Origin of the sequence: Bacillus sp. UNC437CL72CviS29 (assembly GCF_000482345.1) — a bacterium.
In the GTDB taxonomy this organism is placed as follows: Bacteria; Bacillota; Bacilli; order Bacillales; family Bacillaceae_G; genus Bacillus_A; species Bacillus_A arachidis.
Window position 1 is genome coordinate 1 of record NZ_AXVB01000014.1, and the last position, 108,941, is coordinate 108,941.

The window sequence follows — 108,941 nt, forward strand, 5'->3', positions numbered from 1 at the left end:
CTTTCGGTTGGGACACTCGTACAGGCGAATTCAGTAACGTTAAATGACGATATTCTTTCGGTAAGTTGGTCGCTGCCATACGTCCTCCGTTACCGTTATGTCCGTGTAGTGCGATGTACGAGGTGCACTTACGGTTACATGATTCGCTTTTGTATAGCGAGCAATGATCGGATAGAATGCATTGCATTAAATCGCCTCACTTTCTAGTACATCGTTTGGATTAGTGTGACACCAATACACGTAATCTCGGTATTCTTCGACTGTCATTTCGTTTGCGGCTGCCAACCACGCGATAAGACGGTCGAATTTAGCTTGTGATAGTTCGAATCGTTGCCTATTCGCTTCGAACCAATCGAAAATGTTTTTATTGAACTTCGATGAATTTAATCGCAGGCATAATGGCCACATATTGCCGTGTATGGTGCCTCCATGTCCTATCGATAGTGGAATCGCATGTTCTTCCGTGATCTTGCTCTCCCCCGTTAACGCACACTTTCTTCCGAAATAATCTAGCATTTCTTCCTTCTGCTCTATCGTCCAGGTAGCGGGTAACGCTTTTTTACGCGCACGTCGATTCTGAACGTGTATTAGAACTCTATCTGGGTTTTCACTTTTCCAAACTCTCGCTCTTTCATATTCCCTATCCTTATTATTTTCACGATATTTACGACTGGTTTCTGCCACTTTTTCTTGGTTAGCAATTCTCCAATTGCGACAGTTTTCTAAATGAGTTTCTTTATTTTCCTCATACCATTTGTGATATATTATTGAAGTCCCTTCCTTGTTTTCTATACGGTATTTACGTTGGCATTCTTTGCAGTCATGGTGTTTTCCACCAAGACCTTTCTTACTCTTATTAAACTCATCCTCCAACCGCTTCCACTCGCCACACTTCGTACATTCCTTTCCGACAACCACCCCACCATCAACCAAACGCTCTTCCAACGTTACCTTCTTACGCTTCCTCGGTTCTCGAAACCCCTGCGTCTTCGCCACGCCTGCCTTACTCATTTACTAGCGCCTCCTTACGACTGTTACTATCAATCCGTTCTTTTTCGAACTTCACCTTATAATGTTCGATTACTGCGTTTGCATCCTCACCGGCCAATATCGCCCCACATCTTCGTAAATCTAATCCGATTCCATGCGGACAGTTCTTATAACAGTTTTGCTCAATCGCTCCAAGATACGGTAAATCTCTGTTTGGACAATCGTAACAATACATATCTAGCAATCTCGAAGTTTCTTGTCGTGCTTCTTGTCGCTGCTCTTTCGTATATCTCGATGAACTTGTCGCTAGTTGCTCTCTAAGATGGGCTTCTGATCGGACTTGTCCACTTCGTTCTTTTCCACATTTCGGACATCCGTGCCCTCCTTGAAGATGTAAGAACATTATCGTAAACACTTCACCTGGATGATATGGGCATTTATATCGCATCTTCTTACTATTGTTTACGTAGCTAGTTTCTAACAGTTCATAACCACGTGCTTCGAAAGTCTCCTTTACATACTCAAAGGAAAGCTTGCGTTTTTCTCTTCCACAATAAGGGCATCCGCTACCATTACGTAATTCCGCATAGCTAATCGATAAGTCTTTATCCGGATGGTTCGGACATTTATACCGCATCTTTGCCGTTCCTATTACGTACTCAGTTTCCAATAGCTCGTAACCACGTTCTTCAAACTTCACTTTCACTTGTTCAAACGTCAATTTAGGTCGTGCCATCTTTATCCCTCCGCTTCTAGTAATACATATCTCCTTTTTTCGAGCCCCACTTGCACATACTCGAAAAATAATTTCTCCGTTTATAAATAATCGATAATTTCTTCCGTACTAACTTCCGGTTGTACCGCTTGTCTCTGTAACTTCGCTTCTTCCCTACGTAAATCATCGAGTATCTGCGGCAACAACCTGGATCGCATATACGAATACATAAACGCAAAGTTTAATCCAGGATACTCCCGCGTCGGCTTATAGTCGGCAAAACATACGTCAATGAATCGCTTTGTTGCTTCCGGTTTATGCTCGGCGATGAACGCTTTGAGCATTCGACCTTCCATCGCATAGCTACGAGTGACGTAAGGGATTTTATAACGCTCCTCATGTACGTGCTTTAAGTACTCACGGAATGTTGTAACGTTCCACTTTTCGATTGGTAGGTTGCGGAAATCTTTCGTTGATATTCGGGTCATTTTCGTTCACCCTTCGATATAATTGCGATAAATTCCCCATCTACCTTTCTTAAGCTCACTTGCACGTAATGGTCCATCGATAATCGAAAACCTTTTTGCTCTATTGCATAACGACTAGCCGCTATCATTAACTCATTTTCCGTTAAGATTACCTTGTTCATTCTGTTCCCTCCTCGTCAAATAATTGCGCATGTAATTCCTCATTAGACGCCTGCCATAAATCCCGTCCGTCTTCCGTTTTGAAAACGTTACGACGGATTAGCGCCTCGATGTAGATTTCTTTCAGTAATAAATCGTGTAACTGCATTGCCCCTCCGTTTGTATTGCTCATGTAACCTATTCGTAGGTTTCTAGAATTTTGTCTACGTATTTAAGCTTAGAATTTACGTTAATAACCTTTCGTTACTTGTCGTTCTTGTTGACGTTCAATTACTCCGGTTACACTTCCGATGCTACACTCAACTTTCTGCTTAACGCCTTTTAGCGTGTGCATGACCGATTGCAATACCGCTTGATCATCCTTTGCCTTACGACGTTCCTTGCGAATACGTTTCAGCTCTTTCAACAAGTGAGTGCCACGCGCTGTAGTAAACGTCTCAATTTCAATAGTATGTAGGATATCTTGCTGCGCTAAATCTGTTTGTGACTTACGTTGATTCGTTTGTTGCATATCGGACTCTAGTGATTCTAGTTCCGATAGAATACGTTGCAATCTTTTCGTTACATCTCTCATCGTAAACACCTCCGTTTTTTAATTCGTTTTATTTATATAAATCGTTAATGCTTTTAAAACCTGACGATTTCACTTCGTTCATCGTATCTAATCATCTATTAGCGACGTTCTTTTATATAAGTAATTACCGCTGAATTTATTAACGATGGAAGGATATTTCGTTAGAAATAGACTTCAAGGTTTTGGGTTTGCAATTGATATATAAAATAACTAATACATAAATAACTAATAATTCGTCTTCAGCTCATGAAGTACCCCGGTGCATATCTTGAAGTACTCCCCCTTCATCTCATGAGTTTAGTCCTCTATAAGTATCGAAGGTCGATGAAATTTCGGGAACTCATCCGGTATAGGTAACAACGTATATAGATTCGATGTTTGCCCTTTACCGTCGTTTCTAAGCCGTTTTTCTACTTTTATTAACCGTAACTCTTCTAATTTCTTAACCGCTGCTCTAACGGTATTTTCGGAGCACATACACTCCTTAGCGATTCGACTTACACTTGGATACGAAGTTCTCGTTTCATAGTCTGCGTATTTACATAAGATAACGTAGACCATTTTCTCATAGACCTTTCCGAACACTTTCGTATCATGTAATACGCCGTAGTCAATATTCACGTATTTACGGGTATTAAGCGCAACTACTCGATCTCTAATTTCGCTCATTCTCTCACCAACTTTATAACCGGTAGGATCGTATACACCGTATTCTCCCATTGCTGCGTACGCTCGTGTCTGCGCCTCTCCTTAACGACTAAAGGCTTTCCATCCCAACGATACTCACATAACTTTTTGATACGCCTATTAGCGCTCTCACGGCTTATATTAAGTCGTTTTGCAATCATGTCTTGCGTTGGGTAACATTCGCCCTCTTCATCCATAAATGACGCTAGTACGCAAAGTGTCGTCCATCTTTCCGGACCTAAGTCCGCTATTAAACCGGAGTGTACTGCGTCGACATACATCTTTAGAAAGATACGTGTCTCTCGCTTTCCGCTCGTAATTGAATATTCCGTTTGGGCTTCGATTGATACTAAGTTGCTATTTTCGCTTATTGTGCTCACCCGTTTCCACCTCCGTGTAATGCCTTGTGAACTCCTTACAAATCGTTTGACGCATCACTTTGGAACCTCGCGCACTTTTTTAGAAAAAAAATAAATTATTTACGTTTTTCTACTTTTTACACCCCTACACAATTAGTGACTTTGACGGTAGAATACAAGTAATGGAAACTATCATTACGTCTTGTGACCAAATTAAAGGAGGTCATTCGATATGAATGGAAGTATAAAACAAAATAAAAAGACAGGTAATTGGGATTTCATATTTAATATTGCGAAGGACCCTATGACTGGGAAACGCAAACAAATTAGAAGAAGAGGTTTTAAAACTAAGCAAGAAGCTAACGAGGAAATGATTAAGCTAAAAGCGGAAATTCTAACTAATGAATATCTTGAGCCTACGTACATGACTTACGAAAAATTTATGGACGAGTATTTTCAAGAACGTAGGAATAAGTTACAGAAGTCGACTTACACCTCTCATTTTGCTTTGTATCAAAAAACGATTAAACCGAAGTTAGGTCACTTTAAATTACAAGAGATGACCGCGAGGCATTTACAGCGATTTGTAAACGATCTAGTAGACGAGTCACACTATGCGGAGGATACAATCATATTAATTTTTCGAATAATAAGCGCTTCGTTTAAGAAAGCATTTCTAGTACGACTGGTAAAGTTTAATCCAACTATCGGGGTCACCTTACCGAAAGTGACTCGTAAAGAAATGAGAGTTTGGACATTAGAACAGGTTACTAAATTCATAAATGAAGGAAGACGTGTTAAATATCCTACACGCTACTATATCGGGTACTTAATGGCCGTACTTACTGGTATGAGGCAAGGTGAAATATTAGGTTTGCGTTGGAAAGACGTTGATTTAGAAAACGGTATTATCTACATCAGACAGACTTTAACTGTAGGTAGAGCGTTGAAAGTCGGAGCAAAAAACGAGGCGAGCGTAAGGTCACTACACATCCCTACCGTGCTTATAGAAGAACTAGAGTCACATAAAAAGTTAATCCGACAGGAAAAACTTATCTATGGCGAAGATTATACAGACTTAGACTTAGACTTAGTCCTTCCTACAATTCACGGAAGACCTTTAGAGCCACGGAGTTTCCGTAGAGCGTTCTATTCACTTACGAAGCACTTAGAGCTTCCTCAGATACGTATACATGATCTACGGCATACTCACGCGACAGTGTTGATACAGCAAAATATTAACGTGAAATTAATATCCGAACGGCTAGGGCATACGGATATTGGTACGACACTAAATACGTATAGTCACGTACTACCAAGTATGCAAAAATCGGTAGCGGAAAGGCTAAACGAACTTTTTGGCGGAAGTGACCAAAGTAGTGACTCGTGATTTTAACGGAGAACCCTTTCAATCTCCTTCCCCAACTCTTCCGGCTTCGTCTGCGGTGCAAAACGATCTATCACTTTTCCGTCTCGTCCTATTAAAAACTTCGTAAAGTTCCACTTTACCACCTTCATGCCAAGTATGCCCGGTGCCTGCTCCATCATATATGTATATAATGGATGCGCGCTATCACCTTTTACATCAACTTTAGCGAACATTGGAAAGGACACACCGTAATTTAATTCACAGAAACTTGTAATCTCTTCTTCTGTGCCTGGTTCTTGTCCTCCAAATTGATTGCATGGGAAACCTAAGATTTCAAACCCTTGCTCTTTATACTTTTCATAAATCGCTTGTAATCCTTTATATTGCGGTGTAAATCCACATTTACTTGCAACATTTACAATGAGAAGAACTTTACCTTCATACTCTCGCAACGATTTTTCTTCCCCTGTAATTGTTTTTGCAGAAAAATCATAAACTGTCATATATATTTGCCCCTCTCTATCATTTCATACTTATTATCATATATGTATTTAACTTTCTCGTCTAATGAGAGCGCTTTATTTCTGTTCAAAAATTCGACACAAACTACTAGACAAATAGCTTGGAAAGTTTTACAATTGAATTGTGAACAAAATGTGACAGTTTACCTTCTAAATTGTGACATTTTCAATTCCATTATAATAAATCAAGGATGGTGTTGATAATGAAAACTGCACAACGTGAAATGATTTCAAATCGCGAGTTTTACTTCGTATTATACATGATGTTACTATTTGTTACCGGTTGGCTTATGGACGTAAATGGGCTATTTCTAAGTAAGTACTTTACACTTGCAGGAATGATTTCTCTTCCACTAGTTGGCGGACTTGTCGGATTCTTTATTATGTCAATTACTAAAGATCAAACTAAATAATAGCATTACATAAAGGCAGAAAACGATTTTTCGTTTTCTGCTTTTTCTTTTATAATAAAAAGAATACTACATTACAAGGAGTGATATATGTGAAAAAAGTAGAGCAACTCTCTTCACAACTATACTTGATTGACGATCATGATTTACAACATGACGAGCGTACAGGTACATATGTTTTAGTTGGTGATGATATTACTTTAATTGAAACGTGTGCTGCCCCTTCTCTTCCTTATCTTTTAAATGGTTTACAACAATTACAAATTAACTTAGCTGATGTTAAAAATATCATTGTTACGCATGTTCATCTTGATCATGCTGGTGCAGCCGGATTAATGATGGAAAAATGTCCAAATGCGACTTTATTTGTCCATTCGCGTGGTGCTCGTCATATGATTGACCCTACAAAATTAATTCAAGGTGCTAAAGCTGTATATGGCGATGCTTTTGATAAGCTCTTCAATCCGATTCTTCCAATTCCAGAAAAGCGAGTCCATATTGTGAAAGATGGTGAGACACTACAAATATCAGAAAATCGGATACTAACTTTTTACGATACACCAGGGCACGCCAAACATCACATAAGCATCCATGATTCCTTAACAAATGGCATTTTTACAGGTGACACAATTGGGATTTATTATCGAGAACTAGCTGAACTTGACGTGGAACTATATTTACCGACCACATCTCCTTCACAATTTCAACCGGATGCGATGATAGCAGCAAAAGATCGTATTCGAAATATGAAAGTTGACTCGATCTACTTTGGGCATTACGGTGCATCTTCCCATGTTTCTGAAGTATATAAACAGCTTGAATACTGGCTCCCTATCTTTGTTGAAGCTGGAAAGCAAGTATTTGAACAAAATCAGGATTTTGAAGCGGCAAGTCATGAACTGTATGTTTTGCTACTTGAAAAGGTATCCTCTCACCTTTCCCAGAAAGGCGTACCATCCACTCACTCTATTTATGATGTGATAAAGCTAGATATGGAAATTAGCGCAATGGGGATTATTGACTATTTAACAAAACAAGAAAAGATTGAAACAACTATTAACTAAAAGAAAAAAAGAGGATATGATGCTCTTTTTCAAGCATATATCCTCTTTTTTGGAATATGCTTTTTACTTTCCCTCTTCTCTATCACTCTATTCCACACGTAAGAATTATAATTTTCCTGTATAATACAGTTATCCAATGATTTACGGAGGAATGCTGGAATGTTTTTTCAATTTTTCTACTAGCAGTCATTATGGCCTTTATTAGCGGGCGTTTAATTGGTACAAAGTTAAATCTTCTCAAGCAAGCAAGTGCAGCAATTATGGGGGTGACAGTTACATCAGCTATGTATTGGTTCATGTATTTGCGTTACCACGATGAATCTATTGTTGGTGTAGATAGATATTTTTGGCTTGGAAGCTCATTAATTGTTTCCATGTTGTTTTATCTTATGTTTGAACTATTTGATCCAATTAGACGCGAAGAAAAAGAAGAAACCCTAAATGGGAGTCGCAATCCGATCTCCAATTTTTTTGATCGAATAGGGAGACAAAAAAGGTATATGCGCGTTACTTCCATCGCTTTAAAACATGGAATGGGTAAATATTTAGCTCTTAAAAGAACACCTGAAGCGGACTACAAACTTGCCATTGCACTCCGAAATACACTAGAGGAATGCGGAGGTGTGTTTATCAAATTTGGACAGGTATTATCAACCCGTTCTGATTTACTCCCTTCCTCCTTTATTCATGAATTATCAAACCTTCAAGAGAATGTCACACGTCTATCTCATGATCAAGTGGAAGGGATACTAAAGAATGAGTTATCTGTGCCAAAAGATGAGCTATTTAGCTTTTTTGATATGGAGCCATTAGCAGCTGCTTCCATCGGACAAGTTCACAAAGCAAAACTTAAAGCTACTAATCAGGACATTGTTGTGAAACTTTTACGCCCAGACATTTCTTCTACAATACAGCGTGATCTAGATATTCTTATGCACTTTGGATTTCTAACAAATCTAATTGGGCCAAAAATATCGGATTTCTTGATTTAGCACAAGGTTTCTCTATTGCAATGAAAGAGGAAATTGATTTCAAAATTGAAGCTCGTAATTTCAAACAAGTTTCAGCTTCTATGGAAAATAGCCAAACGAAAGTGAAAATCCCGAAAGTATATCAAGAATACAGTAACTCCAAAATCCTAGTTCTTGAATTTCTAGATGGTGTTAGTGTGAAAAATGGTACAGCACTATTAAACGAATTACATATTGATACGAAGGAAGTACAACGGCAGTTATTTGACTGTATATTAGAACAGATTTTCTTTAAAGGTATTTTCCATGCTGATCCTCATCGAGGCAATGTTTATATTCTTCAGGATGGAACTCCTGCATTACTTGATTTCGGTTCTGTTGGAAGACTCGGTACGTTGCAACAAAATGCCTTTAAACGATTACTTATCGGGTTTGAACGTAAAAATTCGTATATTTTACTCGATGGCCTACTTCAATTAGTTGAAACAAAACCATCAATTGATAAAGACAGCCTAGAACAAGCAATTAGTCAGCTATTAATTCAAAGTACATACTCATCTTCTAGTAGTTCAGAAGAATTCATTCAAGGGCTATTTCAAATCATCCCAGACTTCGAATTAGCTTTTTATCCGATGGTAGCTGGTGCTTTCCGTTCGCTTATTACTTTAGAAGGTACAATGCTACAATTAAACCCTCAGTTTAATTTAATGGATGAAGCAAAGCGCTTTGCTAAAGATCATGCAGTGAATTTTATGCCTGTTAGCAATTATACCGATTTAAAAGAAGCTGCAACAAATGAATTAATGTCTATATTACCTGCTGTGCGAAGAATTCCAAGGAAACTTGACGATTTAAGTTCAAAGCTAGAGAACGGCAAACTATCCCTGAAAGTCGGATTTTTCTCAGATCCAACAAATGCTTCTTTTGTTACTACATTTATCTCGCAACTCCTTATCACTCTTATAGGAACAGCATTTGGGGGCATTTCAATTCGTGTCTTATATTTAGCAAACGACGCAAAAGAGCCAAATGATCAATTTTTGAGTGTGGTTGGCTACGTCGGTTTATTTATTAGCGCAATTCTCCTCGTGAGAGTAGCGATACATGCAGTAAGGAAATTTAAGTAATAATTTTCATAATTACAGAAAGAAGAGCCTCTTATAAAACAAAGGCCCTTCTTTTCATAAACTTAATTTATTTGTTGGACTTTTTCATTTACATATTGCATAAACTGATCCGCTTGTAAAAATTCTGCTTTATAAGCTTCAGGAACTTCATTTATTGTTACACCTTCACTGGATTTGATTTTTGCTTGTATTTTTTCATATGTCATTAAAGCATCTATATACTGTTTATATTCTTCAGAAGTTAATACTTCTTTACTAGACTTCTCCCCATTCAATTTATCAAAATACGGCTGGAGTTCCATTGATACCTTTTTCATTTCTTCTTTTTTCGCCGGCGATAATTGATCATAATCAATATTACCGTTTGAATCACCATATTCAAGTTTTGCATTTGCAAGTTTTTTTAAATACTTTGTAAAATCTTCGTATTCCTTTTCTCCAATTTCATCTTTTGCCTGAGACAATTTCGCATTTAAGCGCATATAACCTTCTAAGGTTGCACTTCCTGCATGTTTTTTCAAGTTTTCAAATGATCCGTATATGCCATCCGCTTTAATCGATTGATATGCAAATCCTGTCGTTGGAATTAACAGTGCCGCTGCAAGCACTCCTGTGATAATACGCTTTTTCATCGTTTTCCCTCCGCGCTTCATTTTTACTTGAACCATTATTTTTTCTTTTAACTCCGGCGATGGTTCAATTCCCGTCGCTTCTTCTTGTATAGATTCCCTTACCCGATTATCTAAACTCATTTCACGTCCCCTACCTCTCCTAAAAAGATCGCCTCCACTTGCTCTTTTTGACGTAATTTCTTTAATGCCGCATGAATTCTTGATTTAACTGTCCCTACTGGAATATGTAAAATATTTGCTACTTCTTCTTGTGAATAATCATGTAAATAACGTAGTATAATGACTTGCTTCAATTTGTAAGGTAATTTATGAATAAGTGCAATGAGCTTTTGATTCGACATCTTGTTCACAACATCATTAGAAAAATCAAATTCAATCGGTTTTCTCTGTTCTTCAGCTTTCTTGACAATGCGTAAACGCATCCACCTTGTTCTCCGATATGAGTGAATTTGTCTGATTGCAAGCCCTATTAACCACGGTCGAAAGGGCTTTTCTCGATTATATTTACTAAGTGATTGATATAACTGTATGTATATTTCCTGGACTACATCATCTACATCTGTTTTTTCCTCTATCAAAAAATGTGCTGTCTTATAAACATCTTGAATCGTTATATCATATAGCTCACTGTATGCTTCTTGATTTCCTGATAGAGTTAATTGAATAAGACGCTGATAGTCTGTTTCTCCTTCCATTTACCTTCCCTCCTTTGTCTTACACTATATATTGGCAAGTAAAAAACATTTCGTTCGATTTTTTTAAAAATTTTTTTCAATATAAATCAATATTAGGATTTAATATTTACTACTTTATAACGTTTGCTTATGGCCTCTTATAACAATTATATAATTTTCCAGTTTATGATAGGTGTTTAAAATGATATATATAATATATTTTGAGGAGGACGTCTAAATGAAAGCTATTGTTGTAACTGCATTCGGTGGACCTGAAACGATGAAGTATACAGAAGTAGATATGCCGATTTTTAATGAAAAGCAAGTGTTAATTCGCGTTATCGCAACAAGTGTCAATTTTGCTGATATTAAATCCCGTCATGGGAAAAAAGGAAATGGAAAACTACCATTTATTCCTGGTATAGATGCAGCAGGAATTGTAGAACAAGTAGGTTCGGATGTAAAAAACATCCGCGTAGGACAGCGTGTAATCACCTTTCCTCTTACTGGTTCGTATGCTGAATATGTTGTCGCCAATGAAAACCTTACGTTTGTGTTACCCGATGAAGTTGACTTCACCACTGCCGCTGCTTGTCCTGTTGTATCTTTTACGAGCTACAACTTACTTGCAAATGTCGCAAGATTACAGCAAGGTGAATCGATCCTCATTCATGCAGCTGCCGGCGGAATTGGAACAACAGCCATTCAATTAGCAAAAATATTAGGAGCTGGAAAAATCATTGGAACAGTCGGAAGTGAAGCAAAAAAGAAAATCGCTTTAGAAGCTGGGGCTGATCATGTTATTTGTTATCAAAATGAAGATTTTGTAAAGAAGGTAAATGAACTGACTAATGGAGAAGGTGCAAATGTTATATTAGATTCCATTTCTGGTACAATATCAGAAAAAAGTTTAGAATGTCTCGCTTACTACGGCCGCCTCGTCCATTTTGGAAATGCGAGCGGTGAAATTGGCACATTCCATACAAAAGATTTACATGCAAGCTGTCGTTCTATTCTTGGCTTTAGCTTTGGAACAACTCGAAAGAAACGTCCTCAATTACTCCGTCATACCGCTGATCAAGTTTTTCATTATTTACGTGATGGAAGCCTGCAAATTGAAATTGGTAAACGGTTTACACTTCAAGATGCAGGGAAAGCACATGAATGGATCGAAAGTAGAAAAAGTACTGGGAAAATTATTTTGAAGGTCAAATAGAGGTGTCATTTATGGGATCACGCATTATGCATTTAATTATTGCAAACGGTATTGCAGAGAGATTATCCATTCAAGATAAAACTTCCTTCTTACTAGGCGGAATCGCTCCTGATGCAGTTCATTCAAAAGTAGAAAAAGAAGTCTCTCATTTCTACGCTGGTACTACAAAGAACTATACGAGAAGAATCGATTTTGATTCATTTTTTTATAAATATGAATCATTCATCGACTCCCCTTTTATTTTAGGATATTACACACACCTTATTGCCGATGATAATTGGCTAAACGGTTTTTTTCTTCCTTGGCTCCAAAATAGAATCGAGCATGATCAAGCAATTTTATCCCTGTATCATCATGATTTTAAATTGTTGAACGCAAAACTATTACATCATTACGATAAAGAGCAGCAATTCCTTTCTATTCTAAATCAAAAAGCAAGCATACCAAAGATTAAGGAAGTAACAGAAGAAAACGTTCTAGCTTTTAAAAAGCTTATTTTTGATGATATGGTATTTCCACAGCAAGATCTGTATGCCGAATTACAAGTATTTACGTTTGACCAAATTGTCGGTTATGTAGAAACTGCTATTGAGAAAGGTGTTTTCTTTCTTAGAAAGGCTCTAACATAATTATTTAACCTTTTAAACACAAAAAAGACGTGACTACTTTATACATGTAGACACGCCTTCTTACTTTCATCATTCTCCCATTAAGAGAAGTCTCTTATTATCTAGGCTTCTTCTTCCCAGTAAATGCAGGTTTCTTTTTCTTTGGTGCTTTCGGTTTTGACTCTACAAAAGTACCTTTAAACATTTCTTGCTTTTTAAATTGAATGCCTAACTTTTTCGCAAATTGGAGTAGTTTACGCTCTTCTTGCGGAGTAACAAGAGAAACAACTGTCCCCTCTTTTCCCATACGTCCTGTACGACCTGAACGGTGAATGTATTGATCTAATGTATCTGGTAATTCTAAGTGAATTACGTGTGTTAAATCATCAATATCTAATCCGCGCGCTGCAATATCAGTTGCAAGTAGAATTTCTAATTTCCCTTGACGGAATGCGCGCATCGTCGCTTCACGTTCTTGTTTGCTTGCTTCTGCATGAAGAGCGGCTGCTTTCATTTTGCGATACTTTAATTTTTCAGCAATTTCATCTAAACGATATGGATCGTTTAGAAAAGCAACTGCTTTTACATTACCCGTATGCATAATTCTTCTTACATAATCATTTTTCTCACGACGCTCACAAACGACATACGTATGTTCCACTAAACTTTTTGTTTCCGTGCGTTTAATGCGAACTAATTGTGGTTCTACTGCAAAATCACGTGCTGCTTCTTCTGCATCTTTTGTCATTGTTGCAGAGAAGAATACTAATTGACGATCACGCATTGTTGATTTAATGACATCTAATACCGATTCCATCATCTTTTGTTTTACAATTTGATCAAACTCATCAAATACAATTGTCTTTACTTCATGCATTTTTAATTTTTTCATGCGAATTAATTCTAAAATACGTCCTGGTGAACCAACAATTACTTTTGGGTGTTTCTTTAACTTCTCTACTTGGCGCTTAATGTCCGCACCACCAATTAAAGATGCACCTGAAATATCAGTTCCTGCTGTAAACTTTTGAACTTCTTCATGAATTTGCATAACAAGTTCACGTGTTGGTGCTAAAACGACAACTTGTGGTTGTTTCACTTCAGGATTAATTTTATGTAAAAGTGGTAGTAAGTACGCTAATGTTTTTCCGGTTCCAGTTGGAGACTCAGCTATAACGTCTTGTCCTTCTAAAATGGTTGGAATTGCTTGCTTTTGAATTTCAGTAAACTCTTTAAAACCAGCCTTCTCCCAAGCTTGTTGCAAAAATGGTTGCATATCTTTTATCATTTGTTTTTCTCCTTTATCTCTATTTTTGAAGAAAATGTTGTATTGCTCGCACTGTTTCTATCATGTGAGAAATAACAGCTATTAAATCATCAACATGGTCTTCTGTAATCGCTTTTTGAAATAGAACTTCTACTTTATTATGATATGAAATCGCTTGCTTATTATATTCGTATGAAATTTGTTGCGTAATCATTCGCTCTTTTCCCCAGATAAATTGTAACAAACTTTCGATTTTTTGGCAGTCTGTTTCTGGGTGCTGCATAGGGAACGTGAAGCGTAGTTTCATTTCACATCCTGGTATAAACTGTGGCACCTCTAATATCTCACCTGATAGGTTCTTCGCATCTACAGACAGTGAAAACGTCGCTTCTACTAGCGGTTCAAACTGTTCAGTTAATTGAAATGAAATATTATATATGCGGCTTAGCGATGCAAGGTCCATCATATCTTTTCGATCAGTTACAAGAATATCACCATGTAAATCAAAATCATAGACAGCTCCTTCAACGATTACTTTTAAGTTGTCAAAAGCAGTTGGATCAAACATAATTTCCTCCAAAAAACAGGCGCCTTTCGATGGAAAGGCGCCACTTGATGTATATATAGTTTACAGATAAACGAGATGAATTACAACCTTTTAGAATAAACCTACTGCTTTTCCATCTTCATTTACGTCCATTTGAAGTGCAGCTGGTTGTTTTGGAAGACCTGGCATTGTTAACATTGTACCAGTTAACGCTACAATAAAGCCTGCACCGATAGATGGTTTCAATTCACGAATTGTAACGATAAAGTCAGATGGTCGTCCTAACTTTGTTGCATCGTCAGAAAGAGAATATTGTGTTTTCGCCATACATACTGGCAAGTTACTCCAACCTTCTCCTGTAAATTGAGCCAATTGCTTACGTGCTTTTGGAGCAAATTCAATATCTTTTGCACCGTATACTTTTTGAGCAATTGTACGAATTTTTTCTTCTAATGGCAATTCTAAATCATAAAGTGGTGCGTATTTATTGTCACCTTTTTCAATTACCTTTAATACTTTCTCAGCAAGGTCCACACCGCCTTGACCACCTTTTTCCCAAACTTCTGTTAAGGAGACTTCGTAGCCACGCTCGTTACACCATTCTTGTAAGTATGTAACTTCTGCATCTGTATCTGTAATGAATTTGTTAATTGCGATTACGAATGGAACACCAAACGCTTGAATTGTTTCAACGTGTTTTTGTAAGTTTTCCATTCCTTTTGCTAGCGCATCTACATTTTCTTCTTTTAACTGATCTTTCGCCACACCGCCGTGCATTTTAAGCGCACGGATTGTTGCAACAATAACGACTGCTTCTGGTTTAATGCCTGCTGCACGCGCTTTAATATCTAAGAATTTCTCAGCACCTAAGTCCGCACCGAAACCAGCTTCTGTAATCACATAATCACCTAATTTTGCTGCCATTGTTGTAGCGATAACACTGTTACAACCGTGAGCGATGTTCGCAAATGGCCCGCCGTGAATAATTGCTGGTGTATTTTCTAATGTTTGTACTAAGTTTGGTTTTAATGCATCTTTTAATAGAAGTGTTAACGCTCCTTCTACGCCTAAATCTTTAACTGTTACAGGCTCATTATCCATATTATAAGCAACTACAATACGAGATAAGCGTGCTTTTAAATCTTGAATATCTGTCGCAAGGCAGAACACTGCCATAATTTCAGATGCTACTGTAATATCAAAACCGTCTTCACGCGGTACACCTTGAACTGGTCCACCAAGACCAATTACTACATTACGCAATGCACGGTCATTTAAATCTACACAACGTTTCCATACAATTTTTCGTGTATCAATCTTAAGTACATTTCCTTGTTGAATATGGTTATCGATAAACGCAGCTAATGCGTTATTTGCAGTTGTAATGGCATGAATATCACCAGTAAAGTGAAGGTTGATATCTTCCATTGGTACAACTTGTGAATAACCTCCACCTGCTGCACCACCCTTTAGTCCCATTGTCGGTCCTAGTGATGGCTCACGAAGTGCAATTACTGCTTTTTTACCAATTTTATTAAATGCTTGACCTAAACCAACTGTTACTGTTGATTTACCTTCTCCTGCTGGAGTCGGGTTAATCGCTGTTACTAAAACAACTTTTCCGTCCTTCTCAGTTTGTAAGCGCTTAAAAATATCAAGAGATAATTTCCCTTTATAATGACCATAAGGCTCTAGTTCTTCTTCTAAAATATTTAACTCAGCTGCAACCTCTTGAATTTTCTTCATACTTGCTTCTTGTGCTATTTCAATATCGGATTTAACTGTTGTAGTAGTTGGCATATTCCCTAGTCCCCCTTTAATTGGTTCTGCCCATATTGTATCAGTTTTTTGTATTTTCTGCACTTATTTACCTCCTAATTTTTTCTCATTTCTTTAAGCATTATTTTTTCAACATAAATACCCACAAAAATGTTAGAGCTTGCTGCAGTTCTACTGATAATTGTCCAAGCATTTTTTCGTTTACCCCTCGTTTATATACACCTATACCATCTACTATTTGAAATCCTTGCTCCTCAGCAAGCTTTTCAAATTCCCAAGGCATCATTGTATTACAAACAACATCTTTTCCATATAAACGAGGATAGCTATTTTCACGTGGTTTTGCTGTTGGTCCTAAAATTGCAATACACGCATATCCATCAGGTCTCAAAACACGTTTTATCTCATCTAACGCCTGTAAGGGCTGCTCTGTCCATTCTAACGAGTTCACCGCTAATATCGCTGGAAATTGTTCAGTCTCAAAGGGCAATGAAGAAAGATCTCCTTTCACAAATGACAAATTCGGCCCTTCTCCGCGTTCCTTTCCTTTTTGAATCATTTGCTCAGATAAATCTATACCGCACGCTTTATATCCTGCTAGACTTAATTTATATGTACCATACCCATCACCGCAGCCAACATCTAGAACTGCCACACCATTTTCTACATACTTTTCAAAAAATGGGATGATCGTACTTCGACTTCCATAATCCCACATCTCTTGACTATTTTGATTCCAAGATTCCGCATTATCGTCCCACTTTTTTTCTGCGGATTTATGCCAATTAAACTTTGTCATGTTTCCCCCTACTTTCACTTGTTTTCACTCATTCCATTCTACATCATTTTCCAATATTCCTGTTTATTCTTGCGGAGAGATGGATAAGATAGCAACAGACTTATGCATTCTCCAAATTTTGTATTACTTGGATATAACTCATACTCATGTTCTCGTCTATTTGAAAAATAATAAAGATACACCCAATTGAAAGAGAGGGATGTACATGCCAAAAAAACGAACACATCATTTTAAAAGTGGTGAAAAAAACGAAGAATATGCAGCTGAAATCTCACCAGGGCATCTTCCAATTCGACATAGACGCAAAGAAATTGCACATGAAATAGAAGGTACAAATACTGGTACAGTTATCGGTTATGTAGCACTATTTCTTTCTTTATTCTCAATTGCTTTTTATCCAGTTACCCTTGGTTCTCTTTCCATTTTAATTGGCCTATTAGCCGTTAATTTTGGAGCAAAAACACTTGGATATACAGCCATTGGATTTGGTAGTTTTTCTGTTTTATTTACGTTATTGTATCCACTTGCTTTATCAGCATTATAAAACACACCAAGTATTACTTGGTGTGTTCACTCGTGATACAACATAATATGTCCACATGCGCAGCAATGCTTTGCTGTAATTTCTTGAAACACTGGATAGTTTTCTTCATCCCTATGTTCAATGAATACCTTTTCAAAACGATACATGTTTTGGGCGTATGCCCAGTCTTGTTTCGTACGTGCATATAATGTAGATGAAAAGAACTCTTCTCCACCACAAACTACACATATTTTTTTCATTCTCATCCCCCCTACGCTTGTCTTACTTCATTTATATGAACATACGCATAAAAAAAAGACCTTCTATCATTAGAAAGTCTCTTCCGTAACAAAAAGAAATGTATTAAACATACCTATTCCGCTATACTCTTTCTTTTTACCAGCTTCTGTTTCAAAAGTTTGTTTCACTGTTATAAAAAATACACCGTTTCGTGTATCTGTGCTTACAAACTTCATTTTTTGTTCTTTCTTGCCTACATTTTGGGTGCATTCAAAGCTACCTTGATTACAAATCAATGCATACTTATCCTCTAAATAAGACCTGAAATCAGATTCTTTCGGACAAGTTAAAAGTAGTACTGCAACAAGAATAATGCTGACAATACCTACCGCTGTATAATATTTCTTCATTGTTTCTCCTTTCAAAAAACAAGAAAACTTGACCTAAATTGCCAAGTTCTCTTAGTCCACAACCCATTGCCACTCTTGTTCTTTCTTATCAAAAATAAGCCAGCCAGTTTCGGTTGCATCTTCTTTTAATTCCTCTATGTTATCTAGTACTTCATCCGTACTTTCATACGAACCAACTACATACACAGGAATCTCTAAGCCTCTTCTTGACTCAATTTTCCCCGCTAAATCAATGTACAGTCCGTCTTCCATTAAGGGAACAAGCCCAAGAATAACTTCTTTTGAAATTGCTGGGAATATTTTCGATTTTTGAAAGAAAGAAAATCGTTTTTTTCCAAATGAACCGAGTTTGTACGGAATTACTTTGCTAAGCATTCCTACAAAATCAGCAATTCTACGGTAATACACTTTGTTGTACCAACCATCATCATGTGAAAAATAGACAAATCTATTTTTCAAAAGTGGGAAAAACGCTCTCCCAAGTGGTTCTTTTTTGTGAGCCAAATATAACAATTCTGCAATTTCCTTTGGCTCCAATTCATCTAAATCACTTGCATCATCAAAGTCCACCCAACAGAACTCATCAAATTCATCAATCTCTGCTTTCATTAATTTATGTATGTTCTCTTCTTCGACATATTCGAATAAAGTATGATAGTGAAAATCAGTCCACTCAAAATTATGTTTTAAAAGCAACACTTGATGAAGCGGTGAAGGGATATTACTTGCAAACTCTTCAAATGTAATTCCAGATGTAATAAAACAATGACCCCGACGATTACCATTAATATATATCATATTCTTTACTTGGTCAGATCCTCCAGACAAAGCACCTAGCCACCTTCGTTTTAAATGTTTCAATTCTATAGCATATTTTAACATGAAAAATTTTAGAAACATAGAAAAAACTTCAAAAACTATTTACAATTTCATTAGTTTTATTACATACTGATTACAAGAAAAAAAGCCTATTGAAAAATAGGCTTTTTTACGCGATTTCGTCCGGATTTTGCGGATGATGATTTTCAGTATGCTTTTCATTCTTTTGAAATATGGATTGAATCTTATCAATCGTTTGTGGCGCTAACTCAATCATTTTTTCAGCTAGATGTGTAGCATTTTGTAAGTGAAGAATATTCACGCCATCTTTATTCACTACAAGAAAAGCTACCGGGGTAATGGAAACACCACCCGCACTTCCACCGCCGAATGCTGGATTACCTTGTGCTCTTTGACCATCATTTGTTTGAAAATCCGATCCCCCTGCTCCAAATCCAAACGCTACTTTGGAAACAGTTAACACTACACCGCCGTCAGCCGTCTGAACAGGCTCTCCAACAATCGTATTAACATCGACCATTTCCTTTAAATTTTCCATTGTTGCTTTCATTAATCCTTGAATTGGATGATCCACCGTTCATAACCTCCTTTGTCATATCTTTCCTAGTTTTTCCTAAACTTTGTGAACTAAACATAAAATTTTATATTGATTTCAAAAACAATAGGTTTAAATATTCAGAAAAAATAGAACAAAGAAGAGATTATGATGATACGAAAATTAACAAAGCGTGATCATGAACAAGTGCTTACCTTTTTAGCATATCACGCAAGGAGGAAATTTCTAAATCCTTTTCACCTAATATCTTTTTCGGTTGATCATTTTCCGCCTCTAGTTGTTTGACCTCAGCCGGTGAAACCGCTTCATGACGCCCAGCTACTTGTCAATCATGATCTTGAAAAGCTTTTACCCATTTGTGTACTAAGTTTGGACTGAAATCATGCCTTCTAGCTACTAATGCTTTATTTCCAGTTTCTATTACTTCTTGTACCACTTCTTGTTTAAATTCAATAGAATGTTTTCTTCTTTGCATAATAAATACCCCCTTAATTGGCTACCTCGAGTATAAAACAACCACTCTTAGTAAGATTCCAAGTTCATTAGGGGGCTAAAGAGATACTTGCTATACTTCCTTTTCATTTGCCTTTTAAATCACCTTTTCACCCTCCTATTATTTTCTCATCCTATTTCTACAATTGGCATTCGGATATTATTTTCTAGATTCTCAGACTCAATTACAATCGCCATAAGTCCCGTTTCTGAACTCGTTTCATGGAATTCCCCTTTATTCCAGAAGACAGCTTGACCGGGTTGCACTTTCTTTTTCATTTTATCTGCGCCACAGACAAGTCCTTCCCCTTGCACAATAAGAAGCAGCTGGGGAACAACTGCTTCATGATATCCAATTATTCCTTTTGGTTGTAAATGCATACAACCAATATGTACCTCTCCCTCATGTTTTACTATATTTGACATAATAAAATTAGAATGAAACACTGCTATGTGATTCCCTACCTTTTCACTGAAATCGAATATCTTCATCTTATCTCCTCCTAAATCATCCCCTACACATGTAACACCATTCTTACCGTTTGCATCATGTGTCCCTCAAAGTCTTCTTCAAATTGCTCTAAAGCTGCAAAGCCCTTTGCTTCATAAAACCGTTTCCCTTTTTCATTTGCTGCTTCTACATGAATATAAATCTTTCTAACCCCTTCTAAATAGGTAATACCTCTTTGTAATAAAGCTGTCCCAATTCCTTTTCCTTGATGCTCCGGCAATAAATAAATAGCCCCTAATTCTGCTTCATTTTGATATTTTATAGGTGAAAAGTTAGCAAATCCAACAACTTGATCATCCACTTCTACTACGAATAAGTGTGAATGTTCCAAACGTCGTTTCATCATTTCAAATGAATATGCTTGTCCTAAGAATTTATCTTGAATCTCTTGTGGAATAAGTCCTCTATATGTAGCATGCCAAGCCACTTTCGCCACTTCTTGTACAGCAATAATATCTCGTGCATTCATATCTCTAATTACATACGTCATATTAATGTCCCCATTTTTTTTAAGTTGCAGTGTGCTAGCACACTATAAGAAATTGGATTGTTATTTTCATAGTTCACTTTAATTAACTTTAAACCTTCTATAATTGCCTTTTGTGTACTAAAATTCTTATATACAAAATCCATTACACAAACGAATTGCTCTCGCTCTAAACGATTTGCAATCGTACAATTTGGCACCCACTTCTCTGGTACATAATACGACTGCGGGTAATCATGAAAGTCCATAAAATGATTATGAAACAATTGATGTAACTCTAGTAACCTTCTCGTTATCGTTGGTGCCAAAAAGATGGTTCCATTTGTAGGGAAAGTACCCACAGAAGAAAATTCAACTGGAAAGCACCCTATATCCTCTGTAAACTCTTCTAATTTCTCTCCATACGCTTTCAAATCCAAAGTATGATAATCAGCCAATGTAATATGAGGCTCTAGGTCTTTATTATGTACAATGTCCGTTAGCCCTTCTCTAATCACTTTCATATCCTTCAAAAACTCCTCATCAAATGTAGCAATAACGGCGTACATCTTTCTTCACTCCTTTGTTTCTCTTAACTCTTCCCACTCTTCTCGAATCATTCCCATTCGAATAGAATCATAATATATTCCATTATAGTAACGACATTTTCGCATTCTACCTTCTAATTTCATACCGATTTTTTCTGCGACTTTCATCATTCTTTCATTTCCAGACCAGGTTGTTAGTCCCACCCTACCAATCTCCATGTTTTCAAATAGCAAATCCCTATATAATCGCAAGGCTTCTGTTCCATAACCACCATTCCAATACGCTGGGTCATAAATCGTAATCCCTATTTCTAACCAGCGTGACGCCTTATATTCCCAATAGAAGCCAACTATCCCAATTATTTTGTTATCCGTTTCAATAATAAATTGCGACAGAGGCTCCTCTTTTAGCTTAGACTGTAAACTTTCCATATACACCGGATATTTCTGAATAGAAAACGGAAAGTATGGTGCATCCCACTTTTTCCACTCAGGGTTTTCTTCCTTATATATTTGTGAATATAAAGAATGTATATCTTTCTCTTCTATTTTTCTTACGATCACTTTTTTACCTTGTAAATATATATGTTCCATACTTTCCTCCCATACTATTAAATAGAATATTAGAATTTAACATACTACTAATATTATATTTATTTTTTAGAAAAATCAAACAATAACGATAACTTTGTTGTATAATATTGTAAAAAGATGTCGGAGGGATTTAATGTTACATAAAATATCTCAATTCACAATAAAACTTTCATCGATTGTTTTATCACTCTTACTATTGTTAAATTTACCTTATTTATTTGTTACTCAAGGCGGATTCACCTTTCAGCCGCTTCAATTTTTCAAACAGATTTTTACTATGTTACAAGAAGTTTTATCACCGGAATCCCTTATCGTTCTATCATCAGAAGCGAAGTTCGGCAATCTAAAAAAAACTCCGTTGTTTCCAACCGTATTAGAACCTTATATATATTCATTTACTGTTTTGTTCACAGCTTTTGTTCTTGCACTCTTTCTTTCATCTAGCATGGCATTTTTTTATTTTTTAGCAAAAGATTCTATCAAAAGGTGGATAAATCGACTTGTTTTTATATTAGAGGCTGTCCCTGACATGATGATGATGATTTGCTTACAAATGTTTTTCATTTGGTTTCTTAGGAAGTTCGGGGAATCTCCAGTCACAATTATTTCTTTTAATGAAAATCGAGCTTATTTACTTCCAATTTTATCTTTAGCGGTTTTACCTACATTACAAATGTTTCGGATGATGATTTTATATATAAAAGAAGAACATGGAAAACAATATGTAGAGGTTGCATATGGAAAAGGTCTTTCATCAAGTTATATACTATGTATCCACTTATTTAAAAATATATCTATTCACTTCTTCCACCATTTAAAAACAATTTTTGTTTTCTTACTTTCTAACTTGTTCATTTTAGAATTTATTTTTAATATGAAGGGCATTATTCAATTTTTATTTAGCAAGGCGTTTGTTTCACCTTCTGCTACATTTATCATACTTATCATGATTATTTTACCGTTTTATATTATCTTTCAAATAATCTCTTTAATGATGAATAGGTGGCAAAAACAAATAAAAGGAGAAACTCTATGAAATCTATTTGGAAATCAAAACGTTTTTTAGTCGGATTCATTTATCTTTTTGCATTAGTTACAGCTAGCTGTATTTATAGTTTGTTCTTTAAAGATAGTATACCAGAGGCACCTCTGTTGCTTTATAATGACAAGAATGAGTTACTTGGAAAGGCACCCTTTTCACCATCTTTAATGCCACCTTTTGGCTCTGACCGTTTTGGAGAATCGATCTTCTTACAAATTTTAGACGGAGCTAAATTTACAATTTTATTTGCTGTTGCAATTAGTTTATTACGTATTTTATTTGGGACATGTTTAGGTATCCTATTAAGCTTATACGCAGCAAAATGTAAAAGATTTTTCCAGGCATGTTCAGAGGTATTTTATTATATCCCAACTGTATTTATCGCATTTATGCTCATTACACCGGTTAATATTGAAATCACATCAAATGCAGATCGACTAAGTCCAAATATCCCATTTGCACTTTATCAAGCTATCATACTCATTTTTATTGCTCTCCCTACAATTTCTTTTTATATTTCATCAGAAGTTGATGAGTTTATGAAACAAGATTATATATTGAGCTCACAATTAATGGGGGCAAGCCGTTTTCATATTATTAAAAAACACTTGCGTGTCTTATTATTAGACCGAGCATTTGTTTTATTTATGGAGCATATTGTCCAAACACTCATACTTATGATCCATCTAGCATTACTTAACATTATAATCGGTGGGATACAACTGAAAGAAATGGACCAAGGTGAGTTCAAACCTGTTTCACTCTCGAATGATTGGGCAGGCCTTATTGGATTAAATCGTTATGAAATGAGTCTTTCATTATGGATTATCTTTTATACACTCATCACATTCTTTATTACTATACTTTTCATTAAACTTATGACTATTGGAATTCAAGATGCCCTAAAAACAAGGAGTTCGCAAGTAATAATAGTACAACCTGTTCAAGATCAAAAAATATATGTGAAAAATAAAGATTCTTTTTCATTTGCTTCTTTAGAGAAAAGAAAACGGTCTTCATTACATTTGTAAAAAATGATTGAACTTATACAAAAGAAAAACTATTTGTTAATCTATACTTTTTATATTAATGCAAATTCGCTCCCAAAGCCAACAACATAGAAAATAGGGGGATAAGTTCCCCCTATTTTCTCTCATTAGCTAACTGTCTTAATCTTTTTCTCACTTAACCTAAGTAAAATCCCTTTCTCTATCCAGCCTTCCACACCATCTTTTTTTATTAAATCATATCCCGTACAGCTATCATCAATAAGTGAAACAATATCACCTTTCCTTACACTTATTTGCGCACAAGAAATATCGGTTTTAACAGTATAATTACCTGCTTCATCTTGCTTTATATATTCATTTTTAACATATAATCGTTTATTTGTTTCTATTTGTTTGCATACTGTAAAATCATCATTTCCTTCAACTGGTACGATATGATAATACGGATACATGACTCCACCTTGCATCATTGGTTCCGCATTAAAATCCGCTAAAATTTCATATTGTGAAAAATGATCTACATATGTAGATGAAAACACATCTCTAGAAATTGATCTATGAATGATAAATGCATTTAATTGTCCCGCTTCTTTAATAGTATTCCCGCCATCAATCGCAATTATTTTTTTATTTTCATCGATAACTGGATTATTAGATGGTGCCTCTTCAGAATAATTAACAACAGGCCAATGTCCAACTATTGCATACTTATTTGCGCGATGTGACTTAGTAAAAAACTCCGGCATTGCAAACGCATTTTTCCGTTCGGTCTTCTTCCAATCTTCTATATCCTCAAGCCCTGCATGCACAAAAATATAGTCCTCTGTTTCAATAGCAGTTGGTAATTCCGTGAGCCAATTAATCTCTTTTGAAAAACAGCTCATTAATATATCTTTTACCTCACCAATATCCGTCTCTTCATTAATATGAAAATCTAATTGGGAAAGCCATTCATTAAAGATAGAATACTTTCTCGTACATAAATAGTTTATTAACCCGGGATTTTTATTTAAAAGAGCCTCAACTAAAGCTTCACAATTCCCCTCAACAACATGTACCTTTTGATTCTGTGCTGAAAGTTCCATGACATAGTTTACAACACCATTACTATTTCTTCCTTTTTCACAAAGATCACCATTAATTATTAAATAATCTTCTGCACTAAAATTAACTTTGCTTAATAGTTTTTTAAAAAGCTCTAGCTCTCCATGAATATCAGAAATAACAATAACTCTTCCGTCGTTTGGAATTGATATTTTTTTTATTTTATCCAATATAGACGCCCCTTTTTTCATTTACAGCTTTCTACATATTTAAATGTTTTTTCATCATTTCATAAAAACAATTCGACAAAATACCCTATTACACCTTTTTTTCACTTATTTCTGTTATAACAAAAAAATAGCAGATTCTATATCCTATCACATTTAGAATCTACTATTTTTCTTCACTATTGTAGCTCTTTACAAAAAGCATAACTTACCTTATCATATCCTTCTCTTTCATAAAATCTATGTGCATTAATTCTTGGAAACGCTGACGTCAAAACAACCGAACTACATTCCTTTTCTGCTCCCCACTCCTCTATATATGATAATAATGCTTTACCATATCCTTTGGAGCGATGAGCCTCTGCCGTTACAAGATCATATACAAAAACATGTTTCTTATTATAAAAATTCGTACATATCGCTACCCCAGCAAGGCTCACCACCTCATTTTCTTCATTATACAAAGAAAATAATTGATAACGTTCCTCTTTCATCTGATGAAATAAAAATTGCACTTCCTCTTTTGTAAGTGCAGTTCGTAATTGTTGTAAAACGGGTAATACTCCTTCTAATTGCTCCTTTGTTTTTATTTCCTTAACATTCATCAGTAATCTCCCCCTAACTATTTATAAAATTTTCTAAATGTTATATCATTACTATAAATAGAAACTGCCCTTTCCTTAAGTGGCAGTTTAATTCTTTTTTATAAGGACAGTTTTAAGGGAGGGCGTATACAATGGATTTAATTATTCCTCTACAATTAGAAAGTCAAACACCTATCTATATACAAATTTACAACTACATAAAACAAGAAATCTTAAAGGGAACACTACCTGCTGGAACACGTCTCCCTTCTCATCGAAATTTAGCATTACAACTTGGTGTCAGCCGTATTACAGTCGAATCAGCTTATCAGCAGTTATCCGCGGAAGGTTATGTGGAAAGCAAACCAAAGCGTGGTATATTTGTAACGGAAGTAGATGTGGATGTTATACCGAATAAACACCAAGCTCCATCTACCCCTTACGAATCTCAAAAAACAAAAACAGAACCGCTCTATTTTGATTGTAGCCAAGGAAATATCGATCAAACAGCCTTTCCACTCTCAAATTGGAAAAGAGCACTACATGAAAGCTTACTCCAATATGAAAATGACTTATTTACAAAAGAAGACCCACAAGGAGAACTTATACTTCGCACTCACATTGCAAAGTATTTGTATCATGCTCGCGGGGTTCATTGCACACCTAATCAAATTATTATTGGTGCCGGTACACAGCCCCTTCTTTGGTTACTCTTACAATTGCTTGGAATGCAAAAATCATACGCCATAGAAAACCCTGGGTTTCATCGCATAAAAACCATTATCCAAAGCTGCGGACTTCCTATTCATCCTGTTCCATTAGATGAAAAAGGAATGAACATTTCATCTCTCAGTAATTGCGATGCAAATGTTGCTTATGTTACGCCTTCTCATCAATTTCCATATGGCATGATTATGCCATTATCAAGGCGACTTGAATTATTAAAATGGGCCAATGATCGATCTGGTTATATTATTGAAGACGATTATGATGGGGAATTTCGCTACGTTGGAAAACCGATTCCCTCCTTGCAAGGACTTGATACAAATGAACGTGTTATTTACATGGGGACTTTTTCAAAATCATTTTTACCTTCCTTAAGAATGGGCTATATCGTTCTTCCTAATCACCTTTTGGAAGTCTATACAAACTTAGGTGGCATTTTCAAACAAACTGTATCTAAAATACAACAGCTTGCTTTTGCTAACTTCATTCAAAAAGGAGATTGGGATCGACACTTAAATCGCGTTCGTACATTATATAAGAAAAAACATCATACATTAGTCAAATCAATTTCGATCCAAATGGGTACTAATGTTGATATCCTTGGAGATCAATCTGGACTTCACATTGTACTACATGTTCATAACGGCATGAATGAACAAGAACTTATTCAATCAGCTGCTGAAAAACATGTAAAACTTTACCCTCTATCCATCTACGATTCAGTAAATAATTTACTAAAAGAAGCTTATGTATTACTAGGTTTTGGTGGGATACCGATTAATACAATCGAAACCGTTGTAACATTACTAAAAGAAGCTTGGTTTGCTAAAAAAAGCGGTCCCTTGCAAAAATAATTGCAAGGAGCCGTTTTTCTCACATCTGATCATTTGATGCTCGCACTGAACACGATGACATTCCTGGACGTTTCACACCAGTTGTTTCTTTTGAATAAGAAGCTTCAATGATGCACTTGAATCTACAGAGAGGACGAGATCTTCCATCTTTGGATAAATAAAACGTTGTGTAATACAGTAGATGCTTCTCTGGTGTTCTCCTAAAAAAACACCTTCTCCATGTAGATACGTAACAAAAAGTTCTAACTCCTTCGTAACAATATAGAGAATTGCGGGTAAAAACATCGCTTGCTCAATTGAAAATAAAAAAGGACTGAAGCTTAGCGATTCAGCCCTTTTCTCAATTATTTTTTTCTTAATATATTCACAACAGCAGTCATTTCATCATTTTCTTTATATACGCGCGGGATTCTTCGGTCTAGCATACAAGTCACTTCATAGTTAATTGTCCCAAGCATATCTGCGATTTCTTCTACTGGAATTTCTTCCTCACCTTGTTTACCATAGAAAACTACTTCATCCCCTACTTGTACAGGCATTGCTTTTGTAACATCTAACATTAACTGGTCCATACAAACTCGCCCAAGAACTGGTACACGAATTCCGTTAATTAACGCATGCCCTTTATTTGATAGCTGACGATTATATCCATCTGCATAACCAATCGGAACAGTCGCAATCCATTCTTCACCAGTTGCTACATACGTATTCCCATAACTTACACCACGATTTTTTTGTGCGTGCTTAATATGTGCTACTTTCGATTTTAATGACAATACCGGCTGCAATGAAACAACGGTATGATCCACTTCTTGTGAAGGATACATGCCGTAAATCCCAATCCCAACACGAACCAAGTTTTGAAATGTGTTGCTTAGCTCCATTGATCCAGCACTGTTTGAACTGTGAATATACGGAAGGTGAATCCCTATTTCCTTCGCTGTATTGACAGCTTTCTCAAATAAATTCGTTTGCATATTTGTATATGTTTTATCAATTTCATCAGCTGTAGAGTAATGTGTAAACATACCTTCTACTTCTACATGCTTCATTTTTTTTAGTTCTTCCAAAAATGGCGAAACTTCTTCTTCTTGCAAACCAATACGACTCATTCCTGTATCAATTTTCACTTGAACACGTGCTTTCTTTTCTAACTGCTGCGCTACTTTATCAATACCTTTTAAGTCTTCTATTCTATATACTGTCATCATGATATCATATTCAATAGCATCTATTGCCGCTTCTACTGGTGTATAACCCAAAATTAATATCGGCTCAGAAATTCCCGCCTCGCGCAGTTCAATTCCTTCATCTACAAATGCAACAGCAAGTTGATTCACTCCTGCCTCAATTGCTGCTTTTGCGACTTCAACCGCCCCGTGTCCATATGCATTCGCTTTTACAGCTGCCATCATTGCAATATTTTTATCGTTTACACGTTTTTTAAATTCTCTCACATTATGTTTTACAGCATCTAAGTTCACTTCAACAATTGTATCTCTTCCATATCTCAAACTCATCGGTCTAAACTCCTAACTCAATAATTGCTTTCCATTCTATTTCTCGTTTAATATGACCTTTTACAATATAATACTTTTCAATTTTCTAGTCAAACTACTAGAATTTTCGGAATTTTAAGTATTGTATAATGCTCCTAAGACACTATTATATACGGATATGGGGAGAATTACAATATTTGTTCAAGCAGCGTTGCATCATCTATTCACCTTCTCTGTATCCCAATAATATTTACTAAATGCTTCCGTTAAGACATTGATTGTAGTATATAACTCTTCCAAAGTATTAATTACAAATGTATATGAGAAAATAAAAAATAACACTTTCTTTCCGTGTATATGAGCAGCATATTTTTTAATGTATCACCATCTTTATATACGAATATACACAAGCCTTATGTAATATAACTCTTACTTCGTTTAGCGTAGGAAGTCTTCTCAGTTAGAATGATAAAAAAAGAGAAATGGTAGCCCATTTCTCCTTTTCGTTTCTATTGTTCTTTCGGTGTATCAGAAGAAGGCAATTTCTTCTCTTGTTTTTCTTTGAAAATTTCACCAATTGCACCGAGTGTACCAAGTGTTTCAATCGCATTAGACGGAATGAAGACTTTGTTAGCTGGTCCTTTTGCAACCTCAGCCAATGACTCAAATGATTTATAAGCAAGAACGCGTTCATCTAAGTCCGCTGCACGTAGTAGTTCAATTCTGTTTTGTTCCGCTTTTGCAATCGTTTCAATCGCTCTCGCTTCCCCTTGCGCTTCTAATTCTTTTGCTTCCCTTATACCTTCTGCTTCACGAATACGCGCTTCTTTATCCCCTTCAGCCATCAAGATTTTACTTTGTTTTTCCCCTTCTGCACGAAGGACTTTATCCTGTTTCGCCGCTTCTGCTTCTAGAATAATAGCACGCTTATTACGCTCTGCTTTCATTTGTTTTTCCATTGCCGCTTGCACATCTTTTGGCGGATTAATGTCTACTACTTCTACACGTTCAATCCGAACGCCCCATTTTTCGGTTGCTTCATCAAGCGCTAGACGGATTTCTGTCGAAATTTTTTCACGCCCTGATAATGTTTCATCCAGTTCCATTTTACCAATAATTTGACGCATTGTTGCGGATGTAATATTACGAACACCATATTCATAGTTAGAAATACCATATGTCGCCAGTTCAGGCTCAACAATTTGATAGAAAATAATCGTATCAATTTCTACTTGTACATTATCTTTCGTAATAACTTTTTGTGGTGGTACATTTGTTTGTTGAATACGTAAATCATGATATACACGTATACGATCTACAATTGGGATTATTAGATTTAACCCCGGCTGCATGATGCGTTGGAATTTACCAAACCTTTCAACCACACCTACCTTTTGTTGGGGCATGATTTTAATTGTTAACGCGATGAATACAATGACAATTAATGCAAAAATAATCGTTAATGTTAATACTACCATTTTTATTCACTCTCCCTTTTCACATGTAAAACAGTGCTGCTCCTCTTTATAACAATGACTCTTTCCCCAGTAGAAATGGGAACATCTGAAATCGCAGTCCAAGTATCGCCATCCACCTTCACAATCCCATTTTCTTCACTTGTAATCGCTTGCAGGATAATTCCTTTTTTACCAGCCAGTTTATCGACAGTATCCGTAAATCCTTTTGCCTCTCGAAAATTTTTAGAGATTCGTTTCGTAAAGTAAGTCAATGTTAAACTCACTATTGCTCCTACAACAACTTGTAGAAATAATGCATCTGGAGCAAATAATGCAATAAGACCTCCGACAACTGCTCCAATGCCAAGCCATAGCATGTAAAAGGTAATTGATAACATTTCTGCAATAAATAAAATACCGGCTATAATAAACCAAACCACCCATCCAGCCATATGCAACCCTCACTTTCTTTTTTATTTTCTATATGTATATGAAAAAAAGAATTGTTTATCACGTCCTCCTAATTAATAGGAGACGTTTCAACGGAAGCATTATACATATTCACTGTTACGATGAATATCACTAAAATAGTATATTAATATATTCTTTATTATACATGAAAATTCCTGTCTAAAAGTTACAAAAAATAAAATTCTTTCAAAAAACTTTTCCGCAGATTAATATGAATATAAAGAAAAAATAATTACTTATAAAAAGGTGGTATTCCTATTGCCTCAACGACCATTATCCTTTTATTGGATTTCTAAAATATGCATCACTCTTGTTGAAGTTGTGTACATAATGATTCTTACTACTCATATTTATATAACAACTAAATCAGCTACTATCACAGCTTTTTTTCCATTATTACGAGTTATTACAAGTTTTATTGCGAGTACATCCGCACCACTTCTAATGAATCGTTTTCCATCTTATTCATTACTCATTACATTACAGGGGATTAAGACTTCCCTTTTGATTCTATTAACCGTACTATTTCCCTTACTATCTTCTAACATCGTTGCCCTTCTTGCTTTTATTATTCTCATTTCATTATGCGAAGGTTGGAGTTCCCCTTTATTATATGCTGTTATTCCACGCCTAACACCACAAGAAAAATTAGTAAAAGTAAATAGTGTCTTTTCCTTTTCAACACAAATTGTTCAAGCAACTGCTTATTCATTTACAAGTGTAGTGGTCTTATTAATTGGTGCTACTCCTACACTTATGATAAACAACGTATTAATGATTTTTGGATGTACTACATTATATGTTTCATTGCACACTATACAATCTGAACAAACAATAGAGAAATCATCTTCCAAATCAGCTACATTAATAGAAGGATGGAAACTTTTATTTCAGCACCCCTCCCTCCGTATCGTTACATATATGGACTTAATTGAAACTTTTGCTGGCACGATATGGATTGGCGGTATTACAATGGCTTACGTAACGACCGCTCTTCATAAAGGAGAAGAGTGGTGGGGGTATATTAACACAAGCTATTATATCGGAACATTAATTGGTGGACTATTAGCATGGCGAATAAGTACATATATTCAAAATAACTTAATACGCTCAATGGCTTTAGGATCTCTTCTATTCAGCGTGCTCACTTTCCTATATGGCATAACAAGCAACGGATTTCTTGCACTGTTTCTTTGTGTTCTAATGGGGCCTTCCTATCAAATTCGAGATATTTCCCAAACAACCGCTTTACAATCAAGCGTACCACCGCCTCTATTATCAAAAGTGTATACCGCTCATGGCACACTTACTTCGGCTGTTTCAGGAATTTCTATGCTAAGCGTTGGTATTATTACCGATATGTTCGGTGTCCGTACTATCTATATCATTGCTGCTTTTCTAATTTTATGTTCTGCTTGTTTATCTTTTATTTTACTAAAACATACGAAGCGGCAAGAAAAGGACCTTTCTCTTTAAGTTCACAGAATGCAAAAAGGATAGGTCACCCTATCCTTTTTGCGCTGTATTTATGATAGATTTGGAATTCGTCTATATTTTGTAGCTTGTTCAAATGCATATGCAAGCCTAATTAACGTACCTTCGCTAAATGCAGTACTTGCTAAAGTGATTCCAAAAGGCCTGCCGCTGTTCCTATATCCGGCCGGTATCGCTATGGAAGGATAGCCAGCTTTAGCGCATATTGTTGATCCTATATATGAAGGAAAGAGAATTGCATCAAGACCATATTTCTTCAAGGCAAAATCAATTCCTTGCTCCTGGGAAAAATATAAATCTTCTAACTTTGCATTTAAGTATTCAGGATTTCTTAGGGTATTAGGAAAATCTTTTCCCATTTCTAACCTTTTTTGTCCATATTTTAATGCTTTTTCTTCTATGCCTTTATTAAATGCAATTAATTCAGAGATAGAATGAACTGGAATATTTGAAGGTAACTTAGAAAGATAATTATCTAGACTATGTTTTAATTCATACGACGAGACTCCCCAACTCCACTCCCTATGAAAAGATGGGATTTCGATATCTTCTAATACTGTCGCTCCTTCATTACGCAGTACTTGTACAGCATTCTGAAATAGTTCCTCATCATACTCTCCAGATTCGTAATAGCCTTCAGATGCTTTGTTAAATACTCCAATTTTAGCGCTCCTTAAACCATTAGAATCTAAATAAACCGTATAATCTTGTTGAGCTCTCCCTTTGCTTTTATAGGTTGCAGGATCAAGTTGGTCTATTCCTGTTAAACTCCCTAATAAAATTGCCGCGTCAGTTACTGTTCTAGCAAAAGGTCCCGCTGTATCTTGCGAATATGTGAAAGGGATAATCCCTCTGCGACTAATCAAACCAACAGTCGGTTTAATACCAACTACAGAATTTTGAACTGCCGGACTTAAAATAGAGGCATCCGTTTCTGTTCCAACAGATAAAACAGTAAAGTTTGCAGTAACTGCTATAGCTGATCCTGTACTCGAACCACCAACAAAAAAATCATCATCACCTGAACGATATGGATTAATGACTTGTCCTCCTCTTGAACTATATCCAGTCCACATTTCAAAAGACATCCCATTCGCTAATTCCGTCATATTCGTCTTACCTAATATAACAACACCTGCTTCACGAAGCTTTTTCACAAGAAATGCATCACTACTACTTATATAGTTTTCAAGAGCGATTGTCCCTGCACTTGTATGCATTGAATCATTTGTTTCAATATTATCTTTTAAGAGAACAGGAATACCGTGTAAAGGACCTCTGACACCCTTTATTTTTCTTTCATGATCTAATCCTTCTGCGATAAAAATCGCATCTGGATTTATTTCTAAAATAGAATTTATATTCGGACCGTCCTGGTCATACTTCGCTATCCTATGAAGATAATACATAACTAACTCTTTCGAAGTAAATTCCCCATTCTCCATCGCTGTTTGTATATCTTGAATTGTTAATTCTTTTCTTAGTAGTTTATTGAATTGAATCTCCACCTAAAATCTCTCCTTATTCGTTCTTTCCTCATTTCAAATCTTATTACTTATCAATTTTAATCATTGTGATTTCTCCCCATTTCAACAAATAAATCCTCTACCAAGAATTTCAACTTCCACTTTCAAAAACCTTCCATTTCAAAGAGAATAAAAAAACGTTTTAGACGAACAAAAGCTGTCTAAAACGTTTTTTAGTATATGAACAAACTTTCTACTTCACATACATCTCTTCTAATAAATGAATAAATTCGCCTTGATTTCCTGCTAATACAGGACACTTTGCGATATCGATCCATTCGTAACAAAATACTAAACCTCGATCTTCATCCCCGGCACTTACTGTATGTTCCCACGTATCCTTTACATCTGTTAACAACGAAATATGGAAAAAATGGCATTTTTGATATTCCTGTTTTTCTTTTACATGGATGATATAATCATCAATGTAACGTTCTATACATAAATGACGTAAACCCGACTCTTCTAACACTTCACGTATTGCTGCTTCTTCTAATTTTTCTCCTTCTTCAACCGTGCCGCCTGGGACCTGTACACCTGCATCTGGTATATCACGATGAGTAAAAACCAGTAACTGTATAACTCCTGCTTTCTCCCTTGTAATGTATGCATATACTTTTTTCTTATATAACATTGTCACCTGGACCCTCTCCCCTTAAATTGATTACTGCATTGCTTCCTCTAAGGTGAATTGATTTTCATATAAATATGTCGCTTGCGGATTCCCTACATAACGTACGTGCCACGGCTCGTATCGATAACCTGTAATAGCCTCTTTCTCTTCTGTGTACCGAATGACAAAACCAAATTTATGTGCATTTTGAGCAAGCCATCTTCCTTCCTTGGTATCTCCAAAAACAGACTCTAATTGGAATTTAGCTGATTGTGACGTAATATCCATTGCAAGTCCCGTTTGATGTTCACTCGTTCCTGGTACTGCACTCGACATCGCTGTTTTCGCTTCCCCATCTTGAATCTTATACATTGTATTTAACGCTTTTTGCCGATCAAAAGATCTGAAACCTGAGACTGCAAAGAGAAAAATTCTCTCTTGATCACCTTGCTCAAACATTTTTTCAAGTGCTTGCGCCGCTTCTTTCCTCATCTTTTTTTTCTCTTGATCACCTTCACTGGAATAACGTACTTTGGGAATAACTAAATCTTGCGGCTTATAACGATCTGGTAGCCGTCTACTTTTATTTACAAGTACGAGTACAGAATCTGGATTATTCACAACCGCGAGATCCCCTTCCATTTTAGCAATCGTGTCTTGCGCTTTTGGAAATACAGCGCTACCATTCACTTCTTGTGCCCGTTTATCTTTATACATTTTATAATTAATGCCTGCCACTCCAATAATAATCGCAACTACTACGAGAACCAGTAGTCTCCATCTTTTTTTCATAAAACGACCTCTTATTTTAATAATTTGGCCATATAATACTCATCAATATTTCTCCCATCAACGATAAGAGAAGATTTTTTTATACCTTCTTGTTCAAATCCTGCTTTTTTATATAGTGTTTGTGCTCGTGTATTATGGGCCATTACTGTTAACTCTAAACGCCATACATCATGTAATCTTGCCCATCTTTCTACCTCTTTAAACAAAGCCGCCCCAATTCTTTTTCCGCTATATTCTTGTAAAATTCCAATTACAATTGCTACTGCATGCTTGTTTCTTTGTGCATTACCACCATTAGCTAAAATAAATCCGACTAATTGTTCCTTTTCTACTGCTACAAATATTGTAGAATTATAAGTTTCTATAAAGCGTTTGATCATATTTTTTTGTTGCTCCACTGTTGTATTCCGCTCACCTGGTTCCAATAACATATAGGAAGTTTCTTCATCCAATTGTTTTCCTAATTGCAAAAATGCTGCTGCGTCCTCTATTTGAATTTCTCGTATCATCTCTATCACCCTGTCAACTTTATAATGTGAAAAACTTTATCCGTAAAGAGGATTTCGCCATTTTTTTATGAAATACCTCTCTATTTTTCATAGAATAAATAGACAAATTTCGATATTAGTATAATGAAGATGAAACTTTATTTAGAAAAGCATTAGTTCTTATCTTTTTCTTCTTATTGAATACAAAAAAACGTAAGCAGTTCGCTTACGTTCACCCATTCACCTTTTCTGCTTGCCAAAAATATTCACTAAATGCTTTTGTCAATACATCAATGGAGCGATTTAGTTCTTCAGATGTATTATCTACACCTCCTACCTCAATTAAAATCGCTTGTCCTGACAAATCCTGATTATAAACACCATTCCCTGTTTGAAACCCCTTTTGTATAACTCCTCGACTTACCCCTGGATATTTTTTATTAATCGCTTCATGCAGGGCAGTTGCTAATTGTAAGTTTTTTGTGTAATTTTTATTTCCTTTTCCAATGACAAAGGCAAGCTTCGCATACGATTTATCTCCAATTGCTTTTGTCGTGACATTTTTGCGGGCACTATCTCGGTGTAAGTCAAAAAAATATTGTAGCTCTTTATTTCCTCCCATTGCCTCCTGTACAATTTCTCGAGACATTTTATAAGAACTATTACTATTTAACCCCTTACTTATCAACTTTTTCCCAACATCTGTTTTGTCATTAACTGCTCCTATTCCTTCATTTGCTAATTGGTCACGGAACCGTTCTCCAAGTATAGAAATATTCGTCACAGAACTTGTTGCCTTATTCGGATCTGGATCATTTGTTAAATTTAATAAAGGTAAATATGATTCCCAACTGTGAGAATGATAAATAAATGCAATTTGTCTTTTCCCTGTTGTTTGCGCAGGCTCTTTTTTCTCTTTGTTCGGATCCGTTTTCGGAACTTGTCCTGTTTCTCCTGTACGCTCTTTCACCACTTCTTCAAGTGGAACGCTCGACTCAATAGGTAAGTTAGAATAATTTGTTCCTTCACCAGCAATGACAATTTCTGTATCATATCTTCCGAATCCAGGAAGTTCTTTCCCAACGAAACTGCGTACATCATCAAATCGAATATTTGTTGCTGTTGAAAAAAGAAAAGATGAAATCGAAAAATCTTGATTTAAATTCCGATATTCTTGTGTAAAATAATGATTTTCCTTTCCAATCACATACATATAACCATTCATTGATAACTCATTCAACCAATTATATAAATATGCTGACTTTGTTTCTTTCAATGAAGTCACCATCATACTAATAAGGAAAAAGGTTACTAACACCATAATGACGACAAATAAAATAAGCTTTCGTACACTTGTTAATTTCACATAAAAAAAGCCTCGATTCATAACATCACCCTCTCTGTTCCAACTTATGTACAAGCTATCGAGAATAGACCGCCTAAATTTGGGCAATATTGTCTTAGAGGTGAAATGAATTGAAGCTAATTATAGGTATCATGCCTATTGTTTTATCATGTGTTTTTTTATTATTTGCAGTACACCCTAAAATCCATGCTTTCTTAGATATTTGCGCGTACCTTTCATTATATATACTGGGTATACTAATTGCTTTTAACATATATGATGTTGTACTGCACGGCTTAGTATTTATGACAACGATTCACGGTATTTTATTGAACCCATTATTTCTCATTACCGGAGCTTATGTAGGAGTATATTCTTTATATCTCCTTATTTATAAACTAATAACAAATTTAAGAAAGTCATAATCTTATTTTTAAATGGAGTGTATGAATGAAAATAACTTTTATATGTCATAAATGTCAGAAAAAAATTGTCAGAAAGCAAGATCTTATTACTACAATGCTTTACGTACGCATCTACTTATTTCACAATGCTTGTTTTAATCAACAATTTTTCTTTTCTAACTTTATTCCTATTAATACGCTATTTGGAATATATTTCATTTGGTATACTCTCGCTATAGGCACTATTTTAACAATAACAGAACCATCAGTCATTTGGATTATTTTTTTAGTGCCCGTTCTATATCGTTTTATTTCTTATTATTATATTGAACGTCACTTTTGAAGATAACGATTAGACTGCCCTTTGGGAATACTTAAACATTCCCACTCTTTTCCCTTCAGCAATTTTCCAACATAAATAATTTGTCCGATATGTGATGCATAATGAGTGATTTGCCTTTCAATTGCTTGCATAACACTTTGTGCTTCTCCCCTTATATGAACGCTTTTTAAAAGATCTTGCGGAGTTAATGATTGCAGCGCTTGAAAAACATAACCCCAACCATCCCTCCACGCTACTAACATCTCTTCTTTTGAAGCATAACCGCCTTCAAATTCACCATCACGGTTCCGATCTAATTTTTCACCATCTGTCGTTAAAAAATCTGTCCATCTCGATCGCATATTCCCCTGCAAATGTTTGACTATAATAGCAATACTGTTTGCTTCTTCATGAGGTATCCAACTGATTTGTTCGTATGATAACTGTGAAAATGTCCGTTCCCCTTGTTTTTGAATCGCCTTAAAGTTTGAAACAGCACATTCTAAATAAGCTTTTCCAACTTCCATCCCTGTCCCCTCCTATTTAACTAATAGATGTTCCATTTGGGACTTCTATATCAGGCTGCAATAAGATTACATCCCCTTGTTCCGGAACTCCACCTAGCACAAGTACTTCTGATTTATAGCCTGCAACACGCTTGGGCGGGAAGTTCACGACAGCTACAACCTGTTTCCCAATTAGCTCTTCTGGTATATACCTCTTTGTTATTTGAGCACTGGATTGTTTCATACCAAGTTCACCAAAGTCGATTTCAAGCTTAATTGCAGGTACGCGCGCTTCTTTAAACTCTTCTGCCTTTTGTATCGTGCCAATACGTAAATCTAACTGTAAAAAGTCTTCAAAATTAGCCATTGTATTCTCCCTCCAAAATTACCATTTAGACAAAACATACAAATTCCCTCTAAAAAAAGAAAGATACCTAAGCACCTTTCTTTTGCAACTCACCTGATTCTTTTGGTCTATATAGAAAATAACCGATAACTCCGCCAACACATGATGGCAGTAACCAACCAATTCCTTCCTTATATAAAGGAAGCATTTGCAGGACATTTGTTATTACATCAAACTTAATATTTGCACTTTCTAAACCGTTAAATAAACTAATAACTAGTGCACCTAAAATCGCACCGATATATATTGTATTTCGCTGTCCGATCCATTTATGGAAATAAGACAATACAATTAATACGATTGCAACAGGATAAATAATCATCAATACTGGTAATGTTACAGCAATAAGCTGTGTTAACCCTAGGTTGGATACAACTAAACTAAACACACATACCAATGTTACAACCATTTTATGTGATACTTTTGGGAATAAGTTTGTAAAAAATCCCGCACATGCTGATGCGAGCCCAACTGACGTTGTTAAACAAGCAAGTGTAATAACAAGGCCTAATAATATTTTGCCACTCGTGCCATATAGCTCGTTTACAACTTTCGTTAAAATAAGACCTCCATTATCAGAAACGCCAAGTGATGTACTTGTTGAGCCGAGATACGCGAGTGATAAATAAATTAACGTTAAACCTAGTACAGCAATAATTCCTGATACAATTGTCGTTTTTGCAATTTGTCTGCTCTCTTTTATTCCTTTTGAACGAATAACTTGTACCACAACGATTCCAAATACAAGTGCACTAATAGCATCCATTGTTAAATATCCTTGAATAAATCCACCGAAAAACGCATTATCTTTATATGCATCTAACGGTGCAGCAGGTGCCCCAATTGGATCGATAATCGCTTTCCCAACAATTATAGCAACAATTAATACTAATAACGGAGTAAGAAACTTTCCAAACCAGTCAATTAATTTTGATGGGTTTAGTGATAAATACCAAGTTACCCCAAAGAAAACTACCGTGTAAAGAAACAGCATATACCACTCTGACACAAACGCTTCTGGTAGAAATGGCTTCATTCCCATTTCAAAAGAAACCGCTCCTGTTCGCGGGATTGCAAAGAATGGTCCAATCGCTAAATAACTAACCAGTGGGAAAATAAACGCAAATATAGGGTGTACTCTAGAGGATAACGCTTTCAAGTCCCCTTCTACAAAAGCGACAGCAGTTACAGCTAATAGGGGGAGTCCGACTCCTGTTACAAGGAATCCAATGGTGGCAATCCAAACATTTTCTCCAGCTTGTTGTCCTAATACTGGTGGGAAAATTAAATTTCCAGCTCCTAAAAATAATGCAAACAACATTAAACCAATCGCTATCGTGTCTCCTGGCCTTAATCGTCCCTTCATCTCTCTTTTGCATAGCATGTCTCTATTGTTTTTGTCTCTTTCACAATATGCTATGCATCCTCCTTTCTATTCCTGTTGATTATGTATGCCCCTAAAAAAGCAATGTCTTTCTCCATAATTTCTCCACTTCCCCTTCTTCTTTACTCTGATTTATATTTTTGATTTTTTCGAATATTTAAATCATCAGAGTATTACACCGTGAAGTGAAACTTGTCAGACCTCTTTACTTTTATCACAAATATAGTAACACATTTAGTTGAAAAATAAAAACATATTTTTTATATAGAATTTTCCGAAAGTTAAATAGTATGCACACCTTTTTCATCTATTATTCTTTTAGGAAAATATTTTAAAAATAAATACGTACGCATTCATTTTTTTATTTTAAAATAACATTAACATTTCTTTTCTTATGTATAACGAAAAGCCATCCAAATTATACAGATGGCTTTTCATTTCTATTCTATTGTCTCCACTTCACGTGGATTATTCATTTCTTCTACATATACAACACGAAATCCGTGATCCTCTAAATCCTTTAATAAAGTCTCTAACTCTTCTACTTTAAACTCTTCACCCAATGTAAACATAATTCTGCGTATTAACAATGCATCATTATCAAATGTCATTAGACTTTGGATACCACTATACTTTTTCAAAACCGTAGATAGTTTTTGAATCGCTCCATTATAATCTTGGGTTCCCACCATAACAGAATACTTACTAGAATGAACACCCCATGCATCCTCTAATAGCTCAAATACCTTTTTATGAGTTAAGATTCCAAGAAATGTTCCTTTCTCATCGACAACCGACAAATATGGTAGTTTCTTAATTGTAAAGAACACTTTAAAGAAAGAAGAGTCTTCTCTCACATAGCCCTCTTTATCATTTAATAATTCTGATAGATTATCCTCTAATGAACCTTTATATTCTAAAATATCTACTTTATATACATTTCCTAAAAATTTCTCTTTCTTTTCATCTAAAACAGGCACACAGCGATAACCCGTTTTATTTAAATGATCCAATGCTTCACCTATTGTTAATGATATGGAGCAATATAAAACTTCTCTTTTTGGTACATAATTCCCTTTAATCCTCATAAAAAGCCTCCTTATGTTAAAATACTCTCTGTGCCCTAACTATATTATATTTTTAGAAAAAAATAAATATTTTATTTTACTTTTCTGAAAACTATTCATACTACTGTCATTATTTGTTCATGAATGATTCATTTTTTGAGAAATTTAGTAGATTATTATTCTGTACAAAAGCAATATTCACAAATTATTACACCGAACCTATATGGAAAGAAAAAGATATTGTAACTTATTCAAAAAAACGCTAGAATAAGAATAAGAATTTTCTGAATTTTCAAAGAGTAGGTGAGCAATTATGTCTTCATTAGTTCGTTCTTATACGTATCGTTTTTTAGCTGGACTTCTAATCATTCTTATCATAAGCCCGATTCCTGCTATATTATTAGCGCATGAGCCTTCTTATTTAAAAGGTTTACTTGGGATTTTTTATAATTTCACTCATTTTCCGCACATTTCAATCCCCATGATTGATTGGATGCATGAATCTATTCTTTTCTCATCTCAACCTATTATAAACTCAACTAGAGTGTTACATGTTTCTGGACAATCTACACTTCTATTCCCTTATATATGGGAAGTATACTTTTTATCGATCGTTCGCTTTACATTCACACTCGTAATTGGTTTTTCCATTAGCCTAGCAATTGGACATTTATTCTTAAAAGTACCAAGACAATTAAAAAAGTATACTGTTATATTGCGCTGGATTCCATACTCATTCAGTACCGTTTTATTACAATGTTCTATTGTATTAATTTCTTTACACATCGCAAAGTACATAACAATTCCATTCCTTTCTTCCCTCATCATCATATGTAGTACATCAATGATTATCATTATACAGGCAATTAAAAAATGGATCCCGTTTTTAAATAAAACGGAAGAACATGTTATACGCGATTCATCTTTTCTCATTAATACATTATTTATAGCAATCGTTTCAAATCATAAATCTATTTTAAGTTCCATTATTTTGTCATTCTGTTATATGGAATGTATTTTTCATACGAAAGGATTACTACAATTTATTATTCAATTTGGAGGAAGTTCACCAACTGTTGTTACAATTGGACTGTTACTCCTTTATATTCCGTATATCATTCTTTCCTTCCTTCAATCCGTATGGACAACAAACCAGTCTAAACATCAAACTTACGCTATTGCAAAAACAATGATTAAATAATTAAGATATAAGCCATCCCCCTCCTTAAAATGGAGGGTTATTCCTCTTTCATTCAGGGTAAAATACCAACAAATTCATGAATGATTAGAAAAACATCCCAATATTTACTCATTTCCTTTGACTATTATTTTCGTTTCGATTTATTATAAAAGTATAACATACTTGCAGGAGGTGACATCTTTATTCCAACTTCGGAGTAGAGAACACACTTGGACATATTAAATATTTTTCTCATTTTTGTACTTATCCTCATTTCTGGCTTTTTCGTTGCATCTGAATTTGCAGTTGTAAAAGTACGAAAAAGCCGAATTGATCAGCTTGCAAATGAAGGAAATAAGCAAGCACTAGCTGCCAGAAGCGTTGTTTCTAACTTAGATGTATACTTATCAGCTTGTCAGCTTGGTATTACCATCACGTCTTTAGGGCTTGGTTGGCTTGGTGAACCAACTGTTGAACACTTACTACGACCACTATTTGAAAAAATAAATATTACTGGAGCGATGGCTAATACGCTATCTTTCATCATCGCTTTTAGTGTTATTACTTTTTTTCATGTTGTATTAGGTGAACTTGTTCCAAAATCTTTTGCGATTCAAAAAGCTGAAGCAATTACATTAAAATTTGCCAAACCACTCATCTGGTTTGATAAAATCATGTATCCTTTCATTTGGTTACTAAATAGTACAGCCGTATCCTTTACAAAACTATTCGGCCTCGAACCAGCAAAAGAAAATGAACTTGCGCACTCAGAAGAAGAATTACGACTTATTTTAGGTGAAAGCTTTAAGAGTGGTGAAATTAACCAAACCGAATATAAATATGTAAACAATATTTTTGAGTTTGATGACCGTGTTGCCAAAGAAATTATGGTACCTCGTACAGAAATGATTTGTTTATCTACAGAAAATACATTATCCGAAAATATGGAAATTATCGCATCTGAAAAATATACACGCTATCCGATAATAGAAAAAGATAAAGATGATATTATTGGTATGCTAAATACAAAAGAAATTTTTCACGATCAAACGAAGGGAATTCACAAACCTTTAGAAGCATACATACATCCCGTCTTAACTGTCTTTGAAACAGTTCCAATTCGTCAAACATTAATCCACCTCCAAAAAAACCGTGTTCAAATGGCGATTGTAGTGGATGAATATGGTGGGACAGCTGGACTATTAACAATGGAAGATATTATTGAAGAAATTATTGGCGAAATTCAAGATGAGTTTGATGCAGATGAACCACCAATGATTGAAAAACGCACACCAAAACTTACTGTATTTGATGGAAAAGTGCTCATTTCAGAAGTAAATGATATGTTTGGTTTACATATTGATGAAAGTGATTTAGATACAATTGGCGGCTGGCTTCTATCCCAAGCTATTGATTTAAATATTGAAGCTGGATATTCAATTGAATATGCTGGTTTCCAATTCAAAGCATTAGAGATTGATGGGCATCAAATTAAGAAAGTTGCTGTACATAAACTAGATAGTAAAAAGGAGATATAAAGTGACTATTTTTCTTACACTTTGTATAATTGCATGTTTCATCGTATCATTTATTGCTTTTATTTATCCAATTATCCCTGGCATACTCGCACTATGGGCTGGATATCTCATTTATCATTTTGGTATAAATAGCGGGGAGCTATCAACAAGCTTTTGGATCCTTCAAATCATTTTTACCATCTTTATTTTTGTTGCTGATTTTATCGCAAATGGATATTTCTTAAAGAAATATGGAAGTACCAAATGGGGCGAACGTGTGGGAATGCTCTCTATTATTGTCGGTTCCTTTTTCTTCCCGCCATTTGGTCTCATTATCATTCCATTTCTGTCTGTTTTCATGACAGAAATATTGCATAAAAAGACACCGAAAGAAGCTTTTATGGTGGGAATTGCTACAGTCGTCGGCTTTTTAAGCAGTACAGTGGCAAAAGCGATTTTACAAATTATTATGATTATCATTTTTGTATGTTACATTCTTTTTTAACCATCCCTTTTCAGGGATGGTTTTTTAATACGCAATACCTACACGAGTGTTTTCATATACTTTTTTATTTATTAAAGACCAAGTAAAACGAGCCGTATCTCCTACCGTAATTTTTGATCCGTCCAGTGGTAACATTTCCCCCTCCGTGCGGTACATACCCGTTTCTTCTCCATCAATTAAATGTGTAGGACAAACAATTGTCCAGCATAACTCGCTATTTTTTAAAGCTACATAAGCAGATAGATGATCTTCTGCAGCTGTTGTAGTTTTTCTCTTTGATTCTTCCGATTGAAATCGATATATCTTCTGATTTGTTCGAGCTTGTAAAATACCTGCTGTTCCTATCGTGATAATCCTGTTTATTCCCTCTTTATCCATATGTTTTATAATAGTAGGTATGCTATGCGATAATGTTCTATTTCCATCAGTCCCAAGAGCACTTAACACGATATCCGCCCCCTTTAACGCCTTTTTCACATCATTTTCCTGTAATACATTTCCTTCTACTATATATAGATTGTTATGTTTTTCCACAACCTTATTTTGGTCACGAACTAATACTGTGACATCATGTAAATCTTGTAATGCTAGTTTCATTAACTGTGAACCAACTCTTCCAGTTGCCCCAAATATACATATTTTCATCCTCGTACTCCTTACTTATTATTTCTCTCTATTTTTTCTCAAAAGTGGAAAATATACAACTAAAAAAGCTTCCTCAACACATGAGGAAGCCCTATCATTCAAAATATTATTTTTTTTCCTTTGAATCTGAAGAAGTACTGTCCTTGCTCGTTTCTTGATCCTTCTTTTTATCTTGCTGTGTTGTTGTATCTTCTTCTTTTTTCTTATCCTCACTATTATTACAGCCTACCAGAAATAAAGAGCTCGCAAGTGCCATTACAGTTAAAGATTTAACCCATTTATTCATTTGCTTTTCCCCCTTTTGATAGAATATGTACAATCTCATATTACTTCTCTTTTTTGAAGGAAATATGAGAAGAAAGTAAAGATACGGTAAATTTCTGTAAATTTTCTGACAAGGGAGGCGTTTATTTTTTATTTTGAATCATTTTCGCTTATAATAAAAATAATATAACAGAGAAAGGTTGATATATATGGAACTTGGATTAGCTGGAAAAACTGCTCTAGTTGTCGCATCTAGTCAAGGTTTAGGAAAAGCGATTGCTACAGAACTTATAAAAGAAGGTACAAATGTTATGCTACTGAGTCGTAATGAAGAAAAGCTAGCATCTTTACAAAAAGAATTGATCGCTCTTAATAAAGGTACTGCCATGTATACAGTTTGTGATGTTACAAATAAAGAAAGCATTAAACAAGCGGTAGAATATACTGTACAAAACTTTGGCACAATTGATATTTTAGTAAACAATGCCGGCGGTCCTAAGCCTGGTACATTTGAACAATTAACAGATGAAGATTGGTACAATTCATTTGAACTCAATTTATTAAGTTACGTACGTATGATTCGTGAAGTACTCCCATATATGAAGGAACAAGGCGGAAAAATTATTAACATCGCTTCGTCTTCTATTAAAGAGCCAATTCCCGGATTACTATTATCGAATACATTCCGCGTCGGCATTACAGGCTTAGCAAAAACGTTAGCATCTGAGCTTGCCCCATATAACATTCTAATTAATACCATTGCCCCAGGACGTATCGCTACAGACCGCATCGCTTCTCTCGATGAAACAGCTGCCGAAAAGCACGGAATTACAGTAGAAGACGTTCAAAAACAATATGAATCAATTATCCCTCTCGGAAGATACGGTCGCCCTAGCGAGTTCGCAGCGTTCGCTGCATTCCTTGCATCCGATGCAAATACATATATGACCGGGCAATCTTTCCTTGTTGATGGTGGAATGGTAAAAAGCTTATAATTCTTTTCAAAAAAACAAGACAGTTCATACACTGTCTTGTTTTTCATTCCATGCAAACCTTTCGGCTGCATATATATTTTCTATTGTATATTCTTTTTTCACAACATATTGCCATATGCTATAAGCATAACGATTCATTTTAACAAAACAGTTTTCCAAAAATGATCGAAATTCCGGATTTGCAACTTCTACAGCAACTTGAGCAAATCTGAGTGCTAATCTTTTTAAATTCGAGATATAGGAAATAGCAATTTCGGTATCACCCTTACTTGTATTAGTCATCGGTATACCATTTTGTATAAGGGGAGACCTCAGTTGTTCGCAAATCATATGCTGTACATTTTCACCTTCTTGAAAGTTCACTTGTTCATTGTAAGCTTGCAAAATATAGGGCAAATGCTGTTTTAATATATCTCCTAGCTCTTCATCTTCCACTTTGTTCATATACTCACCCATCATATGAATCATTTCATAACTACACTGTAGTAATTCTTCCATACATCTCATAATATAGCTCCCCCTTCCTTCTAATATATGCCTATAAATAGAAAGCCAGAACATTTGCTATCTTTGCTAAAAACCAGTCCCAGCTACTAATTTTGTCAAAATCTTTATCCGTCAAACGCTTAGAGTCATGAAAATCCTCTTGTAATCGTCCCCACACTTCAGCTACAACTGCTTTATCATATATAAAACAATCCGACTCCATGTTAATATAAAAGCTACGATTATCAAAATTAGCTGTTCCTACATCAGCGCTTGTACCATCAATTATTGTCACCTTTCCATGAAAAAAGCCATTGTGGTATTGATAGATTTCTGCACCAGCATCTAACATCTTTTTTAAATGGGGGTAAGCAGCTTGTTTTAGTAATAGGGCATCGCTTTTAAAGGGAACTAGAATCTTTACAGCCACTCCGCGCTGCAATGCTTCTTGTAAACCATCCATCATTTCCTTACTTGGTACAAAATACGGCGTTGCAATAATTAATGATTTTTTAGCCTCTTTTATGAATGCACCGTATTCCTGCCATAACCCTTTCCCATTCGAAAATACATATTGATACTTTGCTTTCCCTTGCTGAGGTGGCCCTTCGTACAAAGAAAGCTTTTCGTCAGTATCCTCGTACCAATCTTCTACAAATTTTTGTTCCATATCAACTGCTCCCTCTCCTTGAATACGCAGTTGATAATCACGCCATCTTCCGAATTTAGGATCCTTTCCAAGATACTCCTCTCCAATATTAAAACCGCCGACATAAGAAACTTTCCCATCAATCACTGCAATACGGCGATGATTACGTTGATGTAGTGAATAAAACAGATTTTTAAATTTAGGCTTTTTACTAAAAGTAAATTTAACACCCTTTTCTTTTAACTGCTGAATCACTTTTTTCTTAATTTTATAGCCACCAATGCGGTCTACTGATAATTTCACATCTACACCACTCGATGCTTTCTTCTCTAATAGCTGTAAGAAATCACGACTTACTTTATCTTTACCTACAATATAAAAATGAAGATAAACAAATTTTTCAGCACGATTTATATCTTCAAACAAGTTTCGATTCAAATCTTCCCCGTTCGTATACAATTGAAAATTCCCATATCGAAATTTTGATATTTCAAGTCCACTATTCATTTTCTTCCCCATTTCTAGATCGATAGTCATCCATATAGATATCCCTATGATGCATAACAAAATAGCTATACATTTTTTCATGGATAAAACCCTTTCTTCAAAAGCTGTTATTCCTATATGTTTCCTTTTTTTTACGTTAACATACAAGAAAAATCCACAGTTTCGTGATATATGTCCCTGTCAAACAAAAGTGAATTTGCATATTGTATGTTGTATCTTACAATAAAAGGAGGAAATAACAATGGGCTTCGCACATGGGAATGGATTCGCGTTACTTGTCGTCTTATTTATCCTCTTAATTATCGTCGGTGCTGCTTGCTTTTGCTAGTTAGCTACCCTTAAGAGCGATATGTAGATGAAAAAACTATAAAAGCGGACACCTAAATTTAGGTGTCCGCTTTTCATTCTAGTTTACTTATAAAGCTAATACCGTTGCAATTTTCTTACTTTCTTTTTTTGAATATGACGTTGCTCTGCACGTAAAACAGCAATCCTGTCCAAACACAAACGATTCATAGCTAACATAAACGAACTGGATGTAAAAAAGAACCGATTATAATCAATCGGCTCCTCTAAATACATATTGTTCCTTCGGCTGTTCAACTTTATTCCACTTTTCCACTTCTAAAACAGGAATATTTGCGTGGAATGGTTGATAAAACTCAGTTGAAATTTCCCCTTCTACTTGAATCCAATCATCATTATTCCACTCTACCCCATCTGGCTTTTTCACTAACATTCCATATACACCTGAATCGGCTACACAATGAATAATACCAAAGCGGAATAAGAAATATTGCTCTTTTTTTGCAGAATCATCGCGGAAGACAAATCCTTTAAAAGAAAGTTTCTTCCCTGTAAACTCACCAGGATAATTATAGATTGTCTCCATTCCTTTTAAGAAATCTTCATCCTTTAAAGCGATACTATCTTTTGTTACATATTCTTTTTTCCCTTTTTCCATTACACCGCGATATCCTTCTTTTCCATAATAAATACTCGTATCGGGTCTTAAAAACTGCCTTGTCATAAATGGATCTGTGCTTTCTGCCTGCGCAACAGGAAAATGAAAACCTTTTGTTTTAACTATATCCGAATCTAATGTCGCAATTGGAAAGAATAGTCCTGAAATAATAGGAAAACAAAATAATGTATACGCAAAAGTCCGTTTCCACCATGTATTTTCATCTTTTGAATGATCATGTCCACAATGACTATGATTACAACCACAATTGTGCTGATCTTTCTCCTTTTGGTGTTCCTTTTGGAAAACAACAATGATTTGAATAAGTGTTAAAAACCCTAAAATAATTGCTGCTGTTTTTGATAAATAGGCGTACTTCATATTTATATACTTTGTTATATTACCTGAAATATGAAGCTGCGTAATTAAAATTGTAAACCCGAGTAAAATATAAGCTCTAAACATAACCTACCACCCCATCGCATAAATGAGTAGTGAGCTTGCATAAACCACGAGTGTAACTGTAGCTATCACAACAATTACAAATTTCGTTTTAAATGTCGCAAGCATCATAAACATATTTTTAATATCTACCATCGGTCCATATACGAGGAACGCGACAAGTGATGCTGTTGAAAATGTACTTTGGAACGACGATGCAATAAAAGCATCCGCCTCTGAACATAGTGATAAAATATACGCAAGTCCCATCATAACAGCTGATGAAGAGAACGGTCCTTGTCCTATAGAAAGTAGCGTTGAAGTTTGTACAAACGTTTGAACAGCAGCGGCAATTAATGCCCCCATTACTAAGTATTTTCCCATTGAGAAAAACTCTTCAACCGCATGTGTACAAACATCCCACATTTTTTTACGCAGTGGACGCTTATGATCCACCTCTGGGAAATGCTCATCACGTAATTGATGATCTTTAAACATAAATGATAATATAATTCCAACAATAATCGCTACAACAATAGCTACAATCGAACGGTACCATACCATATGCATGCTACTTCCGAATGCAACATACGTTGCAAATAATACGACCGGATTAATAATCGGACCCGTTAACATAAATGCGATTCCAGCGTATGGCGGAACACCTTTACCAATTAGACGTCTTACAATTGGAACGATCCCACACTCACACCCTGGAAACATCATGCCAAGAAAAGTGGCTAATAACACAGACAGAAATCGATTTTTTGGCATCCATTTTGCCACCATATCTTCTGTCACAAACATTTGAATGAATCCTGAAATAAATACACCAATTAGCACAAATGGTAGTGCTTCAATTAAAATTGAGATAAAGATTGTATTCATTTGCAGGAATGCTTTCGGTAACTGAAACAATTCCATGATGTATTTCCTCCATTTTTTCATTAACAATATGTAATTTTAACCTCAATTTATTATTTGAACAAGCCCTTTTCAAATCTGTAAATCATGGCAAAAAAAGTTTTCCATCAATATATGTATCGTATATAAGAAACGTTATATTACGACAAAAAAGCTGCTATAGCGCAGTTTAATAACTATGCTATAGCAGCTTTCTTTATCTTTAAAAATAACGTTTCTTCCAAAAAATAAACGCTAAAGTGCAAGATAATGTTGCACATATAATCATTACAATTATAAAACCATGTGGGCTATGACCAAGTGGAATTTCTACATTCATTCCAAAAAAGCTCGAAACCATTGTTGGTAATGATAAAATAATTGTAATTGACGTCAACAGTTTCATTACACTGTTTAAGTTATTTGAAATAACTGAGCTAAACGTATTCATCATACCACTTAAAATATGACTATATATTTCGGCCATTTCAATGGCCTGTTTATTTTCAATTAATACATCTTCTAATAAATCTTGATCATCTTCATACATTTTAAGAAAGTTATTATTACGCATTAACTTCTGAATAACAATTTTGTTTGCTTTTAAAGATGTCGTAAAATACACTAAACTTTTTTCAAGACCTAATAATGTGAAGATTTCTTTATTTTTCATTGACTTATTTAATTCATGTTCTAAGTCAATTGTTTTTCTGTTAATTTGCTTTAAGTATCGTAAATAATAAGTAGAAATCGTATATAAGAGCTGCAGTGCAAAACGCGTCTTTTTAAATGTATAAAATTCTTTAATACGTTGATTAATAAATCGCTCGAAAATCGGATTTTCTTCCAAACAGATTGTAACGAAACATTCCGGCATTACAATCATACCAATCGGAATCGTGTCATATATTGAATTTCCTTCTTCATCATGCCTCACTGTAGGAATGTCAACGATAATTAATGCATTATCATCTTCTTTTTCAATACGAGATCGTTCTTCATCATCCAATGGGTCTTTAATAAAATCCAATTCTACATTCAATGTTTGCACTAAAAATTGAATTTCTTCTTCTGTTGGATGAAGTACATTAATCCAGCAACCTTTTTCAATTTCCTCTATTTCTTGTAGTTTTCCGTTTCGGTCTGTTAAATAAATATTTAACATACTATCACCCCGATTCTTTTTACATGTGGGAATCTACCTCACTTAAACAACAGTTTTTGAACCGCTATTTTCAGCATATGAAACAAACGTTCAAATTTCAATAGAAAATTAATTTGAAAACGCTTTTCTTCATAAATTCTTTTAAAATAGAAAAAGACAGAGATTGCTCTGTCTTTCCAAAAGCTTATGTTGCCTTTATAACATATTTAGAAAGCATCCACAAGTTAAATGAAACCGAAACAGTATAGCCTGCATATGTTGAGATAATAAAACTAGTGTAGTCAAAGTACGGTAATAATACAATATTTAATGCGACTTTAATGATAATCCCTAGGGTTAAACCCAGAACTGTTTTTTGTTGCTGATTAATGCCTTGTAACATCGCAGCAGTAACTGTGAACAATGAAAATAATATACATGCCGGTGCATAGTACTGTAAAATAGCGCTTCCTAAACTCGGATCATTTCCTACTCCAAATAAAAAAGTATATATAGGTTTAGCTAATATCATCATTCCAATTGCTGCTGGAATTGTAATCGCTACAACAAGTAAATTCGTTTTCGTGAAATGCTTATATAATAATTGTACATTTCCAGCTATATAAGCTTTCGTCATCTCAGGAACGAGAGACATACTAAAGGCTGTTGCAACCGACACTGGAATTAGTACAACCATTTGAACAAGCCCAATTATCGCATTTATTTTTTCTGCTTCGATTTGCACGTAACCTATCTCTATTAAAAGTTTATTGATTGTAAATGTATCAATTGTTTGATACAACGGAATCGCTAGTCCAACCGCAACAAATGGGATTGAATACGTAAATAGCTCTTTATATAAAGCAAAAAAAGACTTCGTTGTCTGCGGGATACTGGCTTTCTCTTTCCGTTTTAGGTATTTCCGCCTTTTCATATAAAATCCAATCAAAACAGTTAGTCCAGCTGCCGCGCCCATAAATGCACCAAAAGTTGAAACTCCAACCGCTAACGAAACAGATGCTTTCAAAATATGCAACACAACAAAGCTTCCTATTAAGATTGTTAATACACGAAAGAACTGTTCTACAACTACACTAGAAGCCGATGGTCCCATAGATTGAAATCCTTGAAAAAAACCGCGTAATAAACTCATTACTGGTACAATCAGTAGTGCAAAACTAACAATTTGAATATTATATGTAACAGCATTCATACTATTACCAGTTTGATCACTTCCATCGATCACTAGATTTGCAAGATATGGAGCTAACATATAAAGAACTAGAAATGAAGCTAGCCCCATAAAAATCATAAAAAATATTCCACTTTTCAACACCCGTTTTACTGTATGATAGTCATTTAACTGATCATATTTCGAGACCATTTTTGAAACAGCAAGTGGTAATCCCATCGTTGCAATGCTTAACATAATTGTATATGGCCGATATGCATACGTATATAATACATATCCGCTAGTACCAACCATTGCTGTAAATGGAATAACATATATAAATCCGAGCATTTTAGATATCATCGTTGCCATCGTTAAAAATAATGTTCCACGTAAAAACGGTGATCTCTTCATTTCATTCCCCCGCTACGCTTTATTACTACACATTATGGACAACTTCTTTATTTTAGAACTGAAAGGTATGAAAAAAGCCAATGAAATCATTGGCTTTAACGAACTGTTTTTCTTTTTTTCAATATTTTTAAACCGAAATAAAGAGCAATAAAGAACACTGCCCCAATAATTATGTAATGCGTATAGTCAGCGGCATATTCTTTAATATGACGCCAATTCCCACCTAGTTTTTCTCCTAAATAAATAAACAAAATTGACCATGGGATAATCGCGATTACTGTGTATAGTGTAAAATTTTTCAAAGGCATTTTCGCTAATCCTGCTGGAATCGAAATTGCATGACGCACAACTGGTATAAAGCGTGCTGAGAAAATTACTCCCGCCCCATATCGATTAAACCAGCCTTCCGCCACATCTAAATGATGCTTGTTAATCAATAAATATTTTCCATATTTTTCAACGACAGGACGTCCTCCGTAATACCCTAACCAATACAAGAAGATTTGTGCTAAAGTACCACCGATTGTACCAGCAATCACCGCTCCAATAAAACTGATTTTACCGTCTGCTACTAAAAATCCAGCATAAGAGAGAACAATCTCACTAGGAATGATTTCAATCATTAACCCTAAGGCTACTCCAAAGTATCCTAAACTTGCAAAAAATTGCAATAACTGCTCTATTAAATTCGATAACATTTTCTTTTCTGTCTCCTTTTCTTCTTACATGCCTTCCTATTATCTCACAAAGATTTATGCATGCCAATAAGTTCCTAGTTCTTTACCCAAAATATGTACCATTCATTGTAAATATACCAGGCACAAATAGAAAGAAAAGAGAGGGTTATACATGTAAAATTTCTTATTTTTTATCTTTACACATTTTTTCTTAATCAAGTAAGGATTGCTTATTACTGTCTTTCATACATGCAAACATCTCTCTAATTTGCCCCTCTGTATTTCTAGCAATCGATAACTCCGGAATTTCCTTTTCACCAAAAAAGTTCACTGCTTCCGTTTCAATACTTGTTTGTTTTTCTCCCCCAACGATTTCACAACCAATAAATATTTTATATACATGTGTTGCGGATGGTGATGAATGATGTTTTTCTTTATCGAATACTGCTAATAATCGAAAATGGTCAACTTTATAACCCGTTTCTTCCCATACTTCTTTTGCTGCCACTTCTGTTGGCGTATAGCCAACATCTGCCCAGCCACCTGGTAAAGCCCATTTCCCATCGCTTTTTTCTTTTACAAATAATAATTTATCATCCTGATACACGACAGCCCTAATATCTACTTTTGGTGTTTGATAACCTGTTTCATTGGCAAATAATTTCTCTACCACTTCCCAATCTGTCTTCGTATAATGAGACATCATAGTAACTGTGAGGTCACGTAACTGCTCGAAACGTTCAATATCATACACATCTTTTGAATACGTTAAACCAGCCTGAGCAATAGCTTGTATTTGTTTTACCCAATCGATCCATTTCGCTTCCATATTTCCTCCACCTTAAAAATATACTATACTGTTTCAACTTTATTTACAGCACCTAAACAAATCGTAGCTTATTCACATAAAATTTAAAAGGAATCAATTATTTTCATAAAGACTTAAGCATTCATACTTTTTATCTAAAATGAAAGATTATATTTATCATAAATGAAAAAGAGATTGACTATGTATCAATCTCTTTTTCATTTATGATAGTTCATGTAAATACTCATGTATATATTGACGCCTATTGTTTATATATTGAAAGATAATATCGGGTTCTTGGTCAAAAATGTCTATTTTATCTTTCATATAGGGATCTTGAACCAGGTACGGACGGATCGCTTCACACATTCCCTCTACTTTCGGTTTTATAAAAGAAACCGTGAATTTTTCTTCCAAAATTTCTTCAAGAATACTGCGGTACTGTTTTCGAAATACCGGTATATCAAGAATTCTGGCACTCAATGTATTATACCCTTGAATTCGAATGTATTCATGGTTAAGTGGCCTTCCCTCTACATCACGCCCCCATGTTGCATCATAATCCCATGGTATTACTTCAAACAAATGCGTTTCATCATTATGATACAATGCATAATTATGAACAAAGCCATCAAAGTTTTGCGTTAAAATAACACCTGCTAACCATCGCAAGTATTTTTCAACATCAAGATAATTCACAATTTCTTTTTCATATTTTTCTCGCGATAATGCATTCGCTTGATAAACAAATTCGCTAAGTTGCTCTTCACTATGTTCATTTGCACATTTAAACTCATACCCTGCAGATAAATTTGTCTTAACATCCTGATCTCGCTCGCTCATTAAAGAAAAATTTGCATCATCGTCAATTGCATAATAAATTGAACCGCTCGGTAATTTTCTGCTTTTCAAAAAATTTTCATCAACAGATTCTAATTGTAGATATACACCTTGAATTTGACCGTTAATTTTAATAAAAACATGCTGAGATTTTGGTGAAAGTACACCAATATCGCTAAAAAAATCAAGTGATAATTTATTTCGGATCAGTGACGGATCTTTAAACTCAGAATTTAGATGAAACTCTTTCACACCTTGAAATCGTTTTGGTTTGTAAAACATAACATGATATGATTTTTTTTCAAGCTCCCGAATATGAGCCCCTCGGTAAACAATATCAATATCATATTTTCTTTTCTCATATGTTAATTTTGCTGGAACAGGACTATCAGACCAAATATCTTTCTTTAATTCAACAACATACATTGGATGAATAAAAAAATCATAAGAAGGCAACATTGTTCTCCACCCCTTCTTTTTTTCTCCCTTTAATGTATGCTCATTACTTTGTCCATGTGTCCATATATCCGTCATATGCCAATTTCCATTGAAAATTAAACTCCTGTCTCATGCAGAAGAGATTCTCTCTTCATATCATGATTAATGTAAAAGGTTACCTTTTCATTTTAATTAGCGATAAGGAGGGTTTCTATGAAACGCGATATTCAAAAAGCTGTTGAAGAAATCAAAAGTGCAGGGATGGAGGAATTTTTACATCAAGACCCAAGTACTTTTGAGTGCGACGATGATAAATTTTCGCATCATAAGCGTACAACACACTGTAAACATACAACGGGTGGTAAATGTCCTCGAACAAAATGTACACGTGTGAAAAAATGTACGTTCGTTACAAAATGTACGCGTGTGAAGAAATGTACTTGTGTTACAAAATGTACACGTGTGAAAAAATGTACGTTCATTACGAAGCGTACTCGTGTACGTGTGCAAAAGTGGACTTTTGTTACGAAAGTTACACGCGTGAAAAAATGTACGTTCGTTACAAAACGGACACGTGTGAAAAAGTGCACTCATGTTACAAAATGTACGCGTGTAAGAAAATGTACGTTCGTTACAAAATGCGTTCGTTTTGAAAAGAAATGTTTCTGGACAAAACGATGTTTCTGTAAAAAATGTGAATTCATCCGTGAGCATGATAAAAAATCTTGCGATCACTCATGGGATGATGACAGTCATTCAAGCTGCCATGATTGCGATCACCATAAACGTTCATCCTGCAAAAAGAGAAAAAAAAATGATCACTTCTGGTTTAGAAAACGCGATTGCTAATTCTTTATCCCCGATTGTTAATAGTAAGTGTAAAAAGACCGCTCTATTGCGGTCTTTTTACACTTGCTGAAAATGACTTATATCGGCAAACTGTGTAACACTAGCTTTTTTTTCTTCAAATTCAATGATACTTAAGCTAGCACTATGCATAAATGGATCATCCCATACTTTTTCAACCGAAAGACCAGCAAAGTGCCCCACTAGTAATTTTGCTGCCGCTGCGTGTGATACAATTAAAATACTTTCTCCTTTATGTTTTTCTAAAAGAATGTTGACCCCTTCTATCACCCGTTTATATACATCATTAAAATTTTCTCCTGATGTCGAACAAAAACGATGCGGCTCATTCCAAAACGTATGTACGTCCTCTGGATACTGCGCTTCCAAATCCGCAAGCATTTGCCCTTCCCAGATTCCCATATTAATCTCATAAAAGTGTTCGTCAGCTATAATTGGAATATTCCGCTCTCCTTTTATCAGCTCTGCCGTATGCATTGTTCTCCCACTTGGACTACTATATATTGCATGAAGTGGTATATCCTTTATTCGTTCCCCTAATTGTTTTGCTTGTAGCATTCCTTTTTCGGTTAAATTCGAATTCTTTCTTCCTTGCATACGCTTTGCTATATTCCATTCTGTTTCTCCGTGACGTGTTACATATAAAGTCGTCTTCATTCGTTTCCTTCCCCCTCAATGAATTGGTCGTAATTCCCATGGCTCTAATGTTCCTATAATACAATCACTTTGTTTACTCTGAATTCCTGCTATAACCCCTTCTGCAATTTCTTCATGAGTCAACCACCTTGAATGTTCACCTTGTAAAATAAACCCTAATAAAATTCTATGATAATCACATGAAGAACTTCCTATTTTTTGCCGTTCCAATTGAGAAGCACTACTCCCTAATATATGAAACAAACCATAGGATTTAGAATGTAACTCAATTTCTTCACAAATTACTTGAAGCGCCTTTTTAGCAGTTGTATGTATCCAAGCTATTACTAATGTGATAGGGCCATTTTGTTTAATAGCACCTTTAATAGATTGTTTTAAGATGTCGCTATCGTGGTAATCAAGAGAAATACATGTAACATTTCCGGGAGCATTACATGCATGTTTCACACCTTCTAACCTATCCCTATCTCGTCCAATAACAGAAACATAAAAGCCTTGATTACAGAGCCAAACGGACACTTTCTTTAGCATTCCTGTCCCTCCAATAACGAGCGCATGCATGCTCTTCCCTGCCCCCTTTATTTCAACAATAAAATTTCATATGTGGTTTTGCTTCCTTATAATAATGTAAGCGATCCTGCAATGTACCTGAATGAAACTCAAACTTATGTCCATCTGGATCAATAAAATAAATAGACTGACAATCTCTTACATCACGTTCTCTTCCTTGTAAAATATGAACTTTATTCTCCTCTAATCGCTTTAATAGCTGATCAAATTCCTCTTGTTGAACAGAAAATGCAATATGTGTATATGACTGATGAATTTCATTTCTTGCAATATCTGCTTCTTCATTGAGTGCGACCCACATTCCACATACATCAAAATATGCGAGTTTTTTTCCTTTTACTAATAACCTTCCCTCTAATACTGTTTCATAAAATTGAATCGATCTTTCTAAATTTGAAACTGAAAAACAAAGATGATTAAATCCGTTTATCAACATAGAACCTCCTTACAAAATAAGAGATGCGCAAAAATTCGCACATCTCTTATTATACTATTTTTTTGTAACATATGCCCATTTATAACTAAAATCGCCACCGAATGTATGATTTGCAATTCCTTTTACATATGTTTTTTCTAAATATGCTGTACTTTGCTGATAAGCAGGTGAAATTGCGGTATCTTCTCCAATTAAGATTTTTTCCGCTTCTGCAAGTGCTTTCCAACGTGCTGCATCGTCTTTTAACAATTCACCTTTTGACTTAGCAACTAAATCATCATACTTTGGATTTGAATAAGCCATTTCATTAAATGAACTTCCTGTAATAAACATATCAATGTATGTCATTGGATCTGGATAATCAGGGCTCCATGCTGATAGCGAAAACTCATATTGTAATTTCTTCTCTAAATCTAATTTTTGTTTATATGGTTGTTGTTTCAAATTCACTTTAATTCCAGGTAAATTTTTCTCAAGTTCTTCTTTAATAAAGTCACCAACTTTTTTGCGGCTACCATTATCATCGTTTAGTAATTCTACCGTAATTGTATCTTGACCCAATTCTTTTTTCGCTTCTTCCCATAACTTTTTCGCTTTTGCCGCATTATCGTTACTATCTCGGAAATTTTTATTTACAGTACGAAAATCTTTTCCATCCGGACCCGTTGTAAATTTTTCCGGTACTAAGAAATATGCTGGTAATGATCCATCATTTAAAATGACATTTGCAATACCTTTTTTATCATAAGCTAAATCAATCGCTTCTCGCACTTTTTGATTTTTAAATGTTGAGTTTTGTTGATTAAAACGTAAGAAATACATGCGCGGATCTAGTTTCGTTTTGAATTCATCTGGCTTATTCTTTTTATATTTATCAACAAACTCTGAGGTTAAAATGACGCGATCTACTTCATCACTATCATACAAGTTCACACCTGTGCTCGTTTCTTTTACGATACCCACATTAATTTCTTCTAGTTTTACAGTACCTTTATCCCAGTAATTTGGATTTTTCTTTAATTTATAGCTTTGCTCATGTTTCCATTCACTTAACGTAAATGGTCCATTGTATAAAACTTTATCAGCTTCTAGTGCATATTTATCTCCTTGTTTTTTTACAAACTTCTCATTTAAAGGGAAGAATGTTGGAAATGATGTAAGATCAAGAAAATATGGAGCTGGTTGTTCAAGTTCTACCACTAGTGTTTTATCATCTTTTGCTTTTACACCAAGCTGATCAAGAGGCAACTCTCCCTTATTAACTTTTTGAGCATTTTTTACATCAAATAAAATAAATGCATATTCAGATGCTGTTTCTTTATCAAGCGCACGTTGCCAACCATATACAAAATCTTGCGCACGAACCGGCTCACCATTCGACCACTTTGCATCTCGTAATTCAAAAGTATATGTTTTCTTATCTTCACTAATTTTCACATCTTTTGCCATACCTGGAGTTCGTTTATTATCTTTATCTAATCGATATAAACCTTCCATTGCATTTACGAATACTCGGAACGATACGGAATCTGTTGATTTTGACGTATCCATCGAAGGAATTTCTGCTGTTTCTAGTAAGTTTAACACTTGTTTATCGGCCATCCCCTTACCTGTTTCTTTCTTCGTTGTCGATGCTTTCTCCCCATTCCCGCAACCTGCAACAAACATACTTGTTGATAGTGCAAGTGCAGCAAGCGTTGAAACTTTTTTCTTCATTCTTTCTTCCCCCAATCTTTATGTATACAATAAGGCCTATATGATAATATTATACAAAACATTCAGATTATTTCAAATATTTTTCTTTACTGAAATAAAAAGAAATGAATGTAAAAGCTACTTTATCCGCTTTTACATCCATTTCTTATAACATCTCTTTTATTTCATCTTTTTGTAATCCATCATCAAACTCAAAAAGATCTTGCGTACGAAACACATCTTCCATCATTATCAAGAATTCTTTTTCATCTTGTGGCTCATCGTTAATCGTAAGAGAATAGGGCTCAATTTCATTCAACCTGTAATCGACAACAAATTGAATGACAATTTTTTGTCTTGCCATACCATTATTATATCCATGAAATTCTACTAATTCTAATCCATCTCCCCCGCGGTAATAAACCCAGGTTGGTTGCTTAAAATAGTGTTCAAACGATTCTCCAATAGAAAAGAAGGGATACTCATAAAGAGAACTTGCTCGTACTTTTTGAATGACATCTTGATCTGTGGGAAAGAAAAAGTGACTCATAAATATACTAGTCGCTGTCAAAATTGTAACAATAGCCGCTCCAATTTTACTTGTTCCACCATTATCACGAATAAGATAACTTTCAACAGCTTCGTCCTTTACCCCCCTTGCCTTTATTCGATATATTTTCCGCTCAGCAAATCGATAATATAGCCCATTAGCAAATATCCCAATTCCTATCATCATTAAAATGAGTAATAAAAAAGTAAGCGGCACCATATTTATGATTGGAAGTGCAACATTGAAACCCATATAATAGGAGAATGCATTACAAGCTACTAATAAGATTACAAATAAACAAGCAGGTAAGTAATACTTTCGATAGCCAAACCATCCAACATTGAAAATAGCCGCCCATCCATTCCAACTCCACCCTGCTATTCGTTTTTTTTCTTTCTCCCATTTCCCTTTATAATATGGATAATGCGCTCCCACATATTGTTCCATATCTTTTTCTATTGGTGAGGTTTCCTCTTTTGTTCTATTATGTAAAACTTGCTGACAATCTTTACAATTGAACTGACTGTCAGGACAAGGATTCCCACAATTTATACAATGCAAAATAATCCCTCTTTCCGTGATTTGTCCGCTACTGATACTTCTATTGTCCAACATACTAAAAACTTAATGATTTGAAGAAAGAGGCTTTTACAGGATCGTACACCCACAAATAATAGGCGAAACCATTCAGATTAGATCGTAATATAGAATTCTTTTTCCTTTAATCAATGAAAACTACTATTTCCATCCGAACATTTTTTCGTCTTATTTTAAAATCCCCTCATGTTGTAATAACCATTCTTTTCGCCATAGTCCACCTGCATAGCCAACTAACTTTCCACTTTTTCCAATTACACGATGACATGGAACAATAATAGAAATCGGATTGCGACTATTTGCTCCGCCAATCGCACGTACTGCCTTTGTGTTACCAACCTTTTCTGCAATATCTAGATAGGAAGCACTCACTCCATACGGAATCGTATAAAGTGCATCCCAAACATTCTTTTGAAATGGTGTTCCGACTGCTGATAGTGGTACTGTAAATTCAGTTCGCTTTTGATGAAAATATTCATCTAATTCAGCGAGACACTGTTCTACAATTTGACTTGTATTCTCTTCTTTCCGTTTCTCTACAAAAATAACAGACGTAATTCCTTCATCATTTGCAGTAATTTCAAGCAAACCTATTTCGCTTTCATAATACGCTCGGTACATGCTCCTACCCTCCAATTTGATTCATTTCAATAATTGTAACACAAATGTGCAATCTTTCGAGAATAAGCGTTTTATTATGGAAACAAAAATGATGATGATACAATTAAGAAAACTGTAATAAGGGGGAATAACTATGGGCTATCATCTTTTTTCACCTTATACGATGAAAGATATCACATTAAAAAATCGTATTGTTATGTCACCGATGTGTATGTACTCTTCAGAACACGAGGATGGAAAGGTTACAAATTTCCATCCTATCCATTATGCATCTCGAGCAGCTGGTCAAGTAGGTCTTGTAATGCTTGAAGCTACAGCTGTTGTACCTGAAGGACGTATTTCTAATAAAGATTTAGGTATATGGAATAATGATCATATTCCAGGTTTACAACAAACGGTTTCACTCATCCATGAAAATGGTGCCAAAGCAGCTATTCAATTAGCACACGCTGGACGAAAAGCTGAATTACATACAGATGCTGTGGCACCCTCGGCTGTTGCATTTAATGATGCTATGAAAATTCCGTTAGAAATGAATAAACAGCTAATCCAAGAAACAATTTCCGCTTTTCAAGATGCTGCATACCGCTCCAAACAAGTAGGATTTGATATTATTGAATTACATGCGGCTCATGGCTATCTCATTAATGAATTTCTTTCTCCATTATCAAACAAACGGACTGATGAATATGGTGGATCACCTGAAAATCGTTACCGTTTCTTAAGAGAAATCATTAATGCTGTAAATGCAGTTTGGAATGGTCCTTTATTTGTACGTATTTCTGCTAATGACTATCACCCTGAAGGATTAACAGAACATGACTATGTTCAATTTGCAAAATGGATGAAAGAACAAGGGGTAGATGTAATTGATTGTAGTTCTGGTGCAGTTGTACCTTCACAAATTGATGTTTACCCTGGCTATCAAGTAAAATATGCAAATCATATAAAAAAACAAGCGCGCATCGCGACAGGCGCAGTAGGACTAATTACAAGTGGTATACAAGCAGAAGAAATTTTAGCAAATAATGAAGCGGACTTGATCTTTATTGGTCGCGAGCTACTTCGCAATCCATATTTCCCAAGAACAGCAGCCAACGAACTTGGATTTGAATTACAAGAACCACACCAATATCAACGTGCTCGCGGTAAAACAACCCCGACTCGCCGCTAAAATGAGATAAAACAAAAAGGAGAAGGACGTCCCTTCTCCTCTTTCATTATTTCATCATTGTAATCTCTGTAGAATTATAAATATGAACACCAGATTCTTCACGTAGCGCTGCTAGATACATCCCTTTTGCAACCTGCTCAGCTGTAATTGGCTTATACTTTTTTAAAGTACCATTAAATACAAATGGTACGATACCAAATATCTTCTCAGCCATTCTTTCTCCAAAACGAAATTCTTCTCGATCCCCAAGTAGTAATGATGGTCTAAATATATGAACTCCACCAATCACCAACTTTTGAAGTTCTTCCTCCATCTTCCCTTTTACTTGTGAATAAAAGAATAGAGATTTCGGATTGGCACCCATAGAAGAAATAACAAGAAAATTTTGCACACCTTGTTTTTCTGCTAAACAAGCTGCTCGTAATGTATATTCATAGTCTACTTTTTTAAAATTCGCTTTCGTTTTTGCTTTCTTAATTGTTGTCCCAAGACAGCTAAAGACATCATCAACAGCAAATAACTCTTTATACTCTTCTAATATAGAAAAGTCCACTTGTTTCTGTTGTAACTTTTCATGCTCCCATTGTAATGGTTTTCTTACAAAAACCATTACCGAATCATAGTAATCTGAATCAAGTAATAGCTGCGTCACTTCTTGTCCAACTAAACCACTTGCACCGAGTACTAGCGCTGTTCGTTTATTCATCTATCCCTATACCTCTTTATCTAATTTTATACCGTCCAATTAGGCAGTACCAATCCTATTTCTAGGAGTTTCCTTTTTACTTATTCTATCATAAGTAAAGCACTATGCGTGACGCAAGCGCTTTACTCACTCTTCTCTCTTGTTTTCTCTATTGGTAACTTTGTTATGATTGTAGAGTCACCCAGATTACTTATTAATGTTTTAAGGAAAATCAAAACACATGTTAATGGTAAAACAACTACTAATATCAATAAAATTGCCTCCATCAAGTAATCCACTCGCTCATCCCCTTTTCATCCCCTCTACCTCAATATATGAAAGCAATGTTGCCACTTATGCGACATTCATAAAAATTAATACTGCTCTTTTTGACAACTTTATAACAAAATCAAATCGAAATGATTATTATTTACTCCGCATTAACGTGCAGAAATATCCCCGCCTCAAAATCCAGCACAATAAAGATGTTTTATGGGGATCAACTGCCTGTAAAATCCTGATTGGTGAAGGCTAATAATTGGTACGGGACTTTATCCTACAACAATTAATGTTTCACTTTATTGCAACTTTCATAAAGATGTATTATACTAAGTTCGCAACTTAAAACGTAATTATTACGTTTTGCGATAAAAATGTTTTTTCTCTTATTTTGGGAGAAAATAAAATTGGAAAAGAAAGAAAAGAGGAGAATTATATGAAGAAAAGATTAATGGTATTTTCTTTTATACTTATTTTCACATTAATTTTCGCTGGATGTTCCAGCAAAAAAGAAGGATTAGCAAAAAAAGATGGCAAACTTTCTGTGTATACAACCATTTTTCCACTTGCTGATTTCGCTAAAAAAATCGGTGGTGACTATGTAACTGTTGAAACAATTTATCCACCTGGTGCTGACTCTCATACATATGAGCCAAGTCAAAAACAAACGGTGCAAGTTGCAAAGGCAGATCTATTCGTATACAACGGCGCAGAATTAGAACCGTTTGCAGAAAAAATGGAAAAAACATTAAAAAAAGAAAATGTAAAAATTGTTAATGCATCTAAAGGCTTCGATCTTATCGCTTCATCAGAAGAAGAACATCATGAACACGAAGAAGGTCATAAAGAAGAAGAACATCACCATCACGACAAAGATCCACACGTATGGCTGGATCCTACACTCGCAATGAAACAGGCTGAAAAAATTAAAGATGCACTTGTAGCATTGCAACCAGATCATAAAAAAGAATTCGAGAAAAACTTCGCTGCTCTGCAAACAAAGTTTACTGACTTAGATGATCATTTTAAATCTGTTGTTTCAGGTGCAAAAACGAAAGATATTCTAGTTTCTCACGCTGCATATGGGTACTGGGAAAAACGCTATGGATTAAAACAAATACCAGTTGCTGGAATCTCTGCTTCCGATGAACCGTCACAAAAAGAACTGGCTAACATTACAAAAACAGTAAAAGATCATGGCTTGAAATATATTCTTTTTGAAACATTCTCTACTCCAAAAGTAGCAGAAGTTATTCAAAAAGAAACAGGAACGAAAATTTTACGTTTAAATCACCTCGCTACTATTTCTGAAGATGATGCAAAGAAAAACAAAGATTACTTCACATTAATGGAAGAAAACGTGAATGCTTTAAAAGAAGCTACAAGCTAAATGTACCTTTCCTCTAAGACAGCTGGACATATTCAGCTGTCTTTTTTCAATACATCAACTTGACTTAAACGAAAGAGCAAGTAAAATTATCCATATTAGCTTTATAACACTTCAGAAAGCAAGTTGGAACTATGAATCTTCACATTCGTGAAGTAACAGCAAACAATTGGCGTTCAGTCGCTGCTTTACAAGTAACAAAGGGGCAGCAACAATTTATTGAGAGTAATGCATTTTCTTTAGCAGAGTCTTTATTTGAAGGAAACGGAACGTCAGTAGGCTTATATGATGGAGAGACACTTGTTGGATATGCGATGTATGGTTGGTATTCAGCAAAAGATGATAGCGTATGGTTAGATCGTTTTATGATTGATTATCATTTCCAAGGAAACGGGTATGCAAAACGGTTTCTGCAGCTGCTAATCCAGTATTTACAACAAAAATTTCAATGTAGAAAAATTTATTTAAGTCTTCATCCAGACAACACACTAGCAATGAAACTATATGAGTCTTTCGACTTTCACTTAACTGGTGATATTGATGATGAAGGACCCGTTGTTGGTGTTATAATGGAATTACAAATAAATGAAAGTATAAGCCTGTGAAAACAGGCTTATTTTACGCACTCTTTAAAATGTTCTTGGAACCATTCTTTATTAATATCTTTCCCAATGAAAACCACTTCACTTACGCGTTCTTCCCCTTCTTTCCACTCTCTATCATAAGAAGCAGCAAACAAAGTATGAACACCTTGAAAAACAACACGGCGATCCACTCCATCAATCGAAAGGATGCCCTTATATCGATATAAATACTCTCCTAATTCTTGAACGACAGCTGACATCCATTCATTCAACTTTTGTAAATCTAATGGCCGCTCTTCACGTAATACAAACGATTTCACACCTTCTAAATGATGGTGCTCTTTATGCGGATAAATTTCTAATGTATCACGTGTTTTAAACGTTTGAATTTCTAATAAAGCAGGAATATCTACTTCACAATTTGTCGTTGGTATTAATTTTGCCATCGGATTAATCCCTTGTAACTCAGTAAGAAGTTTTTCCTTGTCCACTTCTTCAATTAAATCTACTTTATTTACTAAAATCATATCAGCAAAGGCAATCTGCTCTTTTGCTTCTAATCCTTTTTCAAAATGTTTATGTATATGATAACTATCTACCACTGTCACAACACCATTAATTTTGTATGCTGATTGAATAACTGGATCCAAAAAGAACGTTTGGATAATCGGTCCTGGGTTTGCAAGACCTGTTGTTTCAATCACCAGACCATCAAAATCCATTTTCCCTTCTGCTTTTACGTCAAGTAATTGTTTTAAAGCAACAAGTAAGTCTTCACGCACTGTACAGCATAAACAGCCATTTGTCATTTCCATAATTTCTTCTTCAACATTCATAATTAATTGATTATCAATGCCAATTTGACCTATTTCATTTACAATAACCGCTAGTTTTTTACCATGTTCTTCCGATAAAATACGATTTAATAATGTAGTTTTCCCAGATCCAAGAAAACCAGTTAAAATTGTTACTGGAATCATTTTTACAGCTCCTTATGCCTATATCTATATACATTATATCATACAGAAAAGACATATTTATTGTAAGCATCTCTTGCTAGCTATATAATATTACCAAACAAGAAAGCCTTTTCAAAAATATCATTATTCATCAAGGAGGTCTACTCAAAATGAAACGAATTCAGATGGCTAATAACCTTGAATTTTCTCGTATCATTCAAGGATTTTGGCGTTTAGCAGAATGGAATATGTCAAAACAAGAATTACTTTCTTTCATCGAAAATTGTATGGATATGGGAATTACAACTTTTGATCACGCTGATATTTACGGGGGGTATACGTGCGAATCGTTATTTGGGGAATCATTACAATTAAAGACTTCTTTACGTGAAAGTATGCAAATTGTCACAAAATGTGGAATCGCTCCCTTATCACCAAAATTCCCAGAACGATATGTTGCTCACTATAATACTAGTGCTGAACATATCGTGAAAAGTGTAGAACAGTCGCTACAAAACTTACATACCGATTATATTGATTTGCTACTCATTCATCGACCTGACCCATTCATGGATCCAAGTGAAGTGGCAGTAGCTTTCACACGTTTACAGCAAGATGGAAAAGTACGTCATTTTGGCGTATCTAATTTTTTACCGTCTCAGTTTAATATGCTTAGCTCATATTTAGATTTCCCGCTCATTACAAACCAAATTGAAGTATCTGCGATGCAGCTTCAACATTTCGAAAAAGGTACAATTGACTTATGCCAAGAGAAAAGAATTAATCCCATGATTTGGTCTCCTCTTGCTGGTGGAGAAATCTTTACAGGACAAAATGAACGTGCTATACGCTTACGAGAAACTTTACAAAAGATTGCAAATGAATTAAATGTTGATAGCATTGATATTATCATGTATGCATGGCTACTTGCTCACCCAGCAAACATGATGCCAATCGTTGGTTCTGGTAAATTAGAGCGCGTGAAGACGGCAATCGAAGCTACAAAACTTACATTAGATCGTCAGCAATGGTTTACAATCTTTGAAAGTTCGAATGGACATCCCGTACCTTAATGTGCTAACAAATTATAGTAGGTATTGAATATCCAACTCCTTTTTATGTTATAATTACCATAAAAAGGAGTTGGATTTATGAATAACTCGAATAAAGGTTACTCCTGGAAATTACTCGAAATTTGGTTATCTATTCCAAGAAGTGCAAGACTTGCATTCTTATGGGCTATTATTTTAGGAGTTTCCTATTTAGGCTGGGTAAAAATCATTAAACAATTCTTATAATGACTGAAACTTAAATAATAATACAATTCAAAAAGCAAAGCTACTACATTATCGCTCTGCTTTCTCATACCTATTTCTTGTCATCGCAAACACACATGTATCCCTTAATCCATTACCATCTACTGCTACACTACTGCTTTCTAAAACCCCTTCTAAGTTGAAACCCAACCTCTCTGGTATCGCTCTACTTTTTACATTTCGTGAATCACAGCGAATCTCTATCCGATTTGCCTTTAACTCAGTAAAAGCATAATTCATAATACCTTGCGCCGCTTCTGTCATATAGCCTTTTCCACCGAAGCGAGAATCTATCCAATATCCAATTTCAAATCTTGGTATTTCCCAATCGATACGATGCAATCCAGCAGATGCTACAAATCCGCCTGTTTCTTTTAAAAATACTAGTAATCTCAAATCTTCACGCTGTAAAAATTGAATATGCGACCTTCTTATACTCGCTTCGATTTCTTCTTCTGTTTGCTCCTTTTGAGCGAAAACCATCCACGGCTTTAGTTCTTCTACCGATGCATTGATAGCTTCATATACTACTTTTCCATCCCCTGGTTTCGGCATTCGAATAAAAAGCCTGTCTGTGTAAAATTCAGAAGGAAAATCAAGTAATAATGGATTCATTCCAAACACCCCCATCTTTCTTTTGTATATAATAATATTAAATTTAAACTATATAGTAAATACTTTTCTGAATTTTACTTATTTTAAAACTTAAACAACACGCTCACTCAATTTATATGCACACTTTCTCTACTATTAAACTCATACAATCAACTGATTCACCTCTACCGCTGTACGTATTCCAGACTCAATCGCTCCTTGTATCCATCCATGATAAAGCGTTGTATGATCTCCTGCAAAATAAATTTTCCCTTCAGGTTTTACAATTGCTGGTTGCAATTCTACTTCTTGACCAGCTTGAAAAATAGCAAACCCTCCTAATGCATACGGATCTAACGTCCAACTTTTGGATATTCCTGACATAAATTCATCATACACTTGACCACCTAATATAGTCGCTAAATTTTGTAATGTATAATAAATGCGATCACCTTTCGATAATCCATCCCATAATAATGCATCAAAAGACCATGTATAACTTCCAAGCATAATAGCAGGTCCTTTTGAACCAATCCCATGACTCGGATAATATGCATAACGGATTGGTAAATCCGTTATAATCCTTCCCCCTAATTGACCCTGTTCTTCCCAAAAGCGACTTTTAAACTGAATTCCTATTTTCGTAGCAGCCATATAATGTAATTCACGAATCGCTCTCCACTTTTCATGTGATACAGAATCGAAAGGGTCAATTTCCACAAAGCGCATTGTAGAAAACGGAATTGTAATAATAACTAAATCACCGGTTATGCTACTATATTCAAACGTTTCTTCATGTCTACAATAAGCTGTTATTCCTTTTTGATGTTGATGAAGTTTCATCAATTTTTGATTGTATATAATATCATCTTGTAACTGCGGTAAAAAAGATTTTGGAAGCTGATCATTGCCCCCTTTAATTTCACAAAAACCACTTTCTTGCTGCAAAATATATATAAATCGTAACGTTTCAACAAATGATTTTTCTAAAAAACCTTCTAAGTCCAAAAGTACACCAATCATCTCAATCGTTACTGGTGAAAAATACGTTTTATATTGATACGGATGATATTTTAAAAACTGTGCTGTTGAATACTTTCCGAAGTCTTGTTCAACAATCTTCCAGTTTTTATCTGGGTCTCTTTTAATAAAATCAATAATTGGCTGTACTGCTAATAATAATAACTCCTCAGAGGTCTTTCCCACCTCATTCACTGCAACTGGATACTTTAAAATACTAGGATTATTTTCATATTGCTGCAACGTCGTTTTTTTACCATTCACATAAATAATATCTGTCTCATTTCGATTAATAAAAGGAGTTACTTGCAACCCGAACTTTCTTATATACGCCATCGTTAGTGTATGTATATATGGTATACGCATCGCTCCAACATCTAAATATAATCCAGTGTCCTCCATTCTAACAGTCTCAATTCGGCCTCCTATACGGTTATTCGCTTCTAAAATTTTCACAGAATGCCCTGCGTTTTTAAGTAACGATGCTGATACTAAACCAGCCATTCCAGCACCAACTATAATGATTTGTTTTGGCTCTACTGTTTTCGGTAATCCTTTATCAATAATTTTCAACATTTCATCAGTTGTAACACGGGATTGTGTATGCACTTGCATCATTCCACCCCTTGCTTTAAAAAATACAAAACAGTGATTCTTTGAATTGTATTCATAAGTATAGTAGAACAACACAATATATTTCAGAATATTCATTAATAATTCACAGAGATTTACTCTCATTCGCCATTCCTTATCATATAATAAAGATGCAGATAGGAAATGTAAGGAAAGGATTGATAACAATGAAACGCACTTACGACTATCTTGAAACAAAAAAACATTTAGAATTAAAAAAACAACTATTATGCAAAAAATTATTAAATGTAAATTTAACTGAAGAAGATCGAAATCAAATTAAGATGGAGATCGATAACTACGAATATATTTTAACTTTGGTGGAGATGAATCATTATGAACGTGGCATTTCTCATAACAAGCGGATGTAAAAACATTCGCTTGTTTATTTGAGGATAAATTAAAGTCATATCGGTTGCTAGCAGAAGCATAAAAAAGAGATGCATCACATAGAGTGATGCATCTCTTTTTTATACTTCTGTTTTCGTAATATATTCAACAGCTTCTTTCAATACGTCTTCAAATTGTTCAGGGTAATCATGGTTTACGTTAGATATAACTTTATACTTATATTGTATGTTTTTCGTTTCCAATAGCTTCACAAACCTCTGTGTACATTCAAAGCAATCTTCATCCTGATCCCCACAAATAATATATCCCTTAATACCTTTATCTTTCAATTTATTCAACAAGTCTTCCCATTCTTCAATCTCAGGAACCCACGGTGCTACAAAAACAAAACCTTGTACCGCTATATCTTCGTTTAATATTGCATGTAGCGCCACCCTTGCACCAGCAGAAAAGCCTCCGATAATTGTATGATTTAGCTCACCACGATTGTTCGCTATAATACTTTCATAATGCTCCTTTAACTCACGGGATCCCTTTTCGACATGATCCCAAACATAACCTTCTGAAAATTGAATTTGAGAGGACTGCGGTAATGCTAACAAATAACCTTGATTCACAACCGGTTTCCAATACGGTTCTGCTATTTTTATATTTTCTTGATTACCATGCACTGCAATTAATAAATTGTTATGAATACCGCTCTTCCCTTGTAGCGTTTTCAAATGAACTTGTTCAGATTTCTTTGCTGCTTCTTCTCTTTCTTTACATAACTGAATCATCTGATTAAATTCTTCATATTTATGAAGCGGTTTTAAATCTTCGTCCGTAATCAAATATTCATATCCATACCAAAACTCATTTTCGACAATCGCTTCTTTCATTATATGTAAAGCTTCTTTCTCAAGCCCAGATGCACTTGCCAATGCATATCTAAAATTAAATATTTGCGCCTTATTACCACCAGTTACCTTGTCTGCATTTTTAGTAATATAATAATATGCTTCTAAACTACCATCTTTCGCGTAACATTCTAACGTCTCATTTAGTAAACCAATGTAAGTAACCTTATTCATCTACACTTACCTCCCGTAACCTTTTAGGAATATATATTTCTTTAACATGCTTTCAGTCACCCTAAGGTTCCGGTAATACATACTGTCAAATTTTAAATATTAGATTAACAGTAACTACTCCCACTCTTAGGATAACGTTTACAAAATAACTTACAATTTTTCATAATACATCACTCCTTTCTATCTCTTATATAATTAAATACAAAATTGACAGAAAAGTCAATTTATAAAACAAAATATACTATAGTTTCACATTTCTTTTAACAAAAAAACAACAATATATCATTGTTGTTTTTTTGTTAAACAATATTTTTTTTACTTTTATCTGGTTTACTTGAGACTAAATAATGTTTCTCTGAAATATATAATTTTCGCTTTAATATACGATCTAAATACGGTGCTAGTTTCATTCCACATATAAGGCGATCCTCATCGTTTTCTACAATAGGAAACATTTCTTTTTCGGTAACATATTGGTCTACCGCTTTTTGTACAATATCAATTTCTTTTACAAGTTCTAAATTTTCTTCTGTATGTTCAAATACCTCAAGTGTTTCCTTCGTTATAATGAACGTATTTGTAGGAAATGCTGGTAGATATGGTTTTAATAAGTCATAATTCACTGTATAATCTTCATTAACTAATACTGTATAAACAATATTGGCATTTTTTTCTAGAAATTTAGCCATTGCTTGTTCTAATTCATCTTTCGTAATTTGCCTCTCCTCTTTTCCACTTTTGAAAAAGCGAAACATTGTATCGCCTCCTTTTTACTATATTATACCATAAAAAGAAAGCTTAAAAATCATAAAAAAACCCATCGAAAGAATTTTCAATAGGTTTTCAATATCTTATTTTAAGAATGCACTTAACATCCAAACATGTTGTTCTAATGTTGTATGAATCGCTAATAGCATATCTGCTGATGTTTCGTCTCCAGCCTCGTCCGCTACTTCCATACCCTCTTTTAATTCTTGAATGATTGCTGAGAAATCCTTTACTAATATTTGTACCATTTCTTCAGCCGATTCTTTACTCGTTCCTTCATGTACAGTAGATGTTTCTAAATACTCTTTCATTGTTGCTAATGGTTTTCCTTCTAACGCTAAAATACGCTCTGCTAATTCATCAATATACGTTGCTGCTTCTGTATAAAACTCTTCAAATTTTTCATGTAATGTAAAGAAGTGTGGGCCTGTTACATACCAGTGATAGTTATGAAGTTTTACATATAACACACTCCAGTTTGCTACCTGTTTGTTTAATACTTCAACAACATTTGTTTTTGTACTCATTCAATCCACTCCTCTTATTATCTTATAATTATTCTCTTTTAAGAACACATTCTTATTGTACCATAAATTCCCTACTCATCCAAATCATCCACCTATATGTCACAAAGTTGCAACAACTTTAATCATTTACTAATGTTGAAAAATCTATGTACCCTTTCTTTCACTTCATATGTCTAATTGTCCAAGCTCACACATATGCATAATAATAGGTCACGTTCATCATAGTAGAAAGAGGGATTACATGGATAATCAGCAGTGGAAAGTAGCTAAAAAAGTTGCTGCTACTTATATTGGGACTGTCGTTGGGGCTGGATTTGCAACCGGACGAGAAATTGTTGAATTTTTTACGATTAACGGATTATACGGAACAATTGGAATATGCATAAGTGGAATTCTTTTCATTTGGCTGGGTACAAAAATGATGTTACTTTCTTCACAAATCGGTGCATTTTCCGCTCAGGAATTTAACAGATATTTGTTTGGTGATGTATTTGGAAATGTGATAAACACTTTGTTATTACTCGTACTTTTTGGTGTAACAAGTGTCATGCTATCAGGTGCTGGTGCTGTATTCGAGGAACAACTACGTCTACCACGACAACTCGGTATTCTCATTACAGTTATCGCGTGTATTATCATTGGAAGCCGCGGCTTACAAGGTGTATTTGAAGTAAATACACTTGTCGTACCAATTATGATGATTTTTATTATCGGACTTGCTATTACAACTTTTATTCATGGTGCGATCCCTATCCTTAACACAGTTCCGACAGAGAGTTGGAATATGAAATGGGTAACAAGTCCCCTTACATATGTCGCCTTAAATCTTTCTCTCGCCCAAAGTGTTCTGGTACCGCTAGCAAGCGAAGTAAAAGATCAAAAAGCGATTCTATGGGGCGGAATTTTAGGAGGAGCTGGGCTGTGTTTTATTCTATTATGTAGTCATCTAGCTATTTTATCTATTGATCAATTTTACCAATATAATATTCCTATGGCTGAAGTAGTAAGAAGATTTAATGCTACTTTCCATTTTTTCTTTGTCCTTATTATTTTTGGGGAAGTATTTACAACATTAGTTGGAAACGTATTTGGGATGACAAAACAAATGCAGTCTATTACTGGCTGGAAGAGCAACCATATTATTTATTTTATTTTACTTATTAGTTATTGTTTTAGCTATATTGGTTACAGTGAACTTCTTCATATCTTATATCCTATCATCGGATGGGTTAGCATCATTCTTCTGCCAATTATCGCATATAAACAGTTAGAAAAAACATAGTAAAAAAGCATCCGCTATGTACGGATGCTTTTTTACTCACAATCTTCACAGACTTCCCAATATAGACCCATTTCTACTGCGAGAAATGGTTTTAATTGTAACCGAATCATTCTGCTTGGCATACGCTCTAAAACAAATTGAACCGCTTCTTCATCCTCTTCTAACTCGGTTTTTAAGATTGCTATTCGTTGTATAGTTGTAATCTGCCGACCCTCTTTATATAAAGTAATTCGCAACTCGTCATATTCATTAAAAAACAATTCTACACTCATATGTTCCGTTGATACACTATTAACAATTGAATATTGACCATCTTCTTCTTGGATTATATATTTCCAGCCATTTTTCTTATCTTCCATTGGAGCAACTTGAAATAATGACATCAAATCCCCGTATAGCATAAGATAACCCCTCTCTTACTAAAAAACAATGAGTATTTTATATACCCTTTTTCTCTATCACTATCAATTTTATTGTACCATATATCAATTGACTTGCTGTATTCATCTGCCTGTTCTACTTCATCACTTTTATATAAATTATGAAAAAAAACAGGAATGACTTTTATCATTCCTGTTTTTCATCAAAATACTTTTCCTGTAGCAGCTAAAGCTAATACTGCTATAAAACTTGCGAATAGTAACGAGACAATAAAACTAAAAATCGGTAATGTTTTCTTTTCATTCTTTTTAAACAATAGTCTTAAACTAATAAAGATATTTAGTGGTACAAATATGAAATAAAAATATTTAATAATTTGTACGACACCACTCGAACTATTTAAAAGTGTTTTAAATACAAACACCTCAATTAAAAAGATAAGAAAAAATGAAATACTTAACCAAAATGAGGCATAGCTAAGCCAAGAATGTCTTTTAGTTCCCCAGTACACTCCCATACTCTTCTCCTTTATAAATAGTCTATTTTACAATAATTATACACGTATATAACAAAATCCTTTATTTTCCGACTATAATTTTCTGTTTTTTATAGAATAAATGACAAAAAACCAAAAGCACTCTATTTGCTTTTGGTTTTTTAATTTATTCTACTTTTTCCGATTCTGCTTTGTTATTTTTCTCCACTTCCCTCGTTCAGCACGAGCGAGCACTGGATCTTGTTTTCTCATCGCGTATGCAATCTCTCTTTGCAATTTTTTATAATTTCGCAAACGGTTTTCTGCTAAAACACCTTCATCAATAGCCTTGCGAACGGCACACCCAGGTTCATTTTCATGCTCACAATCACGGAAACGACATCCTTCCGCAAGTTTCTCAATATCAGAAAACGCTGCATGAATTGCTTCGCTTCCCTCCCATAGTTGAAGCTCTCGCATTCCTGGTGTGTCAATCACTAGGCCACCGCTTGGTAATTGGAACAACTCACGATGAGTCGTAGTATGTCTTCCCTTACTATCCTCTTCTCGAATACCACCTGTTTTTGCAACTTCACTTCCCATTAATGCATTTAACAAAGTAGATTTACCCGCACCAGATGAACCGACAAGGGCAATCGTTTTGCCAGAAGCAACAAATTGTTTCAATGATTCAATTCCTGTTTGCTGCAAACTATCAACCGCAAAGATCGGAACACCCATGGCTACCGCTTCTGTTTCCAATATCTTTTGCTCCATTTCTTCACATAGGTCACTTTTCGTCAAAACAATAATAGGCATTGATCCACTTTCATAAGCTAATAATAAATAACGTTCGATTCTTCTTACGTTAAAATCATGATTAAGCGCATTGACTAAGAAAAGATAATCAACATTTGCTGCCACAATCTGTTCAGCCGTTCTCTCGCCAGCTGCTTGCCTAGAAAAGGAGCTTCTTCTTGGGAAAACATGATGAATAATAGCCTTGCCTTCCTCTTCTATTTTCTTTATATGCACCCAATCACCAACTGCTGGATAATCCCCTTTATCTAATGCTTCATGACGAAATTTCCCGGATAACTCAGCTATATACTCACCATCATCACAAATAATACGATACATGTGCTTATGTTCAAGTAAAATACGACCTACTTCATATTTTTCTATAGATTGATCCTCAAAAAAAGAATCCCATCCAAATGATTCTAAACGATTTTGATTCAAATTTTTATCCTCCCTATTTTGAACTCAGTGGAAGGAATACGCGATTCTTACAAAGTACCGCTCTTTCCGTCCACCTTTGTATTCGCTTTAACATTCATATCAATAATCATCGCCATAACACATCACTCCGTTCTTACTTTAGTTAATTTCATTATATGTGATAGAATTTTGAAAAGCTACTTTATTTAACTGATTTTTCAGATACATTTCTTTTATTGTTCTTATTTGCCCACGATGGCTGATTTCATCTTCTAGTACATGAAACCACAAATAGTACTGATTATATACGACGCCGTTTTCCCATCGTCCTTCTGACATTAACCAATCATCATCTTTTTTTAATCTTTTATTTCTTGCAATGTGACCGCTCTTGCATGCTCAAGCATATTAACAAGTTGTCCAATATTTTTCATATAGCCCTCTACATCCTTTTTTCGATAATCTAACAGATTTTACCGAAAGAGTACCCCTACTTTAAACGAAGTTAAGTGGGGGAGTATTCATATTCATTTTCTTGCCCCCTTTTCTAAACTCGTAATAATGAAAAGTGATATCATATAATAGACTGAAATATATCTAAATTTTCTGTTATAATAAAAATGAACAAGCACGTAGCCAGACCAAATTTTCTCAATATGCTGATATAAAATTTAAAAAGGAATACAAATACAAAAAACGAATCTTATTCACTAAAAGGAGTGGATTTGATGGAGATGTATCAATGGCTAACTGCTGTTCTCATTGGTGGCGTTACTGGTTTCGTTTCCCATCTTATCAATAACCAAGGCAAGTTATTGCTTCCACGCCGTTTAAAAACATTTTTTCACCTCGGGTTTTTCACTGATATTTTAACTGGTAGTCTTGCGGCACTTCTGGGACTCGTCTTATTTGATGTGAATACTTTAAAAGAAATTATTAAAGTGTCCATTGTCACTGCCATTTCAGGGCAAACATTTTTACTTCATCAAGCTCTCGGTGGTGAACAAGCAAAAAACACACAGATTGGTAAAGCTGATGAAAAAATCCAAGAAATTGACAAATTATTGCGACGTTAAGCTATACTTCATTTGAAATTTACTGTTATAATGGGGAATAAATATTTCTGAATTGCGTCGTCTGTCAGAAGAAAGGGTGTTTCGTATGACAAAACAAAAAATAGAAGATTTCTTAACAGACTCTGAAAAAGAGGAACTGATAGAAAACTATAAATGTTTACGAGCAGCCCGCACAAAGCGCGAAGCTAACTATTTTGGTGAAGCAGTCAATCACCTATTGGATAAAGCAAAAAAACGAATTATCGAAGAAGCAGGAATAGAAGATGAAAATGCTGCAACTATTCAATCTAAACGAAAAGCACTGTTTTAGTAATATTACTAAAACAGTGCTTTTCGTCATTTTGTTTACATAATTATTTTATCTTATACTAATAGAAAGTCAAAACTTGATTCATTCAAATCATCATCAATGGCGAATCTTCCACTGATGGAAGTATCATTTTATAGTTATTCAATTATGAAATAACGCTCTACTTTTCACTGTCTTCTTTTTCTATATGCCGATCACTTCTTCTAAACACAAGATTTCAATTCGAACAAAAAATTTAAACGCTAGATTCCAAGGATTACTTGATACACTCTTACATGGGACAGAACCATACTAAAAAACATCTCATATTCAAATGAGATGTTTTTTAGTAACAATTATTCTTTTAACAAATCTATTAATCCATTTCCTTCTGATGTTCGCTCATACCCTAATGGTACAGTACGTTTAATAAGCTGTGCGTAAATTTCTGGCTCTGATAACTTTCTTCCATATTCTCTTTCGCATTGCTTAATCAGAAGCGCTAATACTCCTGCAATATGCGGTGTTGCCATTGAAGTCCCACTTAATACCGCATACTTTCCTTCTGGATAAGTGGAGAGGATTTTCTCCCCTGGTGCAACTAAATCAATTTCTTGATTTGAATTACTAAAGCAAGCGAGTTTCCTTTCTAAATTAACAGCCCCTACCTCAATTACTTCTGAATATGCACCCGGAAAATCTAATTCTTCCGTTTTATCACTGCAATCTCCATTATTTCCTGCAGCACATACGACAAGTACGTCCTGTTTTACAGCATGTTGAATGACTTCATGTAGCTCTGGTACATCTTGTGGTCCACCAAGTGACATAGAAATAATCCGTACTCGTTCTTGATTCGGTCCTCTCCAACGTACAGCATAATCAATCGCTTCAATAATTTGTTGATAGCTTCCCGAGCCATCTCCTGATAATACTTTTAGCACTAATAACTTGGCAAGTGGCGCAACTCCTAGGACTCCAACACCATTTTCTGCTGCTGCAATTGTTCCTGCAACATGCGTACCGTGACCATTATTATCAAGATAAATTTTCGGATCACCTTCATAATCCTCAGTGAAATTTCTTCCACCAATAATACGATCTTTTAAATCAACATGATTTATATCACAACCTGTATCTAATACCGCAACTATAATATCTTTCCCTTTTGCACTCTTTTCCCAAACTTCAGGAGCATGAATCAGTTGTACACCTGGTGGAATTTCATTCACTTGCTCCACTACTTTATTTACCGTAAACGGAATTAATTGAATACCCTTTTGCCTACTTACTGTACTACTGTTCATCGTGATCCCTCCTAAAAATATATTATCTCCCTAAATTGAACGCGCTTACATTTAATGATAACATTCGTTTTCTCACTCTTATTTTCCTGCTTCAAGATTTTTCTCAATACAAAAACATCTCTTTCATCAGATATGCTGACGAAACAGACGTTTGTAAAATCTTCTGTTAATAAAGCAACTAATAACTTTACAATATATGTATATTACTTTCTTGCAAAAAAATCCAGCGTAAGACAAATATATGTGAAAAACAAGGTTATTCACATAAAAAAAACTCTTACCACCATGTGTTAAGAGGTTTTTTTTAGCTACTATAAGTTAGCTCATTCGTAATCTTTCTTTCAATTGCTTTAAATAACGGGATCGTATCACAATGAAGTATACGATTTGAACCCCCACAAAGATACTTAATACAATGGCATTTTCTTTTAAAAGCGAATACTCAAACATTTGCCCTAACGCCGTTAACGCAACCGCACCATGGAATGTCGCGACTCCAATTGGAACAAAGAACAATAATGCCAATCGAATTGTCACTACTTTTGCTAACTCACCGCTTGTTAACCCCACTTTTCGAATGGAATCAAATAAACGATAATCGTCTTCTAAGTCAGAGAATAGGCGGAAGTATAGAAAACTACCTGCACAAACAAAGAATACAATGCCAATAAAAAATCCTACAAACAAAATAGGTCCAGCAAATTGTAAAGCCTGGTTTTGATCATATGCTGCAGCACTAAACCTTGAATATTCTTGATAAGATTTTATTTGGTTTGTGAGTTCTTTTCCGACTTCAATTTTATTTTTTGTCTCCTTTGTTTTATACATGTAATCTTTTACTTCTTTAAACCCATCTTGTAGTAAATCATATTGAGATTCTGAAACTATATATATATTTCCAGTAAGCACTTTACCAAGAGAAGAGGTGTTAACTTTTTTCACCTGCAACGTTTTTTTATCATGCGGTAATTCAATTGTTGTTCTCTCTTTTCTCGGTGGACCCGGGATTTCTATCGATAGAAATAGTACTTCATTTTCATTCCATAACTCAACTGGCTCCCCCGTTAACTTTGCATACTTTTTATAATCAGATTCTCTCACAAAGGTCGCATCTCTTAATGCTTTATCTTCTGTCTTCTTTGATACAATCTCTATTTCTTCAGCGGATATATGATGCTTCTTCAATGTTTGTCCAATAAATTGTAAGTGCTGTGATTCATTTCCATTCCCTTGTTGAGAGTGGTAATGAAATGTAATTGGTTGTTCCATAATCCCCTTTGTCATAGAAGCAAAGCCCACTAATGTACCAATTGCTGAGAAAGCAACGGTCGAAATTATTGTTACAATAAAGAACATTCGTGCATTATCTCTCATCCGATACGCTAAATCTGAAAGTGTAATAATATTTGTTCTTGTCCAGTAGAACCGTTTACTCTTCTTGCATGCTCGAATAATAAATACACTGAACTGCTTATATAGTAAGTATGTGCCAATAATGACAACAGTCGTTACTGGAATCAACATAATGAACACCATGGCACCATGCGAAGTTAACGCACCTATATATCCCACGCCAAGCAATAATACAGCTAGTATTGAAAAAATAATAGAAGCTTTTGGTTCTGGCTTTGCTTTCGCTGAACCTCTAAACAGTTTCATAATTTGGTTTTTCTGAATCATCCCTGCACTAAAGAATGAAATAATGATAAATAGAATGAAAAACATAGCACATGTTATACCAATTGCAGTTGTTGGAACATAATATGGCAACGATATATCCAATTTTAATAGAAGTGGAGCAATCCAAATTAATACACCTGAAAACAACATCCCACAAATAATTCCTGTAATGATTGCAGCAATACCAATCATTACATTTTCAAAAAAGATAAGACGTCTTAATTGAAAATTCGTCATCCCTAACATCATTAAAATTCCTAATTCACGCTTTCTTGTTTTTAAAAACATTCCCATTGAATATAGAATGAAGAAAAACGTAAAAAGATAAATAATAAATTGTGCAAAAGACATGCTTACAAATACATATTGACCTAACTGACCTGCACTTAATGAAGGATGAAAAGCAAAAAACGAATAAACAAAAAAAGCCATAATTGCAAATGCACTACTCAAAAAATAAGCTGAATATGTTCGTCGATTCCGTGTTACATTACGGAACGCTAATTCTCTAATGTTCATGTTGTATCCTCCGCCCTTTTAATAACTATATCGCTATCATAATAAAGCGCGGAAATATCTTCCATCGATTCAAATGACAAAAACCTTACACTTTTGAAAGGTTACAGAAAAATTGATTAAACGAATCCGTTTCATTATAATAACTACATTCATATCTGCAACCTATTGTATATTCGTTAATTTTGCGAAATAATATGAATGGAGATTTATGAATCAGTACATATATACTTATTGCTCGTTCTAAATGAATAGGAGGAAACCATAATGACATTACAAGAACAAATTATGAAAGCACTACATGTTCAACCTGTAATCGATCCAAAAACAGAAATCCGTAAACGAATTGATTTTTTAAAAGACTATTTAAAAACAACAGGTGCAAAAGGATTTGTGCTCGGAATTAGCGGCGGACAAGATTCTACACTTGCTGGTCGCTTAGCACAGCTTGCAGTTGAAGAAGTTCGTAATGAAGGAGGCAATGCAACATTTTTCGCTGTACGCCTTCCATATCACGTACAAAAAGATGAAGATGATGCACAGTTAGCACTACAATTTATTCGACCTGACCAATCTGTTGCTTTTGATATTGCCTCAACAGTTGATACATTTTCTAACCAATATAGTGACTTATTAGGTGATTCATTAACAGATTTTAATAAAGGAAACGTCAAAGCTCGCATTCGCATGGTCACACAATATGCAATTGGCGGCCAACAAGGTCTACTTGTTATCGGAACAGACCACGCTGCTGAAGCTGTAACAGGATTCTTCACAAAATTCGGAGATGGTGGTGCCGATCTTTTACCACTTACAGGCTTAACAAAGCGCCAAGGCCGTGCTTTATTACAAGAATTAGGTGCTGAAGAACGTCTTTACTTAAAAATGCCAACAGCAGATTTATTAGATGAAAAACCAGGTCAAGCAGATGAAACGGAATTAGGTATTACATATGATCAACTAGATGATTACTTAGAGGGAAAGACAGTTTCTGCAGATGTAGCAGAAAAAATTGAAAAACGTTATACAGTAAGTGAACATAAAAGACAAGTACCTGCATCGATGTTTGATGATTGGTGGAAATAGACATGAAAAGACAAAAGAAGCCAGTTTATATTGGCTTCTTTTTCTAGATTTTTTAAGCATTAATGTCTCATCAATAGAGCTACCCCTTTAAAAATCGCCACCCACGCTAAAAAAGATAGATCTAACGTATTATGAACATTAACATTGTAGTTATTCTAACTATAACTGATACCTTTCTAACCGTCACGGAAAGGTACCACTCACAAATACAAAAAGAGCACCTGTTACAGATGCCCCTTTTCATTAATATTTGAATGTGATTGTCGCTAATGAATAACCTGCCATCGCACTATACGGTGCAACTTGGTATGAAACTCCTTTCGCCCCTGTTGGCCAAGAAAGTTCATTTAATACTTTTTTTATATCTTGCATTGTTCCATCCATCGACTGTTTATAACGCATTTCTACCTTTTTAGGCTTTGCAGTGAATTGCTTCTGCAATTTCGCTTTAAGTTCATTGTAATTTTCAGCCCCGTATTGTGCGGATAGATAAATTAAGTTCGTATCCTTTAGCATTTTTTGGTATACTACCGCTTTAGGACTACCTGTTTTTATCTTATTTGTTAATTCATTATAATAATTAGTTGATGCTTTTGGGTATTTATTACGATCCCATTCATGGTCTTTTCCTAACTGCTCATCAGACATATTATAATAAGAATATGTCACACGACCTGCTTTATCTGGAACTGGATCATCGAATGTAGTATCAAGATGATACCACTTATTCTCGATCTTCACTAGATTCCAAGCATGAGCTTGTCCATTCCCTTTTCCTGTTACAATATGGGATTGAATCCCTGCTTCTTTTAGTAATTGATATGTTAATAATGTATATCCTTGACACACAGCAGAGCGGTTTGCCAATGCTTCATATGCTGTATAAGCCTTGTAAGAAGTATCATAAGAAACATGTTTCACAACATAATCATGAATTGCTTTCACTTTTTCATGCTCATCCATGCCCTCCTTCAAAATAGAACTTACAATTGATTTTGCTTGCGCCTTCACGTATTGTGTTTGTTCTTTTGATTCACGATATGAAATTTTTAATGTAAAAGTATAGTTCCCTGGTATACCACGAATTGAATATTGTGTACTTGCTACATTATATTTTAAATACTCATCTGCATCTACTATTTTAGTATACTCTTTATAAAGCGTATCCATTACTTCTCTAGCATTCTTAGCTTTTGTTTTATACGTAATTGTAATATTCTCTTCGCGATTATCAATATGTTTTTTTAATTCTTTTCGGAAATCCCCTAGTATTTTTGCGTCTGGTTGCGTAGCTACCACTTTTGTATTTGTAGCTGCATATGATACAGCAGGCACTTGTAAACCACCTATCATGATTGTTGAACAAAGCGCGACAGCTGTTACATACTTGTTTGTTTTCTTCATCTCGCCACATCCTTCTATTCTAAAAATATACGAAAAAACTCCATATATTTTTAAAGTATACAATATTTTTTCAAAAAGAAAATATGCGATTATACATATCTTACAATCTATATGTATCAATTATAGGATATTTATACTATAATTGATACATATACTAAAATAAAAAAGCAGTAGGTTCTTAATAAGAATTAACTACTGCTTTTCTTTCTAACAAGATTGCAATACACTGCATGTATTTTCAAAAAGACGTTGCTTTAAATCCTCATTTCCAATACAAAAATACAGCATACCTAAATCTCCCCACATCATATTACAATTTGTATAATCAGAGTCAATTTGGAATAATAATGTCATATCGTGATCATGAATACCAACAGATTCTCCAGCTTCTTCAAACACTTCTCTTTGAACTGAGAATGGTTGACCAAATACTTGATGATTATCATAATGATCTGGCATTAATTCCTCTAATAGTTGTAAAAAACGATCCGAATCAGCTTCATCCTCAATAAATAGCTCAGGAAGTTTATAGGTTAATTTAAATGTTAATGTGCATTGTGTATACTTTGATTGTTTATCATTTACCCTCTGTAATTGTTCTAACGGAACGTTATGATATAAAACACATCCATTACCAGCATGTTGATAATTACTATCATAGAAGAAATACAACATACCTGTTTCAGGTAAATCATGATCCACGCCCATATCTTGCAAATCAGCTAAATTAAATTGTGCAATAAAATCCAATGCCTTTCCTTCGTGAGTTGGATATTCAAATGTAGATGGGACATCAGGAAGCCCCCCCATTTTTGAACAGCCAATGGGAAGTGACTCTTCTTGTCTCGGAACAACTTTTATACATGGAAATATAGTAGCTAGTAGTTCTCTTTTTATATGTGTTAAATCATATTTATCAATTAGTAAATCAATCTGGTTTCTCATAAATTCTCCTTACATAAATGTACTTATCCGTATCATAGCATAAACACGGCATATCCTTCATCCTGAAAAATCAAAATAATTTATTCAAAAAAAACGGGCTTATCCCTAGTACGCGAATAACTTTAATACAGCATAGTATACAGTGTTCCTACAAATACGATCCTTCATAATTCCTTATAGCAGATCCTCAAATTGTTCATTTTTCTTTATTTCAACTTTTATTATAAGGAGGCATTCCATATGGGTTTTGGTTATGGTGGCGGTTACGGCTATAGTTGTGGCGGTGGTTGCGGCTATAGTTGTGGCGGTGGTTGCGGCTACGGCTACAGTTGTGGCGGTGGTTGCGGTTACGGCGGTTTCGCTTTACTAATCGTTTTATTCATCCTTTTAATCATCATTGGAGCTAGCTGCTGGGGCGGTTTCATAGGTTGCTAAGTAGCTTTAAAAACTATTGTAAAAAAAGCACGTGAATCACGTGCTTTTTTACTATACGGCAAATCCAACCTTTGAAAGGAACTATTCCTATGAAAATTGATGGTGTTTTTGAAGGTGGCGGCGTGCGCGGAATTGCGCATGTTGGCGCAATTTGTGCATTAGCAAATCATGGCTATGAGTGGGAGCGTGTAGCGGGAACATCTGCTGGGGCTATTATTGCAGCTCTTCTAGCAGCTGGTTATTCTTGTACAGAATTAAAAATAATTATAAATAACGTTAACTATCATCAATTTATAAAAAAAAGTTTACTTGATAAAGTCCCTTTTATAGGAAAGGGATTAAGCGCATGGACTAAATTAGGCATTTATTCAAACAACTATTTAGAAAGCTGGTTAGAAGACCTCTTGCACAAAAAAGGGATCCATAGTTTTAGTGACTTACCTAATCCACAAAACTTAAAAATTATTGCCTCAGATATTAGTAATGGAAAGATGGTTATTTTCCCTGATGATTTACCTAACTATGGCTTTACAAATCAAGATTTCTCTATTGCAAAAGCAGTTAGAATGAGCAGCACCATTCCTTTCTATTTCGAACCAGTAAAGTGGAAAACACCAAAATGGAAACAACCTTGCTATATGGTTGATGGAGGTCTTCTTAGCAATTATCCAATTTGGATTTTTGACTCCCCTAATTTACCCCGTTGGCCAACTTTTGGTTTTCATTTTGTAAAAAATGAAATACAAGCTGAACCTGTTCCTTATAAAGATCCCCTCTCTATGTTTAAAGGCTTATTCAAAACGATGATGCAAGCACACGACTTACGCCATCTAGATAAAGAATCAAAAGCAAGAACCATTACAATTCCAACTGGAACAATTACAAGTACAAAATTCCAATTAACTACCGATGAAAAAGAATGGCTCTATCAGTCTGGCTTTAACGCTGCCGAAAATTTTTTACAGTCTTGGAATTTCAAAACATATATTAATCGATTTAGAAACGGAAATTGAATTTTTTTTAAATTAGTTTCATTATCCATAGAATAATACCTCTTACTGTATTCATTTACTTTTCTCATCATTTTCACATGGATATTGTAAAAACACTACATCATAAAAAAAGAAATAAGCCTAATAAACTAAATGTTTTATCCTACTACTTACGAACAATTATACCGCCAACTCAAAATTCGACGTAAGTATATGTGTTAGAGATAAGATTCACTATCCGTAAAATTAAAGTTTCATTTTATTAGGCTTATTCATAAAGTACTACTCCTCACTTTTATCACTACTATAAGACAGAAGTGGCTCATACATCATTATTGCATGATTTTCCGTTACATATTGATCCTCAACAAACTGTTTTTGTTGATTAAACACCCTTCGATGTATGACATTACGTCGGATATAGCCACCCCAATAAGCTGGCTTAATTGCATGTTCTTTTTCGTATACTTCATATTGGTAAAGCTGAGGATAGGCTGTTCTCCATTCCCCCACTAAGTGTTCGTCTGTCACGTAAAGATAAAGTTGATAAGCTTGATCTGTTTCATTTTTTATTTGTAAATCAAGATAGTTGTAGGAGCAAGTCGCACCACTTCCAAACGGCTGTGTACGCTTTGAATCCGGAAATACATCATAGCTATGACGATATCGTTCTGTTACGGTTAGTGTTGTATGTAGAGTCATCCAGTATATTAAATTTGAAAGTTGACAAAGCCCACCTCCAACTCCTGGTTTAAAAGTACCATAATGCAACACCATTCCTTCTACATACCCTTTTCTCCTTGTAGTCTTACCTATTAAACGCCAATAAGAAAATGTTTCTCCCGGCTTAATCACAACACCGTTTAACTGTTTAATGGCGATTTTTAAATTAATAATTTTATTCTCTTGATACCACATATCTACATCTTTAAGTTTACGAAGCAGTATCGTTCGATGCTGTATAACCGTACAAGATAACTTTTCTTGTTGAAAAGTTTTAGCATACTTTTTCCCATCCGTTAACCATTGAATATTTCTTTTTACAGAGTAATACCACGTTCCTAACATAATACGATACTTAGACCTTTTTTTAGGCCGTATGTTTACTTCATTCATTTTTTACTCTCCTCTATCACCAATGTACTTTCTATGGTTAAAATATTACTTATACGCTCATACAGCATTCTTATAACCACTCTCAAATAAAATATCATAATATACAGAAATAATTATAATACTGTCTTAGCAACAAAGAAACGATATTTGAAGTTAATTTTATACAAATATGAAAAAAGAGCGAATCTTAGATTCACTCTTTTTCTCTATATTAGTAGCTTAACAATTAAGGATACTGTAATCCTTCCGCTTCTTCAGCAGTAACAACAACGTAGCGTCCTCCTGTTCTTAACCCTAATAATTCAGCTTTTTCAATTGCTTCTTGTCTTGTTTCTGCATAGGCAGCTAAATATTTTATTCCATCAATAACTTGACAAATAACATAGTGTTTCATATTTCTTCCCCTTTTTCAGTTACTAGCATCTATAATATCATTTTTTACTTCCCAAAAAATATAGTCATTATATTGAGAGATTCTTTATCAATCTCGCAACCGTTTTAACACCTTTTTCTATTTCATGCATTGAAGCATATGAATAAGAGAGACGTAAATATTGGCTTGCATTTCTATCATACACATTTCCAGGATTGAGTAGAATTTTTTCTTGTAATGCCTTTTCAAACAACTCTCGTATTGAAATGTTTGGTTCGATTTGTAGCCAAATATAAAATCCACCAGTTGGTATTTGCCAAGTTGCTATATCTCTACAATATTTCTCTAGCATTTTGAGCATAAAGTCTCTCCGTTTTTTCAACTCAACTCGTATTTGCTGTATATGTTTTTCATATAACCCACTTGCAAACCATTCTGCAGCAGCTCGTTGTGATAACGAACTCGAACCGTAATCCATTTGCATCTTTATATCTGCCAATCTTTTAATGACTGGTTCTGGTCCAACAATCCAGCCGATCCTTAAACCAGGACTAATGACTTTTGACATACTTCCAATATGTAATACAATCCCATTTGTATCATTTGCCTTCAATGGGTTTGGTGGAGATGAATCAAACCATAAATCTTGATAGACAGCATCTTCAATTATAGGTAATCCAATTTCATTACATACTTTCATAACTTCTTGCCTTCTTTGCTCATTCATAACAAGACTTGTTGGATTATGAAAAGACGGAATGGTGTATAAAATTGAACCATTGAATTGTCTTTTGTATTTTGAAATAAGCGATGGTTGAATCCCATGCTCATCCATTGGAATACCAAACAAACGCATTCCAGCAGACTGAAAAACATTGAGAGAATATAAATATGATGGTTTTTCAAGTAAAATGGACGAGCCTTTGCATAGAAGTCCCATCGAAATAAGCTGCAGTGCTTGAATTGCTCCCGAAACAATTAATATAGATGCTGGAGATGTAAGAATATCAAATTTTTTTAGGTACTTTGCTATTTGCTCTCTCAATTTGAAATCCCCTCTTGGCTCCGCGTATCCTAAAGGAATTTGCCCATGAGAAAGCTCTTTCATGATTTGTTTCGTTTTTTTCTCAGGCAAAAGCTCTGGTGAAAGTTCTCCAGTACCTAATCGAATGATATGTGGATAAAATTCAGCTTGATTAATTTCTTGAATGGTAGGGAGATTCGGATAATGAATACCTGTTTCTACATAGGAATTCCAGTTAGAGTGAGACTTCAAAGTTGATATACTCCATGCATCATTTTTCACAATTGTTCCCCTTCTACCTTTTCCTTCAATCAACCCTTGCGCTGCCAATTCATCTAAAGCCATTACAATTGTACTTCGATTCACTTCAAATGCATGGGAGAAAGCTCGTTGCGACGGTAATCTTGTACCAACCGTCCATTCTCCATTTATAATTTTCTCTTTTATATACTCCTCAATTTGTTTATATAAGGGAACTGGAGAAGATCCATTTGGCTTCCAGTCAAATCGTTCCATGCTGTCGCCTCGCTTTTTTGGTTGGTTTGTTATCCAACCATATGGATGGATACAATTTCAATTTTCTTTTATAAAATATACACTATCATATTTCAGCAATTTATATAGGAGGAAATAAAATGATTGAAGCGATCATGCACGGAATGATTCTGGCGTTTGGACTCATTATTCCATTAGGTGTACAAAACGTCTTTGTGTTTAACCAAGGTGCTAGTCAGCCAAGTATTTTGCGGGCTACACCAGTTATCCTAACCGCATCTATCTGCGATACAATTTTAATATTAATTGCGGTACAAGGTGTATCACTTATGCTTCTTACCTTTTCGTGGCTAACAACCACACTTTATGTAATTGGATTTTTCTTTTTAGTTTATATGGGTTGGATGGTTTGGAAAAGTGAGTCTACAAAAGAGACGATTGAGGCAAAATCAATGACTATCAAAAAGCAAATTATCTTTGCCGCCTCTGTTTCTTTATTAAATCCACATGCAATCTTAGATACGATTGGTGTGATCGGTACAAACTCTATCCAATATGTAGGCAGCGAAAAATGGGCTTTTACTTTCACAACAATTACGGTTTCTTGGCTTTGGTTTATCGGCTTAGCATTTGCAGGGCGCATGATTGGAAAAATAGATTCATCAGGAAATACAATTACAATTCTAAATAAAGTTTCAGGGGTTATTATTTGGGGAGTTGCTCTTTATATGCTGAAACAACTTATTACTTAACAAGTAAATAATGAGAGTCACATATTATATGTTGTAAATATGTGACTCTCATCCATACTCGCAAACACAATAAATCTATAGCTAGCATGCACATTGAATAACAGGACAAATTAAGAAATTGGTTTCGGCTGCCGCTTCAGAATAGATTGGTCTTTCTCTGGTTTAATCCAAACAATTGTAACCACTGCTCCAATTATCGCAAAGATACTTGTTAAATAAAAAACTTCATGATCTGCTCCCTTCATAAAAAAAGAATAGAGTGGCGGTCCTGCAGCTACACCGATAAAACGCATCGAACTATAGAAAGAAGTAACCGTCCCTCTCTGTTCTTTTTCAATTCCTTGAGTAATAAGAGCATCTAAACACGGTAAAGCGATCCCAATGCCAATCCCCATAATAACAAGACAAATAATTAATAAGTAAATTCCTTTTAAAAATAATGGAAGCATAACAGACACTGCTGCTAGTATGAATCCGGTATATATAAATTTTTTCATAACACCTTGGTCATCACCAATTTTCTTTCCAGCCATGTATGAACTTATAGATAATACTAGCAATGGAATTGCAAGTATACACCCTTTCCAAATTCCATGAATGTTGTACTTCTCTTCCAATGTCGTAGACAAATAAAAAAGAATTCCAAATAATATGAGCATAACGATAGCACCTAATACAAAAATCGCGACTAACCATCTTCCCTTTTCTCGAAAAGTTGAACCAATTGATTGAATAAATTCTTTAAAAGGCGGGGCCTCATTTGCTTGTTTCTTTGCTTTTACTAACAATAATAATAAAACGATAGAAACAGCACATAAAACTGGGATGGACCAAAATGGTAAAAACCATACGATTGCTGCAAGAGCTGATCCTAATATCGGACTAAGGACTTTGCCAAATGTGTTTGACGTTTCAATAATACCTAATCCGGTACTTACTTGTTTTTCATCTTTATATAAATCGCCAACACATGGGATTACAACTGGCATTGCTCCAGCAGCACCTATTCCTTGAATCGCTCTTCCAATTAAAATCCAAACATACGGATTTTCTACCTTCCATGATACCCACCCCGTTATACCGCCTCCAATAGCTGCAATTAATAAACTCGGGACCATGACCATTTTACGTCCCCACCGGTCTGATAAATAACCAGCTATAGGAATTAATAATATAGCTAAAATGGAATATATAGTAATAATCATAGATACTTGAAAAGAAGAAATATGCAATTTCTTTTCGATTGTTGGAAGGATTGGAATGAGCATTGAATTTCCTAATGTCATAACAAGTGGAACAGATGCAAGTGCAATTAAACAACTGTTTTCTTTTTTTAACATGTTAATTTCGAAACCTTTCACATTTATTTCTTCCATGTAGTAGCCCTGATAAAATTCGATTATAAATTTCATCAGGGCTACTATATGTCATCTGCTTTTTAGCTTATATAACAAAAGAAATTGGAGTATAACATAGCATTACTTCTATTTTTCCAATCCATTTAACAGCACATTCATGCTATTAAATGGAAAACTTCTTTTTACTTTTGAAAAATGATACAAAAAAAGAAAGGAAGAACTCTTCCCTTCTTTTATACAGCTTTACATTAACGAGTATATCCGCCACCAAGCTGTTGTTCCGCCATAGCTACAAGACGTTTCGTGATTTCACCACCAACAGAACCATTTGCACGAGAAGAAGTATCAGCACCAAGTTGCACACCAAACTCTTGCGCGATTTCATATTTCATTTGATCAAGAGCTGCTTGTGCTCCATTTGATACTAACTGATTAGAACTACGATTTCTAGCCATTTCCGTTCACCTCCTTTACATATTAAAATGGATAGATTTTCAAATGAAATACATGGTAAATTATGGTTTTTTATGATTTTAAACTTTACATCCATAAAGAAAGAATCTCACAAAGCGGATCTCCCTGAAAAAGTCCATCTAATGAAAAAAAGAAGTTCACTAACTATTATGTATAGAATGTGAACTTCTTTTTATTTTCTATATATGGAGAAAATACATGTTTTTTTCGAAATAATCGCTTCTTCAACGCCCTTACAAAAAAGAGTTTCTTTTTTATTCACTCTAGTATTACATTTGTTGAAAAAACGAAAATTTACATTTTGTTATTATCACAGTCGTACATATTGTGTACTTTATGAAGTTAATACTGTCATTTGTTTTCTTCTTAAACGAATGATTTCCTCTCGCAAAACATCTTTCGCACCATGTCCAAACCATTCTAGTGAAGCAAAATGTTCCGTATCTTGAATTTCTCTAATAATTTCTTCATAGTTCACAACACCTTCAAATAACGGAACCATTCCTTTTCGACTACCAGCTGAAGCATATACATTATTAGGCTCAAAGACATCTAAATGAGCAGCTGCAGATATATTCTTCATATGGTAATGCTGTACCCAAGGCTTTAATTGGCGATAGCTTTCTACTGGATCGGCACCAGATTCCCACATATGGAGAAAATCAAGATTAATTTTTAAATATGGATGATTTACCTCTTCTAATAAATTTAGAGTTGAGTCTAAGCAATCTGTTAATGTATTCGGATGTGTTTCTAATAACACGTACATATTGTGTTGCGCAAATAAATCACAGATAGTGCGAATGCGCTTTACATATTTCTGACGTTCTTCTTTTGTAAAGCTGTCGCTTCGTTTTTGTCCAGCAAACGTACGAATCTTATTTGTATTACACCAATTTGCTAGCGATGCTAATTGCTCTGATTTGTTCATTGTTTTCTCAAAATCTGCTGACAATGAAATATCTAAATAATCACTTATCATCACAATTTTCAGATTTTTATTTTTCAAAAAATCTAGTTGTTCTTCTGTCACTTTACGTTCTTGTTCATATAAATTTTGTGCATGAATCCCCCATAATTCAATTCCTTCAAACCCGTTCTCATATGCAAATTGAACTATATCAGTAAATGAAATTAGCTGATGGCGAAACGAAATAGTACATAACGAATACTTCATAAATTCAAACCCCTTTATTTCAAATTCAATAATGATTGTTTATACAATAACAGACTGATTTGTTCTTATGTTTTTCCATGCTACAAACTGCCTCTCTAGCTCCTGTTTAATCGTAAATTCAATTTCATTCATCTCATTTAATTTTTCAACAATTGATGATAACATCTCTTTATTGTTTGTCATTTCCATTTTTATTGCTTTATACTGTACATTTGTAAAACCTTGCACGATATCTTCTACACGATCACACCAATAATCAAATTCTGTTTCAGAGTATTGTAATGTGTCACGAAAATATGCGAATGCATGTTCATAACTATATTTACGGATGGCCAATACAGGGATTTGCTTCACTGCTGGTATTAGTTTAGAAAGTTCCGCTTCACCATTTACCATTCTTATGACCAAGTCTTTTACTTTCATCGTTAATTCATTGTAATCCCTTTTGAATGTTTCAACAAAATAACTTTCTACCGTTTCCTGAGAGGGTTCCTGAACTGTCTGTACATCAATGAAATATCCCCCACCAAACGGATTATTTTCAATAGAATGAATGACTTTATCCTTTGCCATATTACCTTCCCAACGAAAATCAGGATCAAACATAAACCATTCGTCTTCCAGATTTGTTTTCTCTATCATTAAGTAATGTGGAAATGGTTTTTGATGAAATTTATTTTCTCTCTCTGGCAATAGTGACATATCTACCATTACAATGACATATCGATTTTCTGGTTTTTTCTCTACTAAATCTAAAAAAGTCTCTAAATTTGTTTGTTTCTCTTTTGAATGATCATACCATTCGTTTACTTTGATCCCATATAGTTTTTCGTACCAATATAAGTAACCTTTATGGCTAATGTTCTCAGAATGATAAGAAAGGACTCCTTCCTCTGTTATATCAAAATCCCCATCCCATAACCCAAAGTAAAAAGGTCGAAAATCTATATCACTACGCCTTTTAATAATTTCACAAAAACAACTCACTAAACAATGAACTTTAATTGAAGTCATGTTTTCACCCGTTTTCTAAAATATTAGTTATTTATATCCACTTGTAACGGTTGTAACTCTTCCATAAAATCTAGTAATGAACCTATAGTAGAAAAAGCTTTTGGATCTACTTCATCCTCTGGTACACATAATTGTAAATCCATTTCGATATAAACAATAAGTTGCAGCATCATGACAGAATCAATATATAAATCTTGATTTAAACGCATTGTATCTTTTAAATCTGTAACATTTTTCAATTCCATTTTTTCTACCATAATTTTCAATACATCCATCCTTAACATTTCACGATTCATTCTGTTATTCCCCCATCTCTAACAGCTTACGACTCACTTTTCCAGTTGCATTTTTAGGAATGTCCGTTACATTTTCTATTTCATGCGGCACCTTATAAGAGGGCAAATGTTGTATACACCATTTTCTTATTTGAACAGGATCAATACTAGAAATCACTTTCGCTTTTACAATCTCCCCCATTACAGGATGTTTTCCGCGATACACAATTGCCTCTCGAATTCCCTCTAGACGAAGCATCGTTTCCTCTACTTCTATTGGGAATACTTTCAAACCAGCCACGTTAATTACATCATCCATACGCCCAACAAAATGTATCCCACGTTCTGATCTATATCCCAAATCTTTTGTATAAATCACTTTCTCTCCAATTGTTACCACTATTTCTTCAGGCTGGTTTTGGTCATTACTAATACGCACAGACGTATGGGGAAGTGGTTCTCCTAAATCTAAATGTGTGTTCATATTGTGACAGATGCTAATGCAACCCGCTTCCGAACATCCGTACTGCTGCATCATATACTTTGTTACCCCTTTGAGTTTACAAAATAATGATTCTGGCAATGGTGAACCCGACGTCATCACTTTATGAAACTGAAAAGTACCTTGTGGAAAACTTCCCATAATATGTAGCATAAGCGGTACTGCATATACGATATGTTTTGGTGTATTACGAATAATATTTAATGCGAATTTCGGATTTTTATTTGTAATAACAATCGGCTTACTCCCTCGCATGATTGCAGAAAGTGTCCCACAAATTAAACCATATGAATGAGAAACAGGAGCCAATACAATGGGTACTTCGTCACCTTCGCACTGCAATGCTTCATTGTAAGCATCTATCTCTCTTTCAATTTCTTTCCAGGATCTTTGAATTAGTTTCGGTTCACCAGTTGTTCCTGAACTATATTGCAATAAGGACGGTTCATTTTTTATTTGATCTTCACTATTCAGTTTTATAAAATGCTTGGAATCTCCATATAAAAGTCCAAAGCATGCTGCACCTTTTGCTATTTTAACAGCTGTATCTCTCGGTGTCTCTCCATGAATAAGTAATACAGATGCTCCTTTTTTCTTTAAAAAGAAGACAAGCGTAATCATGTCAAACGGATCTGTTATACAAAGGGCAAATCTATTTCCAGTCGCATCATGAAACTGTTCCATGTTTTCATACATTTGTAGTCTTAATTCAAAATCATTTTTACTATATTCTTGTTTGTTTACGATTAACATAATTCTCCTCCATAATAACAATCTTACTTTTTATAAATTGCAGTGCGTTATATAATGGATTCGGCACTTCATGTACAAGCGCTTCAATATCTTTATATAAACGGCGTTTTGTTAATTGTTCCGCTCGAAATGTAGGTGTATATAACTGTAACTCTTCAAAGCGTTCATATAAGTGCTGAGAACTTGTAAAGTGGCTCTCTAATTCTTCTACAACAAGTATCCAAAATCTCTCTTCATTAAATTCATATTCATTCGCAAATAGTAACGCTAGCTCGCCTAAATTGAATAAAAAGAGCGCATCTAATACCATTTCTTGTAGACACCTCATACTATCCATTTCAAAAAATTCATTGAGCTGTCCATTCGCATACATATTATGTACTTTTGTAAAATCAGGGCATTTTTCTAGATCTTTTAAATATGGACGATAAAACTCAAGTCCTTCATGAAAATCCTTTAGCGCAACCCGAACTGGCACACCTTGTTTATGAATCAAAATCATATTTTGTCCATGTGATTCTAGCGCAATACCATGTTCTACTAATAAGTGCACAACTGGCAAAACTGCTTTTTGAATAAGCTCACGGAGCCAATTTTCAATTCCATTTTGCTTTAGCCACGGCTCAATGAAAGGTGTTCCATCTTGCTCTTTTGCATATAATGCATTAAACGGAATAGCCTCCTCCACTTCTTCTAAATGTGTGTGAATACTTTCACGCCAAATGCACCCTAATGAACCATATGTAGATTGACCTGGTGGATCATACGTTACACCTGCAAATTCTTGTAATAAAACAACACGTGCCTCATCTCGTAAATATGAGTCACCTCTTACCAAATCTGTTAACCATTTTGAAATAGTAGGGGCACTAACAACTGAATGTGGCTTTAATATCCTAACAGTTGATGTATTTAATAGGTTCATAGAAAGCTTCACATAAGGTTTCATACAATTGGTAGCATTTTGTAAAGTACGCATCGATTGTTGTGCAAAATATTCATCTTGGGATTGTTCTATAAAAATAATGTGCCTATTGTGTATATGTTCAGCATAATTCGGAATGATATAATTTTCCCATTGCCATGGATGAACAGGCATGAACGTATAATCATTTGGGTTGCATCCTATATTTTGAACAGTAGAACAAAATTCAATCAGTTTGCTCTCTCCTACTTCTTCTCTCACAATATGATTGACATCATCTTTAGACATAGTACCTACATGAGTATGTTTATCATGGACAGCAATCCAAATAAGTTTTATCGATTGTTTAAATTCGAAACCATATTGGTAATTATCAAGATACTGAAAGCCAATGCGTGCTTTATAGCTTGGGTGATAAGGATGTCCATCTATTAAATGATTTTCCAGCTCATCGTATGTACTCTCTACAAGTTTCTCTTTTGTTTCGTGTCTTTCATATTGAGCGATTGTATCTTTAAAGATTGTTTGTTCTAACTCCTGAATAAAGGAACGTAATTTCACTTCATCTATCTGAACCCTTTTAAAAACTTCATTTAAAAATTGTGCAATGGATGTTACTTCTTCTTCTCTATCATTTTGTATTCTTACAATTGATTTTTCAGTTAAGCGAATACGACCAAATGTCATTCGTTCTTGACCCCAGCATTTATATATGACACTGTTCCCACTTTCATCAAACCCTGAAATTATAAACATTATATCTTCTTCCCCTTGTATCTGAATGGGAGAAATAATTTCCTCGTAAATTAACGACTCTATTAATTGACGAAAAACTCTTCGCCTAACAGCAATATAACGCTCTGATTGAACCGCTTTCATTACTCTTGTATGATAAAGCTCTTCCTTCATAGTCTCCTCCATGATAGAAATTAATAAAAATACCATTTGTATATTTCTTTAAATTTCAAAATTATCTACACACGAACAACGCTTTCTCTTTCCGCATGCTTTCCTGTCTCTTCTTGAAAGAGAGGATTATCAACTTGGACATAGATAGCTTGCTCAAGAGGACTTGTTAATTCATCAACATCAAAAAATCTTGTTAATAAATTTGCTTTACACGGTAATTGTTTATCTTTCAATAACCTTTCTAAAAATGTAGATGGTTCACGATTATACGTAAGAAGCGATTCAAGTGTAATCCTTAATTCGGAAAGGAGAATTTCTTCGTCTATTAAACCCGCTGTACCAAATCCATTTATTAATCCAAACATATGATTAAAAATTAAATAGTAACGGAACCTTTCATCTGCAATACTATCATCATATAAATTACCACTCTTTTCACCAATACCAGCTAATTCGGCATCTAAAATATGTTTCATTGAGTTACAGAAATAAAACCCTTGATTATCACGGAAATAAAATTTTACTGGATAACCATCTTTCAGATGAATCACGCTGTTTTGTTGATGTGCCTCTAATGCAACTCCATATTTTAAATACATCCATACCATTGGTTTCAGAGAAATGTTCAGATACCTCCTGAACCAATCTAAACTTACCTCTTCACAACTTCTCCCTTCTTCTTCCGCAAGATGATAAATAATATTTGCTAATCTCGTTCTCTCACCTGGGAGTGCATCTTGAACAAGCGCAGCTAAGAGTGTTGCATTATTAGCATTTTCACCGTAAAAAGTATTTTCGCGAATGGTTACTTCGAACCCTGATTCTTGCCCTTCAATTCCTAACGTGATATAGGCAGGATCACATATAAAATCAAATCCTGGAAACTTTTCTCGTACTTCTCCGATTTTTGTTTTTAGTATATTTTTCCCTTCTATCCCACTTTCAAGCTCTTTCAATTTATTAATACGCATTGAATTTGTGACCTTCACAGGAAAAGAAAATTTAAACATATAATTTGATTCTGGATGATACATTGTTCTGAGCGAAGATGTTGCCATATATGGTTTTCCAACTGATCCGAGATACTCAAGAACACCTTGATCTATCCAGCTTTTCACATAAGGCTGATGTAATAACCATTCCGCCTGAAGTGGATGAATTGGAATTAAAGAGTAGTCATCTTCTTCACAATAAAGTTCAATAAATTCCATACTCACAAACGAGTCTTTCCTTAACTCCTCTTTTATGATTTCTGTTGCTTGTTCCATAAGAGCTGATTTTTCTCTTACTAAATTTTTATGTGCTCGAAAATAGTGTAGCTGACATGCTCCTTGTAATTCAGGTGAATACATTGAGCTTTTCCAATTTAGTATTCCTTGTCTACTCTTTGGTGTAGGATGGTTTAAATGCCCAAAAAGTAAAGATTGCTCTGCCTCTATAAAGGTCGTATGTAAACCATATAATTTTGCAGTGTCTTGTTCTCGCTTCTCAATAAACTCCTTAATATTTTGACAACTCCGAATAACCCGAAGTAAAAGTTCGTCTGGGTTTGTCCCATCTCCATAATTCATGGACATTTCCTTTATTAGTAATGTAATAACCGTTACATAATCTGCTTTCACAACATGACAACCTGTTCCAATTTGATAATAGAAGTGCTTTCCAAACAGATGACGGCCTGTTAGTGATTTATATATAACTTCTGTATATAAAGTAATGTTTTGTGCCGATAACCGACAGCATAAATATGTTGAATCAGGACTGGTATCCTTTGTACTACTAAAGATGTTACTAATATTTTCATCTTCTGTAACCCATTCTCCACATCCTGTCTCACGTAAATAACAATTTAAAAAGCTTTGCATTGTTGCATGTTCCGCGATTTGTTTCGCATGCTGCATATTTGTCCTCCTCTTAAAAATGTTGCTATCGAAATTTTTATTTTTTACAATAACAACCAGAAAATGATTATCATTATCAAATAAAATTCTAATTGATTATCATTATCAATTCAAGTGTATATTTCAGAATTTTTTTATCATAATTAAATTTTTGGTTTTTTAGTCATATTTTTTCTATAATTTTAAACTTAATTACAATCTCATTTCTCAATGGATTATAGATCCCGTACATAAAAAAGAGACATACATAGTATTTTGTACATCTCCTTTTGAAACCAATTTGTTGTTTACATAATTATATTATTTCTATACTTTCTTTCAATCTGATATTACTCTATGAAGGTAATTTATATCTCTCCAACAATACGCCGTTTCTTGAACATTTACTCTCTCTAAAAACTTTGTATCAACTCGCTCTGGAGAAAACTTTTCATAAAAACCTATTGAAGGGTTATTCGATATAACCCAGACTAATACAGAATCAATATCATTTTTTATAAATTCTGACATAAGTGTTTGAAATAATCGCTTCCCTACTTTATATCCTTGGTATTCTTTCAAAAGATAAATTGCATATAATTCTCCATCACAATCATATTTTCCTGTTCTTTCGGGCCCACCATCAATAAATCCTATAATTTTCTTATTTAACGTTTCTGCTACATACCTATATTGATTTCCTACCGCTTGTTTAAAAATACTTTTCCATTGTTTTTCCCGACTCTCATATGTTATATTATCTATAATTTTATCAGGTAATATTCCTTTATATGTTGTTTTCCAACTATCAACATGTACTTTCACGATTCCCTTTATATCCTTTTCTGTTGCCTTTCTGATTTTTATGTCCATTTCTTCTCCCCCTTTTGTTCCTCATTGTATCAAAAAGAGACACAATATCTATATAGATAAACAAAATAAATTAAAACCCTCCTTAAATCTTCATCTTACTTCTACGATTACAATAGAAAAAAACAGACGACAAATCAGGCTTGATAAAGTGCAACTTGAATCAGTAAAAGCGTTTTTCATCTCCTGCTTATTATTCCTCATCTAAACTCTTTACTTTCACTGAATGTTTAACTAAAAATGATACTGTCCGCAAATAACCGAATAACAAAAATGAATCTAAAATAAAAAGGATGAATCTCATCATCCTTTTTATCTCATATCACCTTTTCAACTTTTCTAACTACCTACTCTCCACCTCAACCGAAATAATATGATCAATTTCTTTTAGAGAGCTGTATAATTCAGTTGTATATAAATCTTCAGGTGCCAATATAACCATTTCTAATTGCTGAGATTCACTATCAATATCTTTAATTTTCACGCGTTTTACTTGCATGTTTAAGTTATTAATTTGTTTAAAAATACCATCTAGTTCCCGGTGCTCATTTACGATAATTTTAATAGCTACATCCTTTTGTCTTAAAGAATAAGGACCTGCTATTTTAACAAGATGAGGCAATACATTTATAGCTAATATAATTAAAATCATCGCAACTGTTGCTTGTATATAAAAACCTGCCCCAATTGCAATCCCTAAAGCAGATGCTGCCCAAACCATTGATGCCGTTGTTAGCCCTGAAATAACATCATTATTTCTTCTTAAAATAACTCCAGCTCCTAAAAAGCCGACGCCACTCACAATTTGAGCTGCTAAACGCATTGGATCCATATTTGTATGGCCTGGTGAAGAGTAAACATTCACAGATTCAATCGAAACTATCGTAATTAAACAACTTGCTACAGAAATGACCATACTTGTTTTCACACCAAGTGGCTTATTCTTTAACTGCCTGTCAATCCCTATAAATAAACCTAAAAAGAGCGCTAAACCTAATTTGAGTAAAAATTCATATGTCATTTTTCATTCTCCTTACTTATATGATGTTCATCATTTCGTTTCTTAAACATCATTTTCTCCCTTAAATATAAAACTATAACTCTTTTAGAATTTTATTTCCATTCTTTTCTGCTCTACAAGTTAAAAAAGCCGAAAAAAACATCATAATTTAAATGTTCTCTCGGCTTTTTTGTCTGTATGATTCAATTTAGATACTGTATGATTTTTCGACATATAAATCACTGCTACGAAGAAAAGGTTTATATCATTTTTAAATTTGAATTTATATATTTTATTATTGTTCCTTAATCTTGATTTTCGCTTCTTTATAGAATGCTAATTTTCCTTCGTTATACTCTTTTGTATATCCATTAAACTTCTCTTTTTCTTTTTGCATTTCTTCCGTTAATTTATTTAACTCGTTCACTTTCTCGCTGATTTCTTTTAACTTTGTTTCTTTTACTTTTAACTTTGCATACAGCTCTTTTTCAATCGCCATTGATTTCACATAGTTTTCATTCATTTTTTGAAAAGCATCGTAACGTTTTTTATAAGCTTCTTCTACTTTTTTCGCTTGTTTTTGTATTTGTTTATCTTTAATTTTCTCTACATTACTTTGAACTGCCTTCGTTTCTTTTTGTGCTTTCTCTAATGCATCTTTTTCACTTTTTAATATTTTTTCACGCTCTTCTACATTTGAAACTGCTTGATCTAGTTTTTGTGCAACAGCCTCATTATGCTCTTTTCCTTCATTTAAAACTTGAGTATATAATTCTTGTCCTTGTTTTTCTAGGGTCTCTAATTTTTTCGCATCTTCAAACAACGACTTCTCTTGTTTAGCTGCATTTTCAAATGCAACAAATAGATTTTCTTCTGGTTTTTCACCAAAACAACCTGATAATAATCCTACTGATAGTACTCCAACTAATGCTACTTTTCTATAACTCAACTTCTTTTCCTCCTATGTTACATACGTTTGTCATGCCAAAAGTTCAATGAGAAGTGATCAGCTTCATTATATGCTTCAAATTCATATCCTTTTTCTTTTAACCCTTTTATAATCGCTGGTACTGCTGCAACAGATTGTGGATGAATATCATGCAATAAAATAACTTCTTTGGGATTCTTTGCACTTGCAATTACATTTTCAGCAATTTTGGCCGAACCAACATCGACTGGCATTTTGTTATATCTCCAATCTAAAGAGTCAATCGTCCAATCCCAAACTTTAAGATCACCTTCTACTACTTTGTTACGGAGCGCTTCATTTAAACCAGGCATAGAACCATATGGAGGACGTGTTAATTTTGGAGATTCTCCAATAATATTAGCTATTAAACCTTGATCTTCTTTCATTTCATTCACATACTCGCCACTTGTATATAGCCTCTTGAAATTGTGTGTCATACTATGCATACCCACATAATGACCTTCTACTTTCTCACGCTTTACTAAATCTGAAAACTGTTTTACATTTGCACCAATCAAGAAGAATGTTGCTTTCGCATCATTTTGTTTTAATATATTTAGTAGTTCAGCTGTATATTTTCCTGGTCCATCATCGAATGTAAGATACGCAACTTTTCTTACTTGACCATTAAATTGAGCTGGTGCCGTTTTATTCATTTCCACTTTTGACTGCTCACTTGCAAGTTGTACTGAATTTACTTGATTTGCCACTGCCCTAGCCGGTGAAGTGATTGATTGAAACACAAAATACCCAACTGCGATCGCAATAATAGCCACTATTGTAACTATAATGCTTTTTACATTAAATACATTTCCCATTCTATGAAATCCCTTTCTTTCTATTAATTTATATAATTCTTCCATTCATATTAATATATATTCAATTTCTTTTTAACCTTCAAAAATGAACATTATCAAATTATATAAAGGAAGTATTACCCTAATTATTATACTCTTTAATCATTAAATAACTATATATACATTTTATTATATATGTAAACATTTTAAAATAACTCCAATGGTATTTTTCCCATTATATATATATTTTAAATAAAAAAGATTGGCTAGGTGCCAACCTTTTTTATTTTTGTACTGCTTTTGGCGTAACACCCAGATGTTCATTCAATTTTTTAGAGATGTCTTGCACATTTTTTTCGTTTGGAATGTAGTAATAAATACCACCCATACGTTTATCAGTACCTTCTATTTGCATTTTCTCCATTTGCAAATCATTTCCTGTCATATTTCTTGCAATAGACAGCATATCATCAAATGTTAAGTTCGTTTTCATATTGCTATCAATAGCATCCAAAAGGGAACCTAATTTACTAATTGATTGGACAGACATTGCTTTTTTCGCAATCGCTTCGATAACGAGTTGTTGTCTTTGACCACGCATTGCATCACTATCAATTTTACGTGTTCTCGCCAATGCTAGAGCCTGCTCTCCATTTAAATGTTGATAACCTTTTTCTAAGTGAATCATACCTGCTTGATCTTTACTATCTTGTTCTGTAAATGCAACTGGAACATCCACATCAATACCGCCAAGTGAATCTACAATTTTTACGAAGGAATCAAAGTTAAATTTCACATAATAGTCAACTGGAACATTTAAAAATTTCTCTACTGTATCCCTTGTACTTTCAACTCCACCAAATACATGTGCATGCGTAATTTTATCCATTTTCTTTTTTGATGGAATATATACGCGGGAATCACGTGGAATACTTACTAATTTTACTGATTTATCATCTTTATTAATTGTTGCCAATAGTAGTGCATCCGTACGAACAGCTTCTCCGTATTGTCCTTTTCGAATATCACTTCCATCAACACCCATGATTAAAACAGAAATGTTATCTTTTAATGGCTCAACCTCTTTATCGCGCTTAGTCGATTTTTCAATTTGTGCATATGCATCACTGACAACCGCTTTTGCTTTATTATATAAAAACGAACCATATCCTACTCCACCAAAAATGAGTAGTAAAAATGGAATCAAAATGAACCATTTCACAGATTTTCTTTTAGAACGTTTCTTTTTACTTCTTGTATTTTGTTCTAATTCAGAACTCATGTCTATTCTCCTCTCTTTCTCTTATCCTAGTATACTTCATGTTTATTAATCTTCATATTGAATTTCATTTCATTCACCTTACATTTTTGTAAGGTTTCATTTTAAAGAAGTAAAATCAATATGTATTTCATTTCACATTATACTCTCGGATTTTATTTTAACAAGACGCCAAATAACATTTTCAAAAAATTTACAATTTCGTTTTTCAATACTCGTACAAAAGACCGCCAGTTAGTACTTTCATTTCATAACTAACAGAATCTTTCTAAATAATATTTTTACTTTTCGGTCATTTTTGGTTTGTAAATCATTTTCTTTCCTTCTTCAAAAATAACAGCTGATTTTGCTGGTACTTTTGTATCTTCTGTTTGCACAAGTTTATCTTTTGAAAGATATGCAAAATTCGTCATCTCTTCTGTCACTGCTTTCTTATGAAATGATTCCCATGTTTTCAAATGATGCGTAATTTTATCCCGCATTAACGGGCAGTAATACTCCGACCTCATCTTTTACCTTCATACTCCCCCATTCCCGATGATGTGTTGTAATTACAGAATCGTTGTACACGAATTTATATAAAGGGATTGAATACACAGAATTTAAATATACTTGCTTATATTCTTCTTTGACTGGCACTTGTTTTGCTTTCTCTTGTAATGTTTTAAATTCACCCTTCTCTACAATATTGTTCTGATACAATTTCGCAATATTCATCGCATCATTATCAGTCACGTACAGTTGAAAACCGTATAATTTATTTTTACTACTACATACTCAACAAATCCTTAACCTAAAAATGACTACAGCACTTTTGTACACGTGCTGTAGTCATTTTTTATCTATTAATATGATATCTATAATCACAAGCAATTTGCGCCATACACAATATAAGCCCCAAGAAATTCTAGACTTTCTGATACATGTTACAATTTTTCTATACAAATATCCGCTTCACTTTTGACAACTACTCCCTCATGATCAATATCCAGTTCACAAACCTTAAATACCGGAAATACTTTCCCTAACTGTTCAGCAATTTCCCGACGTTTTTCATATGGAGTTAAAATAAAAACAGAAGGTCCTGCGCCACTAAGTGCTGTTCCGTATGCTCCAAACTTTTTTGCATACTCACGAATCGAAGACAAGAGTGGAACAAGCTGCGAACGATATGGTTCATGAAATCGATCTCTTTCCATCATTTCACCAACAACATTCCACTTTTTTTGACATAATGCTCCTACTAACACGTTACTTATTGCACTTGCACGCACAGCATCATGAAATGGCAATGTTTTGGGTAATACAGATCGACTTTTATTTGTATCTAATTCCTCATTTGGAATAAGTGAGATGACTCCCAGTTCTTTACTCTCTATCCTTACAACAGATACATAATTTCCATCCATTGCCCCGATGACTGTGCCACCTAAAATAGAAGCTGCTACATTATCAGGATGCCCCTCAAAGCTTGTAGCAAGGTGTACTTTTTCATCCGTTGTTAAATGTAATTCTCCAAGTTGATTAGCAAGTTCTATTCCTGCTACAATCGCTGAGGCACTGCTCCCTAATCCTCTTGTAAGCGGGATATTACTAGTAACTTCTATTATATGGGGATCTAAAGACGGGCATACCTTGCGTGCTGTACTTATGATTAAATTTCTTTCATCATTTGGAATAGACGAATCAAAGGAATGAAGAACATGCCAATGTGTGGACCTTTCCCTAACAGTCATTTCTAAATACAGTGATAATGCCATTCCTACAGAATCAAAACCAGGTCCCAAATTTGCTGTACTAGCTGGAACACAAATTTTAAATGGAATCACGAAACAATCACTCCTTTAATATGTTCTTTAATTTTTTCCATATCGTTTGAAACACTTGCAATCTCTAAGTGGTTAGAGGAAATTGCAATATCAGGATCTTTCAAACCATTTCCTGTTAATACAGCGACAACTGTCTCTCCCTTATGGATTTTTCCAGCTTGAACATGTTTGATTACACCTGCTAAGGAAGCATTTGACCCTGGCTCTGCAAAAACTCCCTCTGTTTTCGCTAACAACTGATACGCATTTAAAATTTCTTCATCTGATACCATATCAATTTCACCATTTGATTGTTCCGCCGCTTCTACAGCATAGGACCAACTTGCTGGATTCCCAATGCGAATCGCAGTTGCAACTGTTTCTGGTGAATCAATGACATGCCCTTTAACAATTGCAGCTGCTCCTTCTGCTTCAAAACCATGAATTCTTGGTTTTTTAAATCCCTTTTCTTTTTCATACTCACAGAAACCTTTCCAATATGCTGTAATATTCCCTGCATTTCCAACTGGAATAGCAAGAACATCTGGCGCTTTTTGCAACTGATCACAAATTTCAAACGCAGCTGTTTTTTGACCTTCAATTCGATATGGATTCACCGAGTTTACTAATGTAATCGGTTCTTCTGCTGCGATTTGGCGTACAGCTTGAAGCGCATCATCAAAGTTTCCTTCTATTGAAATAATCTCCGCTCCGTATGCGATTGCTTGTGCTAACTTTCCCTGAGCAATTTTCCCTTCAGGTATAACAATAATACACTTCATCCCAAGGCGAGCAGCATATGCTGCTGCCGATGCTGATGTATTACCTGTTGAAGCACAAATAATTGCCTGTGATCCTTCTTCTTTTGCTTTCGCAACCGCCATCACCATTCCCCTGTCTTTAAAAGATCCTGTTGGATTAGCACCTTCATATTTTCCATATAAATGAATCCCTAATTCTTTAGAAATATTCAGTAGTGGAATGAGTGGTGTATTTCCTTCCATCAAGCTTACATCTGGTGTATGATCATTCACCGGTAAATAAGAAGCATATTGCTTTAATAATCCTTTATACATATTGTTTCTCCTCCTCAATAGCGTAATAACTTTTTATTTCATTCGCTACACCATCTATTAATGCTAAAACTTTTTCAAACTGATATTTTGAAGTTTGATGCGTCACAATTACAATTTCCGCAAGCTCTTGATTAAATGGAAGTTGCATAATCTCTTCTAAACTAATCAATTCATTGACGAAACATTCTGTGATTTTCTGAAACATTCCTGGTTCATCTCGTAATAAAATACGTAAAAAGTATTTCGAAACAATTTCTTCATCCTGTTTTAATTTATAAGGCACTGACTCTTTTAACACATCTTGACTTTTCATTACTTGATTCATATTTTTAACGATTGAAATAATATCACTCACTACAGCAGATCCTGTTGGTAATTTTCCAGCTCCTGGCCCATAAAACATAACTTCCCCAACCGCATGACCGTGTACATATACAGCGTTAAATTCGTTATTCACATTAGATAGTGGATGATGGCTCGGTAATAAAGTAGGCGCTACACTTAAGTTAATAGCTGAACCTTGCTTCTCTGCTTTCCCAACCAGTTTCATAGTAAAACCTAGTTTCCTAGCCATTTCTAAATCTTCTTTCTCTACATTTCGAATACCTCGAACATGTACATCATCTAAAGAAACATTCACTGAAAATCCTAAGTTTGCAAGAATAGCCACCTTTCGCGCAGCATCTAGTCCATCTACATCTGCTGACGGGTCTGATTCTGCAAAGCCTAATTTTTGTGCTTCTTGCAATGCCTGCTCATATGACCAACCATTTTGACTCATTTTTGTTAATATATAATTTGTTGTGCCATTTACAATTCCCATAATCTTTTCAATATGATCAGAAGCTAAGCCGTCTACTAATCCTCTTAAAATTGGAATTCCTCCAGCTACACTTGCTTCATAATATAACTGACAGCCATTTTCATTTGCTAATTTTAATAATTCATTGCCGTATACGGCCATTAAATCTTTATTTGCAGTTACAACATGTTTTTTATTACGTAACGCCCTTTCAATAGACTGTTTTGCTTCTTGAATTCCCCCCATTACCTCTACTACGATGTCAATGTTAGGGTCTTCTAAAATTTCATTTGCATCACTTGTTATCTTAATTCCATCCATTGAAACATCACGTTCTTTTTCCACATCACGTACTGCCACCGCTTTTACCTTTACTTCATACCCTGTATCAAGACTGATTTTCTCCTTGTGATCTTCCAAAATATGAACGACACCGCTCCCTACAGTTCCAAGTCCTAACACTCCAACGTGTACTACATTTCTCATTTTTAAATCTCCTCCTATTTTTCAAAATACTTGATGATTAACTTCTCCCCATTTACGCAGTCAATGGTGATTCTCGTTCGGATCAATTTTTTCATTCAACTGCACCTCCTTTCAATTCAGCATTAAATTTTATAAAAAAACACACTCATCCCTAAAAAGGGACGAGTGTGTTTTCGTGGTTCCACCCTTGTTCCAATCCAAATATACATTCATTTTGAATTGCTCAAGTTCAGATAACGGCTGAGACCGCCAATAATTACTAGATTTCTCGTTCACTACCAGAGTTCAAAGGTGGTAAGATTATTTTCCGTGTTAGGAAGCTCGCAGCCTATGGCCTCCCTCTCTGCAAACCGTAAAAATAATCTCGTGTCCTTATCATTACTTTTCGTTCGGTTCTATTTGTTAATTCATTATACGTACATATTACGAAAAAGCAAGAAAAGTTTTTA

The 108,941-nt window shown here is 34.7% G+C and carries 121 protein-coding genes, 4 pseudogenes and 1 other annotated feature; of the genes and pseudogenes, 33 read left to right on the plus strand and 92 right to left on the minus strand.

The features are described from left to right. The 9 genes and pseudogenes from M014_RS30090 to M014_RS0113305 all read right to left on the minus strand — a co-directional run. Positions 1-187: pseudogene (locus M014_RS30090) on the minus strand (DNA replication protein); the annotation flags it as partial. Further along, the gene (locus tag M014_RS0113270) at positions 187-1,011 is read right to left on the minus strand and encodes a hypothetical protein (RefSeq protein ID WP_026592177.1); all 825 of its coding nucleotides are present in this window, start codon (positions 1,009-1,011) and stop codon (positions 187-189) included. The pseudogene M014_RS30090 and the gene M014_RS0113270, both read right to left, overlap by 1 nt. Beyond that, the gene (locus tag M014_RS0113275) at positions 1,004-1,726 is read right to left on the minus strand and encodes a hypothetical protein (protein WP_026592178.1); all 723 of its coding nucleotides are present in this window, start codon (positions 1,724-1,726) and stop codon (positions 1,004-1,006) included. Before M014_RS0113275 ends, M014_RS0113270 begins: the two co-directional genes overlap by 8 nt. A gap of 80 nt (positions 1,727-1,806) precedes the next feature. Continuing rightward, positions 1,807-2,193, minus strand: coding sequence for a hypothetical protein (locus M014_RS0113280; protein ID WP_026592179.1), 387 nt, complete (start codon positions 2,191-2,193; stop codon positions 1,807-1,809). Beyond that, on the minus strand, positions 2,190-2,354 hold the full coding sequence (locus M014_RS29185) for a hypothetical protein (protein WP_155924333.1): 165 nt from the start codon (positions 2,352-2,354) through the stop codon (positions 2,190-2,192). Before M014_RS29185 ends, M014_RS0113280 begins: the two co-directional genes overlap by 4 nt. Continuing rightward, positions 2,351-2,500: a Fur-regulated basic protein FbpA gene (gene fbpA, locus M014_RS28315; RefSeq protein ID WP_081811031.1), complete on the minus strand. Its 150-nt coding sequence runs from the start codon at positions 2,498-2,500 to the stop codon at positions 2,351-2,353. Before fbpA ends, M014_RS29185 begins: the two co-directional genes overlap by 4 nt. An 81-nt stretch (positions 2,501-2,581) precedes the next feature. After that, positions 2,582-2,926 (minus strand): hypothetical protein, encoded by a 345-nt coding sequence (locus tag M014_RS0113295; protein WP_026592180.1) that lies wholly within the window; start codon positions 2,924-2,926, stop codon positions 2,582-2,584. A 297-nt stretch (positions 2,927-3,223) separates the two neighbouring features. Beyond that, entirely contained in the window at positions 3,224-3,595 is a 372-nt protein-coding gene (locus tag M014_RS0113300; protein ID WP_035415067.1) for a helix-turn-helix domain-containing protein, read from the minus strand. Continuing rightward, positions 3,592-3,993: a helix-turn-helix domain-containing protein gene (locus tag M014_RS0113305; protein WP_026592182.1), complete on the minus strand. Its 402-nt coding sequence runs from the start codon at positions 3,991-3,993 to the stop codon at positions 3,592-3,594. Before M014_RS0113305 ends, M014_RS0113300 begins: the two co-directional genes overlap by 4 nt. A 211-nt stretch (positions 3,994-4,204) precedes the next feature. Between M014_RS0113305 and M014_RS0113310 the strand changes: the two genes are divergently transcribed. Then, a complete protein-coding gene (locus tag M014_RS0113310) occupies positions 4,205-5,362 on the plus strand; it encodes a site-specific integrase (RefSeq protein WP_026592183.1) in 1,158 nt (385 codons plus the stop codon). A 2-nt stretch (positions 5,363-5,364) separates the two neighbouring features. On the opposite strand, the gene M014_RS0113315 is transcribed toward M014_RS0113310, so the two are convergent. Then, positions 5,365-5,844 (minus strand): glutathione peroxidase, encoded by a 480-nt coding sequence (locus M014_RS0113315; RefSeq protein ID WP_026592184.1) that lies wholly within the window; start codon positions 5,842-5,844, stop codon positions 5,365-5,367. 209 nt (positions 5,845-6,053) lie between these two features. Here M014_RS0113315 and M014_RS0113320 point away from each other — a divergent pair, with 209 nt between their 5' ends. From M014_RS0113320 to M014_RS26890, 4 genes are all read left to right on the plus strand, one after another. After that, positions 6,054-6,275 (plus strand): DUF3925 family protein, encoded by a 222-nt coding sequence (locus tag M014_RS0113320; protein WP_170833621.1) that lies wholly within the window; start codon positions 6,054-6,056, stop codon positions 6,273-6,275. Between the two features lie 89 nt (positions 6,276-6,364). Beyond that, positions 6,365-7,336 carry an MBL fold metallo-hydrolase gene (locus M014_RS0113325; RefSeq protein ID WP_026592186.1) on the plus strand — a complete coding sequence of 324 codons (972 nt, stop codon included), beginning with the start codon at positions 6,365-6,367 and terminating at the stop codon, positions 7,334-7,336. Positions 7,337-7,527: 191 nt separating this feature from the next. Then, complete coding sequence (locus M014_RS30350; RefSeq protein ID WP_269321439.1) at positions 7,528-8,328, plus strand: AarF/UbiB family protein; 801 nt, start codon at positions 7,528-7,530, stop codon at positions 8,326-8,328. 20 nt (positions 8,329-8,348) lie between these two features. Continuing rightward, positions 8,349-9,434 carry an AarF/UbiB family protein gene (locus M014_RS26890; RefSeq protein ID WP_269321440.1) on the plus strand — a complete coding sequence of 362 codons (1,086 nt, stop codon included), beginning with the start codon at positions 8,349-8,351 and terminating at the stop codon, positions 9,432-9,434. 62 nt (positions 9,435-9,496) lie between these two features. Here M014_RS26890 and M014_RS0113335 read toward each other — a convergent pair whose 3' ends face one another. Both M014_RS0113335 and M014_RS0113340 read right to left on the minus strand, forming a co-directional pair. Next, entirely contained in the window at positions 9,497-10,186 is a 690-nt protein-coding gene (locus M014_RS0113335) for a DUF3600 domain-containing protein (protein WP_026592187.1), read from the minus strand. Beyond that, on the minus strand, positions 10,183-10,761 hold the full coding sequence (locus M014_RS0113340; protein ID WP_026592188.1) for a sigma-70 family RNA polymerase sigma factor: 579 nt from the start codon (positions 10,759-10,761) through the stop codon (positions 10,183-10,185). The genes M014_RS0113335 and M014_RS0113340 overlap by 4 nt, the downstream gene beginning before the upstream one ends. Before the next feature lie 217 nt (positions 10,762-10,978). Between M014_RS0113340 and M014_RS0113345 the strand changes: the two genes are divergently transcribed. Continuing rightward, a complete protein-coding gene (locus tag M014_RS0113345; RefSeq protein ID WP_026592189.1) occupies positions 10,979-11,956 on the plus strand; it encodes a quinone oxidoreductase family protein in 978 nt (325 codons plus the stop codon). A gap of 11 nt (positions 11,957-11,967) precedes the next feature. After that, complete coding sequence (locus M014_RS0113350; RefSeq protein WP_026592190.1) at positions 11,968-12,585, plus strand: hydrolase; 618 nt, start codon at positions 11,968-11,970, stop codon at positions 12,583-12,585. 97 nt (positions 12,586-12,682) lie between these two features. On the opposite strand, the gene M014_RS0113355 is transcribed toward M014_RS0113350, so the two are convergent. The 4 genes from M014_RS0113355 to M014_RS0113370 form a co-directional block, all read right to left on the minus strand. Beyond that, positions 12,683-13,852 carry a DEAD/DEAH box helicase gene (locus M014_RS0113355; protein ID WP_026592191.1) on the minus strand — a complete coding sequence of 390 codons (1,170 nt, stop codon included), beginning with the start codon at positions 13,850-13,852 and terminating at the stop codon, positions 12,683-12,685. 19 nt (positions 13,853-13,871) lie between these two features. Then, on the minus strand, positions 13,872-14,399 hold the full coding sequence (locus M014_RS0113360) for a hypothetical protein (protein WP_026592192.1): 528 nt from the start codon (positions 14,397-14,399) through the stop codon (positions 13,872-13,874). Positions 14,400-14,489: 90 nt separating this feature from the next. Further along, complete coding sequence (locus tag M014_RS0113365) at positions 14,490-16,178, minus strand: formate--tetrahydrofolate ligase (RefSeq protein WP_026592193.1); 1,689 nt, start codon at positions 16,176-16,178, stop codon at positions 14,490-14,492. A gap of 100 nt (positions 16,179-16,278) precedes the next feature. Then, the gene (locus tag M014_RS0113370) at positions 16,279-16,956 is read right to left on the minus strand and encodes a class I SAM-dependent methyltransferase (protein WP_026592194.1); all 678 of its coding nucleotides are present in this window, start codon (positions 16,954-16,956) and stop codon (positions 16,279-16,281) included. A 205-nt stretch (positions 16,957-17,161) separates the two neighbouring features. On the opposite strand from M014_RS0113370, the gene M014_RS0113375 reads away from it, so the two are divergent. After that, positions 17,162-17,500, plus strand: a complete 339-nt coding sequence (locus M014_RS0113375) for a hypothetical protein (protein WP_026592195.1) — start codon at positions 17,162-17,164, stop codon at positions 17,498-17,500. A 26-nt stretch (positions 17,501-17,526) separates the two neighbouring features. On the opposite strand, the gene M014_RS0113380 is transcribed toward M014_RS0113375, so the two are convergent. The 9 genes from M014_RS0113380 to M014_RS0113420 all read right to left on the minus strand — a co-directional run bounded on the left by M014_RS0113380 (position 17,527) and on the right by M014_RS0113420 (position 22,136). Beyond that, entirely contained in the window at positions 17,527-17,739 is a 213-nt protein-coding gene (locus tag M014_RS0113380; protein ID WP_026592196.1) for a hypothetical protein, read from the minus strand. A gap of 69 nt (positions 17,740-17,808) precedes the next feature. Further along, positions 17,809-18,129 (minus strand): hypothetical protein, encoded by a 321-nt coding sequence (locus tag M014_RS0113385; RefSeq protein ID WP_026592197.1) that lies wholly within the window; start codon positions 18,127-18,129, stop codon positions 17,809-17,811. A gap of 51 nt (positions 18,130-18,180) precedes the next feature. After that, positions 18,181-18,957 carry a hypothetical protein gene (locus M014_RS0113390; protein ID WP_026592198.1) on the minus strand — a complete coding sequence of 259 codons (777 nt, stop codon included), beginning with the start codon at positions 18,955-18,957 and terminating at the stop codon, positions 18,181-18,183. Between the two features lie 160 nt (positions 18,958-19,117). Then, positions 19,118-19,543: a GerW family sporulation protein gene (ytfJ, locus tag M014_RS0113395; RefSeq protein WP_026592199.1), complete on the minus strand. Its 426-nt coding sequence runs from the start codon at positions 19,541-19,543 to the stop codon at positions 19,118-19,120. A gap of 307 nt (positions 19,544-19,850) precedes the next feature. After that, on the minus strand, positions 19,851-20,000 hold the full coding sequence (locus tag M014_RS29190; RefSeq protein WP_098302587.1) for a transposase: 150 nt from the start codon (positions 19,998-20,000) through the stop codon (positions 19,851-19,853). A 146-nt stretch (positions 20,001-20,146) separates the two neighbouring features. Continuing rightward, complete coding sequence (locus tag M014_RS0113405; RefSeq protein ID WP_026592200.1) at positions 20,147-20,509, minus strand: cupin; 363 nt, start codon at positions 20,507-20,509, stop codon at positions 20,147-20,149. Positions 20,510-20,532: 23 nt separating this feature from the next. Then, positions 20,533-21,018, minus strand: a complete 486-nt coding sequence (locus M014_RS0113410; RefSeq protein ID WP_026592201.1) for a GNAT family N-acetyltransferase — start codon at positions 21,016-21,018, stop codon at positions 20,533-20,535. Beyond that, positions 21,015-21,563: a 2'-5' RNA ligase family protein gene (locus M014_RS0113415; protein WP_026592202.1), complete on the minus strand. Its 549-nt coding sequence runs from the start codon at positions 21,561-21,563 to the stop codon at positions 21,015-21,017. Before M014_RS0113415 ends, M014_RS0113410 begins: the two co-directional genes overlap by 4 nt. A gap of 6 nt (positions 21,564-21,569) precedes the next feature. Next, complete coding sequence (locus M014_RS0113420) at positions 21,570-22,136, minus strand: GNAT family N-acetyltransferase (protein ID WP_026592203.1); 567 nt, start codon at positions 22,134-22,136, stop codon at positions 21,570-21,572. 133 nt (positions 22,137-22,269) lie between these two features. On the opposite strand from M014_RS0113420, the gene M014_RS0113425 reads away from it, so the two are divergent. Further along, complete coding sequence (locus M014_RS0113425; protein WP_026592204.1) at positions 22,270-23,172, plus strand: ABC transporter permease subunit; 903 nt, start codon at positions 22,270-22,272, stop codon at positions 23,170-23,172. After that, a complete protein-coding gene (locus M014_RS0113430) occupies positions 23,169-24,209 on the plus strand; it encodes an ABC transporter permease (protein ID WP_026592205.1) in 1,041 nt (346 codons plus the stop codon). The genes M014_RS0113425 and M014_RS0113430 overlap by 4 nt, the downstream gene beginning before the upstream one ends. Before the next feature lie 125 nt (positions 24,210-24,334). On the opposite strand, the gene M014_RS0113435 is transcribed toward M014_RS0113430, so the two are convergent. Both M014_RS0113435 and M014_RS0113440 read right to left on the minus strand, forming a co-directional pair. Next, positions 24,335-25,462: a metallophosphoesterase gene (locus M014_RS0113435; RefSeq protein WP_026592206.1), complete on the minus strand. Its 1,128-nt coding sequence runs from the start codon at positions 25,460-25,462 to the stop codon at positions 24,335-24,337. Between the two features lie 176 nt (positions 25,463-25,638). Then, positions 25,639-26,064 (minus strand): GNAT family N-acetyltransferase, encoded by a 426-nt coding sequence (locus M014_RS0113440; protein WP_026592207.1) that lies wholly within the window; start codon positions 26,062-26,064, stop codon positions 25,639-25,641. Between the two features lie 131 nt (positions 26,065-26,195). Here M014_RS0113440 and pdxR point away from each other — a divergent pair, with 131 nt between their 5' ends. Then, complete coding sequence (gene pdxR / locus M014_RS0113445; RefSeq protein WP_026592208.1) at positions 26,196-27,623, plus strand: MocR-like pyridoxine biosynthesis transcription factor PdxR; 1,428 nt, start codon at positions 26,196-26,198, stop codon at positions 27,621-27,623. A gap of 19 nt (positions 27,624-27,642) precedes the next feature. On the opposite strand, the pseudogene M014_RS26900 reads toward pdxR, so the two are convergent. From M014_RS26900 to M014_RS0113465, 4 genes and pseudogenes are all read right to left on the minus strand, one after another. Next, a pseudogene (locus M014_RS26900) lies at positions 27,643-27,941 on the minus strand (DUF2179 domain-containing protein); the annotation flags it as partial. A 26-nt stretch (positions 27,942-27,967) separates the two neighbouring features. Then, positions 27,968-29,143 (minus strand): alanine racemase, encoded by a 1,176-nt coding sequence (alr, locus tag M014_RS0113455; protein WP_026592210.1) that lies wholly within the window; start codon positions 29,141-29,143, stop codon positions 27,968-27,970. Between the two features lie 488 nt (positions 29,144-29,631). Then, the gene (locus tag M014_RS0113460; RefSeq protein WP_026592211.1) at positions 29,632-30,600 is read right to left on the minus strand and encodes an SPFH domain-containing protein; all 969 of its coding nucleotides are present in this window, start codon (positions 30,598-30,600) and stop codon (positions 29,632-29,634) included. A 2-nt stretch (positions 30,601-30,602) separates the two neighbouring features. Continuing rightward, entirely contained in the window at positions 30,603-31,031 is a 429-nt protein-coding gene (locus M014_RS0113465) for an NfeD family protein (RefSeq protein WP_026592212.1), read from the minus strand. 277 nt (positions 31,032-31,308) lie between these two features. On the opposite strand from M014_RS0113465, the gene M014_RS0113470 reads away from it, so the two are divergent. Next, positions 31,309-32,526, plus strand: a complete 1,218-nt coding sequence (locus M014_RS0113470; protein WP_026592213.1) for an MFS transporter — start codon at positions 31,309-31,311, stop codon at positions 32,524-32,526. A gap of 50 nt (positions 32,527-32,576) precedes the next feature. Here M014_RS0113470 and M014_RS0113475 read toward each other — a convergent pair whose 3' ends face one another. The 5 genes from M014_RS0113475 to M014_RS0113495 form a co-directional block, all read right to left on the minus strand. Next, the gene (locus M014_RS0113475; protein WP_026592214.1) at positions 32,577-34,052 is read right to left on the minus strand and encodes an amidase family protein; all 1,476 of its coding nucleotides are present in this window, start codon (positions 34,050-34,052) and stop codon (positions 32,577-32,579) included. Positions 34,053-34,263: 211 nt separating this feature from the next. Continuing rightward, positions 34,264-34,710, minus strand: coding sequence for an NUDIX hydrolase (locus M014_RS0113480; RefSeq protein ID WP_026592215.1), 447 nt, complete (start codon positions 34,708-34,710; stop codon positions 34,264-34,266). A 24-nt stretch (positions 34,711-34,734) separates the two neighbouring features. Beyond that, positions 34,735-35,475: a M15 family metallopeptidase gene (locus tag M014_RS0113485; RefSeq protein ID WP_026592216.1), complete on the minus strand. Its 741-nt coding sequence runs from the start codon at positions 35,473-35,475 to the stop codon at positions 34,735-34,737. An 11-nt stretch (positions 35,476-35,486) separates the two neighbouring features. Continuing rightward, positions 35,487-35,984 carry a GNAT family N-acetyltransferase gene (locus M014_RS0113490; protein ID WP_026592217.1) on the minus strand — a complete coding sequence of 166 codons (498 nt, stop codon included), beginning with the start codon at positions 35,982-35,984 and terminating at the stop codon, positions 35,487-35,489. Positions 35,985-36,195: 211 nt separating this feature from the next. After that, positions 36,196-37,350: a stage II sporulation protein P gene (locus tag M014_RS0113495; protein WP_026592218.1), complete on the minus strand. Its 1,155-nt coding sequence runs from the start codon at positions 37,348-37,350 to the stop codon at positions 36,196-36,198. Between the two features lie 89 nt (positions 37,351-37,439). On the opposite strand from M014_RS0113495, the gene M014_RS29640 reads away from it, so the two are divergent. Together M014_RS29640 and M014_RS30095 are read left to right on the plus strand one after the other, a co-directional pair. Then, the gene (locus tag M014_RS29640; protein WP_026592219.1) at positions 37,440-37,733 is read left to right on the plus strand and encodes a hypothetical protein; all 294 of its coding nucleotides are present in this window, start codon (positions 37,440-37,442) and stop codon (positions 37,731-37,733) included. A 25-nt stretch (positions 37,734-37,758) separates the two neighbouring features. After that, positions 37,759-38,055 carry a hypothetical protein gene (locus M014_RS30095; RefSeq protein ID WP_026592220.1) on the plus strand — a complete coding sequence of 99 codons (297 nt, stop codon included), beginning with the start codon at positions 37,759-37,761 and terminating at the stop codon, positions 38,053-38,055. Here M014_RS30095 and M014_RS0113510 read toward each other — a convergent pair. From M014_RS0113510 to cbpA, 4 genes are all read right to left on the minus strand, one after another. After that, positions 38,046-38,561, minus strand: coding sequence for a DUF1572 family protein (locus M014_RS0113510; protein ID WP_026592221.1), 516 nt, complete (start codon positions 38,559-38,561; stop codon positions 38,046-38,048). The two genes, M014_RS30095 and M014_RS0113510, sit on opposite strands and share 10 nt — an antisense overlap. A 16-nt stretch (positions 38,562-38,577) precedes the next feature. Beyond that, on the minus strand, positions 38,578-38,907 hold the full coding sequence (gene csaA, locus M014_RS0113515; RefSeq protein WP_026592222.1) for a chaperone CsaA: 330 nt from the start codon (positions 38,905-38,907) through the stop codon (positions 38,578-38,580). 67 nt (positions 38,908-38,974) lie between these two features. After that, a complete protein-coding gene (gene brnQ4 / locus M014_RS0113520; protein ID WP_026592223.1) occupies positions 38,975-40,312 on the minus strand; it encodes a branched-chain amino acid transport system II carrier protein BrnQ4 in 1,338 nt (445 codons plus the stop codon). Positions 40,313-40,770: 458 nt separating this feature from the next. Next, a complete protein-coding gene (cbpA, locus tag M014_RS0113525) occupies positions 40,771-41,418 on the minus strand; it encodes a cyclic di-AMP binding protein CbpA (RefSeq protein WP_026592224.1) in 648 nt (215 codons plus the stop codon). 292 nt (positions 41,419-41,710) lie between these two features. Here cbpA and M014_RS0113530 point away from each other — a divergent pair, with 292 nt between their 5' ends. The 3 genes from M014_RS0113530 (at position 41,711) to M014_RS0113540 (ending at position 44,599) form a co-directional block, all read left to right on the plus strand. Beyond that, positions 41,711-42,598, plus strand: a complete 888-nt coding sequence (locus M014_RS0113530) for a hypothetical protein (RefSeq protein WP_026592225.1) — start codon at positions 41,711-41,713, stop codon at positions 42,596-42,598. A 209-nt stretch (positions 42,599-42,807) separates the two neighbouring features. After that, the gene (locus tag M014_RS0113535) at positions 42,808-44,115 is read left to right on the plus strand and encodes a hemolysin family protein (RefSeq protein ID WP_026592226.1); all 1,308 of its coding nucleotides are present in this window, start codon (positions 42,808-42,810) and stop codon (positions 44,113-44,115) included. 1 nt (position 44,116) lies between these two features. Further along, positions 44,117-44,599, plus strand: coding sequence for a DUF456 domain-containing protein (locus tag M014_RS0113540; RefSeq protein WP_026592227.1), 483 nt, complete (start codon positions 44,117-44,119; stop codon positions 44,597-44,599). 24 nt (positions 44,600-44,623) lie between these two features. Here the strand turns inward: M014_RS0113540 and M014_RS0113545 are convergent, their stop codons facing one another. Together M014_RS0113545 and M014_RS0113550 are read right to left on the minus strand one after the other, a co-directional pair. Next, positions 44,624-45,244, minus strand: coding sequence for an NAD(P)-dependent oxidoreductase (locus M014_RS0113545; protein WP_026592228.1), 621 nt, complete (start codon positions 45,242-45,244; stop codon positions 44,624-44,626). A 106-nt stretch (positions 45,245-45,350) separates the two neighbouring features. Then, the gene (locus tag M014_RS0113550; RefSeq protein ID WP_026592229.1) at positions 45,351-45,530 is read right to left on the minus strand and encodes a hypothetical protein; all 180 of its coding nucleotides are present in this window, start codon (positions 45,528-45,530) and stop codon (positions 45,351-45,353) included. Positions 45,531-45,717: 187 nt separating this feature from the next. Here M014_RS0113550 and M014_RS0113555 point away from each other — a divergent pair, with 187 nt between their 5' ends. Further along, entirely contained in the window at positions 45,718-46,503 is a 786-nt protein-coding gene (locus M014_RS0113555; protein ID WP_026592230.1) for an SDR family oxidoreductase, read from the plus strand. A gap of 24 nt (positions 46,504-46,527) precedes the next feature. Here the strand turns inward: M014_RS0113555 and M014_RS0113560 are convergent, their stop codons facing one another. Both M014_RS0113560 and cls read right to left on the minus strand, forming a co-directional pair. Beyond that, positions 46,528-47,010: a spore coat protein gene (locus M014_RS0113560; protein ID WP_026592231.1), complete on the minus strand. Its 483-nt coding sequence runs from the start codon at positions 47,008-47,010 to the stop codon at positions 46,528-46,530. 31 nt (positions 47,011-47,041) lie between these two features. Further along, complete coding sequence (gene cls, locus M014_RS0113565; protein WP_026592232.1) at positions 47,042-48,226, minus strand: cardiolipin synthase; 1,185 nt, start codon at positions 48,224-48,226, stop codon at positions 47,042-47,044. Between the two features lie 160 nt (positions 48,227-48,386). Here cls and M014_RS28320 point away from each other — a divergent pair, with 160 nt between their 5' ends. Next, positions 48,387-48,473, plus strand: coding sequence for a YjcZ family sporulation protein (locus M014_RS28320; protein ID WP_000505094.1), 87 nt, complete (start codon positions 48,387-48,389; stop codon positions 48,471-48,473). A 231-nt stretch (positions 48,474-48,704) separates the two neighbouring features. Here M014_RS28320 and M014_RS0113575 read toward each other — a convergent pair whose 3' ends face one another. From M014_RS0113575 to cotH, 7 genes are all read right to left on the minus strand, one after another. Further along, positions 48,705-49,574: a TIGR03943 family putative permease subunit gene (locus M014_RS0113575; protein ID WP_026592233.1), complete on the minus strand. Its 870-nt coding sequence runs from the start codon at positions 49,572-49,574 to the stop codon at positions 48,705-48,707. 3 nt (positions 49,575-49,577) lie between these two features. Continuing rightward, entirely contained in the window at positions 49,578-50,474 is an 897-nt protein-coding gene (locus tag M014_RS0113580) for a permease (RefSeq protein ID WP_026592234.1), read from the minus strand. A 202-nt stretch (positions 50,475-50,676) separates the two neighbouring features. Further along, the gene (locus M014_RS0113585) at positions 50,677-51,618 is read right to left on the minus strand and encodes a magnesium transporter CorA family protein (RefSeq protein WP_026592235.1); all 942 of its coding nucleotides are present in this window, start codon (positions 51,616-51,618) and stop codon (positions 50,677-50,679) included. Positions 51,619-51,802: 184 nt separating this feature from the next. After that, entirely contained in the window at positions 51,803-53,182 is a 1,380-nt protein-coding gene (locus tag M014_RS0113590; protein ID WP_026592236.1) for a putative polysaccharide biosynthesis protein, read from the minus strand. A gap of 95 nt (positions 53,183-53,277) precedes the next feature. After that, entirely contained in the window at positions 53,278-53,880 is a 603-nt protein-coding gene (locus tag M014_RS0113595; protein WP_026592237.1) for a DedA family protein, read from the minus strand. Positions 53,881-54,070: 190 nt separating this feature from the next. Continuing rightward, a complete protein-coding gene (locus tag M014_RS0113600; RefSeq protein WP_026592238.1) occupies positions 54,071-54,688 on the minus strand; it encodes an NUDIX hydrolase in 618 nt (205 codons plus the stop codon). A 201-nt stretch (positions 54,689-54,889) separates the two neighbouring features. Continuing rightward, positions 54,890-55,966: a spore coat protein CotH gene (gene cotH, locus M014_RS0113605; protein ID WP_026592239.1), complete on the minus strand. Its 1,077-nt coding sequence runs from the start codon at positions 55,964-55,966 to the stop codon at positions 54,890-54,892. Between the two features lie 192 nt (positions 55,967-56,158). Here cotH and M014_RS0113610 point away from each other — a divergent pair, with 192 nt between their 5' ends. Next, positions 56,159-56,794: a CotG/ExsB N-terminal domain-containing protein gene (locus tag M014_RS0113610; RefSeq protein ID WP_026592240.1), complete on the plus strand. Its 636-nt coding sequence runs from the start codon at positions 56,159-56,161 to the stop codon at positions 56,792-56,794. Positions 56,795-56,851: 57 nt separating this feature from the next. On the opposite strand, the gene M014_RS0113615 is transcribed toward M014_RS0113610, so the two are convergent. From M014_RS0113615 to M014_RS0113640, 6 genes are all read right to left on the minus strand, one after another. Continuing rightward, positions 56,852-57,469 (minus strand): phosphoserine phosphatase 1, encoded by a 618-nt coding sequence (locus M014_RS0113615; RefSeq protein WP_026592241.1) that lies wholly within the window; start codon positions 57,467-57,469, stop codon positions 56,852-56,854. Positions 57,470-57,484: 15 nt separating this feature from the next. Next, on the minus strand, positions 57,485-58,030 hold the full coding sequence (locus M014_RS0113620; protein ID WP_026592242.1) for a short-chain dehydrogenase: 546 nt from the start codon (positions 58,028-58,030) through the stop codon (positions 57,485-57,487). Positions 58,031-58,052: 22 nt separating this feature from the next. Continuing rightward, positions 58,053-58,472, minus strand: a complete 420-nt coding sequence (fosB, locus tag M014_RS0113625) for a FosB/FosD family fosfomycin resistance bacillithiol transferase (protein WP_026592243.1) — start codon at positions 58,470-58,472, stop codon at positions 58,053-58,055. Between the two features lie 57 nt (positions 58,473-58,529). Then, positions 58,530-60,191 carry a peptide ABC transporter substrate-binding protein gene (locus M014_RS0113630; RefSeq protein ID WP_026592244.1) on the minus strand — a complete coding sequence of 554 codons (1,662 nt, stop codon included), beginning with the start codon at positions 60,189-60,191 and terminating at the stop codon, positions 58,530-58,532. A gap of 145 nt (positions 60,192-60,336) precedes the next feature. Continuing rightward, positions 60,337-61,281, minus strand: coding sequence for a DUF2628 domain-containing protein (locus tag M014_RS0113635; RefSeq protein ID WP_026592245.1), 945 nt, complete (start codon positions 61,279-61,281; stop codon positions 60,337-60,339). Positions 61,282-61,485: 204 nt separating this feature from the next. Next, positions 61,486-61,938, minus strand: a complete 453-nt coding sequence (locus M014_RS0113640; protein ID WP_026592246.1) for a methylated-DNA--[protein]-cysteine S-methyltransferase — start codon at positions 61,936-61,938, stop codon at positions 61,486-61,488. 133 nt (positions 61,939-62,071) lie between these two features. Between M014_RS0113640 and namA the strand changes: the two genes are divergently transcribed. Next, on the plus strand, positions 62,072-63,112 hold the full coding sequence (gene namA / locus M014_RS0113645; protein WP_026592247.1) for an NADPH dehydrogenase NamA: 1,041 nt from the start codon (positions 62,072-62,074) through the stop codon (positions 63,110-63,112). Between the two features lie 46 nt (positions 63,113-63,158). Here the strand turns inward: namA and M014_RS0113650 are convergent, their stop codons facing one another. Continuing rightward, entirely contained in the window at positions 63,159-63,818 is a 660-nt protein-coding gene (locus M014_RS0113650) for an oxidoreductase (protein ID WP_026592248.1), read from the minus strand. A 694-nt stretch (positions 63,819-64,512) separates the two neighbouring features. Here M014_RS0113650 and M014_RS0113660 point away from each other — a divergent pair. Beyond that, complete coding sequence (locus tag M014_RS0113660; RefSeq protein ID WP_026592250.1) at positions 64,513-65,466, plus strand: metal ABC transporter substrate-binding protein; 954 nt, start codon at positions 64,513-64,515, stop codon at positions 65,464-65,466. A gap of 131 nt (positions 65,467-65,597) precedes the next feature. Next, positions 65,598-66,068 (plus strand): GNAT family N-acetyltransferase, encoded by a 471-nt coding sequence (locus M014_RS0113665; protein ID WP_026592251.1) that lies wholly within the window; start codon positions 65,598-65,600, stop codon positions 66,066-66,068. Between the two features lie 8 nt (positions 66,069-66,076). On the opposite strand, the gene M014_RS0113670 is transcribed toward M014_RS0113665, so the two are convergent. Then, a complete protein-coding gene (locus M014_RS0113670; RefSeq protein ID WP_026592252.1) occupies positions 66,077-67,027 on the minus strand; it encodes a CobW family GTP-binding protein in 951 nt (316 codons plus the stop codon). A gap of 149 nt (positions 67,028-67,176) precedes the next feature. Here M014_RS0113670 and M014_RS0113675 point away from each other — a divergent pair, with 149 nt between their 5' ends. Next, complete coding sequence (locus tag M014_RS0113675; protein WP_026592253.1) at positions 67,177-68,079, plus strand: aldo/keto reductase; 903 nt, start codon at positions 67,177-67,179, stop codon at positions 68,077-68,079. Positions 68,080-68,157: 78 nt separating this feature from the next. Further along, entirely contained in the window at positions 68,158-68,304 is a 147-nt protein-coding gene (locus M014_RS29645) for a hypothetical protein (RefSeq protein ID WP_197030401.1), read from the plus strand. A gap of 48 nt (positions 68,305-68,352) precedes the next feature. On the opposite strand, the gene M014_RS0113685 is transcribed toward M014_RS29645, so the two are convergent. Both M014_RS0113685 and M014_RS0113690 read right to left on the minus strand, forming a co-directional pair. Continuing rightward, a complete protein-coding gene (locus tag M014_RS0113685; protein ID WP_026592254.1) occupies positions 68,353-68,937 on the minus strand; it encodes a GNAT family N-acetyltransferase in 585 nt (194 codons plus the stop codon). A 141-nt stretch (positions 68,938-69,078) separates the two neighbouring features. Continuing rightward, the gene (locus tag M014_RS0113690) at positions 69,079-70,551 is read right to left on the minus strand and encodes a flavin monoamine oxidase family protein (RefSeq protein WP_026592255.1); all 1,473 of its coding nucleotides are present in this window, start codon (positions 70,549-70,551) and stop codon (positions 69,079-69,081) included. A gap of 185 nt (positions 70,552-70,736) precedes the next feature. Between M014_RS0113690 and M014_RS0113695 the strand changes: the two genes are divergently transcribed. Further along, the gene (locus tag M014_RS0113695) at positions 70,737-70,940 is read left to right on the plus strand and encodes a DUF3896 family protein (protein WP_026592256.1); all 204 of its coding nucleotides are present in this window, start codon (positions 70,737-70,739) and stop codon (positions 70,938-70,940) included. Between the two features lie 99 nt (positions 70,941-71,039). Here the strand turns inward: M014_RS0113695 and M014_RS0113700 are convergent, their stop codons facing one another. The 3 genes from M014_RS0113700 to M014_RS0113710 form a co-directional block, all read right to left on the minus strand. Continuing rightward, a complete protein-coding gene (locus tag M014_RS0113700; protein WP_026592257.1) occupies positions 71,040-71,993 on the minus strand; it encodes an alpha/beta hydrolase in 954 nt (317 codons plus the stop codon). 299 nt (positions 71,994-72,292) lie between these two features. Continuing rightward, positions 72,293-72,748, minus strand: coding sequence for a DUF3939 domain-containing protein (locus M014_RS0113705; RefSeq protein ID WP_026592258.1), 456 nt, complete (start codon positions 72,746-72,748; stop codon positions 72,293-72,295). Positions 72,749-72,844: 96 nt separating this feature from the next. Beyond that, positions 72,845-73,288, minus strand: coding sequence for a Dps family protein (locus M014_RS0113710; protein ID WP_026592259.1), 444 nt, complete (start codon positions 73,286-73,288; stop codon positions 72,845-72,847). A gap of 241 nt (positions 73,289-73,529) precedes the next feature. Here M014_RS0113710 and M014_RS0113715 point away from each other — a divergent pair, with 241 nt between their 5' ends. After that, a complete protein-coding gene (locus M014_RS0113715; protein WP_026592260.1) occupies positions 73,530-74,570 on the plus strand; it encodes a YkvI family membrane protein in 1,041 nt (346 codons plus the stop codon). A 32-nt stretch (positions 74,571-74,602) separates the two neighbouring features. On the opposite strand, the gene M014_RS0113720 is transcribed toward M014_RS0113715, so the two are convergent. From M014_RS0113720 to M014_RS0113735, 4 genes and pseudogenes are all read right to left on the minus strand, one after another. Then, positions 74,603-74,971, minus strand: a complete 369-nt coding sequence (locus M014_RS0113720) for a DUF3979 family protein (RefSeq protein ID WP_026592261.1) — start codon at positions 74,969-74,971, stop codon at positions 74,603-74,605. Between the two features lie 182 nt (positions 74,972-75,153). After that, positions 75,154-75,468, minus strand: coding sequence for a hypothetical protein (locus tag M014_RS0113725; RefSeq protein ID WP_026592262.1), 315 nt, complete (start codon positions 75,466-75,468; stop codon positions 75,154-75,156). A gap of 150 nt (positions 75,469-75,618) precedes the next feature. After that, positions 75,619-76,668 (minus strand): ribosome small subunit-dependent GTPase A, encoded by a 1,050-nt coding sequence (gene rsgA, locus M014_RS0113730; protein ID WP_026592263.1) that lies wholly within the window; start codon positions 76,666-76,668, stop codon positions 75,619-75,621. A 138-nt stretch (positions 76,669-76,806) separates the two neighbouring features. Beyond that, positions 76,807-77,081, minus strand: a pseudogene (locus tag M014_RS0113735) (hypothetical protein). A 294-nt stretch (positions 77,082-77,375) separates the two neighbouring features. Between M014_RS0113735 and M014_RS0113740 the strand changes: the two are divergent. Beyond that, positions 77,376-77,723, plus strand: a complete 348-nt coding sequence (locus tag M014_RS0113740) for a DUF4257 domain-containing protein (RefSeq protein ID WP_026592265.1) — start codon at positions 77,376-77,378, stop codon at positions 77,721-77,723. An 85-nt stretch (positions 77,724-77,808) separates the two neighbouring features. Continuing rightward, positions 77,809-78,033: a hypothetical protein gene (locus M014_RS0113745; RefSeq protein WP_026592266.1), complete on the plus strand. Its 225-nt coding sequence runs from the start codon at positions 77,809-77,811 to the stop codon at positions 78,031-78,033. A 335-nt stretch (positions 78,034-78,368) separates the two neighbouring features. On the opposite strand, the gene M014_RS0113750 is transcribed toward M014_RS0113745, so the two are convergent. Next, positions 78,369-79,319 carry a S8 family peptidase gene (locus tag M014_RS0113750; protein ID WP_026592267.1) on the minus strand — a complete coding sequence of 317 codons (951 nt, stop codon included), beginning with the start codon at positions 79,317-79,319 and terminating at the stop codon, positions 78,369-78,371. A gap of 318 nt (positions 79,320-79,637) precedes the next feature. Next, a complete protein-coding gene (locus M014_RS0113755; protein WP_026592268.1) occupies positions 79,638-81,518 on the minus strand; it encodes an FtsX-like permease family protein in 1,881 nt (626 codons plus the stop codon). A 264-nt stretch (positions 81,519-81,782) separates the two neighbouring features. On the opposite strand from M014_RS0113755, the gene nadE reads away from it, so the two are divergent. After that, positions 81,783-82,601: an ammonia-dependent NAD(+) synthetase gene (gene nadE / locus M014_RS0113760; RefSeq protein ID WP_026592269.1), complete on the plus strand. Its 819-nt coding sequence runs from the start codon at positions 81,783-81,785 to the stop codon at positions 82,599-82,601. A 243-nt stretch (positions 82,602-82,844) separates the two neighbouring features. Here nadE and M014_RS0113765 read toward each other — a convergent pair whose 3' ends face one another. Beyond that, positions 82,845-84,005: a transglutaminase domain-containing protein gene (locus tag M014_RS0113765; RefSeq protein ID WP_026592270.1), complete on the minus strand. Its 1,161-nt coding sequence runs from the start codon at positions 84,003-84,005 to the stop codon at positions 82,845-82,847. Between the two features lie 207 nt (positions 84,006-84,212). Continuing rightward, positions 84,213-84,950, minus strand: coding sequence for a YwqG family protein (locus M014_RS0113770; protein WP_026592271.1), 738 nt, complete (start codon positions 84,948-84,950; stop codon positions 84,213-84,215). 240 nt (positions 84,951-85,190) lie between these two features. Between M014_RS0113770 and M014_RS0113775 the strand changes: the two genes are divergently transcribed. Both M014_RS0113775 and M014_RS0113780 read left to right on the plus strand, forming a co-directional pair. Continuing rightward, positions 85,191-85,385, plus strand: a complete 195-nt coding sequence (locus M014_RS0113775) for a YjcZ family sporulation protein (protein ID WP_026592272.1) — start codon at positions 85,191-85,193, stop codon at positions 85,383-85,385. Positions 85,386-85,474: 89 nt separating this feature from the next. After that, positions 85,475-86,398, plus strand: a complete 924-nt coding sequence (locus tag M014_RS0113780; protein WP_026592273.1) for a patatin-like phospholipase family protein — start codon at positions 85,475-85,477, stop codon at positions 86,396-86,398. Between the two features lie 261 nt (positions 86,399-86,659). On the opposite strand, the gene M014_RS0113785 is transcribed toward M014_RS0113780, so the two are convergent. The 3 genes from M014_RS0113785 to M014_RS0113795 form a co-directional block, all read right to left on the minus strand. Further along, entirely contained in the window at positions 86,660-87,493 is an 834-nt protein-coding gene (locus tag M014_RS0113785; protein WP_026592274.1) for a VanW family protein, read from the minus strand. A gap of 226 nt (positions 87,494-87,719) precedes the next feature. Beyond that, on the minus strand, positions 87,720-87,887 hold the full coding sequence (locus tag M014_RS28330) for a DUF3933 family protein (RefSeq protein ID WP_081811034.1): 168 nt from the start codon (positions 87,885-87,887) through the stop codon (positions 87,720-87,722). Between the two features lie 67 nt (positions 87,888-87,954). Further along, positions 87,955-89,406: an aminotransferase-like domain-containing protein gene (locus M014_RS0113795; protein ID WP_026592275.1), complete on the minus strand. Its 1,452-nt coding sequence runs from the start codon at positions 89,404-89,406 to the stop codon at positions 87,955-87,957. A 119-nt stretch (positions 89,407-89,525) separates the two neighbouring features. Here M014_RS0113795 and M014_RS0113800 point away from each other — a divergent pair, with 119 nt between their 5' ends. Further along, a complete protein-coding gene (locus M014_RS0113800) occupies positions 89,526-90,137 on the plus strand; it encodes a LysE/ArgO family amino acid transporter (protein ID WP_026592276.1) in 612 nt (203 codons plus the stop codon). 110 nt (positions 90,138-90,247) lie between these two features. On the opposite strand, the gene M014_RS0113805 is transcribed toward M014_RS0113800, so the two are convergent. From M014_RS0113805 to M014_RS0113890, 17 genes and pseudogenes are all read right to left on the minus strand, one after another. Continuing rightward, entirely contained in the window at positions 90,248-91,513 is a 1,266-nt protein-coding gene (locus M014_RS0113805) for an MFS transporter (protein WP_051588576.1), read from the minus strand. Positions 91,514-91,743: 230 nt separating this feature from the next. Beyond that, the gene (locus M014_RS0113810; RefSeq protein WP_026592278.1) at positions 91,744-91,950 is read right to left on the minus strand and encodes an alpha/beta-type small acid-soluble spore protein; all 207 of its coding nucleotides are present in this window, start codon (positions 91,948-91,950) and stop codon (positions 91,744-91,746) included. A gap of 353 nt (positions 91,951-92,303) precedes the next feature. Further along, positions 92,304-93,146: a sugar phosphate isomerase/epimerase family protein gene (locus M014_RS0113815; protein ID WP_026592279.1), complete on the minus strand. Its 843-nt coding sequence runs from the start codon at positions 93,144-93,146 to the stop codon at positions 92,304-92,306. Between the two features lie 39 nt (positions 93,147-93,185). Then, complete coding sequence (locus M014_RS0113820) at positions 93,186-94,160, minus strand: DUF6005 family protein (RefSeq protein ID WP_026592280.1); 975 nt, start codon at positions 94,158-94,160, stop codon at positions 93,186-93,188. Between the two features lie 23 nt (positions 94,161-94,183). Then, complete coding sequence (gene asbD, locus M014_RS0113825; RefSeq protein WP_026592281.1) at positions 94,184-94,456, minus strand: petrobactin biosynthesis protein AsbD; 273 nt, start codon at positions 94,454-94,456, stop codon at positions 94,184-94,186. Positions 94,457-94,460: 4 nt separating this feature from the next. Further along, positions 94,461-95,690 (minus strand): AMP-binding protein, encoded by a 1,230-nt coding sequence (locus M014_RS0113830; RefSeq protein WP_026592282.1) that lies wholly within the window; start codon positions 95,688-95,690, stop codon positions 94,461-94,463. Further along, the gene (locus M014_RS0113835) at positions 95,662-97,524 is read right to left on the minus strand and encodes an IucA/IucC family protein (RefSeq protein ID WP_026592283.1); all 1,863 of its coding nucleotides are present in this window, start codon (positions 97,522-97,524) and stop codon (positions 95,662-95,664) included. Before M014_RS0113835 ends, M014_RS0113830 begins: the two co-directional genes overlap by 29 nt. Before the next feature lie 65 nt (positions 97,525-97,589). Further along, positions 97,590-99,425, minus strand: coding sequence for an IucA/IucC family protein (locus M014_RS0113840; protein ID WP_026592284.1), 1,836 nt, complete (start codon positions 99,423-99,425; stop codon positions 97,590-97,592). A 318-nt stretch (positions 99,426-99,743) separates the two neighbouring features. Continuing rightward, on the minus strand, positions 99,744-100,277 hold the full coding sequence (locus M014_RS0113845; RefSeq protein WP_026592285.1) for a GNAT family N-acetyltransferase: 534 nt from the start codon (positions 100,275-100,277) through the stop codon (positions 99,744-99,746). A gap of 340 nt (positions 100,278-100,617) precedes the next feature. Next, positions 100,618-101,295, minus strand: coding sequence for an MgtC/SapB family protein (locus M014_RS0113850; RefSeq protein ID WP_026592286.1), 678 nt, complete (start codon positions 101,293-101,295; stop codon positions 100,618-100,620). 274 nt (positions 101,296-101,569) lie between these two features. Next, a complete protein-coding gene (locus M014_RS0113855; RefSeq protein ID WP_026592287.1) occupies positions 101,570-102,223 on the minus strand; it encodes a YkyA family protein in 654 nt (217 codons plus the stop codon). Between the two features lie 17 nt (positions 102,224-102,240). Next, on the minus strand, positions 102,241-103,062 hold the full coding sequence (locus M014_RS0113860) for a peptidoglycan-N-acetylglucosamine deacetylase (RefSeq protein ID WP_026592288.1): 822 nt from the start codon (positions 103,060-103,062) through the stop codon (positions 102,241-102,243). Between the two features lie 262 nt (positions 103,063-103,324). Beyond that, the gene (locus tag M014_RS0113865; protein WP_026592289.1) at positions 103,325-104,323 is read right to left on the minus strand and encodes an LCP family protein; all 999 of its coding nucleotides are present in this window, start codon (positions 104,321-104,323) and stop codon (positions 103,325-103,327) included. A 278-nt stretch (positions 104,324-104,601) separates the two neighbouring features. Continuing rightward, positions 104,602-104,977: pseudogene (locus tag M014_RS28335) on the minus strand (glycoside hydrolase); the annotation flags it as partial. A 269-nt stretch (positions 104,978-105,246) separates the two neighbouring features. Then, positions 105,247-106,149 carry a homoserine kinase gene (thrB, locus tag M014_RS0113880; RefSeq protein WP_026592292.1) on the minus strand — a complete coding sequence of 301 codons (903 nt, stop codon included), beginning with the start codon at positions 106,147-106,149 and terminating at the stop codon, positions 105,247-105,249. Further along, on the minus strand, positions 106,146-107,204 hold the full coding sequence (gene thrC, locus M014_RS0113885) for a threonine synthase (RefSeq protein ID WP_026592293.1): 1,059 nt from the start codon (positions 107,202-107,204) through the stop codon (positions 106,146-106,148). Before thrC ends, thrB begins: the two co-directional genes overlap by 4 nt. Further along, positions 107,197-108,492 carry a homoserine dehydrogenase gene (locus M014_RS0113890; protein WP_026592294.1) on the minus strand — a complete coding sequence of 432 codons (1,296 nt, stop codon included), beginning with the start codon at positions 108,490-108,492 and terminating at the stop codon, positions 107,197-107,199. The genes thrC and M014_RS0113890 overlap by 8 nt, the downstream gene beginning before the upstream one ends. A 154-nt stretch (positions 108,493-108,646) precedes the next feature. Beyond that, positions 108,647-108,880: a binding site (T-box leader), on the minus strand. Between the last annotated feature and the right edge of the window lie 61 nt (positions 108,881-108,941).

What these genes read in the sequence shown, in the direction of transcription:
- M014_RS0113270 (WP_026592177.1), bottom strand. Translation starts at nt 1,011, where the DNA reads ATGAGTAAGGCAGGCGTGGCGAAGACGCAGGGGTTTCGAGAACCGAGG.
- M014_RS0113275 (WP_026592178.1), bottom strand. Translation starts at nt 1,726, where the DNA reads ATGGCACGACCTAAATTGACGTTTGAACAAGTGAAAGTGAAGTTTGAA.
- M014_RS0113280 (WP_026592179.1), bottom strand. Translation starts at nt 2,193, where the DNA reads ATGACCCGAATATCAACGAAAGATTTCCGCAACCTACCAATCGAAAAG.
- M014_RS29185 (WP_155924333.1), bottom strand. Translation starts at nt 2,354, where the DNA reads ATGAACAAGGTAATCTTAACGGAAAATGAGTTAATGATAGCGGCTAGT.
- fbpA (WP_081811031.1), bottom strand. Translation starts at nt 2,500, where the DNA reads ATGCAGTTACACGATTTATTACTGAAAGAAATCTACATCGAGGCGCTA.
- M014_RS0113295 (WP_026592180.1), bottom strand. Translation starts at nt 2,926, where the DNA reads ATGAGAGATGTAACGAAAAGATTGCAACGTATTCTATCGGAACTAGAA.
- M014_RS0113300 (WP_035415067.1), bottom strand. Translation starts at nt 3,595, where the DNA reads ATGAGCGAAATTAGAGATCGAGTAGTTGCGCTTAATACCCGTAAATAC.
- M014_RS0113310 (WP_026592183.1), top strand. Translation starts at nt 4,205, where the DNA reads ATGAATGGAAGTATAAAACAAAATAAAAAGACAGGTAATTGGGATTTC.
- M014_RS0113315 (WP_026592184.1), bottom strand. Translation starts at nt 5,844, where the DNA reads ATGACAGTTTATGATTTTTCTGCAAAAACAATTACAGGGGAAGAAAAA.
- M014_RS0113320 (WP_170833621.1), top strand. Translation starts at nt 6,054, where the DNA reads ATGGTGTTGATAATGAAAACTGCACAACGTGAAATGATTTCAAATCGC.
- M014_RS30350 (WP_269321439.1), top strand. Translation starts at nt 7,528, where the DNA reads ATGGCCTTTATTAGCGGGCGTTTAATTGGTACAAAGTTAAATCTTCTC.
- M014_RS26890 (WP_269321440.1), top strand. Translation starts at nt 8,349, where the DNA reads ATGAAAGAGGAAATTGATTTCAAAATTGAAGCTCGTAATTTCAAACAA.
- M014_RS0113335 (WP_026592187.1), bottom strand. Translation starts at nt 10,186, where the DNA reads ATGAGTTTAGATAATCGGGTAAGGGAATCTATACAAGAAGAAGCGACG.
- M014_RS0113340 (WP_026592188.1), bottom strand. Translation starts at nt 10,761, where the DNA reads ATGGAAGGAGAAACAGACTATCAGCGTCTTATTCAATTAACTCTATCA.
- M014_RS0113345 (WP_026592189.1), top strand. Translation starts at nt 10,979, where the DNA reads ATGAAAGCTATTGTTGTAACTGCATTCGGTGGACCTGAAACGATGAAG.
- M014_RS0113350 (WP_026592190.1), top strand. Translation starts at nt 11,968, where the DNA reads ATGGGATCACGCATTATGCATTTAATTATTGCAAACGGTATTGCAGAG.
- M014_RS0113355 (WP_026592191.1), bottom strand. Translation starts at nt 13,852, where the DNA reads ATGATAAAAGATATGCAACCATTTTTGCAACAAGCTTGGGAGAAGGCT.
- M014_RS0113360 (WP_026592192.1), bottom strand. Translation starts at nt 14,399, where the DNA reads ATGTTTGATCCAACTGCTTTTGACAACTTAAAAGTAATCGTTGAAGGA.
- M014_RS0113365 (WP_026592193.1), bottom strand. Translation starts at nt 16,178, where the DNA reads ATGCCAACTACTACAACAGTTAAATCCGATATTGAAATAGCACAAGAA.
- M014_RS0113370 (WP_026592194.1), bottom strand. Translation starts at nt 16,956, where the DNA reads ATGACAAAGTTTAATTGGCATAAATCCGCAGAAAAAAAGTGGGACGAT.
- M014_RS0113375 (WP_026592195.1), top strand. Translation starts at nt 17,162, where the DNA reads ATGCCAAAAAAACGAACACATCATTTTAAAAGTGGTGAAAAAAACGAA.
- M014_RS0113380 (WP_026592196.1), bottom strand. Translation starts at nt 17,739, where the DNA reads ATGAAAAAAATATGTGTAGTTTGTGGTGGAGAAGAGTTCTTTTCATCT.
- M014_RS0113385 (WP_026592197.1), bottom strand. Translation starts at nt 18,129, where the DNA reads ATGAAGAAATATTATACAGCGGTAGGTATTGTCAGCATTATTCTTGTT.
- M014_RS29190 (WP_098302587.1), bottom strand. Translation starts at nt 20,000, where the DNA reads ATGCAAAGAAGAAAACATTCTATTGAATTTAAACAAGAAGTGGTACAA.
- M014_RS0113405 (WP_026592200.1), bottom strand. Translation starts at nt 20,509, where the DNA reads ATGAAGATATTCGATTTCAGTGAAAAGGTAGGGAATCACATAGCAGTG.
- M014_RS0113410 (WP_026592201.1), bottom strand. Translation starts at nt 21,018, where the DNA reads ATGACGTATGTAATTAGAGATATGAATGCACGAGATATTATTGCTGTA.
- M014_RS0113415 (WP_026592202.1), bottom strand. Translation starts at nt 21,563, where the DNA reads ATGTACGCCGTTATTGCTACATTTGATGAGGAGTTTTTGAAGGATATG.
- M014_RS0113420 (WP_026592203.1), bottom strand. Translation starts at nt 22,136, where the DNA reads ATGGAACATATATATTTACAAGGTAAAAAAGTGATCGTAAGAAAAATA.
- M014_RS0113425 (WP_026592204.1), top strand. Translation starts at nt 22,270, where the DNA reads ATGTTACATAAAATATCTCAATTCACAATAAAACTTTCATCGATTGTT.
- M014_RS0113430 (WP_026592205.1), top strand. Translation starts at nt 23,169, where the DNA reads ATGAAATCTATTTGGAAATCAAAACGTTTTTTAGTCGGATTCATTTAT.
- M014_RS0113440 (WP_026592207.1), bottom strand. Translation starts at nt 26,064, where the DNA reads ATGAATGTTAAGGAAATAAAAACAAAGGAGCAATTAGAAGGAGTATTA.
- pdxR (WP_026592208.1), top strand. Translation starts at nt 26,196, where the DNA reads ATGGATTTAATTATTCCTCTACAATTAGAAAGTCAAACACCTATCTAT.
- alr (WP_026592210.1), bottom strand. Translation starts at nt 29,143, where the DNA reads ATGAGTTTGAGATATGGAAGAGATACAATTGTTGAAGTGAACTTAGAT.
- M014_RS0113460 (WP_026592211.1), bottom strand. Translation starts at nt 30,600, where the DNA reads ATGGTAGTATTAACATTAACGATTATTTTTGCATTAATTGTCATTGTA.
- M014_RS0113465 (WP_026592212.1), bottom strand. Translation starts at nt 31,031, where the DNA reads ATGGCTGGATGGGTGGTTTGGTTTATTATAGCCGGTATTTTATTTATT.
- M014_RS0113485 (WP_026592216.1), bottom strand. Translation starts at nt 35,475, where the DNA reads ATGAAAAAAAGATGGAGACTACTGGTTCTCGTAGTAGTTGCGATTATT.
- M014_RS0113490 (WP_026592217.1), bottom strand. Translation starts at nt 35,984, where the DNA reads ATGATACGAGAAATTCAAATAGAGGACGCAGCAGCATTTTTGCAATTA.
- M014_RS0113495 (WP_026592218.1), bottom strand. Translation starts at nt 37,350, where the DNA reads ATGAATCGAGGCTTTTTTTATGTGAAATTAACAAGTGTACGAAAGCTT.
- M014_RS30095 (WP_026592220.1), top strand. Translation starts at nt 37,759, where the DNA reads ATGAAAATAACTTTTATATGTCATAAATGTCAGAAAAAAATTGTCAGA.
- M014_RS0113510 (WP_026592221.1), bottom strand. Translation starts at nt 38,561, where the DNA reads ATGGAAGTTGGAAAAGCTTATTTAGAATGTGCTGTTTCAAACTTTAAG.
- csaA (WP_026592222.1), bottom strand. Translation starts at nt 38,907, where the DNA reads ATGGCTAATTTTGAAGACTTTTTACAGTTAGATTTACGTATTGGCACG.
- brnQ4 (WP_026592223.1), bottom strand. Translation starts at nt 40,312, where the DNA reads ATGAAGGGACGATTAAGGCCAGGAGACACGATAGCGATTGGTTTAATG.
- cbpA (WP_026592224.1), bottom strand. Translation starts at nt 41,418, where the DNA reads ATGAGGATTAAAGGGAATTATGTACCAAAAAGAGAAGTTTTATATTGC.
- M014_RS0113530 (WP_026592225.1), top strand. Translation starts at nt 41,711, where the DNA reads ATGTCTTCATTAGTTCGTTCTTATACGTATCGTTTTTTAGCTGGACTT.
- M014_RS0113545 (WP_026592228.1), bottom strand. Translation starts at nt 45,244, where the DNA reads ATGAAAATATGTATATTTGGGGCAACTGGAAGAGTTGGTTCACAGTTA.
- M014_RS0113550 (WP_026592229.1), bottom strand. Translation starts at nt 45,530, where the DNA reads ATGAATAAATGGGTTAAATCTTTAACTGTAATGGCACTTGCGAGCTCT.
- M014_RS0113555 (WP_026592230.1), top strand. Translation starts at nt 45,718, where the DNA reads ATGGAACTTGGATTAGCTGGAAAAACTGCTCTAGTTGTCGCATCTAGT.
- M014_RS0113560 (WP_026592231.1), bottom strand. Translation starts at nt 47,010, where the DNA reads ATGAGATGTATGGAAGAATTACTACAGTGTAGTTATGAAATGATTCAT.
- cls (WP_026592232.1), bottom strand. Translation starts at nt 48,226, where the DNA reads ATGAAAAAATGTATAGCTATTTTGTTATGCATCATAGGGATATCTATA.
- M014_RS28320 (WP_000505094.1), top strand. Translation starts at nt 48,387, where the DNA reads ATGGGCTTCGCACATGGGAATGGATTCGCGTTACTTGTCGTCTTATTT.
- M014_RS0113575 (WP_026592233.1), bottom strand. Translation starts at nt 49,574, where the DNA reads ATGTTTAGAGCTTATATTTTACTCGGGTTTACAATTTTAATTACGCAG.
- M014_RS0113580 (WP_026592234.1), bottom strand. Translation starts at nt 50,474, where the DNA reads ATGGAATTGTTTCAGTTACCGAAAGCATTCCTGCAAATGAATACAATC.
- M014_RS0113585 (WP_026592235.1), bottom strand. Translation starts at nt 51,618, where the DNA reads ATGTTAAATATTTATTTAACAGACCGAAACGGAAAACTACAAGAAATA.
- M014_RS0113590 (WP_026592236.1), bottom strand. Translation starts at nt 53,182, where the DNA reads ATGAAGAGATCACCGTTTTTACGTGGAACATTATTTTTAACGATGGCA.
- M014_RS0113595 (WP_026592237.1), bottom strand. Translation starts at nt 53,880, where the DNA reads ATGTTATCGAATTTAATAGAGCAGTTATTGCAATTTTTTGCAAGTTTA.
- M014_RS0113600 (WP_026592238.1), bottom strand. Translation starts at nt 54,688, where the DNA reads ATGGAAGCGAAATGGATCGATTGGGTAAAACAAATACAAGCTATTGCT.
- cotH (WP_026592239.1), bottom strand. Translation starts at nt 55,966, where the DNA reads ATGTTGCCTTCTTATGATTTTTTTATTCATCCAATGTATGTTGTTGAA.
- M014_RS0113610 (WP_026592240.1), top strand. Translation starts at nt 56,159, where the DNA reads ATGAAACGCGATATTCAAAAAGCTGTTGAAGAAATCAAAAGTGCAGGG.
- M014_RS0113615 (WP_026592241.1), bottom strand. Translation starts at nt 57,469, where the DNA reads ATGAAGACGACTTTATATGTAACACGTCACGGAGAAACAGAATGGAAT.
- M014_RS0113620 (WP_026592242.1), bottom strand. Translation starts at nt 58,030, where the DNA reads ATGCATGCGCTCGTTATTGGAGGGACAGGAATGCTAAAGAAAGTGTCC.
- M014_RS0113630 (WP_026592244.1), bottom strand. Translation starts at nt 60,191, where the DNA reads ATGAAGAAAAAAGTTTCAACGCTTGCTGCACTTGCACTATCAACAAGT.
- M014_RS0113640 (WP_026592246.1), bottom strand. Translation starts at nt 61,938, where the DNA reads ATGTACCGAGCGTATTATGAAAGCGAAATAGGTTTGCTTGAAATTACT.
- namA (WP_026592247.1), top strand. Translation starts at nt 62,072, where the DNA reads ATGGGCTATCATCTTTTTTCACCTTATACGATGAAAGATATCACATTA.
- M014_RS0113650 (WP_026592248.1), bottom strand. Translation starts at nt 63,818, where the DNA reads ATGAATAAACGAACAGCGCTAGTACTCGGTGCAAGTGGTTTAGTTGGA.
- M014_RS0113660 (WP_026592250.1), top strand. Translation starts at nt 64,513, where the DNA reads ATGAAGAAAAGATTAATGGTATTTTCTTTTATACTTATTTTCACATTA.
- M014_RS0113665 (WP_026592251.1), top strand. Translation starts at nt 65,598, where the DNA reads ATGAATCTTCACATTCGTGAAGTAACAGCAAACAATTGGCGTTCAGTC.
- M014_RS0113670 (WP_026592252.1), bottom strand. Translation starts at nt 67,027, where the DNA reads ATGATTCCAGTAACAATTTTAACTGGTTTTCTTGGATCTGGGAAAACT.
- M014_RS0113675 (WP_026592253.1), top strand. Translation starts at nt 67,177, where the DNA reads ATGAAACGAATTCAGATGGCTAATAACCTTGAATTTTCTCGTATCATT.
- M014_RS29645 (WP_197030401.1), top strand. Translation starts at nt 68,158, where the DNA reads ATGAATAACTCGAATAAAGGTTACTCCTGGAAATTACTCGAAATTTGG.
- M014_RS0113685 (WP_026592254.1), bottom strand. Translation starts at nt 68,937, where the DNA reads ATGAATCCATTATTACTTGATTTTCCTTCTGAATTTTACACAGACAGG.
- M014_RS0113690 (WP_026592255.1), bottom strand. Translation starts at nt 70,551, where the DNA reads ATGCAAGTGCATACACAATCCCGTGTTACAACTGATGAAATGTTGAAA.
- M014_RS0113695 (WP_026592256.1), top strand. Translation starts at nt 70,737, where the DNA reads ATGAAACGCACTTACGACTATCTTGAAACAAAAAAACATTTAGAATTA.
- M014_RS0113700 (WP_026592257.1), bottom strand. Translation starts at nt 71,993, where the DNA reads ATGAATAAGGTTACTTACATTGGTTTACTAAATGAGACGTTAGAATGT.
- M014_RS0113705 (WP_026592258.1), bottom strand. Translation starts at nt 72,748, where the DNA reads ATGTTTCGCTTTTTCAAAAGTGGAAAAGAGGAGAGGCAAATTACGAAA.
- M014_RS0113710 (WP_026592259.1), bottom strand. Translation starts at nt 73,288, where the DNA reads ATGAGTACAAAAACAAATGTTGTTGAAGTATTAAACAAACAGGTAGCA.
- M014_RS0113715 (WP_026592260.1), top strand. Translation starts at nt 73,530, where the DNA reads ATGGATAATCAGCAGTGGAAAGTAGCTAAAAAAGTTGCTGCTACTTAT.
- M014_RS0113720 (WP_026592261.1), bottom strand. Translation starts at nt 74,971, where the DNA reads ATGCTATACGGGGATTTGATGTCATTATTTCAAGTTGCTCCAATGGAA.
- M014_RS0113725 (WP_026592262.1), bottom strand. Translation starts at nt 75,468, where the DNA reads ATGGGAGTGTACTGGGGAACTAAAAGACATTCTTGGCTTAGCTATGCC.
- M014_RS0113740 (WP_026592265.1), top strand. Translation starts at nt 77,376, where the DNA reads ATGGAGATGTATCAATGGCTAACTGCTGTTCTCATTGGTGGCGTTACT.
- M014_RS0113745 (WP_026592266.1), top strand. Translation starts at nt 77,809, where the DNA reads ATGACAAAACAAAAAATAGAAGATTTCTTAACAGACTCTGAAAAAGAG.
- M014_RS0113750 (WP_026592267.1), bottom strand. Translation starts at nt 79,319, where the DNA reads ATGAACAGTAGTACAGTAAGTAGGCAAAAGGGTATTCAATTAATTCCG.
- M014_RS0113755 (WP_026592268.1), bottom strand. Translation starts at nt 81,518, where the DNA reads ATGAACATTAGAGAATTAGCGTTCCGTAATGTAACACGGAATCGACGA.
- nadE (WP_026592269.1), top strand. Translation starts at nt 81,783, where the DNA reads ATGACATTACAAGAACAAATTATGAAAGCACTACATGTTCAACCTGTA.
- M014_RS0113765 (WP_026592270.1), bottom strand. Translation starts at nt 84,005, where the DNA reads ATGAAGAAAACAAACAAGTATGTAACAGCTGTCGCGCTTTGTTCAACA.
- M014_RS0113770 (WP_026592271.1), bottom strand. Translation starts at nt 84,950, where the DNA reads ATGAGAAACCAGATTGATTTACTAATTGATAAATATGATTTAACACAT.
- M014_RS0113775 (WP_026592272.1), top strand. Translation starts at nt 85,191, where the DNA reads ATGGGTTTTGGTTATGGTGGCGGTTACGGCTATAGTTGTGGCGGTGGT.
- M014_RS0113780 (WP_026592273.1), top strand. Translation starts at nt 85,475, where the DNA reads ATGAAAATTGATGGTGTTTTTGAAGGTGGCGGCGTGCGCGGAATTGCG.
- M014_RS0113785 (WP_026592274.1), bottom strand. Translation starts at nt 87,493, where the DNA reads ATGAATGAAGTAAACATACGGCCTAAAAAAAGGTCTAAGTATCGTATT.
- M014_RS28330 (WP_081811034.1), bottom strand. Translation starts at nt 87,887, where the DNA reads ATGAAACACTATGTTATTTGTCAAGTTATTGATGGAATAAAATATTTA.
- M014_RS0113795 (WP_026592275.1), bottom strand. Translation starts at nt 89,406, where the DNA reads ATGGAACGATTTGACTGGAAGCCAAATGGATCTTCTCCAGTTCCCTTA.
- M014_RS0113800 (WP_026592276.1), top strand. Translation starts at nt 89,526, where the DNA reads ATGATTGAAGCGATCATGCACGGAATGATTCTGGCGTTTGGACTCATT.
- M014_RS0113805 (WP_051588576.1), bottom strand. Translation starts at nt 91,513, where the DNA reads ATGGAAGAAATAAATGTGAAAGGTTTCGAAATTAACATGTTAAAAAAA.
- M014_RS0113810 (WP_026592278.1), bottom strand. Translation starts at nt 91,950, where the DNA reads ATGGCTAGAAATCGTAGTTCTAATCAGTTAGTATCAAATGGAGCACAA.
- M014_RS0113815 (WP_026592279.1), bottom strand. Translation starts at nt 93,146, where the DNA reads ATGAAGTATTCGTTATGTACTATTTCGTTTCGCCATCAGCTAATTTCA.
- M014_RS0113820 (WP_026592280.1), bottom strand. Translation starts at nt 94,160, where the DNA reads ATGACTTCAATTAAAGTTCATTGTTTAGTGAGTTGTTTTTGTGAAATT.
- asbD (WP_026592281.1), bottom strand. Translation starts at nt 94,456, where the DNA reads ATGAATCGTGAAATGTTAAGGATGGATGTATTGAAAATTATGGTAGAA.
- M014_RS0113830 (WP_026592282.1), bottom strand. Translation starts at nt 95,690, where the DNA reads ATGTTAATCGTAAACAAACAAGAATATAGTAAAAATGATTTTGAATTA.
- M014_RS0113835 (WP_026592283.1), bottom strand. Translation starts at nt 97,524, where the DNA reads ATGAAGGAAGAGCTTTATCATACAAGAGTAATGAAAGCGGTTCAATCA.
- M014_RS0113840 (WP_026592284.1), bottom strand. Translation starts at nt 99,425, where the DNA reads ATGCAGCATGCGAAACAAATCGCGGAACATGCAACAATGCAAAGCTTT.
- M014_RS0113845 (WP_026592285.1), bottom strand. Translation starts at nt 100,277, where the DNA reads ATGGACATAAAAATCAGAAAGGCAACAGAAAAGGATATAAAGGGAATC.
- M014_RS0113850 (WP_026592286.1), bottom strand. Translation starts at nt 101,295, where the DNA reads ATGACATATGAATTTTTACTCAAATTAGGTTTAGCGCTCTTTTTAGGT.
- M014_RS0113860 (WP_026592288.1), bottom strand. Translation starts at nt 103,062, where the DNA reads ATGGGAAATGTATTTAATGTAAAAAGCATTATAGTTACAATAGTGGCT.
- M014_RS0113865 (WP_026592289.1), bottom strand. Translation starts at nt 104,323, where the DNA reads ATGAGTTCTGAATTAGAACAAAATACAAGAAGTAAAAAGAAACGTTCT.
- thrC (WP_026592293.1), bottom strand. Translation starts at nt 107,204, where the DNA reads ATGTATAAAGGATTATTAAAGCAATATGCTTCTTATTTACCGGTGAAT.
- M014_RS0113890 (WP_026592294.1), bottom strand. Translation starts at nt 108,492, where the DNA reads ATGAGAAATGTAGTACACGTTGGAGTGTTAGGACTTGGAACTGTAGGG.